We start from the raw sequence: 115343 nt of genomic DNA, 5'->3' as shown, positions 1-115343 counted from the left end.
AGTGCGGCTCCCCGTACTTTTTGATAATTTGAAATGCGTACAGGATCAATACCTTTAAGTGCATCAGGATCTTCCGCGATCACGTTAAGAATAGCTGCACCCTTCTCGGCGAGTTCGGTCATTTCACCTGCGTACCAAGTAGGAGGCTCAGTGAACACTTCTGATGCAGCATGTTCAAACTGCTGGCGTGTAATGCTTGCATCACTCCAGTTCACCTTCACCAAGCTTGCTCCAATCGCATATGCCTTGGCGGTAATCATACGAACGAAATCAGCTGCAAGAATCGGTGCATTCACCACCAGAATTTGCCCTGGTTGAACGTTAACCCCAATTTGCACAGCTAAATCTGCATATTTACTAAGCTTTGCCTCGAAATCAGTCATCGATATTTCCTCCAATTACTAATAGTTTGGTACTTTACAAGTATTGTACTAAATTATTAACCGCCGGATGAAAAAAGTCAATTACATGGAATTTACAGTGTAAATTGAGGAATTACATTCATTTCAATGCTATACTGAGAGGGGAAATGATTTGATGAATGGAAGGAAGATTAGCGGATGAATTTAGAGATCGTAAGTGCTGAAATGAGCCGTAAAGAGGATAAAAGCTATGTAGGGAGGACGATATTTACTCTCGAAAACCATAAGGCTCCATATGAGATTACTTTTTTCAGTACAAGAGGAACGGAATGGGATTACAGCCTAAGCTTTGCTGGTGAGCCTGGAAGTGAAGAGCAGTTCTTAGAAACTGACGCGCTACTTGAAAATGATGACGATGTATACAATCAATTGCTTGATGCCGCACTAGATAAACAAGAGATCGTTGAAGAGTAAAACATACAAGTGTTGATTGATTACCAGCGGCAATAATCATTGCCGCTGGTTACATCTCACCTTATCCGATTGTAATCTTACCTTCAGGATATCTGTAAAGTTCCTTACTACCCTTAGGTTTGAGTGCATAAGCTAGAGTAAGCGGACCTGTCCGACCCAGAAACATTAGAAAAATAATGAGCACTTTACCCGCCGTAGTCAATTCTGGAGTAAGTCCCATGGAGAGACCAGAAGTCCCGAATGCAGATACGGATTCAAAGAGTACAGCAAGAAAGTCAGCCTTTTCTGTCACGGATAACAACATCGTAGCAATGACCACTAACATTAGAGACATCAGTGTCATCGTCACGGCTCTATAGACATTTTCTTTGGCGATCCGATGACGAAACATTACAATATCCTCTTTACCCCTTAGTCTTGCAGAAACCGCAGCCACTAGAACAGCGAACGTAGTAATCTTAATTCCCCCACCAGTAGATCCAGGCGCAGCCCCTATGAACATTAGCAGAATCATTAGAAATTGTGTAGATTCCCGCATCAGTGGAATTTCAATCGTAGTGACGCCACCTGAACGTGGTGTTATCGCTTGTAAAAATGTAGCCATCATCTTTCCACCTGCACTCAAGGGCTTCAGCGTAGAATTAAATTCTAGTAAGAAAAATAGAGCAGCCCCAATGACAATCAATATCATCGAGGTCGAAAGAACAACCTTAGAATGTAGAGTAAGCTTTTTACGTTTTGGAAAGTCAAAAACATCAGATAGAACGATAAAACCGACCCCTCCAAGAAAGATGAGGATCATTGAGGTGAAATTCACTATAGGATCATTTACAAAACGTGTAAGTCCACTAAAGGGCCCATGAATGTCACCGAATAAATCAAAGCCTGCATTATTAAAAATAGATATGCTGTGAAAAATTCCATAATATACAGCTTTCCCGAAAGGCATATCCATCATAAACCTACCGGCAAACACGATGGCACCTGTGAGCTGAATAACAAGGGAATAGATCAGGACTCTGCGGATCAACTGGACAATACCTTGCATGGAATTCTGGTTCATAGATTCTTGCATAAGAATTCGCTCTTTAAAGGATATTCGTTTATTAAGGACCAAAGTAATCAAGGTGGCCATCGTAATAAAACCCAATCCCCCAAATTGAAATAATACGAGTAGAACAACTTGTCCAAAAGTAGTCAACTGTGTGCCCGTATCAATGACTGCCAGACCTGTAACACAGGTTGCCGATGTAGCCATGAATAATGCATCAATAAAAGAAATATGCCCTTCTACTGAGGCGACCGGCAAACTAAGTAAAAAAGTTCCGGCAGTGATAAGTATTACAAATCCTAGTGATAAGACTTTTGGTGGAGTTAATTTCAATCCACCGAAGTTCAGATTAGCCAATTCAATTCTCCTGTCATACGTGAAATTAGAGTAGTGCACACAAAATTATAACATAACTTGCCAGACCTTCCCTAAGTGGAGGGAGGTAATTGACATATTTTATCGAATTATTCTAGAATAACACCCTATTCTGCAACTTTAAAGAGGAGGCTTTCTTAATGGTGGTAAGTCCGATTCTGAATCAGATTGGTGCAGTTTTTATTCCGGTAAAGGATATTGAGAAATCCAAAGAATGGTATTGCCAATTGCTTGGTTTGCCTTTGGATGGTGAAGTATTATTCGGGCATCTATACGTGATCCCCATGCAAGGACCAGAAATCGTATTAGACAGCAAAATTTACACTTCTGAGTCCGTTCTTAATATCCCCTCTTTTCATCTAAATACCGAGGATATTGATGCTGCTTACGATTATGTGAAAGCAAATGGCGGAGAGATTCTTACGGATATCGAGCATGATCATTGGTTTAATTTTAAAGATCCGAATGGTAATGTTATCATGGTCTGCCGTTGTTAAGAACGTTTAAGAAAGGAATAAACAAATGATAAGAGAGGCTGTTTCTGAAGACGCATTGTATATTGAAAATTTATATCGAATGTTATTGCCTGAGCAGACAGCTATACAAGTGTCACCGGACCGACTGAAGCGGATAGCTGACAATACGGATAGTTTTCTTTATGTGTACGAAGAAGAAGGGACTATTGTTGGTACGCTTCATCTTCATTTATGTATGGATGCTTTATGTGATGATCGACCCTTTGCTGTCATTGAAAGAGTCATCATATCACAAGAGGTGAGAGGGAAAGGTTACGGAGCGAGACTAATGAGATACGCTGAGCACGTAGCCACTTCTAAGGGCGCCCTTAAGATCATGCTATCGAGTGCGGTCAGAAGAGAGGATGCACATCAATTTTACGAGCATCTTGGATACAATAGCAGCTCCAGTAAGCTGTTCAAAAAGTACTTATAGCTATTTATGATTGGAAGTGATGATATGATGGTTACACTTAAAGTGCTTATACCAGAGGATGCAGAAGAATTACTTCGATTACAGCATCAGTTGGATCAGGAATCCAAATTTATGTTATTAGAGCCGGATGAACGACAATCCAGTCTAAATCAGGTCAAAGAGATGATCGAAAGCTTCGCTTTAGCAAATACTTCAATCCTTATTGGTGCTGAGGTTGATAACCATTTGATAGGTTTTATGTCGGTTAGAGGTGGAAATGTTAGACGCAATCGCCATAGTGCGTACATAGTCATTGGAGTTCTAAGACAGCATCAAGGTCAGGGGATTGGTACGGGGCTATTCAAAGAACTGGATGTATGGGCTAAGAATACTGAAATTGTCCGGTTAGAGTTAACAGTTATGACCCATAATGAGCTAGCGATGTCGCTATATATCAAAAATGGGTTTGAGATCGAAGGGACAAAGAGAAAATCACTTGTGATCGATGGTCAATGGGTGGATGAATATTACATGAGTAAGATTTTGATAAAAGAAAAAAGGATAGAGGATCAGATTTAATCTGATAACTCTATCCTTTTTTTTATGATTAAAAGCTTATGAATTCTCAAGCTCTGACGATTCAGTGTCACCAGTGGTCTCAATGATGACCTCAACCTTGCGTACACGGTATCTGTTCATTTCACGGATGATTAAGGTTACGTTGTCATGTACAATGCTTTTGCCAACGGCCGGATCTGGGATATGACTATATAACCAGCCTCCAATCGTTGTCACTTCCTCATGTTCGAAATCAAGACCGGTAAGCTCCTTGACCTCAATTAAAGATACCTTACCATCGAACAGATAATTTGTATCGCTTAGTTTCTCAATTTCTCTGCGCTCATCACCGTCAAATTCATCTCGAATTTCACCAACGATTTCTTCCAAAATATCTTCAATTGTGATGAGTCCAGACGTTCCGCCATATTCATCAAGCAGCAGGGCGATATGCACCCGCTCCAACTGCATACGTGTTAAAAGGTTCTTAACAGGTGTTACCTCAGATACGGTTAGGACTGGCTGAATCAAGCCTTTGAAATCAAAATCAGGGTTATTGTCATATTGCAAATAAAGCTGTTTCGTATTAATCATTCCGATGATATTATCCTTGCTACCTTCTGCAACCGGGAAGCGAGTATATTGTTCCTTACGAATAATCTCAAAATTTTCTTTCAATGAATGATTGGTGAAAAGACATACCATATCCGTTCGTGGAACCATGATTTCTTTGGCCAACATCTCGTCAAAAGTAAAGATACGGTTGACATAGCCATATTCAGCTTTATTGATTTTTCCACTTTCATAGCTTTCGGATAAGATCAAACGAATCTCATCTTCACTATGAGCGTCTCCATGCTCACTGGCAGGCTTCATCCCAAAAAGGCGAACAAGCAGATTTGCGGAACCATTCATAAACCAAATGAGTGGGTACAAAATTCTGTAGAACCAAATAATCAGCGGTGATGTAATTTGACCGATTTTTTCCGGAATGTTTATAGCTACTGTCTTCGGAGCAAGTTCCCCGACAACGACGTGTAGGAATGTTGCAATGACGAATGCGAATAAGAACGCAAGAGGGTGACTCACACTTGGACTAATATTAGCCCAGTCGAATACCGGAAGGAGCAACTGCTCAAACGCTGGCTCTGCCAGTGCACCAATACCCAGTGCAGTGATTGTAATCCCGAGCTGACAAGCAGATAAGTACCCGTCAAGATTAGCAGACACTCGTTGTACAGCAAGCGCGTTCTTCTTTCCCTCGATCACCATTTGACTGATCTGACTACCTCTAAGTCTCACCAATGCAAATTCCGTTGCTACAAAAAAAGCGGTTAAAATAATCAAAATAGCCACCAACGTCAAACTAAGTCCTATACCCATATAATCTTTACCATCCCTTTCGTTCCTAAAATAGGTTATACTCATATTATGAGTTCTTATGAACTATTCTACGAACTTTTCAGAGAAATATCAAATGGTGGAGGGAAACAGATATGGAATCATTTGCATTGACTCGTGTGGAGATGTCCAGTCTTCTGCTCTCATTGACCGGATTATCAGACCGGAAACCGCTGAATATCCTCCAAGAGGCATGGACTAAATTTCATCTTGATGAAGTACAAAAGGGGACTTCGTTACCCGCTTTTTTATCTACAGATGTTCCACCCATTTTTCAAAAGATCATTAAGGGGCATGATGTAAAAGGCTTTTCACTCGGTGAAATTGCTTCATTAGGCCATCTAATAGAGTATTCCACTTTGACTGTGACAACTATGCAAAATTGGGTGAAGCGTGATTTTAAGGAGTATCTCGGTTCTCCAAGAGAAGGAAAGAAGTATTCAGTTAATCAGGCAGCACTTCTGTTTATGATCGATGATCTCAAATCGGCCCTGAATTTCGAAAGTATTCGTCAGCTATTCCGATTAATGTTCTTAAAGCCAGATCGAGACGATGATGATCTTATAGAACCGACAAAGCTGTATTACGCATATGCTGGGCTGTTTGAAGAGATCAAGAGCAATCCAACTATACAAACCCAATGTAAAGTAGATCAACTTTTACACAAGGAGTTCTCCTGGAAAGAAGATTCCCTGCTTAGAAGTTCCACAGATCGTGTGATCAATCGGCTGACGCATCTTACGAGATCTCAGAGAGAGTCTGTCCGCAACATACTTCTGATAGCCACGATAGCTGTTCAGACCTGTTATTTTCAATCGCTTGCCAGACAATACTTTAATGCAGCTTTATTTCTTGATTTTTGAACGCTTCAATTTTAATATGTATAAGTGAAACAATCAAAAGTAAGTTTCATAAGATATATGTTGGATATAAGGGGGCTTAGAAGTGAATCAAATGACACTGCTGCGGAATCCGAAGCAAAGGAAATTACTCTTCAGTGCAGGCTTAAGCTGGATGTTCGACGCGATGGACGTCGGGATGATTTCTTTTGTTGTAGCGGCTTTAGCCAAGGATTGGAATCTGGGACCGGAGCAGATAGGTATATTGACAAGTATTAACTCCGTGGGCATGGCTGTGGGTGCTGCGGCAGCAGGGATATTAGCCGATCGTTTTGGACGTAAACCGATACTTTTATGGACACTCCTAATTTTCTCGGCTGCGAGTGGGTTATCGGCTTTTGCAACAGGCTTCGGAATACTCTGTGTACTTAGATTTATCGCTGGCTTTGGACTAGGTGGGGAGCTGCCCGTCGCCTCAACATTAGTGTCTGAAAGTATGCCTGCCCGTGAGAGAGGCCGTGCGGTTGTGCTGCTGGAGAGCTTTTGGGCGGTTGGATGGATCGCTTCTGCTTTAATTGCATTCTTTGTTATTCCTGATTATGGCTGGCGTGTAGCATTCGGTATTGGTGCTGTTCCTGCTCTATACGCTCTATACTTAAGACGCGCTATAGACGATTCACCGAAGTTTGCTGAGATCAAGAAGGCGCCTGTGTCCTTGAAAAAACGTATCACAACAGTATGGTCACCAGAGTATCGTCGTTCTACGATTATGCTGTGGATTTTATGGTTTACTGTAGTGTTTTCGTATTATGGGATGTTTCTATGGCTGCCTACAGTTATGGTACTTAAAGGCTTCAGCTTGGTTAAAAGCTTCGAATACGTGCTTATCATGACGCTAGCTCAGCTGCCGGGTTACTTTACTGCCGCTTACTTCATCGAGAAGTTCGGACGTAAGTTTGTCCTGGTCATCTATATGCTGTTCACTGCCGTTAGTGCGGCATGGTTCGGAAATGCAACTACAGAAGGAATGCTGATGGCTGCTGGAATCTGCTTATCATTCTTTAATCTCGGAGCATGGGGTGGCATGTACGCTTATACACCAGAGTTGTACCCAACAACTATTCGTTCAACAGGCGCTGGTTTAGCGACTTCCTTTGGACGGATTGGTGGCATCATCGCTCCTTTGTTAGTAGGGGTGCTGGTAGGTAAATCTATAGCGATTGGCTCGATATTCATGTTATTTTTTGTAACGATTATTATCGGTGCGTTAGCGGTGCTCTTCCTAGGAAAAGAGACAAAGGGAACGGAGCTCCTGTAGAGGATAATTCTTCATTACATACTTGATGTTAATCTACCAACAATGCTAAAATTTAATAAGAACAAAACGGTTCCTTCACAGTTGTGAACAGGGCCGTTTTTTTTAACATTAGAAACTACTATACATTTAGGGCCCCCGCAAAGAAGGCGTTATGCTTGCATTAGTCCTTCTTTTATAAGAACGGAGCGATCGAACATGAGTAAGGATAGGAATCAGCCTCATTTCACGGAATTAGTCTGGGAAAGTACGGAACAAAATGTTCCTATTCCCCCGCGAAATTCATCAGAACCAGCGCTGCCAAAGTTATCTACTGCAAATGTAGGGAAGCCTAAAGAGTCGTCTGAACCTTCTTTACAGCTTCAGCTTTGGGATCTGGAGACCGACACGCCGGAGCCTGTGACAACCACCGAAGGTCAGTTTGTAGCTAGAGCGAAGGAGTTGGAACATAGAACCGAGGATTCGGCGCTATTTATTCCTTTTAAGAGTTACTGGCCAACGTATGGTCATATGACGGGCACGCAAAGTAGATGGTATTTTTATTGGCGCAATGAAGTTAGACAGGGTAGATATCCGAAAACGGATCTTTCATATATTTTTCTGCACGTGTATGAGCTTATTAATGGTGTAGGCTGGCAAGATCCTTATGATGGCTATAAGCAGCTCAGTCAAATCTGGGAAGCTTATCGTGAAAATTATAAACGTCTGGATCAATATTTGGGTGGTTGGATCGCGGACTTCTCGTTTGTTCATCATTTGAATGTGCCTCTATCTTTAATCGTTGCTCGTTCACGCGGTCTTGCCGGAGATTTGGCAGAGCTAGAGTTAGAGAGATGTCTTACTGTAGCTCCTGAGCAGTTAACCTTTACGGTATTAACAGCAATGTCGGACTACGATATTAGTAAATCGAAGTTTTATATGGGGGAAGGTAAAGAAGCCCTTGAACGATATATTCCACAGGTAGTGGCATTAATCAACGCTTATGTCAGTCAGAAACATGGTTCGAATTTGGTTGAAATGTTCCCACCAGGCCCCTCAGTATTGCGGGAGCGTTATTTATTTCGTAGCGCCGTATATGATATTTCGCTATATGGTTATTCAGTGCTTATACCGGTTGTGCGTATCAGTAAATCTCCACCGCTTCGCAGTTTGATTACAAGGCTATTCCGTTTGACTGAGAATAAATTACGGGAACTGCTGGGGTATCGAGGACGGCTCAAAGGGGTTAATGTGGATGCGGATATGGATGACCTTATCACTCGTTTTCTGAAGCGGGAATTTGAGAAAGAGAAACAGGAAGATAAGGGGCCGGCAGTAGTTATTGATCGTGAGAAGCTTGAAAGGCTGCAGAGTGATTCCGAGATTGTACGAACCATGCTTACGGTTGAGGAAATGAACGAGCTGGAAGAACTTGAGGATAGCGGTTTTGAGATTACTAATGAGGAATCCGAGCTTGAAGAAGTAGTAGAAAAAGAAGAATTTGAAGATATTGAAGATGAAATCATTGTACCGCTTCAGTCTCCTGAGCCTGAATTAACTATAAAAGAAATTCAATCTGCTAACGTAGATACGGAATGGGAGCAGTTCTCTAATGCTTTAAGTCCACTCCAACACGAAGCTTTGATTGCGTTTATGAACGAGGATGGAACACAAACCATACAGAAGCTAGCGGCTGCAAATGGCACGATGTCAGAACTCTTGATTGATGAGATCAATGATATCGCAATGAACATTCTAGGTGATTTGATCATAGATGATGAAGAAATTGCAGAAGAATATAAAATTCATCTGCTTAATATTTAATGGGGTGAACTTTGGATGAATGGTTTAAAAATACCCAAACGTATGACGACAGCGCTAGTCAATTCACTGACAGCCGGTGTGGTTCCGCGTATCGGACTAGAGCATATAGCCGTTGGCCGCCGGCCAGAGATTGAAGCGATATTGAGAGATATGGATAATATTGCGGAGGGTGGAGCTGCTTTTAAGCTGATTACCGGCAAATTCGGTAGCGGCAAAAGCTTTCTTTTGCAGATGATCCGTAATTATGCGATGGATCGGGATTTTGTAGTAGCCGATGCGGATCTATCCCCTGAACGAAGATTAGTGGGAACGAAAGGACAAGGTCTTGCTACATATCGAGAGCTGATGAGTCATTTGTCTACCCGGACGCGTCCAGATGGAGGCGCTCTGGAGATTATTTTGCAAAAATGGATTATTACGCTTCAGCAGTCTGTGATGCAGGAGAATGAATACGGCCCTGATCACCCCCAACTTGGAGAAGAGGTAGAGAAACGAATCTATGCTGTAGCCTCCGAAATGCGCGGTTTGGTGCATGGATTTGATTTTGCCAAGGTGCTGGCTTCTTATTGGAATGCCCATAAGCTGGCTGACGATGAATTGAAGCAGGATTCCCTTCGCTGGCTAAGAGGTGAATTCGCTACTCGAACGGAAGCACGAAAAGCACTTGGTGTTGGCGTGATTATTGATGATGATAATTGGTATGATTATATGAAGCTGTGGGCGGAATTCACTTCTGCTATCGGTTATAAGGGACTGCTGCTGTTCATAGACGAAGGCGTCAATCTCTACAAAATCACGAACAGTATCTCGCGTCAGAGTAACTATGAAAAGCTGCTTACGATGTTCAACGATACGATGCAGGGCAAGGCAGAAAGCCTAGGGATTTTTATAGGGGGGACTCCGCAATTTGTGGAGGATGGACGGCGTGGATTATTTAGTTATGAAGCGTTGCGTTCAAGATTAGTTGCAGGAAGATACGGCGCAGCAGGTCTGAACAATTATACTGGGCCTATTATTGCACTGGACATGCTCTCACACGAAGAAATTCTGATCCTTTTGCAAAAGCTTAGAGATATCCATGCCCTTCATTATGGTTACGAAGCACGGTTAACACAGGAACAATTGGTTCATTTTATGGAAGAAGCTGTGGGCAGATTAGGGGCAGACGAGCTCCTGACTCCGCGTGAAGTGGTGCGTGATTTCATGGATCTACTTCACACCTTACACCAGCATCCGGAGATCTCTTTCGAGAAGCTAGTAGGCGAACGAACCTCTAAACCTGCTGATACTGAACAAAATGAGTTAGATGGGTTCCTCGCGGAGTTTGAATTATGAGTGATAATCCGTTTTATAGGCTGGCTCCCTTTATTAAAGAGTTTATCTATAAGAACCGTTGGGAGACTTTGCGTGAGGCACAGGTGGATGCCTGTCGTGTGCTGTTTAATACACCGCATCACTTACTGATTGCTTCGGGTACAGCTTCAGGTAAGACAGAGGCGGCTTTTTTCCCAGCGCTTACTGAGCTGTATGAACGTCCTTCCGGTTCGGTTGGTATTCTGTATATCGCTCCTCTGAAAGCATTGATTAACGATCAATTTACACGGCTGAACGATTTGCTCCGTGAAGGCAATATTCCGGTATGGCACTGGCATGGGGATGTTCCGCAAGCCGATAAGACGAAACTGGTGCAGAATCCTTCCGGCGTGCTACAGATTACCCCTGAATCCCTTGAGGGATTACTGATGAACCGCCCGAATGCTATTCCGGCGCTGTTCCATGATCTCCGTTATATTGTCATTGACGAAGTGCATGCCTTTATGGGTGCTGATCGGGGGATTCAGGTTCTGAGTCAGCTGGCGAGAATCTCACGAATGGCGGGATGTCATCCGCGTAGAATCGGTCTATCGGCTACGCTTAGCGACTATGCTTCGGTGACGGAGTGGCTGACGGCAGGGACGCGGGAGAGCGTAGAGGTGTCCGCTCCACAGGGCGGGCGTAAGCTCCGTTTAAGTGTGGAGCATTTCTCTTTCCCGGATGCACGGGATGAAGTGCAGGCGGAGCATTTAGAACGCGCGAAGCAGTCTTACTACGATTTCATTTACGATCATACGCATCTTAAGAAAGCGTTGATCTTCACGAATAGCCGCTCGGATGCGGAGACGGCAACCCTTGAGCTGCGGAGAACGGCCGCGAAGCGTGGGGAACGGGATGTTTTTCACGTTCACCATGGCAGCATCTCCGCGATGCTCCGGCAAGAGACGGAAGCCGCGCTGCGGCAAGGCTCCGGACCTGCAGTTGCGGCAGCGACTTTGACGCTGGAGCTGGGCATTGATCTAGGAGAGCTGGAGCGGGTGCTCCAGGTCGGCGCTCCTTATAGCTGCGCAAGCTTTGTGCAGCGACTCGGCCGCTCGGGCAGGCGCGGTGACGCCGCATCCGAGATGATCTTTGTCACGCCCGAGGAAGAGGATGAGGAAGCGCAGCTTCCGGCACGGATGCCTTGGACGCTGCTTCGAGCGATAGCGGTTATTGAGCTATATGTGCGCGAGAAGTGGGTTGAACCACTGGTGGTGCGCCAGCTGCCAGTGGGGCTGTTATACCATCAGACAATGAGCATATTGAAGAGTATGGGGGAGGCGGAGCCGGAGGATTTAAAGGAGGCTGTACTAAGCTTACCTTCCTTCAATAGCATTGATCCTGCGGACTACGATACCTTCATGACTTATATGCTGGGCATGGGACAAATCGAGAAGATGGATGAAGGCAGCTTGATTATCGGGATGGCAGGGGAGAAAATCGTGAACAACTTCCGCTTCTACGCTGTCTTTAAAGACGATGAAGAGCATGTTGTCTATAATGGAACAGAGGAAATTGGATCGATCACAACAGTACCACCACCGGGTTACTGTTTTACTCTGGCAGGGAAGCTCTGGAAGGTAGAAGAGGTCGATAATCGCCATAAAGCTGTTTATGTAAAAACCTCACGCGGTAAAGTGGATACGTTGTGGCTTGGAGCGGGTGGAGATGTACATACACGCATTATGACCAAGATACGTGAAGTCTTAGGCGCAACTGCACTGTATCCCTATCTAGCTCCAAGTGCCGCTGCGCGGCTTGAGAGAGCCCGCCGTTTAGCGAAGGAGAGTGGAATGCTTGAACGCTCCGTTATGCCAGCAGGTGGAGATTCAATGTTCATTCTGCCTTGGGCGGGTAGTCGGCAATTCCGCACACTGGAGCGCCTTCTTAAAAACAATTTGAAGAGCTCACAGGGACTTCGTTCTATCGTGCCGATGGAACCTTATTATATGGTGGTTGCAGGCAAAACAGATGCAGAAACGCTTGAGGCGGAGATCATCGCTGAGAGTATGGCTGCCACAGATCCGTTATCCTTATTATCTCCAGATGAAGCTCCTTATCTCGGGAAATACGACGAATTCATCCCGCATGAGCTGCTACGCAAAGCTTTTTCTTTGGATGGATTAGATGTTCCGGGGCTACTTGAAGTGCTAAAACAATGGCGGCAACCACAGTAACTATCTTAAATATTTTTTATCGAGACGCCCGCTTATGCGGGCGTCTCTTTATGTTTGGATGCACAACAACATTTATCTCCTTGCACCGATCTATACTTTCCTTCTATTCCAAAAGTTGTATAAAAATAGGACATGCGGAGAATAGTATCTAGAAGATTCCTATTAGAGGATGATTACGATGTGGTCTAAAATAGTCTCTTATATTCCGGATTGGACAATTTTCATGCAAGCGGCGATCACGCTGCTCTTTCCCATAGGGATTTATTATCTTTACAAGCATTTGTATTTTTATGTTGGAAGCGGACGTTCCAAGGAATCAGGGGCTAAATCTCAGGATTCGGAACTAAAGAAGGCAGACAACGATGAAGCAAATCAGCAGCCTCCTGTGTGTACAGCGTTTACTCAAGACTATGATGCCAACCTAACAACGATAAGAATGGCATTGGGGGATAACAGTGATGTGCATTTCCGTGAATTCTCAGTAAAAAGTATTCAGGCACGTGCCGTGTTGGTTTATGTAGAGGGAATGCAGGATGAAGAGCTGATCAATCAACAGGTGCTGCAAAATCTGATGTTTGCTGGTGAAATGCAGGCTTCGGAAGGAATATACACCTATATGAAACAGAATATGCTCCCGCTGGTTCAGCTTAATGAAACCAGAGATTTGGACTATCTGCAGGAGTCTGTCCTGTTTGGCTACACTGCACTGATTGTCGAAGGAATGCGTGAGATGCTGCTGGTTGGCTTTCCACATGGAGCAGTGCGCGCTATTAATGAGCCGACCTCGGAAGCGTTACTGCGGGGACCTCGGATTGGCTTTACCGAAGTGCTCAGCGAGAATACCTCTATGCTACGGCGCCAAGGACTCAATAAGAATCTAGAAATGCAAAAGGTTGAAGTGGGCAGCGAAATCAAGAAGAATCTGGTTATCGCTTATATGAAAAACATTGTAAATCCTGATCTGCTACAGGAAGTGAAGGACCGGATCTCCAAAATTGATATGGATTTCATTCTGGAATCTGGCTATGTGGAGCAGTTAATCGAGGATGATTATTTAAGTCCGTTTCAGCAAACACAGAACACGGAAAGACCCGATCGTGTGATTGCCTCCTTATTAGAGGGGAGAATTGCCATTTTACTTGATGGCACACCGTTTGCACTTATTGTTCCAGTGACGTTCAGTATGCTTTTGCAGTCTCCCGAGGATTACTATGAACGCTGGTTACCAGGAACACTATTACGGGTGCTACGGTTTTGCGCATCATTTCTGGCTCTGTTAGCCCCTGCGCTGTATATTTCTTTTATTTCCTTTCATCCGGGGCTAATTCCTACACAGCTGGCGATTTCCATTATCGAAACACGCCAAGGCGTACCCTTTCCTGCTTTAATTGAAGTGTTGATTCTGGAGATTTCCATTGAAATATTACGTGAAGCTGGAATTCGTCTGCCGAAGCCCATAGGTCCGGCAATGGGAATTGTTGGAGGTCTGATCATTGGAGATGCCGCGGTACAGGCTGGTATTGTAAGTCCCTTTCTAGTCATTGTCGTTGCCGTGACAGCGATCTCTTCGTTTTCCATACCGATGTACAGTGCCGGCATCACCCTCCGAATCTTACGATTCGCAGGCATGTTATTTGCGGCAGTCCTGGGCATGTTCGGAACCATCCTGTTCTTTCTGCTGATTTGCAGTCATCTGACTCGGCTTTCAAGCTTCGGGGTTCCTTACATCACCCCTATCTCACCTTTCCGGGTAAGTGACTGGAAGGATTTATTCGTCCGTGCACCGTTATCCATCATGAAGCGAAGACCGGAGATGCTGAAGACCCAAAAGAAAAAGCGCAGGTCCTAGAGAATGTATTCTTAGCAGGAGCAGAGGGGAGACCACAGTGTTCAAACGTACGGATGACAAGATCACAACCTCGCAGGCTACCATAGTACTGACGAATTCAATGCTAGGAGCTGGAATTCTGACCTTGCCCAGAGATATTGTCAAAAGTGTGAAGACTCCAGATGCCTGGGTTTCTGTGGTGCTAGGTGGGATCGCTGTGCTTATAGTGATACTGGTTATGGTGAAACTTAGCCAGCAATTTCCGGGTAAAACTGTCTTTCAGTATTCTAAAAAAATTGTTGGGAATCTTCCAGGTGGTGTACTGAGTTCACTGTTGATTCTGTACTTTATTGTGATTGCGGGATTCGAAATCCGTGTACTGGCGGAAGTAACATTGTTCTTTCTTCTGGAAGGGACACCAATTTGGGCGATTGTGATGCCGTTCATCTGGGTTGGTACTTATTTGGTGTATGGTGGGATTAATTCCATTGCCCGTGTGTTTCAGATTGTGTTTCCGATCAGTATTTTTATCCTGATCATTTGTTTTATCTTAAGCACCAGGATTTTTGATATCCAGCATTTGCGTCCTTTTATGAGTGAAGGTCTGATGCCGGTCATCCATGGCATGAAGTCGAGTATCCTCATCTTTACTGGTTGTGAAGTTGTAATGACAATGACAGCTTTTATGGAGCAACCGCAGGAAGCAGTCAAGGGGATGGTGGTCGGATTCTGCATCCCGCTGGTACTATATCTGGTTACTGTTGTGATGGTTATTGGCGGTCTGTCCATCAATTCTGTAATCACCAGTACCTGGCCAACGATAGATTTGGTACGGAGCTTTGAAATTTCAGGTTTCTTTTTTGAACGATTTGAATTTCCGCTGCTAGTCATCTGGCTGATGCAGATGTTCTGTAATTTTTGCAGCTTTTTCTTTAATGCGGCGCTTGGAATCTCGCAAGTGTTCAATCTGAAGATCCATCCGGTAATTTTCGCCTTAATGCCCGTAATCTTCATCTGCACGATGATCCCTCAACGCATCAATGATGTCTTCAGTCTTGGTGATTCGATTGGCTATATGGGTGTGCTGATTTTTATGTTGTTGCCACTGTTATTGTCGATTGTATTACTCATCAGGAAGAAAGGACTCAAGCAGAATGTTTAGGCAGAGAGTTTTACGCATATTATTAGTACTCATGGTTCTGTTTACGCAGCCTGGCTGTTGGAGTAGTAAAGAGATTGAAGACCTTAGTGTTTATACGGGTTTGGCGCTAGACAAGGGAGAACCTAATACGCTCGAACGGGAATTCGAGGAACGTGGAGGAAGCTATCAAAAGCATAATAAAGTTACGGCAACCGTACAAATTGTGCCTGAAAGAACAATCGGGAACTCCGGCAAAGATGGCGAAACACCGAAAACCCATTTTAACAATATTTCAGAGACAGGAGATTCTCTGCTTGAAGTATTCCGGCAGTTCTCCATTCGCCAGAACCGTCCAATTATAGGCCACCATCTCAAGGTTATAGTCATATCAGAGGATCTAGTGCAAAAGGAGAAGATCAGACGGTTGATGGACTTTGTACTGCGAGATAACGATATCCGTCCCAGCTGTCTCATATTTCTTAGTCAAGGTCGCGCGTCCGATACGCTTATGACGACCTCGGAGGAGATTCCTTCCTTTCGACTGGCAGAGATGGTCCATAACAACTTCAGAACCAGTAAAGTTATGAAGGGCATAACGTTGTCGAATCTAGATGCGCTGATGTACTCCAAGCAAAGCTTTGTGTTGCAGAACGTTGTGGAGGCACACGGTGAGGTCGAATTTTCCGGAGCCGGTATTATCAAGGGAGATACAGGACATTGGATCGGCAATCTTGACCAACATGATGTGGAGAGTATTGCCTGGATCAAGGGAGATATAAAAGGCGGGAGCATCAAAGCATATGATCAGTCGAATGACTCGATTACTTATGAGATTAAATCCGTTAAGAGCAAGATTACACTGAATGAAACCGATGATAAGAAGATATCGTTTCATGTTGCAATTGAGTCCACTGGACGACTAATAGAGGATTGGGATGTGAAAGAGCATTCCTCGAATGTTGGTTACTTCAAAGAACTAGAGAAGATATTCGAAGAGAAATTAACCCAACATATCAATAGTCTTATCCATAAGATGCAGTCCACTTACAAGGTGGAGGTAGCAGGATTCGGTGATTGGTACAGCATTGAAAAGCCGCATGTCTGGAAACAGATTAAGGATCATTGGGACGAGGAATTTACTCGGATTCCAGTGACCTTTGATTTAAAGCTTAAGATTACCGATTTTGGTTCAACATCTGATTGAACGAATTTTCAGACAGAATATCGAAAATATTGTTAATCGAAGCACCCGAATTAGCGGGTGTTTCGTTATGTTCGGACATATATTGTATTTATCTAGAAAAAACAAACCATATATCTTAAATTTGACACCTTGTTGAAAGCGCTTAACAGTACAATAATAAGCCTATAACGAAAATAGGGGGCGTCAAACAATGGTCAGCAAAAAAATGAAGGCAACTTCAACAATTGCGTTATCAGCAGCTTTGGTTTTAAGTATGGCAGCGTGTGGAAATTCAAACAACAACGAGAGTAAAGGCGCTACAGAGTCGAAAGGGAATACAGCTACGAATGCTCCAGATGCCGGAACTACAAAAACCGAAAGCGGTAAGAAGGTCACGATTACTTTTCAAAATATTTACCCGGATCCAGCAACACCTTCTTATAAGATGCTTCATGAATTAGTTGACCAATATGAAAAAGAAAACCCTAACATTCACATCGAATTGGATACTTTAAATACGGACCAGCAAAAGGTTAAATTGAAAACACAAGCCGCTTCCAAAGAAATTCCTGATATTACGATTGTTAACCCGGCTGCACAAATGAAACCATTCGTTGATGCAAAGCTGTTTGCTCCTCTGAATGACATGCTGGATCAAAATGGACTGAAAGACACTTATCAATCCGGTCTACTTGATTACTACAGCTTCGATGGTAATGTTTATGCGCTGCCAGATGGTAATAACATCGAGGTAGTCTACTATAATAAAGAACTCTTCGAGCAAGCGGGCATCGCAGACACTCCTAAAACATTCGATGAACTACTCCAAGATGTAAAAACCTTGAAAGCAAAAGGCATTACGCCAATCGCGATCGGTGAAAAAGATTCCTGGACGGGTTCATTCTTGTTCATGAATATCCTGCTTCGCACCAATGGAGGACCTGGCTTCCTTCAAGACGTACTTGATGGCAAAAAAACATTTGAAGATCCTGCTTTCGTAGAAGCTGTAGATCGTTTCCAAGACCTCGTGCAAGCAGGTGCATTCCCAGATGGAGCAACTTCCATCGATGCTAATGCAGGTGGTAATATCTTCAAATCCGGTAAAGCTGCTATGTGGGTTATCGGTTCATGGGAAACAGGTGCAATTGACGCTTCCTCAGTCGCTGGTAAAGCAGGAGCCTTTCAATTCCCAAGTGTTAATGGTAAAGGGGATCCAAATGAATTCATGCTCGCACCAGGTAGCGCCTTTGCGATTTCTGCAAACAGTGAGCATTTACAAGAAACGAAAGATTTCTTGAATTTCTTCACACTGAATCTTCCTAAAAAACAATTTGAACTTAAAAATGCTGTAGGGATTGGTCAAAAAGTGGATGGAGACCTGAAAGGCGCAGGATATTCTGATCTGGCGATCAACATTTCAGGATTGTTCAATCAGGTTAAAGGTGGCGACTTGGCCTTTGACAACACCATGAACCCAGCTACGGCACAAGTCCATCTAAGCAGTATCCAAAATCTTTTTGTTCAAAAAGTGGATTCCGCTCAAGTAGCTAAAGAACATCAAACCGCATTTGAAGCTAATAAATAAGAAGGTTTAGAAAACGCGATGCGAGGGTGCTTAAACGCTTCTTCGCATCGTGTTTACATTCTAGGGGGCGGAAATAATGAAGGTACTAAAGGTTCCAGCGCGCACAATCGCCGTCTTCGTGTTACCTTGCCTGCTTTTGTATGTGTGCTTGGTGTTTGCTCCTATCCTAGTATCCTTTTATACAGGATTGCTGCAATGGGACGGAATTACGACTACGAAAACATTTGCTGGACTTGCTAATTTCCAAGAGATGTTTTTTCATGATCCAGTATTTTGGCCATCTGTAAAGAGAACGTTACTCTATGCTGTGGCTTCCATGGTGGAAATTCCATTTTGTTTGTTGATGGCTATCCTTCTAAATCGGTACGTGAGAAAAGGAAACACTTTAGTTTCTATTTACTTTACGCCGGTTATTTTGTCGGTGGTTATCATTGGGCAGCTCTGGAAAACGATCTATGACCCTGTCTCCATGGGCGGGATGTTGAATGGCGTCCTGATCTCTCTTGGGCTGGATAGCTGGACTCACAATTGGATCACAGAACCTAAAATTGCGATGTTCGCGCTTTATGCAGTATCTCTTTGGCAATATTTTGGCTACCATTTGCTGATTCAATATACCGGTGTTCAGAATATTCCGGATGAGCTGTATGAAGCGGCAAAGATTGATGGGGCTGATGGATTTAAAGCCGATCGATATATTACTTTTCCACTGATTATTCCAATTTTCAAAATATCTATCGTACTTGCCTTTATAGGGTCTTTGCAGGCTTTTGATCTCGTTATGGTCATGACAGCCGGTGGACCTGCTCACGCTACAGATGTTATTTCTACACATATGTACAACAGTTCATTCTTATCCTTTAAATATGGATATGGTAGTGCTATCGCTTCGTTCTTGGTCATACTGTGCCTTGTGTTTACTGCTAGCATTAATACTATCTTTAATAAGCTTGAGAAAAAATTCAGTTAGCAAAGGAGTGCGCGATCATGCGGAATGTCAAGAAAGGACTCGTGTATCTTCTCTTTGCGATTCCTGTCGTTACCCAGCTATATCCTCTGCTATGGCTAATGCTCTATTCCTTGAAGACCAATGAAGAGATTTTGGGAGGAAGTTTTTTCTCATTTCCTAAAGTATTTCAGTGGCATAACTATAGCGAGGCTTATAAGTCCGGTAGCTATTTAAAGTATTTATCTAACAGTGTAGTGGTTACCGGTGTAACAATGATCTTCGTCATCCTGCTTAGCTCGATGGTAGCTTACGCGATCTCACGGTTCCGTTGGCGTTACGGCAACTTGGTCATGACGATCTTCTTAATGGGGATGATGATCCCCATGCAGGCCACCTTGCTTCCGCTGATGATCATTTTCAAAAATATGCATATTCTGAATACACACTTATCGCTCATATTGCCTTATGTAGCTTTTTCAACCCCAATAGCGGTGTTCATATTAAGTGGCTTTATGAAGAGCATTCCGCATGAAATTGAAGAATCAGCCTTTATTGATGGGGCGAGCGTATATCGGATCTTCCGCACGATCATTCTTCCGGTATCTGTCCCACCTGTAATGACTGTATGTATTCTAACGTTCATCAACATTTGGAATGAGTATATCTTAGCGGCCACCTTCATTTCCTCCGAGAAATTGAAGACCTTGCCCTTTGGTGTGTACACATTCGTTAGTCAGTATTCTGTAAACTATGGGAATATCGGTGCATTTCTAGTGATGGGTGCGTTACCCGTCATTTTAATCTATTTTTTCTTATCCAATCAGATTACAAAAGGAATGGTGGCGGGCGCAGTAAAAGGATAAATCTATATTGCAAATTACAATAATGGAATTATAATGAAGAAGCAGCAGGACAGATGAGTTTGAGGAGGGAAGCCTTTTTGAGAAACAGCTTTCATTCCATCCACCATCGTTTGTTTTTGCTGTTTCTTTTTTGCATGTCTAGCATTCTATTAATTGTGAGTCTGCTCTATTACAACCGGACAACCGTACAGTTTCATGAGAAAATAAGTGATTTGTCGCAGAAGAATGTCGCTCAGACAGCGGATCTATTCAGCTTACTGTACAAAGGGTATGATAGTCTCTCTAAATCACTCAGCAATAACTTTGAATTGATACGTTTGATTAATGAGACAAGCACTGAGCCCGCGGTTGCATACATCAATGAACAGACGATTACCAATATTTTGGGAGCTATATTTTATTCTCGGGATGATCTCGTAGGTATTCATGTCATTACAGATAAAGGTAAGATCTATAATTACGGAAACTATATGAATGTGGTTGATCCCGAATATATGAAGGAAGATTGGTACCATCAGCTGCAAGCTTCCTCCGGTAAAATGGTCTGGCTCGGCGTCTATGAACATTCTCTTATCGATCAAGTGGAGGATAGTCCTGTGTTTGCCTTCGGACGTCAGATTTACGATCTCAATGAACACAAACCGATTGGCATTGTTCTGTACGAGACGAATCCGAAGCCTGTTCTGGATGCGCTGGATAATGTGAAGCTGGGTGAGCATAGCCAGGTGTATTTAATGTCGCAGGATGGACGATTCGTATCCTCTGCCGAAGATCAGGAACCTGATTTAACTCAGCTCCCGTCTTTACAGAACTCCCAGAATGTTGTGGTCGAACAGACAGCCAACCGTCTGCTTGTCGCTTCTAAACTGTCCTTCTCTGGTTGGTGGGTGCTTAGTATCACTCCTAATCGCGACCTAAATGTAGAGTTGGTAGAGATGAAACGTTATCTGTTCATTGTATTTTCGATTCTTGTTCTCGTCTCTACTTTGATAGCTTCTATTGTTTCACGAACGATTTCTTTGCCGCTTAAAAAGGTGATTCGAGAGATGAAGCAGGTGGAGATCGGTAATTTTCGGGGAATGGTGAATGTTTCTTCTTATCAAGAGATTAATATTCTTGTTGCTTCGTTTAATCGGATGGTTCGCCGAATCGAAGAACTAATCGAGCGGGTAAAACTATCTTCCGTTAGTGAGAAGAATGCTGAGCTTCATGCCTTGCAATCTCAAGTGAACCCACATTTTCTATACAATACTCTGGATATGATTTATTGGATGCTGGATGAGGAAGGGAATGAGCAACTAGGTGAACTTGTTCTCTCGCTATCTTCGATGTTCCGGTACAGCAGTCATTGGGAAGTTGATGTAGAAGTCACGCTAAGAGAAGAACTGGAACAAATCGGGCACTATCTAAATATTATTTCTATCCGGCTGGAAGGTCGTCTACGGATTGAGATAAATATAGATGAACGATGGCTTGAGGTTCGCCTTCCCAAGATGACTGTACAACCGGTCATTGAAAATGCTGTAAAACATGGCTTGGAATCGCTCGATCGTCAAGGTATTCTGAAGGTGAGTATACTTGAAGAAACTGGAGTGCTGAACATCGTCGTTCAAGATAATGGCAAAGGTATGGATGCAGAGAAGCTGAATGCGCTGGTGGAATCCTTGGATCGACCTACAACGAAAGAAAATGGAAAAATGGGGATCGGTCTTCAAAATCTGCATCGGCGGCTCCAGCATATGTTCGGAGAATCCTATGGTCTTGTGATTCGAAGCTTACCTGGAGAAGGAACCGAGGTTGCTATCATGCTGCCGATTCCGCAGGAAGGAGAGCATAGTCGTGAACATTCTCATAGCTGATGATGAACGGGTGATCCGAGAAGGCATTAAGCGCACTATAAGAAGTATCTATCCAGATTATTGTGTACATGTTGCTGCGTCGACAGAAGAAGCTGTCAAGATTATGGAGGAACAGTCCATCCATATCGTCTTAACAGATATTCTTATGCCCGGTATGAATGGCCTAGAGTTCATGAGGATTTCTAAGCGGCGGTATCCTTATGTCAAATGGGTGGTCATCTCTGCACACAGTGAGTTCGCCTATGCGCAGGAGGCCGTTCGTCTTGGAGCGAGAGATTATCTACTTAAGCCGATCGGCAAAAGCAAGCTACTTGAGATTATTAGTAACTTATCGCTAGAAATAGAGCAGGATCATAAGCTTATTAAAGATGAAGACCGATTAAGGTCAAGTCTGAAATATTTAAGAGAAGGTGTATTTCAGAGGCTCGCTTCTGGTTTTAATCTCGGTAATTTAGACATCAGCCAATTAATAGAAGACCATCAATATTTCTATTTGATTTTGCTGCAAATGGATGCGGGTGATAAAAACATTCGGATAGAACATTTTATTGTAGAGAATGTGTTAACTGAGCTGATAGAGCGGGACGGGAGCGGGTTTGTGGTCAGTTATGACCGACAGAGTCTGCTGGGATTAATCACCTTAAGGGAAGAAGCAAAATTAGAATCTTTTCTGGAAGATGGGCGGACCTATTTGAAGCAATATTTAAGAACACCTTTCCAAATGATCCATTCCGGACTTAGCTACGATATAAATACTGTCCCTCAGATCGTAACGAGCTTAAGAGAGGCGGTGAATTCGCAAGCATTGGATTTAACGCCAGCGAAAGGTAGTGGCGAAAAAGCAATCGACATCGCATTGCAATATGTAAAGGAACACTATTACGAAGACCTTACTTTGGAAAAGATTGCTTCCGTTGTATTTCTGAATCCGGTCTACTTCAGTCAATTATTTAAACAGAAGACGGGTCAAGGCTATAAAGAATATGTGACATCCTTACGATTGGAGCAAGCGAAGCTGCTGCTAGTAAACTCGAAGCTTAAGGTGGCAGAAATCGCCGAACGTATTGGATATCAGGACATGCGACATTTTACACAGATGTTCCGCAAGCGGTTCCTCGTAACTCCTACGGAGTATCGTCAGCAGCTTAACAACGGAACCTACTGAATTCTGTTCATAGGAAAGGAAGAAGGATCTCTGCAGCCATTAGGTTGGCTGTAGAGATCCTTTTTTTTTTGTGTGGATCAGTAGGGGGTGTAACTTGCTGCTGCGTATATAAAAATAATAAAAAATAAAATTAATATGGCGTAAAGTAGAGTGCCGACAATCCCGCATACCAGACCCGCAATAGCTAAGCCTCTTCCTTGCTCATACCGAATCCGTATTTCTTTAAGGGATAGGGCAGACAGAATAACCGCTACAATCCCTAACAAAAATCCGATATAAGGAACAATTATGGAAAGCACTCCTAAGACGAAACCAGCAATTGACTTGCCATTCATCGGTGTTGGTGAAGGCGGGGGAGGATAATAGTTCTGATTCTCGTTTGGCCCATAACTCATGCATATCACCTCCTATCAAACGTGTTATTGGCTGTAGTTAATCCAGTGTTCAAGCTGTACACAAGGAACGAGTCCAATAGATTCAGCTAATCTAATGGAAGCTTGATTTGTTTCAAGCACATGATAGCGTGGAATAAACCCTCGTTCTAACGTTTCTTGTATGGCGGTTTGGACCACCTTTTTCGCATATCCGTTTCTTTGAGAGGATTCTAAAGTATGTACAGCGCCGATTTCCCAGATGGTTTCTTCATTGCGGAACGCTAAGCAGGTACTGACCGGATTGTCGTCTAGGAAAATTGACACGGAAAAAGCCCCGTTTTGAAAATAGTCTACTATTTCGTCTTTCGTGTAATGATTAGCGGCCCACAGCGGAATTAAACTGTCGTCAACCACATGACTGATAACAACATCTTCGTCCATCGGAAAGATTTGTCCCTCAGCTGTACTGTATGAGTAGAACCCCCGAACTTTCTCCATTGAAAAATGTGATGATAATGCCTTTTTATAGTTCAGGTCTTGCAGTTTAAAAACAAAATTTGCTTGCGGAGGCAGGAATTGAAACAGAGCCGGAAATACATCTGGGCTGCTGTAATCCATAAATACGATGTAATCCGCTTGAGGATATACTCTATGATCATATGCGTACGCTGAAGCAGGAAGAAGCAATAAAACACCCCATTGATTTCCTTGCTCCACAAGATGAGACTCCATGACTTCATGGAATGAGGTTAGCATTTTTAATAAACTAACATTCTTTAACGGTTCTTTGCGCAATCTGGTTATAATTCGGTCATTCTGGTGCATGTTATTTACTCCCCGCTCAATATATTTCAATATAAATTGCACTTATGCAGATCATTGTATTTAAGATAATTATTATATCGCAGAAATACGTCAGCTTGACAGTGACTGCTATAATGTATTAGGAAAATAAAGCTTGCTGTTTATGCAGCATACGTAATCGGAGGCACAGAATTTCATGACACAATCTATCACACCCGCTGCAGTTCGTGTAGGAGGAGGCCTAACTAAGCAATTCATACTTATTTTAGCCATTGCATCAGGATTAAGCGTCGCAAATATGTATTACAATCAGCCCCTTTTGGCCGATATAGGACGAACATTCCATGCATCCTCTAACGCAGTAGGATATGTATCGATGCTTACTCAGATCGGTTATGCGCTTGGGATGTTATTCTTTGTTCCGTTGGGCGACATCCGTGAACGAAGAACACTAATATCCGGACTTCTTATTGCTGTATCACTATCACTTGTTGGTTTCGCTACAGCTCAGAACCTTATTTGGATGTATATCGCCAGCTTTGCTATTGGCATTACTACGGTCGTGCCGCAGGTTATCATTCCTCTCTCGGCGGAGCTCGCTTTGCCAGAAGAAAGAGGTAAGGTTATTGGAACCGTAATGAGCGGGCTATTTTTTGGTATTTTGCTGGCAAGAACAATATCCGGAATTATAGGAGATATGTTCGGCTGGAGAGCCATGTACTGGATTGCCGCAGCTATAATGCTATTGTTATCCCTTATCTTATACCAACTAATTCCAAAGACGAAACCAGAAAATAATTCATCCTATACAGATCTACTGAAATCAATGGGGAATTTGATTCGCAGATATTCGACGCTTCGTGAAGCGTCATTGATTGGTGCTTGTATGTTTGGTGGCTTCAGCGTGTTCTGGACTTCACTGGCTTTCTTTCTAGAAGGTGAACCTTACCACTATAGTAGCTCTATCACAGGCTTGTTTGGGTTGATCGGTGTAGCAGGTGCTGCGGGTGCTCCATTTATCGGTAGGTTAGCTGATAGGATCGCACCGAAAAAGATAGTAGGTATACTACTATTGCTGACATTGATTGCTTATGGATTCTTCGGTTTAGCTGGATTTACAATTTGGAGCCTGATTGCCGGTGTTATTATCCTGGATCTTGGAGTACAAGGGTCACAGGTTAGTAACCAAACACGGATCTATGCACTTGAGCCAGCGGCGCGCAGCCGAATAAATACGGTGTTTATGGTTAGCACTTTTACAGGTGGAGCTATTGGATCAACACTTGGAAGCTTTGCATGGCAGCATTGGGGCTGGAATGGCGTCTGTCTGATGGGTGGAATGCTAATTGTGGCCGCTATATGCATATGGATAGTCTATAGAGGAATTGAGAAGAAGACATTCATCGCAGGAGGTGCATGAGCATCGCTCAGAAGACGAAAGTCGTAGAAGTTGTCCCTTATGATCCAGAGTGGAAGTTAGAATTCGATAGAATAAAAGAACAGTTGTTATCTTATGTTGGCGACCTCATTATTACGATAGAGCATGTGGGGAGTACTTCCATTGAAGGACTCGCTGCTAAACCCATCATAGATCTTGATCTTGTAATGGATAGCTACGATTTACTCCCACAAATCATAGAACGTTTACAACAGTATGGTTATGAACATCAAGGGAACTTGGGAATCGAGGGCAGGGAAGCCTTCAAAAGACGTCAAGCGGACGAATTCATGCAATATCATCTGTATGTATGCCCTAAGGATGGAAAAGGGTATTTGGAGCATATCGCTTTTAGAGACTATCTCCGTTCAAATGCGGTAGCACGCCAAGCATATGCAGAAGTCAAACAGCATTTGGCGGAACAACATCGCTACGATATGGATGCTTACTGTGAAGGAAAGACAGCGTTTGTCACCTCGATTTTATCAAAAGCCATGAAATAACCCATAAGCAATCATGTGCCAGATCGAAGATGGCTTCGATATTCACTGGGGGACATACCGCTCCACTTACGGAATTGCTTGGAGAAATATAACGCATCATTGAAACCGACCGAAGAGGATACCTGGTCGATGGTGAGCGTTCCTCCAAGCAGTTCCTTTGCTTTATCCATGCGAACCTTTAACAAATATTGCTTTGGTGACATTCCGATCTTTTGCTTAAAGGCCTTAGAGAGGTGTGCCCTATGATAACCAAGAGAGGATGCCATGTGGTCGATACTGATCTGTTGATGAAATTGGAGAGAGATCCAGCGGATCGCTTGATTGATCTGGCGGTCGATAACATCCGGTAATTGTGCGGATTTAGGGGTGAGCGAACCTATGTTCGCAAGGCCGAATTTGTGCACCAGAAGGCGCAGCCACCCAGAAGCCTCCAAACTTTCCAACCTTGGATAAGCAGATTGCTGAAAGGAAAAACGAATATGTTCATACAAGTTATGTATCTCTATAAGGTTATCTAAGTGTATTAACGGCTTGTTCGGTGTAATCCCCACTTCTTTAAATAGCTGCTGAACGGCTTCTCCTTGCAAGGCTACCCATGCATAAGTCCAAGGCTGTTCCATGTCTGCCTGATAGCTGAATAATGCCCCTGGGAAAATGACAAAGGTATCTCCCGTACCACATATATGAGAGTTACTTCCACTCTGAAACACACCCTTTCCATCCATTACGGTATGTATAAGGTAGTAATCGTGAACAGAAGGCCCCATCTTATGTCCCGGGACCGGTTTACCTTCTCCGCTGAACAATACAGTTAGGTCGATTTCATCAGGAGCAAGATTAAACCCTGCTGTGAAATGATAATGCTCTGAAGCCATTTGCTTATGACCTCCTATACGTGATTTGAATTACATTTAGATTATAGGACAGGCCACTTAAATGCAACAAATATCCATATATGAATTGTATTTATCCATACTCATTGAGACCGCTCTCATTTATAGTGAATAGTGAAGAGAGAGACGGATACCCTCTGACATTCTAGTGTTTATAAGGAAAATTCATCGAGGTTTTCTGAGTCGTTAGCGATGTCGTGACCGTAGAACTCACTATTTAAGGAGGAATATTTCACATGTCCAAAATTACATTTATCGGAGCGGGTAGTACTGTATTTGCAAAGAACGTTTTAGGAGATTGCATGAGAACTCCAGCTCTTCAAGGCTTTGAGCTTGCCCTATATGATATTGATCTTCAGCGCCTAAAAGATTCCGAGAATATGCTGAGTAATATAAAAGCAAGTAGTGGCAGTACTTGTATCGTGAAATCCTATACGGATCGTAAGGAAGCTTTACGTGGAGCTAAATATGTGATTAATGCGATTCAGGTCGGGGGTTATGATCCTTGTACCATTACAGACTTTGAAATTCCGAAGAAATATGGCTTACGTCAGACGATTGCGGATACGGTTGGTATCGGTGGCATTTTCCGCAACTTACGTACGATTCCTGTCATGCTTGATTTTGCGGCAGATGTGAGAGAGGTTTGTCCAGATGCTCTGTTCATGAACTATACGAATCCAATGGCAGTATTGACCAATGTGATGAACACTTATGGTGATGTGAAGACCGTTGGATTATGTCATAGCGTACAGCATTGTATTCCAGGCTTATTCGAGCATCTGGGAATGGATCAGACAGGTGTACAGGCTAAGATTGCCGGTATTAACCATATGGCTTGGCTACTCGAGGTTACGAAGGACGGAGAGGACTTATATCCAGAAATCAAACGCCGCGCTGCAGAAAAGCAGAAAGAACATCACGGGGACATGGTTCGTTATGAAATGATGCTTAAATTTGGATACTACATTACGGAGTCTTCAGAACATAACGCAGAGTATCATCCTTATTTTATCAAACGTAATTATCCTGAGCTCATCGAACGCTTTCAAATTCCACTCGACGAGTACCCACGCCGCTGTGTAGAACAAATTGAACGGTGGCAGAAGATGCGTGAAGAATTAGTAAATAACAAAGAGCTTGTACATGAACGTTCGCATGAATATGCGTCCTACATTATGGAAGCCATCGAAACGAATGTACCTTTCAAAATTGGTGGTAATGTTATGAATACAGGTCTTATCACCAATCTTCCGAAAGAAGCATGTGTTGAAGTTCCATGCCTTGTAGACCGCAGTGGCGTCACTCCAACCTTTGTGGGAGATCTGCCTCCGCAGTGTGCAGCACTGAATCGTACGAACATTAATACACAATTGTTAACAATCGAAGCAGCGATTACTCATAAGAGAGAGCATATTTATCACGCAGCTATGCTCGATCCGCACACTGCCGCCGAACTGTCGATGGATGACATTACGAATATGTGTGATGAGCTGATCACAGCCCATGGAGATTGGTTGCCCGCGTATAAATAATGCGGTCTAATCCAAAATGGTAGATATAAAAATAAGAGACTGTCCCAAAAAGCCACGGAATGGCTGCTTGGGACAGTTTTTCTTTTTGTGAGCATGATCAACCTTTGCGCTTCGATGGACGCTCCGCGAACGAAAACACTCGCAATTGGACCCAGTTAACCCTTGAAGCCATGCTCAAATGACGATAATTGTACTTATAGTGTTATTTGGGTCTATAAGGATCAGCGGAGGGTTGAAGCTAGCAGGTGTCGAATACAAAAGGGTAGTCCAATAATTTAAAACGAGTGGAATAGTTAATTAGTTGCTCAATTAGAAGGGAGTAAGAAAGCGTGTTCATAGTAAACGTAGAAAGTGCAATCTGTAGGGATGACAAATGGCTTGTTATTACACGAAGTATCAAAGAAGAACATGCAGGTGGTACTCTGTCTCTTGTAGGAGGGAAAGTAGACGTTGAAGGAAGCACAGTCGATATCATAGAACGGACTGTAAAACGAGAACTTTATGAGGAAGTTGGCATCGAGATAAAAGATGCTGTTACTTTTGTATACAGTTCCTCCTTTGTGACAGATGCTGGATGCAACGTTATAAATATGGTCTTCCTATGCGAATATGACAGTGGTACAGCATATAACAAGAGTCCTGATGAGGTTGAAGCCGTACATTGGATGACCTACGAGGAAATAATGAATCATCCTCAAGCTCCTCCTTGGACAAAAGAGAGTATAAGAAGAGTAGCTCTAACAAGAAGCTGAAAACTGATTTAGGCTTCTTTAATTTAAGTGATCTTCTACGAAAAGGCTTGCATTATTTGAATTTAAAAAACATTAAAGGAGAGCGTAGCGAAGGGGGGATTTGGAACTGTAGGCGCGATAGCGATCGCCTTTGTCTCCGGATTTCATCCGCTCACAGCGGTATAATTCAAGAAATCTGGAGACAACAGCGGCCGGAAGTCCAAATATTCACCGTATTTACCATTCACTCCATAGATGTATAGTCTTCAGAGAAATTCGTATGCTGCAATTTACTCTGAAGCTTCCATTGCGTTTGGCAGATTTAGCACAGGTACATCTAGGAAATACTGAATGGCCAAAGCGCAAGCTCCTAGAATGGATGAGTTTTTGCCAAGCGTAGAGATTAACAATTCACGGTAATGGCTAATTTGTGAATTCAAATTTTGTTTGATTTTATAAATAGAGTCTGGATAGATCCGTAACATTTCACTATCTATTACGATAACGTCTGGATTATAAATATTGATCATATTATTTAAGCCAATGGAGAGATAGTAGATAAATTCATCCATGATCTCAGTGACTTCCGCATCACCTTGGTCAATCCACTCCTGAATTTGTTCATAGGTAATATTAGGGGTTTTCTTTCTTTCGGACAAAACCTCCATAATATTAGATTCAGAGGCATATTTCTCCCAGCACCCTTTATTTCCGCATTTACACGGTCTTCCACCCGGCACCATAATCATATGTCCAATTTCTCCTGCAAACCCGTCATGTCCACGAAAGAATTTGTTGTTAATAATCATTCCTAAGCCTATACCTGAATGAAATGTAGCTGATAAAAGATTATCCGTATCATGATGGACATAGACTCTTTCGGCAAAAGAACTGAGATTCGAGTTATTCTCAAGATGAATTTCAAGGTTAAGTGCGTTTTCTAGATCTGCTTTCAGATTTACATCATTCCATCCCAAACGAGGCACATAATGAATCACCTCTTGATTCGAGACGAGGCCGTGAATGGCGATCACAATACCAATAATGCCATATCGACTATTTGTGTAATTTTTTTTGTATGTGATGATATGTTTGATTAGCAGTGCAAGAATCTCGGAATAGTCAGTGGTTTCAAGCTTAACGATGTTAGAAAATACAGGGCGTCCTAGAAGATCTGTAAGCGCAAAGGATATTTGCCCATAATCTAGATCAATACCGAGGGCATAACCCGCGTCAGCATTTAAAGAGAGCATAATTGGCTTGCGTCCAACAGCATTATGTTCAAGCTGTGTTTCTACAACCAATTCATCTTCTAACAGATCAGCTACTTGAACAGAGATAGTTGCTCTTGTTAGTGCTACAGCTTTGGATAGATCTGCCCGGGAGATCATTCCTTTCTTAACAATTTCTCTGATTATCAAAGAACGATTAATCTTCTTTATGTATGAAGCATCACCGGTAATCATTATTATCCTCCAATTTGAGCAGTGATTCTGATGCTCTTTTTCTTCCTATCAAGAGTTATTATACTGCTGTAACATACATTTGACAAAACGAAAGGGAATTGATAAATTATCCTTACAGTTAATTTGTTTAATAAACAAATTAACTGTAAGGATAATTTAAACCCGTAATAGAGTTACCTGAATATGAATTTGGAAGGAGATCATGTATGAAAAGTTTTCTGGATCATCACTTTCTGTTAAATTCAGATACAGCTATACGACTGTTCGAAAATGGTGCGAATCAATTGCCTATTTTTGACTTTCACTGTCATCTGAATCCCCAAGAAATTTGGGAAAACAAGCCGTATGCTAATATTACTCAACTCTGGCTTGGGGGGGATCATTACAAATGGCGCACCATGCGAATGCATGGTATAAGCGAAAAGTTTATCACTGGAGATGCAGATGACTGGGAGAAGTTTAAGGCTTGGGCTGAGACTGTTCCCCATTTAATAGGAAATCCTCTATATCATTGGACACACCTGGAATTGAAGATGTTCTTCGGGATAGAGAAAATTCTTAGTCCATCAACAGCACATGAAATTTGGACGGAATGTAATGAGAAGCTGCTACTGCCAACGCACAGACCTAGAGGTTTTATTGCAAAATCAAATGTGAAATTTATTGGAACGACAGATGATCCGCTATCCACACTTGAATATCACGATCTCTTAAATCAAGATGAAACTTTTGAGACGCTTATCGCACCGACGTTCCGACCGGATGGCGCTCTAAATATTGAATCCGCTTCCTTTTTATCCTGGTTAGATCAATTGAAAAACATCACTGGGAGTTCGATTGATTCTTTGGAGGATTTTCTGGATGCTTTGAAGCAAAGAGTGAATTATTTCCATGAGCATGGCGGACGCGCATCGGACCATGATATTCAGAAGCTGGATTATTCGGAGGTTTCCGAGGAAGTGGTTACTGCTATTTTTAACAAAAGATTGAATAAAGAGACGCTTAGCGAAGCTGAGATCACCGATTATCGTTCTTATCTGCTCAAAGCATTAGGAAAAATGTATGCAGAGAAACAGTGGGTGATGCAACTGCATATGGGCGCTATCCGCAATAATAATACAAAAATGAAAAAGCTTATTGGCTCTGACACAGGTTTTGATTCAGTGGGTGAAACTAATTTTGCACAAGGATTGTCCAGATTCTTGGATGCTCTTGATCAAGAGGACTCTCTGCCGAGAACGGTTCTATTTAACCTCAATCCTAAGGATAATGCAGTGCTTGCGGGGATGATGGGGAATTACAATGAAGAGGGTATCCCAGGCAAAGTACAGTTTGGCTCCGGATGGTGGTTCAATGACCATATTGATGGCATGGAAAAGCAAATGAAGGATTTAGCGAACGTTGGTTTGATTAGCCATTTTATTGGAATGCTTACCGATTCTCGAAGCTTTCTGTCCTATGCTCGTCATGAATATTTCCGGCGTATTCTATGTAACATTGTTGGAAACTGGGTGGAACAAGGTCTAATTCCTAATGATATGGATTTTCTGGAACAGATGATTCGAAACATCGGCTATCATAATGCGGATAAGTTTTTCTTGCAAAGATAAATTGTTAATACAATAAAAGGAGGATTTATTTATGTTATATCCAATCGTTACTGAAACTCGCAGTATTATTGATCTTAATGGATTATGGAACTTTAAGCTAGATTCAGGTGTGGGCTTTCAAGAAAAATGGTTTGAATCCAAATTAACAGATACGATAGCGATGGCTGTTCCAGCATCCTTTAACGACATCGGGGTAAAAGCAGAAATCCGTGATCATGTAGGCTGGGTATGGTATGAAAGAGAATTTACAGTGCCGGATGTGTTCTCGGCTGAGCGTACTGTCTTGAGATTTGGTTCTGCGACACATCAAGCTAAGGTGTATGTTAATGGAGAGCTTGCTGTTGAGCATAAAGGTGGCTTTCTGCCTTTTGAAACGGAGTTAAATCAGATCTTGAAATCAGGCAAAAACAGATTGACTGTTGCGTTGAACAATATTGTTGATTATTCCACACTGCCTGTTGGGATTTACTCTGAGAAAGAAATACCAGGAATCGGAAAAAAGCTGAAAAATGAACCCAATTTCGATTTTTTCAATTATGCTGGTCTTCAGCGTCCTGTTAAGATCTATACAACACCTCACACCTATGTACAAGATGTTGAAATTGTAACCGCTTTAGAAGGTCTGAATGGTAAAGTTAACTACGCTGTGAAATTCGTAAATAAAGCAGAAGTTAAAGTAACAGTTCTGGACGAAGCAGGAGACATCGTTGCTGAGCAAGCGGGAGAGGCTGGCACAATCTCACTTGAAAATGTTAAGCTTTGGCAACCGTTGAACGCTTATCTGTACACACTACAAATTGAGCTTGTTGAGGATGGTACTACTGTCGATGTGTATGAGCAACTGTTTGGCGTGCGAACTGTGGAAGTTAAAGATGGGAAGTTCTTAATCAACAATAAGCCATTTTACTTTAAGGGTTTTGGTAAACATGAAGATTCAGCCATTCATGGTAGAGGCTTTGATGAAGCGGCCAATATTATAGACTTTAATCTGATGAAGTGGATGGGAGCGAACTCCTTCCGCACTTCCCATTATCCATACTCTGAAGAATTAATGCGTCTTGCGGACCGTGAAGGTTTTGTTGTGATTGATGAAATTCCCGCCGTGGGACTACATGTGAACTTTATGGTCATGTTATCAGGAGGCAGAGCCCATAAAAATACATGGGAGGAACTCCAAACCAAAGAGCAACATGAGCAAGATATTCGGGAATTAATTGCACGAGATAAAAACCATCCGTCTGTTGTGATGTGGAATGTGGCTAATGAACCTGCGTCCGAGGAAGAAGGGGCCTATGAATACTTTAAGCCGCTTGTAGAATTGATGAGAGAATTAGATCCGCAAAAACGACCAGTTACACTCGTTACTCATCTAGCTTCTACTCCAGATCGAGATAAAATTGCTGAACTAATCGATGTTCTAGCTTTGAATCGTTACTATGGTTGGTATGTGGATGGGGGAGACCTGGAATCTGCAAAAGTGAAATTGCGTGCAGAATTCAATGGTTGGCTTAAACGTTGCCCTAACACACCGATCATGATGACCGAATACGGGGCGGATACTGTGGCTGGTTTCCATGACGTTGAACCGGTTATGTTCACTGAAGAATATCAAGTGGAGTTTTATAAAGCCAATCATGAAGTATTTGATGAATTCCCTCATTTTATCGGTGAGCAGGTTTGGAATTTTGCAGATTTCGCTACAAGTCAGGGAATCATTCGTGTGCAAGGGAATAAGAAGGGGATCTTTACTCGGGATCGTAAGCCTAAGTATGCAGCGCATGAATTACGTAAACGGTGGACTGCAATTCCAGACTTCCATTACAAACAGGATAACGAATAGAGGGAGAGAGCAGAGGCATGTCTAAACAGCAGCAGATTGGTGTCGTAGGTCTTGCAGTGATGGGGAAGAACCTGGCTTTGAATATAGAAAGCAGAGGTTATTCCGTCGCAGTCTTTAATCGTTCTTATGATAAAACAGAAGAGTTCCTAACCAATGAAGCGTATGGCAAGAATTTTATAGGCTCAGAAACGGTTGAAGAGTTTGTAAATGCGCTCGAGAAACCACGAAAAATATTACTGATGGTTAAAGCGGGTTCAGCTACGGATGCGACAATCGAATCGTTAAAGCCTTTTCTTGAAGAAGGCGATATTTTGATAGATGGAGGAAATACTTTCTTCCAAGATACTATTCGTAGAAACAAGGAACTACAATCCGCCGGCTTTCATTTTATTGGTACTGGCGTATCTGGTGGGGAGGAAGGAGCTCTTAAGGGCCCTTCCATCATGCCTGGGGGGAAGAAAGAAGCTTATGAGCTTGTAAAGCCCATTCTCGAGGCTATATCGGCCAAAGTCGATGGCGATCCTTGCTGTACCTATATTGGACCCGACGGTGCCGGACACTATGTGAAGATGGTTCACAATGGCATAGAATATGGCGATATGCAATTGATTTCGGAGGCTTATTTTATTCTGAAGCAGGTCCTGAATCTTAGTGCTGCAGAGCTGCATGATGTATTTAGTGAGTGGAATAAAGGTGAGCTGGATAGTTATTTGATTGAGATTACTGCCGATATCTTTGCGAAAACAGATGAAGAAACCGGAAAGCCTATGGTCGATGTCATCCTAGATACCGCTGGCCAAAAAGGTACAGGAAAGTGGACTAGTCAAAATGCGCTGGATCTCGGCGTTCCGCTGCCTATCATTACAGAATCTGTATTTGCACGCTTTATCTCGGCCATGAAGGAGGAACGGGTCAAGGCTAGTAAATTGCTTCAAGGACCAGAGAAGAAGAGCTACAATGGTGATCAAGATGAGCTGATCGAAGCTGTTCGGAAAGCACTATATATGAGTAAAATTTGCTCGTATGCTCAAGGCTTTGCACAGATGCGTGTAGCGTCTGAGGAGTACGAATGGAATTTACGTTACGGAGATATAGCCATGATCTTCCGTGGCGGTTGTATTATTCGTGCGCAATTCCTACAAAAAATCAAAGATGCCTATGATCAAGATGCTGAGCTTGCTAACCTTTTGCTAGATCCATACTTTAAAGATATAGTGGAAGAGTACCAGACGGCTCTACGTGACGTTCTGTCACTTGCGATTAAATGCGGGATCCCTGTACCTTCATTTTCAAGTGCGATTGCTTACTACGACAGTTATCGCGCGGAGACACTTCCTGCAAACTTACTACAGGCACAGCGAGATTATTTTGGTGCCCATACTTATCAGAGAGTAGATAAAGAAGGCGTATTTCATACAAAATGGTTAGAATAGACTAATAAAATAGTTAATATAGCGCTTACAAAAGTTATTGACGAGCACATCAGAAAATGGTATTCTACGGTAAGGATAATTAATTAGTTTATTAAACAAATTAATTATCCTTACATCATTACTTTTGATAGGTGAAGAAGTAAAAGTGTACACCATCCAAGAGTTACGGGGGAATGAAGTTGAATACACAAACTGGTCTGGAAACTTCAAAGGGTTTTGTGTCTAGTGCAACAAACAGAAAGTTTGGTCTAAGGGATAAGCTGGGTTATTTATTCGGTGATTTCGGCAATGATTTTTTCTTTATTCTTGTAAGCTCTTTCTTAATGGTATTCTACACGGATGTATTCGGAATTAATGCGGCTGCCGTTGGTGGACTTTTCCTTATTGCCCGACTTTGGGACGCAATCGCTGATGTAACCTGGGGGCGTTTTATAGATACCAGAAAAGCAAGTCCTAACGGAAAATTCAAACCGTGGATCTTTAGAATGTCGTTTCCACTAGTGATTACAGGTGTATTAATGTTCATTCATCTACCAGGGATGTCTGACGGATTCTATCTGGCTTACGCTTATGTAACTTATATTCTCTGGGGAACGTTTTACAGCACCGTGAATATTCCTTACGGGTCAATGGCTTCTGTAATCACAAGTGATCCTGTTGAACGCACCTCACTATCAACATTTCGAACGTTAGGCTCTTCATTAGCAGGGTTAATTATTAATGTAGTAGGGCCCATGATTATATTCGTAGACAACAAGGCAGATCCGAACCGATTTTTACTTGCAGCTGTTATATTTGCAGTTCTTTCACTTTCCTGTTACATGGCTTGTTATAAGCTATCCACTGAACGGATTATTGCTCCAGAGAACAATAAGGTTAAAGGTAATCTGGGCGCCACTTTAAAAGGATTCTCCAAAAACAAACCTCTAATCTGGATCTTAGTTGCTTCACTCGTTTTTATGACTTGTTTTATGCTTATCGGATCAGTAAATATCTATTTGTTCAAAGACTATTTTGGTAGTACAACAGCTTTAAGTATGGTAGGTTTTGTTCAAACCGTAGCTATGTTGATCGCTATGCCATTAGTAAAACCACTAGTTGCCAGATTCGGTAAAAAGGAAACAGCCTCCGCCGGTCTTTTATTAGCTGCAGCCATTTACGCTTTATTATACTTTTTGCCTAATGTGAGCACTAATCAATTTATTGGAATATTGTCTATCGCTAATTTTGGTTACGCTTTCTTTAATATGGTGATCTGGGCGTTTGTGACCGATGTGATAGATTATCATGAATACATAACGGGCCTTCGTGAAGATGGAACGGTGTATTCTATTTACTCCTTTGCTCGTAAGGTGGGGCAAGCGATTGCTGGAGGACTTGGAGGGTTTGCGATTAGTGCAGTAGGTTATAATGCCACCCTTAAATCACAGACACCAGCTACGCTTCACGGACTCCATACCTTAGCAACATTAATGCCTGCCATTATCTTAGCTCTAGTATTTTTGATCCTTGTATTCTTATATCCTTTGAACAAAAAACGCACGCTTCAGCTTACCGCAGACATAGCAGAGAGAAGTCATTCTTAAGGTTATATCGTTTGTCATCTTTCAACAGAAACCCCAGGTTTGATAGGGGTTTTTTGTTGATTTTTGCTTTAAAGATGTTTGATATTACTCAACTTCCTGAGAGGTTTTTGCGAAAAAACGATGTGAAAATATACACATAAAAAATATTTTGAAGCGCTTACAATTTCTGTTGACGAGTATAAGTTGATGGTGTTATCCTACGGTAAAGATATTTTGTTAGTTTAATGAACTAATTAAATATCTTTACAATTCTTACTTTTGAAGGATGCGCTTAAATGTAGCTATTCAAAAGTTACGGGGGGATAAATATGAATCAACAAGCCGGTCTCGAAACTTCAAAGGGTTTAGTAACAAATGTAAACAACAGAAGGTTTGGCCTCAGAGATAAGATGGGTTATTTGTTCGGTGATTTCGGCAATGATTTTTCCTTCATTCTTGCAAGCTCTTTCTTGATGGTATTCTATACAGATGTGTATGGAATCAGTGCGGCAGCCGTAGGCGGACTTTTTCTCATTGCTCGCTTATGGGATGCAGTCGCAGATGTAACTTGGGGACGTTTTATCGATACTAGAAAAGCAGGGCCGAAGGGGAAATTCAAACCATGGATCTTTAGAATGTCTTTTCCGCTAGTTGTTACTGGTGTGTTAATGTTCGTTCATATTCCAGGAATGTCTGATGGATTCTATCTGGCCTACGCTTTTGTAACTTATATTCTATGGGGAACATTATACAGTACGGTTAATATTCCTTACGGTTCAATGGCTTCAGTGATCACCAGTGATCCAGTGGAACGAACCTTGTTATCAACCTTTCGGAGCTTAGGGGCTTCATTAGCAGGGCTGATTATAAATGTGGTTGGTCCTTTGATTATTTTCGTAGATAACAAAGCAGATGCTAATCGATTTTTTTTGACAGCTGTTATCTTCGCCATTCTTTCACTCTCCTGTTATATGGCCTGCTATAGTCTCTCCACTGAACGTATTACTTCGTCGAATAACTCAAAGGTAAAAACAAATTTTCGAGCAACGCTAAAAGGATTTAAAAAGAACAAACCCCTGATCTGGATCCTAATCGCTTCGCTTGCCATCATGACTTGCTTTATGCTTACCGGTGCTGTGAATGTCTATTTGTTTAAAGACTATTTCGGAAGTGCAAAAGCATTAAGTATGATGGGCTTGATTCAAACGGCAACGATATTCATTACCATGCCATTAATAAAACCTTTGGTTGCAAGATTCGGAAAAAAAGAAACCGCCTCAGCGGGTTTGCTTCTAGCGGCTATAGTATATGCTTTGTTATATTTCATGCCAAACTTGAGCGTTAATCAATTCATTGGAGTAATGACTGTAGCCTCATTTGGTACCGCTTTCTTTAACATGACGATCTGGGCATTTGTTACGGATGTTATTGATTATCATGAATACTTAACGGGATTACGGGAAGATGGTACAGTTTACTCTGTGTATTCCTTTGCCCGTAAGGTGGGTCAAGCAATTGCTGGTGGACTTGGTGGTTTTGCCATTAGTGCTGTCGGATATAATGCTCAGCTTAAAGCGCAATCGCAGGATACACTTCAGGGAGTGCATACATTAGCAACTTTATTACCTGCCGTTATGGTATTCATAGTTTTTCTAATCTTAGTATTTCTTTATCCATTGAACAAAAAACGTACACTCCAGCTTGCTACTGACTTAACAGAGAATAGAAGCTTGTAAAATGTAGCGATTTCAGATGTTAATTCTGCTGAATACTTCTTCTATTTTTCCGGAACTGATTTGGGGTGATTCCGTTAGTTTTTTTAAAGACCTTTATAAAATAGTTCACATCATTATAACCAACGATCTGAGCGATATCCGTTATCGATAGATAATTGTTCTCCAACATTTCAACAGCGGATTTAATTCTCAGCAAGTTGATGTAATCAATAATAGATTGGCTAGTTTCTTGTTTGAACTGTCTGGAAAGCTCGTACATGCTTGCCGAGATCGCACGGGCTATTATATCAAGACTCAATTCTTTATCCAGGTTTAGGCGGATATATTCGATCGCTTTTCTTATGGTAGAACTATAGGGTTTCAGAGACAAATCATTAACAAGCTTGCAGTATTCAGAATACATTTTCATTTGAAGCTCAGAAAGCTGTTGTACAGAAGCAGATCTTTCGATTTGAATAGAAAATTTCTCTGAGATACTGTCTATGTAGACTGGATGAACGCCACCTTTCTCTGCTGCCTTGCGCAGCAGAGTGTTGCTTACAAAGGTCAAATTTTTACGTGATCTTAGGGGGTCCGTAGGGAAACGGTCAGGAAAATCATTCTTACCCCATGCACCATCCTTCAAGAATTGTTGCAGCTGTTGTTGATTTCCTCGCTCTATAATAGACAATAATTGATTTTCTTTCCGATATCTTTCTTCTATGATCGCTGGCGATAAATCTGTTTTGTTTTTGACCGCTTCAGAAAGTAACAGATTCTGGCTTCGAAAGTTATAGCTAACATGCTCAAAAGTTGAAACCGAGTGGTTAGAAAGTTGAGCACTCTCTGAAAGATACGCTAGAAATTCTGAGATGTTATTGACCTTTTGTTCATTGATTAAAGGCAGAGAGAGATAATATTGTTCTAAGATGGGCTGCAGCCAAATGGATAAATTATTGTCAAATATAATATCGTGCATGAGAAGTGTAGAAGGCTCTTCCAGTAGATAAGGACCTACAATTATGCTCCCTAGGTAACTGGTGCCTTTGTAAAGGTTGGAAGAGATGAAATTCAATTTATAGGATGTGGAATGAATAAGTAAATGTGATGCGGCATTCGAATGTTGAAGCTGAAGCATTGCTCTGAGATCTTCGAAGTAACCTTTTAATGGCTCTGGCACTTGTATATGCCCAGACTCCCATACGATCTGTACCCCTGATTGAAAAAAGACAGTCTCAATGCTCGCATAGTTATATGTGAATTTAAGTAGTTTTTGTAGTTGTTCCCATTCCTCAGATAACACTAAATTCTCACCCCTTGTAAACATTATTCTTCTCAAGCTGCTCTATATTTTACTATTATACACAAGATTTTACGAGAATAATAAATCGGTTTCATTTATAGTAACGTTATTCTTATACATTCAACTGGTAATCGCTAGGAGGAGGGAAAGAGGTTGTGGTAAATAAAAACCTTAGCATCTCAGGCTTCTCTGATGAAATTTCTGCAGAGTTTGACCAGCAGCTTGAGGTAGTTTCGAAATTGGGGATGCAGTACTTATCCTTGCGCGGCATTGACGGTAGAAATATCGGTGACTTTACACTGGAAGAGATTCGATCGAATGTTCTACCCAGACTTGAACGATCCGGTATTCGAGTATCCTCCATCGGTTCGCCAATCGGGAAAATTTTCGTGAAAGATGAAGGCGCTTTTATAAAGCAAAAAGAAATGCTACACAGACTCTGTCAGATCAGCAATTTATTGCAGTGCAAGTATATTCGTATATTCAGCTTCTATATCCCCAAGGGTGACGATCCCGATCAATACCGGGACGAAGTGATTGAGAAGATCAAGGAATTTACTACGATCGCTGAACAATACGATGTAATTCTACTGCATGAGAATGAAAAAGATATCTACGGTGATATTGCTCGGCGCTGTAGTGAGATGTTGAATGCGGTTAATTCCAAGTATTTTAAGGCTATTTTTGATTTTGCGAACTTCGTGCAATGTGGTGAGGATACTCAAGCATGCTACGATTTATTGAAAGATGAAATTGCTTATATACACATTAAGGATGCAGTTAAGTCGGATAATCAGAATGTGGTCTGTGGGACTGGGGAGGGGCAAATCCCGTCGATATTGTCTCAGGTGATTCACAGTGGGTATAAAGGTTTCTTGACGCTTGAACCACATCTGGTTCAGTTTGACTCCTTAAAGGATTTAGAACTGGAGAATGCAGAAGAAATTATTAAGGACAACAAAGGTCTTAATGGGGCGGAGGGCTACAAGCTACAGTACGAAGCTCTTATTCAAATACTTGAACATATTGAAAGCGAGGAGAAAGTGAAATGACAAAAGTAAGAATGGGAATTATCGGTGTTGGTGCACAAGGCAGTGCATATGCAAATTTTTTGACCGAAGAAAAAGTGGAGAATATGCAGCTTGGGGCAATCTGTGATATCGATCCTGCAAAGAAACAGTGGGCATCAGAAAAGTATCCGGATGTTCCTTTCTATGACAACTACATCGAAATGATTGAAAGTGGAGAAGTAGACGCAATAGTCACTTGTGTGCCTCACTATTTGCATCCGGAAATGGGAATCGAAGCGTTGAAGAGAAACGTTCACGCCCTGGTGGAAAAGCCAGCCGGAGTATACACGAAGCAGGTTAGAGAACTAAATGAATTCGCAGCAACTAAGCCCGAAATAGCTTTTGGAATCATGTTTAATCAGCGAACCAACCCGCTATATCAAAAGCTGAAGGAAATTATTGATAACGGAGAAATCGGTGAGATTCGTCGCACGAATTGGATGATTACCACCTGGTGGAGACCTCAAGGTTATTATGATCAAAGCGCTTGGAGAGCTACTTGGGAAGGCGAAGGTGGTGGTGTTCTGGTCAATCAGGCTCCACATCAGCTGGATTTATTACAGTGGATATGCGGAATGCCTAAGAAAGTCTACTCCAATGTGAAATATGGTTATCAAAGAAATATAGCAGTAGAAGATGAGGTTACTGTACTACTAGACTATGGGAACGGCGCAACAGGCGTATTCGTCACTTGCACACATGATGTTGTAGGAACGGACCGATTTGAGATTTTGGGTGATAAAGGGAAAATCGTAGTTGATGACAGTAATAAGATAACCGTTAAACGCCTGATCAAACCTGAGCGCGAAATGAGCGATACCATGAGTATGGTTGATGTAATGAAAATATTCATGGGTGGAAATTCGGATGAAATCTACAATGAAGAAGTTATTACCTTTGAAAGTGTCTGGGGAGCTCAACATACTGCAGTCATGAAGAACTTCGCATCCCATATTTTAGATGGGGAGCCGCTTTTGGCACCAGGAAGTGATGGTATTCACGGCGTGGCGCTTGCAAATGCCATTCACTTATCTAGCTGGCTAGGTAAAGAGGTGGAGCTCCCTGTTGATGAAGAGCTATATTTGAACGAACTCAAGAAGAAGATCGAAGAAGAGCAAAAGCAACCTCTAACCAAGTAATGATACTTCTTAATATTTAAAAAACTAACTCGTGGTATGAGCCATGGGTTAGTTTTGAAAAGGAGATTTCCATATGTTAAAGGCAGCGGTTATTGGACTTGGTGATATTTCCAACATTCATATTCAAGCGATTCAGACGAATCCAGGGATTGAGTTAGTGGCTGTATGTGATATTGATGAGTCTCTAAGGAACACACTACCTGGTATAAGCTTTTATACAGATTATCTGCTCATGCTTCAAAAAGAGTCCCTTGACTGCGTGCATATTTGCTTGCCACATCATCTGCACTATCCAGTAACCAAAGCCTGCATGGAGAATGGGGTTCATGTGCTTCAAGAAAAACCGTTAGCCTTAAACATAGAAGAAGCGTTAGCCATGGAGAAGCTTGAGGCAGAATATGAGCAGATCAAAGTTTGCATCTGTCTACAGAACCGTTATAACGAGACTTTTGAGATGCTACAGGATATTGTTCGTCATAATGACTATGGCCCTTTGATTGGGATTAAGGGCTTGGTAGCATGGTATAGACCGCAAGTCTATTATGATATCAAACCATGGCGTGGACGGAAAAGCGAATCCGGTGGCGGGGTGATGATTAATCAATCGATCCATACGCTGGATCATATGCAATTGCTTGGTGGGCCGATCGAGGCGATCCGAGGATCCGTTGATCAACTGATGAATTACGGTATTGAGGTCGAGGATACGGTGTCTGCGTATATTCGGTTTAAGAACGGAGCTAAGGGCTTGTTTTTTGCAACCGTTGCCAATGCGAGTAATTCTAGCGTTGAGCTTGAAGTGATGTATGAGAAAGTGAAATTCACAATAAAAGACAGCCTATTAATTAAAGAAGATGATCATGGGGAGAAAGAGGTATTAGTTGAAGATGCCAAGCTTCCAGGGACGAAGTTTTATTATGGAGCTAGCCACGCTTCACTAATCGATCATTTCTATGATTGTATACGTAACGATTCACACGATTATGTTCATATCCGAGATGCTGTTCAGTCCATAAGAATGATAGATACGATTCACAAATCTTCGGCACAAAAACAAGAAATTCAACTGGAGGGTGATCTAGATGAGTAACGGTAAAATTGGTGTGCAAATGTTCAACTTGAAAAATAAAATTGTGGAAAACGGAGTTTATGAGACACTACGAACGGTGAAAGAACTAGGATTTAGTGCCGTTGAAGTCACTCAAATTGATATGACTAAGGAGAATGTGTCCGAGCTTAAACGTGCTAGCGAGGATTTTATTATCCAAATCGTTTCGGTCTCTGCTCCTCTGAATACGATGCCGGGTATGCCAGGGGAATCCTTAACCACAGATTTCGATAAAATCGTCAATGATTGCAGGACATTGAACTGTAATTATGTCCGTATTGGTATGATGCCAATAACGCTTATGGGAAATAAAGAGAAAATTATGGAGTATATTCATCAAGCAGAAGAAATGGCTACACGTTTGGAGAAGCACGGTATTGAGCTCTATTATCACAACCACCACGTAGAATTTGAGAAATATGACGGGGAAACGCTTCTGGATATGATGAAGGACAACACCTCGAAGCTCGGTTTCGAATTGGATGTTCATTGGATTCAGCGGGGTGGTGAGAATCCGGTAAATGTTATTAAACGCTTTGCTGGACGTGTATCCTTACTGCATCTAAAGGATTACAGAATCGGCCACATGGATTTAAGTGCAGATGACTTTAAAGATATGTCAAAGTTTATGTATAAGTTCTCCAATATTATTGAGTTTGCAGAGCTTGGTGAAGGGAGCTTAGATATTCAGGCGATTATCGAAGCCGGTCACGAGAGTGGTGTGCAGTATTTCTTGATTGAGCAAGACGATACGTATGGGAAAGATCCGTTTGATTGTCTACAGACTTCAGGAAGCTATCTGAAACAGTTGGGTTATGAGAACTGGTTCTAAAATTTAGTAATCTAATCTAACGAATAAAGCCGTTGTAATAGGCTTTATTCGTTTTTTTTATTACAAAATCCATCTAGCTCCTGCTATTACTCAAGCTAAGCTTTGAGACTCCAAGAAAGTTTTTTATAACTAATGCACAAGCTCCCATAACACAGGCCTTCTCCCCTAATTCTGAAAGGAGTAACTTACAAGGCTGACTTATCGACGAACTTAGCTTTGATAGAAGTAGAGGCAGGGCATTCGGATAGATAGTTAGAAGGCGATTGTTAAGAATCATAATTTCAGGATTGAACAGATTTATAATATTGTTGAGGCCAGTCGCAATGTAATTCATATATTTCTCTAGCGCAGCAATTGCTACAGGGTCAGCCACTTGGATCCAATGTTCAATTTCCTGAAGACTTACCTTTTCTTTTTTCTTCATACGCGCTATCGAACTCGTTAAACTTACTTCAGAAGCATATTGTTCCCAGCACCCCGAATTCCCGCAACTGCAGACTTTCCCGTCAGGAATGATAATCATATGACCTATCTCTCCGGCGAAGCCGTTATAGCCTTTTAATACCTCTCCATGAACCATCATCCCCAGCCCTATTCCTGAATTGAAGCTTAATGAAAATAAATGCTCACTCTGATGATGCATAAAGACAATTTCTGAGAAGGCGCTTAAATTCGCGTTGTTCTCCACAAAAATGTTAAGTCCAGTTACGTCTTTAAGATCTTGTTTTAAATCTCTGTTGTGCCATTGATGATAGGGGAGATAACAAATCAACTCAGAATTATCTACAATCCCATGTACCCCTATGGCCACGCCTATGAGGCCGTGAGGAGCAAGTTCACAACGCTTCTTATAGTGTCTGATCTGTTCCACTAGTAATCTAAATATTTCGTGATAGTTATGGGTTTCAAACTCAATCAGTTGAGAAGAGACTGGAACACCTTGTAAATTGGTAAGTACAAAAGTCATCTTTTTACCGTCCAAATCAATCCCTAGCGCATACCCAGCAGTTTCATTAAGTGAGAGTAAGATCGGTTTTCGGCCTGGATTGTTATGCTCTTTATAGGTCTCGATAATTAGTACCTCTGCTAACAAATCAGCTGCCTGAACGGATAGAGTGGACTTATTTAACCCGGTTACCTTTGCTAGGTCTGTTCTTGAAATAGAGCCGTGCCCTATAATTTCACCTAAGATTAGAGCACGATTAATTTGTTTGACATGTGAAGAATCGCCGGTAATCATAAAGCACCTCCTTGAATGATTGACGAACCTAAGGCATGATGTTATTATACAGGTAATTAGTTTGTATGGTAAACAAATTAATTTAAAGTGGTTTATCAGAACGCTATTTTAAGCAGATTAGAAAGCATGAATGAATAACAATTTGTACTTGGAGTGGAGGAAATCATGGGGATTTTACAAGAGCTTCTAAAAGATATTCCGGTTCCGAAAATGGCCAAAGTAAGAGTGAATTTTGATAGTGGGCATATTGAAGACCTTGGGAAGGAAATGAATAATAAGCTACTAAGAGATGAGATTCGGAACTCCATTCAACCCGGTATGGAAATCGCTATTGCTGTTGGAAGTAGAGGTTTAGACCGTTTAGTGGAAATAACAGCTATTACAGTGAAGTTTCTGCAAGATGCCGGAGCGAAGCCTTTTATCGTTCCAAGCATGGGGAGTCATGGCGGAGCCACCGCTGAGGGACAACGTGATGTTTTGGCCCATCTGGGCGTTACAGAAGAAAGCGTGAATTGCGAGATTCGTTCATCGATGGAAGTGGTTCTGCTTGGTGAGCTGCCTAATGGATTACCCGTATATGTAGACAAACATGCCGCAAGTGCAGATGGGATTGTAGTGATTAATCGCATTAAACCTCATACCGCATTTAGAGGTCCAGTTGAAAGTGGAATCATGAAGATGATTAGCATTGGTTTAGGCAAGCAAAAAGGTGCTGAGGCCTGTCATCAGTTGGGCTTCAAGTACATGGCCGAGAATGTTCCCGCTATGGCCAAGATGATTATGGAGAAGAAACCTATTCTTTTTGGAGTGGCAACGATTGAAAACGCTTTTGATAAAGTAGTTTGCATTGAGACGTTAACTCCTGAAGAGATTGTTGAACAGGAAGCCGCTTTACAAGTGAAGGCAAAGGAAATGCTGCCAAAACTATTCTTTGATCAATTAGAGGTACTTATCATCGATCAAATTGGCAAAAACATTAGCGGAGACGGTATGGATCCAAATATTACAGGTCGTTACCCAACGCCATACGCTTATGGAGGTCCTGAGGTTAATAAGATCGTTGTACTTGATTTGACGCCACAGACTGAAGGTAATGCAAACGGTGTTGGAACCGCTGATTTTACAACGCAAAGGCTAGTAGACAAGATGGATCTGGAAGTAACCTATGCCAATGGATTGACTTCTACTGTTGTAGCACCTACAAAAATTGCAACCACGCTGCCTAACGACCGGGAAACCATTCAAGCGGCTATCAAAACCAGCAATATTTTAGATTTCACTCAGGTCAAAATGGTTCGGATCAAAAACACATTGGTGCTAAATGAGTTGGAAGTGTCCGAGGCATTAATTGATGTAGTGAAGCAGCATCCTCAAATGGAATTGATCTCTGAAGCCTACGACCTAACTTTCGATAGCAATGGAAACTTACTTTAATACTAACACTGGGGAGAGAAGACATGACTAATCTATTTGATCTAACAGGAAAAATAGCAGTAGCCATTGGTGGGAACAGCGTACTTGGTTCATCTATCGCGGCAGGATTTGCTGAACAAGGCGCTCAAGTTGCAATTGTCGGACGGAATCTAGAGAAAGCGGAAGAAGTAGCAAAGAGCATTGTTAAGAATGGTGGTACAGCAAAAGCATTTCAAGCTAATGTTAGTTCACGTGACTCTCTGCTTCAGGTAGCTTCTGAAATTGAGGAATGGGCTGGAGGATGGGACATCCTGCTGAACGCTCCAGGGAAAAATAGCTCCACACCTTTCTTCGAACTAGAAATGGAAGAGTGGGACGATATTATGGATGTGAATTTAAAAGGCATCGTGCAGACCTGTCAAATCTTTGCCAAAAAAATGATTGAGCAGAATCGGAAAGGCAGCATCATTAACATCTCTTCCGTATCCTCAACAACACCGTTATCCAAAGTGTTCACCTATTCGGTTTCCAAAGCGGCGCTTAACAGTGTTACTCAGTTCTTAGCGCGTGAGTTTGCATTAAATGGCATCCGTGTAAACGCTATCATCCCTGGGTTCTTCCCGGCTGAACAGAATCGCAAAATTCTAAGTCCAGAGCGAATAGACTCCATTATGAAACATACGCCTATGCAGCGTTTTGGAACACCAGAAGAACTTCAAGGTGCTGCGGTATGGCTAGCCTCTGAGAAAGCCTCCAGTTTCGTTACCGGTACATTAATTCGTGTAGATGGCGGATTTGGAAGTATGACGATTTAAAGAGCATCCTGTAAATAGATTCATCAATGGGAGGGATCATAAGTGCTTACAGATAAATATAACAAATTACAATCCATCCTTCGTGAAATGAAATCAGTAGTGGTTGCATTCTCTGGTGGGGTTGATAGCACCTTCTTATTAAAAGTGGCTGTTGATACTTTGGGTCCTGATCATGTACTCGCGGTAACCGCGGATTCAGAAACCTATCCATCAAGTGAACTGGAGGAGGCAAAAGAGCTCGCTGCACTTATAGGTGTTACACATCAGGTAATTGAAACCTCTGAACTCGCAATTCCGGGGTATGCAGAGAACAGTAAAAACCGCTGTTATTTTTGCAAAAGCAGCTTATTCGATCACTTATTCCCTGTACTGGAGGAAACGAGCTTTAAGAATATCATCTATGGTGTTATTGCAGATGATATGAACGAACATCGTCCAGGGATGCAAGCCGCTAAAGAGAGAGGCATCCGTGGTCCTCTACTTGAGGCTGAACTGTTTAAAACAGAAATAAGAGAGCTTTCGAAATCATTTAATTTGCCTACATGGGAAAAACCATCGTTCGCCTGTCTGTCTTCAAGAATCGCCTATGGGGAGCGTATTACGAATGAGAAACTGCAGAAGGTAGAAAAAGCCGAGGCTTATTTAAAATCGCTGAAAATACGTCAAGTACGAGTTCGAACCCATCAGGATATTGCAAGAATTGAAGTGGAACCCTTAGATATGGAGATTGTTTTAGCACATCATCATCTTATCGTGCAAGAGCTTCAGAGTTACGGCTATAAATACGTTACGTTGGATCTGTTAGGATATCGGAGCGGCAGTATGAATAAAGCTCTTTCTATATCGTAAGAAGGGAAGGTTAGGCATGTCTAGAGAGCTTGTAATTGGACTTGATATCGGTACGACAAGTGTTAAAGCCTGTGTGTTTACGATTCATGGAAAATTAATCACAGAGGTTGAAGAAATGAATAGCTTCCATTATCCGCAGCAAGGCTGGGCTGAACAAGATGCAATCGAGATTGAACGCTCTGCTGTAAGGGCTATTAGAGAAGCTGTTAGAAAAGCAAAGATCGGTAAAAATGAATTGATTACTATTGGATTCTCAGCGGCCATGCATTCTCTTGTTCTAATAGACGCAGCTGGCATCCCGCTCTCCCCTGCACTCATTTGGGCGGATGGAAGAGGATCTGATCAGGTCCATCAACTGTCAGAATCGATGAAACAACAGATTTACGCGCAAACTGGGACTCCTGTCCATCCGATGACGCCTTTGATTAAGCTGTTATGGATGAAGGAGAATGGTTATGAACCCTATCTAAAAGCTACTTACTTCATGTCCATAAAGGAGTATTTAATTTACAGCTGGTTTGGGGAAAGAATGATCGATTATTCGATGGCTTCTGCAACCGGATTGTTTAACCCGGCAACTCACACATGGGTTCAGGATCTGTTAACGCTGGTTGGCATATCTGATAAACAGCTGTCTAAGATTGTTCCTCCAACTTTTCAATTCAATAAGATTAATCCGGAAATAGCAGAACAGATGGGAATTCAGGCAGAGCTTCCTTTTATGATCGGAGCAGCAGACGGACAGCTGGCTAACTTAGGGATTGGCGCTCTACTTCCAGGGGAAGTTGCTGTTTCAGTAGGGACTAGCGGAGCCATTAGACAATTCACAAGCCACGCAAAGGTTAGTCAGAATCAAGAAACGTTCTGCTATTCTTTTACCGAAGATACTTTTATTATCGGAGGGCCTACGAACAATGGTGGGATTGTCCTTCAATGGTTTAAGGATCTGATTCAAGATCAAGGAAGCTTCGAAGAATTTTTAAGTGAAGCAGAGTGTGTTGAACCTGGTGCGGAGGGACTGCTGTTCCTACCCTATTTAAATGGAGAAAGAGCACCACTGTGGAATCAACAGGCAAAAGGGAATTTCTATGGTGTGGCGATTACGCATAAGAAAGAGCATTTTATCCGTGCTGTGCTGGAAGGAATTACTTTCAATCTCTATCAAATTGGTAGGGCACTAGAGAACATTGCCGGAACCTCCTCAAAAATATATGTGAACGGCGGCTTGGCCAGATCTCCACTTTGGCTGCAGATGATGGCTGATATTTTTGAAGCTGAGATTTATGTTTCAGAGAATCATCACAGTGCTGCGTGGGGCGCTGCTTGGACGGCATTGGTAGGCACGGGTCGCGTGAAGTCTTTTGAAGAAATCAAAGATAATATTCCGATGGGACTGCCTGTCACCCCCAATCAGGAAAGCAGCAAGCGATATAAAGAAATTTATTGTAACTATGAAAAAGTAGCAAAAACCGTAGCTGAATTATTCTGATGACTAGATTTGAACTAAAGAGGTGACGAAATGCTCGAGGACATTTTAAAGCAAGTTCAAGATGGAAAACTTAGTGTGTCAGAGGCACAAGAGCATTTGGCTGCTTTCGAAGAGTTGGGGTTCGCGAAAGTGGATCATCATCGAAAAAAACGTCAAGGATTCCCTGAGATTGTCTATGGTGAAGGTAAAACTTCCGAACAAATCATTGCTATTGTCCAGTCCTTACGTACGCGGAATAATCAGGTACTCGTCACTAGAATTTCTTCGGATAAGGCTGAAGATATTTTAAAGGTAATACCAGATTTGATATATAACGAAATTGCAAGAATTCTATATTGGAAAGCTAATGAAAGTACTGAGGATATCTCTAAAGGCTATATCGCCGTTATTGCTGCAGGCACTTCGGATATTAGGGTAGCTGAAGAGGCTGCTGTTACTGCAGAGGTGCTTGGAAGTACTGTGCATCGTATTTATGATGTCGGAGTCGCCGGTATTCATCGTCTGTTGCATCATGCTGAAGAGATCCAGAATGCAGTTGTATCTGTTGTGGTCGCTGGTATGGAAGGGGCTCTTCCAAGCGTGGTTGGTGGATTAGTTGCTCATCCAGTCATTGCTGTCCCAACGAGCATTGGCTATGGAGCTAGCTTTAATGGTCTATCAGCGCTGCTAACAATGCTGAATTCGTGTGCCTCAGGTATAAGTGTTGTAAATATTGATAACGGGTTCGGTGGAGGGTACAACGCCGCATTAATTCATAAGCTTATTCAAAAGGGGCTGTAAATAATGAAAACATTATATCTGGATTGCTTTTCCGGAATTAGCGGAGATATGTTCATTGGAGCACTTATCGATGCAGGAGCTGATCCCATCCATTTGAGAGAAGAGCTAAGCAAGCTGCATATCGAAGCTGAATACGAACTAAAGTGGGGTAAGATCGTTAAAAATGGCATTACTTGTACCAAGTTTGATGTGCTGTTGCAGAGTGAAGCGAACATAAGTTCTGGTGGTGAAAAAACCGCACTTTTACATGAACATAGCCACACAGATAAGCACGAACATGCACACACGCATGATCACAGTCACGATCACAATCACAATCACGATCATACCCACATACACGAGCATCACTCGCACGAACATAGCCATTCGCATGATCATCCTGAACATAGTCACGACCATACCCATACCCATCACCACCATGATCACCGGTCGTATGAAGATATTGTTAAGTTAATTGAATCTGCTGGCTTTTCGGATCAAGTGAAAAATACAGCATTAAAAATTTTCAAGAAAATCGGAGAAGCCGAAGGGCTTATTCATGGAATCCCACTAGAGCAGGTGCATTTTCATGAAGTGGGTGCTGTAGATTCTATTATTGATATTGTTGGAGCGGCCATCCTGATTCATCAAATGGAGATTGAAACCGTCAAGTCATCTCCAGTTCCAGTAGGCAAAGGGAAGATTCGCATTGATCATGGCATTTATCCGGTTCCAGCGCCCGCAACACTTGAAATGCTTAAAGGCATTCCATTGGAGCAATCGAATATCAGTGCAGAACTAACAACACCGACTGGAGCTGCCTTAATTGCGGTGCTCGTTCAGGAGTTTTGTTCCCTTCCATCGATGAACATTCAATCTATTGGATATGGAGCGGGTACCAAGACTTTCTCGGATCAACCCAATGCGTTAAGAGTTATTATTGGGGATTAGCACAAATATGAAAGGAGTAAGTCCATGAAATCTCAACGACCTCCTGATCATGAACATATAGATACAGACATGGTTAAAATGGAAGTGAATTTAGACGATATTCCCGGAGAATGGCTTGGTTATGTTATGGACTTGCTCTTTGAGAACGGGGCAAATGATGTATTTTATACACCTATCTATATGAAGAAAAACAGACCAGGAACACTACTACAGCTCCTTTGTTCTTCTGAAAATGTAAGCGTTATGAAGGAGATTTTATTTGAAGAAACAACAACACTAGGCATTCGTTATTATCCCTTAATTGTACACCGTCTTGAAAGAACGTTTGAATCCGTTGAAACAGAGTGGGGAACCGTGACTATTAAAAAAGGGATATGTGCAGGTGAGGTTGTCCAGTGGGCGCCTGAGTTTGAGGAGTGCAAGCGCATAGCCCTTTTGCATGGCATTCCTTTAAAAAGGGTCTACGATCAAGTACGAAAGTCTAGCTGCATTTGAATGGTAGGAGGAAATTGAATTGGAATTTAGCTTATTGTCTGTGCTGTTTTTCGGATTTATTCTAGGGATCAAGCATTCTATAGAACCTGATCATATTATTGCGGTTTCTACTATGGTAGGCACAAATAAAAAATTATGGCGTTCAACTTTAACTGGATTATTTTGGGGCATAGGTCATACAAGTACACTTTTTATTGTTGGAATGATTTTAGTGCTGTTAAAAGGTGAATTACCTGAAGTATGGGCGATGTCTTTAGAATTCCTCGTTGGCATCATGTTAGTGTATCTGGGGTTTAAAAGTATGGCGTCTATAAAAAAGTCAAACATTGAACCTCATACCCATGAGAGATCTCCATTAATTAAGATATTCATCATCGGATTCATTCATGGATTAGCCGGTAGTGCGGCGATGGTATTACTTACCCTCACGACGGTCTCCTCAATTTGGGAATGTGCCGTGTATATTTTGATATTTGGAATAGGTACGATTAGTGGCATGCTTATCTTTACGACAATTCTTGGCATTCCTTTTGTTTACAGTAAGAAGAATGTAGTGTTGAACCGCTCATTAACTCAGCTAGCTGGATCTATTAGTTTCATTTTTGGGATTTATTATATGTATAACCTCGGGGTTCGCGAAGGATTATTTCAATTGTGGTTAAATTAGATTCAAATTACGTAAAGTCTAAAGCCTGAGAAATCAGGCTTTTTTTGCATATATCTGTCTAGGACAACTGGGGTCCTACGGAATACAAATATATGGACACCTAAATGCGGAGGTGAAGCATGATGATCATTGAGAATTATACTTTAGCATCGTCCACATCCCATGCCACCCCTTATTACGTGATCAGAGGTGGGCTACCTGGTCCTGTGTTTATGGTGGTGTCCGGCATACACGGGAATGAAACGGCAAGCATTCGTGCGGCGAAAAACATCGTGAATCACTTAAGACAAGGAGAACTATATATTTACCGTGGTACGCTTATTATTGTTCCTCTCATGAATCAAAAAGCTTATCGCAAACGAATTCGGGGCGTGCCCGATTTGAACCGAACGTTTCCGCGTACTCGGAATGGAACTGCCAAACATCCCTTATCCGTAGCCTTGCTTCAATTAGTACGGCGTTATCGCCCCACCTGGTACCTTGATCTCCATGAAGCGAACGGTTTGTCTCAAAGAAATCCGAAACGCCTAGGTCAGTCTATTATTATTAAGCCGGGGAGCCAAGGTACGGTTTCGGCAAGACGTATCATAAAAGACATTAATCGTACAATCGCTAATACTTCTTATCATTTTAATATCCGTTTACGAGAGCGCCCCGGGTCGTCACGTGCAGCCGTCTCCCGTATCATAGGAGCGAAGGCATTTACTGTGGAAACCTGCTGGAGTCTTGATCGTGACCTTCGTATTCGCTATCAGATAGACATTGTTAGTCGCTTTTTAAGAAGTGCTGGATTGATGTGATGATGATTAGATACGCTGTATGCCAAGCAAGCTGACCCTTAGTTCATAGGAATCGGCTTGTTTTGTGTGGATTTGAAAGATCATTGACAACAATGAGTATAGTGTATATATTACATATATACATTGAATACACATAAACTAGGAGTGAGGGCACGAGTTCATGAACATATTGATATCCAACACTTCCGGTGAACCCATCTATGCACAGATTGTAAGTCAGATCCGCCAGATGATCCTGCAAGGAGAGTTAGTCTCAGGTACGCCTTTACCTTCTATTCGACTGTTAGCCAAAGAGCTGCAGATTAGCGTAATTACAACAAAAAGAGCTTACGAAGAACTGGAGAGAGAAGGGCTTATCAATTCCATTGTGGGAAAAGGCTCCTTTGTTTCTGGTGCAGATCAGGAGTTTATTCGTGAGCAGCGGCTACGGATCATGGAGAATAAGATGAAGGAGATTATCGACGAGAGTAAAATGTTAGGGATTGATTTTGCTGAGTTCAGTGAGATGTTGAAACTGCTGTATGAGGAGGAGACAGAATGAACGATGTCATTCAATTGAATCAAATATCTAAAAAATATGGCCATTTTAGCCTATGCGAACTTACGTTCGGTATTAAGGAAGGGTATATAACGGGGCTAATTGGACCCAATGGGGCAGGGAAAACAACTTTAATTAAAATGATGATGGGTATGGTACAACCGGACCAAGGAAATATCGAGATTTTTGGCAAAGAAACGTCCATAAAAAATGCAAAGTACAAAGATCGAATTGGGTATGTTTCCGATGAGAATCACTTTTACGAGCAATTAACCATCGATCAGATGAGTAAGATGATTGCTCCCTTTTATAGTCAGTGGGATAAAGAGACTTATAGGAAATACATAGAGATGTTTAAGCTTTCCCCGCGGAAAAAGATTAAGGAGCTCTCCAAAGGGATGAAAATGAAGTATTCGCTCGCCATTGCTTTATCGCACGGTGCAGACCTGCTCATCATGGACGAACCTACTGCAGGTCTTGATCCCATATTCCGAAGAGAACTGCTTGATCTGCTTAGTGAGCATATCCAGGATGAGAAGAAATCTATTCTTTTCTCCACGCATAACACGACTGATTTAGACCGGATAGCGGATTATATTGTTTTTGTGAATGAGGGGAGGTTAGTTTTTAATGAGATGAAAGAATCTCTCCCTAATAAATATATGCTGGTAAAAGGCAACAAGGAGTTGCTTGATCGGGATGTGCGGAAATGGTTCATCGGGCTTAGAGAGACGGAAGTTGGTTTCGAGGGTCTTCTGAACAATCGCTCTGAGTGCGAACGATTCTTTAGAGATCATGCCATATGCGAGACACCTACTCTGGAAGAAATCATGTATTTTACGGTAAAGGGAAACGCTTTGTATGTTTAATCTCTTGCTGTTAATTCGGAAAGACATTATTCTCCTGCGGAATTTCATTCCTTTATTTCTCTTGAGTATTTTGTTTGTTGCATATGTACAATTGGATAGCTCCAGTATGTTTGCTACCTTTCAATCTTTACTACTGCTCGTATACTCCTGTTCAATGGATGCGCAGAATAACAATACAAAGTTTGTTATAGGACTGCCAGTAAGTCGGCAAGAGATTGTTTTGGCTAAATACTTATCACTGATTCCTTATAGTTTCATCGGTTTGGTTTGCTCTTTTGCTTTGTTTCTAATTTCCTTTTCATTTGGATATTCCATTAGCCCAGTGTATTGGATAGGGGTATCTTTAACGTTATTTATGATTCCTTTGACTGCGTCTATTTATCTGCCGATTCATTATTGGCTTGGATACAAAAACTATTACTTCAATATCTTTTTTAATGTAGTTATAACGATAACCACCATAAACGCTGGATCTTCACTCTCACATTCATCAGTTTTCTCAAAAATAACCCATTTAAAGCTGCAAGATCATCTGGTGCAGATAGGTTTGATAGGGATTGTTTATCTATTCATCTTGTACTTCTCATATAAGATTTCACTACGATTGTTTAGCAGGGAAGAGTTATAAGCTAAGGAGGACTTATAGTGTATCATTCATTTTATCTTATTCAAAAAGACTTCATTCTTTTGCGTAAATTTCTGATGCTGCTTATCCCTTTCTTTATTTTTATCGCTTACTCGAACTATCATAGCTTCAGTTTATTTACGGTAATGCCACCCATGCTGTTGTTGATAAGCTCCTGTTCTATGGATACTCAGCAGCTGACGCAACGGTTTCTCGTTAATCTCCCTGTGCGGAGACAAGAGCTTGTCCGTGCCAAATACTTCTCAATCCTTCCGTATGCGCTTGTTGGGCTGGCAGCAACTGCTTTTACCTATCTCCTGATTATCATGACAGGTAAAGAGGTAACCCCTCATTTTTGGCAAGAGGTTGGTATTGCGATATCTATTTTCCCACTCCTCGCTATGCTTTATTTACCGATTCATTACTGGTTAGGGGCTAAAGGAACGCAAGTGGTTAATCTCGTATTTATGATGATTATAATGGTTGGTCCGAACGTGATCGGCAGCTTGCTTCAATGGTTTCCTGACCTAGAGAACTGGCATAGCTCTGGAGTGAAGTCTAACTTTATTCCTTATATCATACTAGGACTTGCTTACGTGTTTTTACTCAGCTGTTCTTATCTCATTTCTTTGCGGATTTTTGAGAAGAAGGATCTCTGATGTTAATAATTTGAGATTTAGATTGAATTCATATACCATTATCACTACAAAGATAAATACTGTAGGGGAAGGGTATACATCTAATGCCTAAAATGATTTATAGTTTTCGTACAAAAATGATTATGCTGCTGATGGCCAGTATGCTAGTATCCGGTGGGATAACCTTTTTAATCTATAAGGCGCTCCAGCGATATTATCACTCTGAGGTGAAATTTGAGAATCCACTAACCAAAGTTCGCTATGTAATAAGAGATATTGGAGATGTGAATACATTTTTAATTATCTTTATACCACTAGCCATTCTATTTTTCTTCTTATTCACTAAGCCGTATGCAAAATACTTCAAAGAAATCTCAAAGGGGATTCATCAACTAGCGTCAGGTGATTTCTCTGAACGAGTAGATATACCCTCCAAAGATGAATTTGGAATGATTGGTCATGATCTCAATCTAGCCATTGAGAATATGCAAGAAGCCATTGAGCGGGGAGACATTGCCGAGAGCAGTAAAGATCAACTCGTGTTGAACCTGGCGCATGATTTACGTACACCCCTAACCTCGGTTATCGGCTATTTGGATTTTATTTTGAAAGACAATCAATTAACCCCTGAACAGACCAGGCATTATACGACGATTGCTTATACTAAATCTCAACGTTTAGAAAAATTGATTGATGAGCTGTTTGAAATTACAAGAATGAATTACGGCAAGCTTAAGCTTGAGAAATCCTCGATTGATCTCAGTGAGCTTCTCTTACAATTAAATGAAGAATTATATCCAGTCTTTGAGAAAAATGGCCTAACCTCCAGATTGGATATGACACAACCTCTGATGATTTACGGTGACGGGGAATTGTTAGCTCGTGTATTTGAGAACCTTCTTACGAATGCGGCCCGATACGGAAACGATGGTCAATTTATTGATATTCACGGTTACTTGGACGCTAACGAGGTAGTCGTTGAAGTAATTAACTATGGGAATTGTATTGAGCCGGAAGAGCTGCCACGAATTTTTGATATGTTTTACACGGGTGATCGTGCACGAACACATCCAACAGGAAGTACGGGACTTGGCTTGTTTATTACTAAAAATATAGTAGAGCAGCATAATGGAACCGTATCTGCGCAAAGCAGTGTGGTGCGGACAATCTTTGAAGTGAGACTCCCGAGAAACAGTAATTGAAGACCATTTCCATATGATGAAGTACCAACCTAAAGAGGATTCGTTGGTGGGTGATATCTAAAAATCGTCCACCTTTGAAATCCTCTTAAAAACATGATATAATTAGCATGCTAATTAATTTGTAAGGTGGTTCGGGGGAAAAAGCTGTGATTGAAGATGAGATAAGAGAACTACTGGATAGAATTTCAGCGGAAATGCGTAGAGATTATGCAGCATTGCTTAGAGAATTTAATCTTCATGTGGGCCAAGAACAGTTATTATGCCGGTTATGGAGATCAGATGGAATGACACAGATCCAGTTAAGCGAAAGTCTGAATTGTGAGCCTCCAACTATTACGAATATGGTGAAATCACTTGAGAGTCATGGGTTTGTTGTTCGAAAAAAAGATCCTGAAGATGGCAGAGTAAGCCGAGTGTATCTAACTCCAGCCGGACGTAATCTTTGTGAACCTGTGGAACGTATATGGAATAAGCAATTGGATAAATTATTAACAGGAATTTTACCCGAAGAACGTTTATTATTAAGAAGGCTTATGAAACAGATGGTTGTAAATTTATTAGCAAGCTAATCAAAACTTAGAAAAGAGGAACATAGATGATTACCAGTTTGACTCGTATTAATGAACTAGCCAGGAAAGAACGTGAAGAAGGTCTGACAAAAAGTGAATGGGTGGAACAGATCGCTTTGCGTGAAGATTATCTGCGTGAAATTCGTGGACAAGTTCGTAACAGTCTATCGGGAGTAACGATTGTAGATCCTGAGGGAAATGATGTTACGCCTGAAAAAATTCGTTTATCGCGTAAAGAAACTTTGAACTAATATTTAGCTAATGAAGTGAATTTACACCTTTAGAATATCGTTGAATGTCTTATGGGCTAATCAGCGAATATCTAAAGGTGTTTTTTTATGATATCAAATGGACGAAAGTGGAATCATATTTATAAAAGTTATCTTAACGGAAGCTTAATTTGATTTCGTTAGCTGATGCTGAAAGTTAAGGTTCACTTAAACTTGTGTTTCACAGGATCTAAGACTTTATTGTTAGAATGAAATGGACAGAAGAGAAGATATAAATATGTGGGGAGCGGGAATTACATGATGAAAAAGACATTTTTCTTTTTACTGAAAGCAATAGGAGTTATAGTCATAGCCATAGCGCTTTTTCTAGCCATTGTTTTTACTGTTAATGTGATCTGCAATAAAATCGAGAAAGGAAAAATTGAACCCTATGGTCAGTTTGTACCTGTAGATGGAAAAAACATGAACGTCACGATTCATGGAAATGGTGAAGAGACGGTAGTGTTATTACCAGGATATGGAACTGCAGCGCCGGGTATTGATTTTAAGCCGCTTGTAGACGAGTTATCTCCATTTTACAAAGTGGTTGTGATTGAGCCATTTGGCTATGGATTAAGTGACATCACCGAAAAAGAACGAAGTACTGAAAATATAGTGAGTGAGTTACATGAAAGTTTACAACAATTAAATATAGACCGTTATATTCTGATGGGACACTCCATATCCGGAATTTATGCTCTAGACTTTGTAAACAAATACAAAAACGAAGTTAGTGCATTCGTAGGGATCGACAGCAGTGTTCCGGCACAAGGAGCCGGCGATGAACTTCCAACAGCAGCCTTAAAATCACTTAAACAATCAGGTTTCTACAGAATGCTGGTTAAACTCTCGCCTGATCAAATCATTGCACCCGATGTTGATGATGAAACGAAAGAGCAAAATAGAATGCTTTCGCTTAAAAACATGATGAATCCAAATATCATCAGCGAAGCAGAGCATTTCTCAAGCAATTTCAAAGCCGCAGAGAATTTAAAGTTCCCTAAAGAACTTCCCGTGATGTTCTTCTTAGTAAAAGATAATTCGGATGTTGAGGGCTGGGCAGCTTTACATGAAGAACAGATCAAAGATTCCTTGCATGGGAAGATGATGATGTTTGAAGGCGATCATTATTTACACCATACTAAATCGAAAGAAATCGTGGAGAATTTCAGAAGCTTCATGAGTGAAATAAAAAAAGAGTGAATGAGAAAACGTCGAACGATTCATATAGTGAATCATTTGACGTTTTCTTTTGGATTAAAGTACGATTCACCAGCGTGTTTCTAAAAAAAGATGATTGATCAACGCAATTGTGGGCACTCTATATCCTAATCTTTACTATAGGAAGGACTACAATAGCATGTGCGGAATAGCAGGAATCTTAAAATGTAATGGACAACAACCGCAAGAGGAAACCTTAAAACAAATGACAGGTGCAATGAATCACCGAGGTCCTAATCATGAAGGCGTATGGCTTGATTCTCGAATTGGGCTCGGTTTTCGTAGGTTATCCGTTATAGATTTACGTGATGGAAATCAACCGATGACGAATGAAGATCGTTCCCTTTGGATTGTTTTTAATGGTGAAATCTATAATTATAAAACACTACGAGATCAGCTTAAGTTAAAGGGACATCACTTTCAAACGCAATCAGATACAGAAGTCATTGTGCATTTATATGAGGAATACGGTAAGGACTGTGTCCATCATTTACGAGGAATGTTTAGTTTTGCGATTTGGGATGTTAAGGAACAGACGCTTTTTGCTGCCAGAGATCATTTTGGCATCAAGCCTTTTTATTATTACAAAGATGAGAATAACCTTTTATTTGCTTCGGAAATTAAAAGCATTCTTGCAGTTCACGGAGTACCAAGAAAGCTTCAGTATCAAAGTTTATTTAGCTACTTAACTTTTCAGTATGTGCCGCAACCCGATACGATGTTTGAACATATTCATAAATTAGGACCTGCAGAGCGAGTATTTGTTAACGCTGAAGGTGAAATGAAGATCGAGAAATATTGGGAACCCCATTTTCATCCGGTAAAACGATCTTTAGCAGAATATGCGGAAGAAATTCAGTGGAAATTGAAAGAGTCTGTAAACCTTCATTTACAAAGTGATGTGAATAGAGGGTGTTTTTTGTCCAGTGGAATTGACTCCACAGCTATAGCTGCAATGATGAAAGCAGAAGAATCCACAAAGACCTTTTCGATTGGATTTGAAGGGGTAAACAATGAAACCATCATTGCAAATCAAACGGCAGCTAAACTGGGAACGGATCATTATTTTCACATTTTATCTACAGAAGACTTTTTTGAGAGTATTCCGAAAACGGTATGGCATCTTGATGAGCCTGTCGCGGATCCTTCCGCCATTGCTCTTTATCATCTAAATCAGCTTGCAAAAGATCATGTCACTGTTGTCCTATCAGGGGAAGGCGCTGATGAATTATTCGGAGGATACCGGATCTATAGAGAGCCAGATGCATTAAGACCCATTTCATGGATGCCCAATTTCATAAAGGATTCGTTACGAAAATCATTGTCTATATATCCATATCATTTTTATGGGAAAAACTATTTACTTCGGGGGCTGACACCTTTAGAGGAACGCTTTTTCGGTAATGCTAATATCTTTAACAAAAGCGGAAAGATGAACTTGCTCCACGAATCGGTACACGCTCAAAACAGCTTTTTACATCCCACGGATATCGTTAAGCCTTTTTATGATAAGACAGTGCACCTAGATCCTACGACAAGAATGCAGTTTATTGATATGAATTTTTGGTTGCCTGGCGATATTTTGTCAAAAGCAGATAAGCTGTCTATGGCACATTCATTGGAATTAAGAGTCCCGTTTTTAGATAAAGAGGTTTTCGAAACGGCTAGTAAAATTCCAGTCTCCAATCGGATTGGCAAGAATACAACAAAACTCGCTTTGCGTAAAGCTATGGAAGGAATTGTTCCTGATACTATTGTGAATCGCCCGAAATTAGGATTTCCCGTACCGATTCGTGATTGGCTTAAGACCCCGATTTCAGATATAATGTTTGAGCAAATACGCTATAGTGGTATTGAAGAAATATTCAATATGAATATCATCGAAGAAATGTTTATCCAGCATCGGAGTAATAAAGGTGATTATTCGCGTAGAATCTGGCTAATTTACATTTTTTCAGTGTGGTACACGCTTTTTATGAAAGAAGATCTGAAGCAATTAAAGAGTGCCGTGCTGTAATGGGGGAGAGATCGTTTGAACATTGAGGAATATGCATGGAATAAACATGAGCAGCAAATAAAATCAACTAACGAATTTACTTACAGTAGTCCTAAGATAAAGATTGTAGACAATAATGAATTAAGAAATCAACTTGAAGAGACACTTGAAAAATTACCGCAGAAGTTCCTGGCCAAATGGGCTTTGAGCGTTGCTGTTGAACACCTGGATCATCTGGATCAACATCTTATAAATGACCCGCGCATTGATTTAGGGATAGAAACGCTAGAAAAACGTATAGCTGGTGGTATCAGAGCCTTTGACTTAAGAAAAGTTGGATTCATAGTGAATGAATTAGCGAAAAAGTCCACAACCGAAGCAAGTAAGTATGCTGCTCGTTCTTTTGAACAAGCCAATGCAACTGGACATATGAGAGGACACGCTATGGTAAGCAGTGACTATGCCGTTAAAATGGTAAACATATCCAATGATTTTTCAGTGGCCGAGGCTGCCACTAAAGAACGGGAAAGACAATTAAGGATAGCTAAAGAAATGTTTTAAAATTGAAGCTATAAGACTGACGTGTATGAAGATACTGATATAAGTTAATTAATGGTAATATTTAGATTTTTTATTTAAGAGGTACGTAAAGAACAATCAACAATAAACATATTAAATATAACCACACAGAGTTTAATCCGAGATTCTGATACACTTTAAAGTTTAATACTCGTTAGAGACATATCAATTTCTAAAAAGAGATTCGATTGTTCATGAAAGGGAAGCTATTATGAACAATTTTGAATATTGTATAGATATCAATTATGGACAGCTAATTGGCTTTAGTATGGTTTAAATTGGCTTGCTACATTAATTTATATACTACTTCCTCACAAAACCCGTATTTTGTACATATGTCTATGAGTTGGAAAAGGCCCTGTTTGGTTCCAATTTTCATCAAAATCGTGTTGATTGACACAAAGTCCCCTACCTTTTTGACACAAAGTCCCCTACTATCCGCTGTTTAAGTAAGAAACTTAGGAATTTTATATAGTGTAATGTATTTCATTTCAAGTTAAGCAGGTATTTCACCTATCAAGAAGGGAACTTTGTGTCATCTCTCTTAGCGAGTAGGGAACTTTGTGTCATATCTCCTAGCAGGTAGGAAAGTTTGTGTCATTTACTCCTATCATGTAGGGAACTTTGTGTCATCAAATCTATACTATTCAGTATTTATAATTGGTCCATTTTATTAACTGCTATTCGCATCTCTTCGTCAGTTAAATGTGTATAAATCATTGTGGTTTGAATAGATGAATGTCCTAATTGATTCCTTAATCTAGGTACATCATTATTCTCCTTATGATATCGAGTTGCAAATGAGTGCCTTAACGCATGCACGGATAAGGCCGGCTTTCCATAAGCCATTGCGTATTTTTCAACAAGCTTCTCAATAGATCTTTGATTTAAACGGCGATTAGTTCCTTTACGTCCAACCGGTGCAGCCATAAATAAGAATGATGCTGATTTATCTGGTTTATAACGTGATTCTCTAACTTCAAGATAATTGCTTAAATCCATTAATGCCTGCTCACTAAAATACACGTATTGCTCTTTGTTGCCCTTTCGTATTACTCTCACCAGGCCTTTTAGAAGATCAAGATCATCAAGATTACATCCTACAACTTCAGATAACCGAAGACCAGAACCAAGAATTAAAGATACAATCGCTGTATCCCGTTCACGATTAAATTGGTGGAAATTATGGATTCGTTTATTTGTTTTGAAAATTTCTCCATAATCATGTGCAATAAATCTTCGGAAAGATTCAAAATCGTCATCCCGAAGTATTTTGCCTTCGATCCGGTTGGCGATCGTTTCTTGGCTTTCTTTAACTGTATTCAATTCCATTTTTGCCATTACATTTCGCTGCAAATACGGCTTCAAATCTGGAGTTTCTGCTTTGTTCTGAAGATAATCAAACAACGACTTTAGGGAGGAAAGCTTACGATTTATTGTAACTTTAGAATTGCCTAACTTGTATTCCAGAAAAGTGAGGAAATTTTCTACTTCTCGTACTGTCAAAGAATCAAGGTGTGTCAAGCTTACATTTGCCCTTATATCTGCAGAGAGATTTTCACTTACCATCCAATCAAAAAAAATAATGAAGTCATGGCAGTAATTTAACAGTGTAGTGTGAGACAATTTCCGCTTTCGGCTATCAATATATTCAGTAACAAACCATGGTAACTTCAGTAGCTTTTCATCAATTCGTTGTATGTATTTAAGCTTAACATGCTTATCCATATGCACACCTCGGATTGGAATAAAAATTAAAATTTGAAAATAAATATTCGTCAAATTATTATTTTACGTAATTATATTAGTTACTAATATTTTTTCTACTACTTAAACATATCTTCCATTTCCCTTATTCCTTTCTTGTTTTTTATTAATGATGCTAAAACATGTGTTCACGGCTAACGGTAAGAGTTCTTATCCAGGTTAAAGGATAAGAACTTATATACACAAAAAATTTACAGCCAACGCAGATTTCATTAAATATATGTTCATGTCCTCTACTTGTAAAAAAGAAATTCATAAACACATCGAATTATAATTATGATGTTAAAAAAACCTTTACACCATCATAAATTTACAATTTTCTCTTATAAAATGATTCTCATCGATCATCACTGAAAAATCTGTAAACGATTTGATTTTACCGATAGTATCCAACTGTCCATCAACCCAAACTTCAACATCTCGATGGAACGCCATCGAACGTTGGAAGTCGGTATCTAGTTCACATGGTTTTCTAATCATATAGTTTGCCTCCTACTATTACAATTATGAACATATCACTCAAGCCAACTCTCTGTATTCAACTATCTCAACGATTAGAAATTAATAAATTAATAGTTATATATATTCGATTTTGGATTCATGGTATATTCAATACCATCATTTTCAATTCCACGTTGGATAGCATGATAAATTCTAGTGAAACTTGGAATTTGAATAATACCAACTCTATTTTTTATTTTTTTCTTTTTGCATATATCTAGCATCGTTTGTTTATTTAGGTTAAAAGGGAACTGACCACTAACTCTATAACCTTTAGATAAAAGAATTTTCTCTCTTAATTTTGTCGCGTGTAGAATTGTTGAAACTAGCCAACCATCCAATTCAGCTAATTGCTCTTCATCATTAATTAAAGGATAGAAGCTCATCAAACCTTTGAATTTCAACCTATTATATTGACCTGACAGATAAAGACGAATACTTTGTTCATTAAGGTTTCCATAAAGATATCTTCTAATTTGCATTATTGCTGTAACAAATGAAGGGTCTTCGTTGTTATTAGGTATTATAATGTTTTTCAGAATCGTAGGTTTAATTGGTTGAATTAAATTCCTATATAATATATAACTTATTTGTTTTTTTATTTCTAGCACCTTAACTTCTTTTATGCTAGTTTTTTGTCCTGATAATTTATAACCAAGAAAATTAATGTGATACTTTATTTCCCCGAATTCTGCGGGCATACCACTTTGGCATAGTAAGCTTATTCCATCAGATTTGTTGAAATTGATTTCAATTCCTGTTTCTAGAGAAAACCCATGGATTATATCATATGCTTTTGTTATTTTTTCATAACTATTAGACCAAATAACAGTATCATCAGCATATCTAGCGAAACGAAGCCCTTCGTCCTCAAGACTTCTATCTAGTCTCCAGCAAGCTAAATTTGCTAGAAATAATGATATTGACGTTCCTTGAGGCACTCCTCTATCAGCTAATGTTAAAAATCTTGAAATTACATATTTTTCGAATGGATTTATAATAAATCCATTCTTGTTTAATTGTGAGTATAAATACTCGTGATTTAGTGAGCCAAAGAAATTTTTGAAATCAAATTCTGCAACAAAAACACGTGGATGATTCATAAGCTCTATCGAAATATCCTGGATTGCGAAATGAACATTTCTATCATCTCTATAAGCATAAGATGTTGAACTAAATCGATGACGGTTTTTTGCCGTTAGCCTTTTATATATGTATTTCGAAACAACAGAATCAGGAATTTGAAATATTGCAACCTCACGCTTCCCACCATCTTTTTTGTCAACTTCCATAATATATGGTGGATGTGGCGTATATGTTTCTGACTCCAGTTTATGTGCTAATGAATGGGCGATTTGTTTACTGTGTTTTTTTACATAAAAAGGGTTGAATTTTTTGTCTATTTCCCAGTATTCGGGTGGTTTAATTTCTTTATTTGGAGGGTTATTAACTCTTCTTTTATTTCTCTGATATTCCATTTCAATAGAATTATGGAAATCGTGATATCTCTGGCCGAGTTTATCACATTCTTTTTCAATCATTTCCCTAAGAGTCTTTTCTAGCATTAAACTACCCCACCCTTCATTGAAATAACAAAACTCCCGCGTTAATCGCGAGAGTTCCACGGATGCCACCACTTAAAAATAGGTTCTCACTTAAGCGGGTCTTTGAAGGACCTTGCTTGCAAAAGCTAACAATAATTTATTAGCTTGCTGGGGCTACCGCTCGTCTCCTAAAGACATATTATTATCATACAAATATTTCCTGAATTATGCAAATGTTTTTCTGTATTTTCACTAATAAGAATTGTAGGCATACATTCAAAGCACAAAACCTAGTGCTCGATGAACCGATTTTATAAGTAAAACTATCCTAGTGCGTTGATAAATCAGGGTACTTGTAAGGTAGTTGGACGATTAACGTTGTTGTTAACAACTTCAGTATGAGTTTATTCAGTTTATTTCATATTGTACTTATTGGATCCTTTATTCCCTTAGTTCAAATCTATAAAAAGCAGCAGTTCTGTTCATGCAAACCGTTATCTTCCAAAACACTACTACTTTTTAAAATCCTTGATTTCCATATTCATCTTCAAACAAGCAATTGCGTTTGAAATTATCTTCAAAGAAGATAATTAAAGATAATATTAGAAAATATGAAGTAATTTTTTTTCTTCACTAGTAAAATAAGCAGTATTGATTGGATGACAAGTTTGATGAGCAGTTAAACATATTTCTTTAAACGCATCATTTCGATAAGCATTTATCCACTTTTTTGTATATACATTTCTTAGTACGAAACTAACAAATTTAGCTGGCGTTAAAATTTTCGAAGTAGCAACTCTAACATTATTATTATGTCCTAAGTGAATATGTGATATTGAGTGTTCAATAGGTGTATATAATTCATAATTATAATCATACCTAATTGGTGTTACATATGATTTGAGTTTTGCCTCTGAAATCTCTTGCTCATAATATTGTAGAAATTCATCTCCACACTCTTCATATGTCGCATCTAAATCAGATAAAAATTCTTCATATGTTCTATATGTTCGTGGATTTTCATAAAATGCATATCTTATGATACCCTCATCTAGGGTATCAGTATCAGATGTACAGGAGAATTGAAGAATAGAATCATCCATTAATAGGAAATCGTAATCCATATTTTTCATTGCTACTTTATAAATAGAATCGTAATCATCTGATTGACAAACTGAAACAAATTCTTCCGAGTACTTACCGAATTCTAATGTGAATTTTCTTGTCTTGTTTGAATCTTTAAATAATCCAGATTCTTTAAGGAGTTTTGGTACAAGATTAATTGATGTAGATATGCTAGCTATATTCATTCTTCACCATCTCCCTGATCTTCTTCATCATCTCCCTGATCTTCTTCATCAATCGCTGAAATATCCTCTTGATTATTTAGATAATCAATTAATTCATCTGGTGAAATTCCTTTTTTTCTTATATCTTTCTCTATTTCTCGAAGTTTTGCTTTCTTAATACTGATCTCGTCGAGATCCCTCTCAATAGTATGAACAGGTTTATATGTGAAAATTAACTTGAAGTCGTTGCTTTTAACTTTATTGATTTCATTTGATATGGAGTGGTTAGCAATTCCAATACCGCTTATTCGTAACCATGCCTTAGCGCGGGTAAAAGCAGTAAACACACGATTCCTCATACCTCTATCTTCTTTTGCACCTTGAAGAACATCGCTACCAACAATAAATACCATGGGGGCTTCGTGACCTTTAGCTTTATAAACCGTTGTTAGGGTTACACAGTTATCCTCTATGAAACCCTTTTGATAATTTCTATCTAATAAATTATTACTATTTATATCTTTTTCATATAAGCTATCACTTATTATTTTCATGTATCTTTTAGCATATCTATCGTCAAGGGAAATGACAATTATATCGTCTGCTCGTAATTTATCTTCATGAATTGCTTTATATATTGAATCGCACACCCAATTACATTCATCTTTTATATCTGGCGAAGAATACAACTCGATTATTTGATCTTGATTTTGATATTTTGATATGGACATAGGACTGTTTTTAATTGGTCGGACAATCTCCATTTCATCCCCTTCTATACAGTTCCCCCGAGTTACAATATAACCATGGTCTTCCCAATGTGAATTATTCTCCATATTTTGTATCAAAAGGTTGTTGTAAATCCCAAATCCAAGGGCATGTGCTGTAACCAGAATTTCTCTTGGATTTCGATAACATTTTGATAGAACAATATCGTTATCCATGTCGGGGTGGTTTCTTTGAAGTTTAGCTAGATTGATACCAGCTGAACCATATTCATTTCTGAATGTTTCTTCAGTATTTTGAATCTTAACATCAAAGATATTTTGAAGATTATCATATCCCCATACTATACAATCATTCTTTACAATAGCCCTGCATATCTGATAAAAAGAAGGTTTGAAATCTTGTGCTTCATCAATTAAGACATAATCATAATCTTGTTTCAATGATCCATTTGTTTGCAGTAATAATTGTTTACATATGTAATCAAATCCACCCTTTCTTCCGCCAAAAGCCAATGAATCAGAAAAATTGATTGGATGAATATTATTGCTTCTACAGCAATCAAAGTAAACACCTTTAATATTACTGCCTCCCCAAGCATGTTTTATTTGTATGTTATCGAAATCAGGTAATTTCCCATCCCCCATTACTTTATAAAACCTTGTGATTAATAATTCAATATAATCGTACAAACTTTTAGTCATAAACGTATACAGTATTTTTTTATCTGGATACTTTAGGTGTAAAATGGCTGCTTTCATGCATAAAATTATAGTTTTTCCTGATCCTGCTAATCCTCTGATACGTTGTGGTCCATCTAGTTGTGATAATGCAGCATACTTTTGTTCCTCATCAAAATTTGCGATTTCTTCTTCTAACATTTTTAAAATATAAGCTTTTGAAGTTTTATCCTCATTGTCTACTTTTCTTTCTTTTGGTTTAACAATGGCGGTTGAATTTTCAATAATAGAATAAATCTCTCTCATTACTTCTTCGTCAATTAAGTTTTCATCTTTTGAATCTTCTAAAAATCTATGAATGTCAGTATTAGATTGTAATACTTCTACATCTAAATTATCTTCGTCAAATTCATCCTCGAAATTGGGTATATAAAGAGCTGAAGCTAAATTAAAAGATAAGTCTCTTTTTCCCTTTCTCATTTTTTTGTTTACACTTTTAATCAATTTTGAAAAGAGAAGCGCCTCAAGCCTTTCAAGTTCTTCTGATAATATTTCAATTTCATTTTCTCTACGATTCCTATTAACTCCACTACATTTAAACAATAAAACACCATGTTTTGGACTAATCAACAACAAACTCGGAAATAATAAATCTTCATTTATTTCCATTATAATTGGATATTGATAATATATATCCGCATCTATCAGATCTTCTAGCTGTGTCTCAAGAAATTCTACAAGACGTTGAGATATTGCATCGTTATAAAACTCTTGAGATAGGATATTCTTTTTCATAATAAGCCACCTTTATATTTTTTATGAAAAACTTATGAAGTATAAATTCGCTATCAGATAGATTTCCCCTTTTGCTTAGTAGGTTAATATCTTTTTCTTACAAATGAACTCACCACAAATATTCGGAACCGAAAGAGTTGAAAAGCATCTAATAAGTGAGTAAGGTGAGTGAAAATCATAATCCCACAAACCGTCTGAGCGAGTTTGAAGCTTAAGTGAACCCAGTTTATCAATCGTACGTTACAGGCGGTATAGAAGAGCTAATAGCAGCCCTTAATGCCAAGTGCGTTAGCGAACGCGGGATACTGGACCATGTCCAGATGTCAGCAGAAAATAAAGTATTAGACTGGATCTCTATATTCCACATGGATTTTCGAATTGTCTTACCGTCAGACCCCATAAAATAAGTTATAGACTGACCCCTGAAATTGAAACTGCGACTGCCATGTACGAGAAAATAAAGTCCTATACTGTCGCTGTTTTCATTGAACTAACGTTTCCCGTTAGCCATGCATGTCGCTCACGCGACACCACAGATTATGGAAGTAATTGCGTTCTTCCATGGGAGTAGTTGAATGCAGGGAGTCGATTCATTGAACGGCTGCCTTTGCGTCGTTATTGAGCTATCGCTCCTCGTTAGCTCAATGACCTCTCATACCAAATGACTGTAAAGTGACTATGGTGTTATAGCGTTTATTAAGTCAACAACATTATCGATAATTTCAATCGAATGTTTTATCAAAATAAACATTTACACATTTCAGGCATATTTTTCGATAGTAGAGGCCCTTTGGATTAGGATAATGTGGATATTTATTTTTTAAATGATATTCCTCAATAGAATCAACTCTGGAATTTTTCTTACTAAAATATTTTACTTTATCAAATTCATTTACTTCTATTATGTCTGATTCGTAATGTGTTTCTCCACATTCTGTACATGATCCCTTCAAGCCTGAATTTGGCTTACAGCTATTGCAGTAACAAGTATATTTTTGTGATACATATAAAAAATGTGCATCGTTTCCCAAGTTTTCAACAAATCGGTCTTTAGTTAATTTCACCATTTCCCCTACGTGGTCCTTAACATTTTGATCTATGTATGTGTCATCAATTGTTGGGTTAAAAATATAATTCTGATTTGTCACACTTGCATGTTCGTATTCATGATAAAAATTTACTTCAATATTAAAATCCTTACCTGCATCACCAATTTCCTGATTACATTTTTCGCATGTAGTAGTGAATGATTGGTAGCTCTTTGCTAACTTAATTCCTCCCTTTTCAATAGCTTTTGCAAAAAAATACATTCTATGAAATTCCATAATATAATCGTTTATTATTTTAGGTTCTGTAATTCTTAATGCGTTTTCAAAATTCGCTTGAGCTGCATTTGAAGTCATGTTAAAAGAACCAGTCCATAAGATCTTATTATCGATAATAATAAATTTATTGTGCATACAACCATCATCTATTTTCATTCTCCCAATGTAACCAGTATTAAAGCTTGGATTTGATTTATTTATATTTACAACAATTTTTACATGTATAGTATTTTTACTATTAATGGCTTGAATTATTTTAGATGAATTATTAGTGAATGCAACAGCCATAAACACATTAGATTCAGCATTATTAATGTCCTGGACAATCCTATCTTCAATTTCACACAAATTACCTGGTCTTGTAAAAAAAGATTCTATTTCAGACATGTTTGTCCCTCCGATCAATACTTTTATTTCCCATTCTATATTATCTTTTAATATGATTGAAATAACCAACAACCTATCATTAAACGATTCTGCCAGTTAGTTTAATACCCTTCTCCCGTAACAACCCAAAAAAGCTTTTATCTTCCAAAAAAACTCTTGGACAAGCAATAGTTAGCGACATACTTAGTTTGAATTGTTATTTTAAAATGGTAAGAATATGATGCATTTAACGAGGTGTCAAAATAGATTCAACGAGGAAGGAAAAGATTGTGATAAAGGAAAGGAATTTAGTATGGGCTGAAAAACCAAATTTAAAAGAGTGGAATTCACCGACGTGACACCAATGATACCTTGTTACTCCATTATTTTTTCAAGCTTTTTAATGATAAAAAAATTGAAGTTTCATCTCCAACCATATATCTTTAAAGTAAATACATAGAAAAGGTGGGTGGGTTTTATATATGCCATTTGATAATAGTGGAAACTGGTACCCTCCAGGTGGATGGAAAACCCCAGAACAAAAATTACAAGAAAAGTTAAGTATTGATGAATCCAGGTTTGGTTCAATGGGCAAGGTGATACTTCCTTCAGAGAAAGTAGTTCAACATATGCGAGAATCCAAATATGATGCTGAAAGAGAAATGTTGGGTCTAGAAACACCACAATCAATTGAAACATTAGCTGGACTCTACCATAATCAATAGATGACTTAAGCTTTGATACACAAGAATTACTTACTGCTTACATAATAAAGAACTTAGAACTTCCTGATATTTTTGTATTCTTAACTGCTTTTGAAAGAAATACATTTGATGTGAATAAAGACAAAATAATTAACAAACAGGAATATCAAAAGTATAATGAAGACAAAAATATAAAGACAAAAATTTTTTTGAATTATCTTCGATTAAAGAAAAGCAAGCACAAGCTGAATTGATTCAACTTGAAAATACAAAACATGATTTTTTTCTTCGATACTACAGTTTTGATCAGTGTTGGATTTCTCTGCATTACAGCAATTGTAATAACTTTGATTATTGTCCGCACACGCAAATACAATAAATAGGTAAAAACTTGATGCAAAGGAGTATACTATATGCCAAGTAACCAAGTCTATTGTGATGTTGGTCGAGAATGGTTGAAATCTGTTTACGATTTAAATGGGCCTAGTTTCATTATCAAAACAAGAAATCATCATACAAATAAATCAAATCCCGATAAGATGTGTGAAGATATTACGTTTAATAAAAAGATGTCTGATAATATATTGGACAATCTTGAAAAAATTACAACAATCAATAAATTCTTATTGATTGTTCGGACATATAAGAAAAATGAAAAATTCATTCCAAGAAATTGTTACTTTATTATAGCCTCTGAGAACTACATACAGAAAGTGATTAAGAGACAAGGGTATTTTTCTATTAAAGAAAAAGATTACCCTCATCCTGGTACAGAGCACATAAGTAATGATCGCTCGCTTGATTTCTATCTCATTGAAAATTCATACTTGGTTAAATTAATATAAAAAACAGCTTTTATATTCTCACGTCAAATTATTGATTTAAACGAATAGGTTTGCTTCACCCCCCTTCTAATATTGTATGATTTACAGGACAAACATCATCAAGAATTCCTCACAATTGAATTTCTCTTTATCTCCAATTTCAAGACAAAAAAAGAAGGATGTTACTAATGAATCTGACGGAACTCATGAAAATGCGAGGATTTGATACAACGAAAAAAATTAAGTTAGTACGACATCAGGACCCAAATTACGACACAAAATTTCTTTATAAAAATGGAATGCTAGATTTTTATCAAAGCCTCCAAAGCAAAGATGTATTTGGAGAATGCGATTACATCTTGTCTTTTTTAGGAGATGAAGGTAGAAAAGCAATATTTATTGGAGCTTATGAGAAAATAAATGGTTCACTATTTGATCCCAATACAGTCCATATTCCCTTTGGTTATCCCTATATGGATATACTAAACCAACCACTTTTTCATTATGAGTTCAGTAAAATTGACTTACTGGTTGATATGATTGATTGTCTGGTTATCGATTGGGGGCCATCAAGTAGAAGCTGGCATCAATGGGTACATGAAGATCGACCAAAGCAAGTAATAGAAATATTACCTTTTGGGTATATCAAGGAGTTTCCAGGTTTTACGGAGACTATTTTAACTTATGAGGAATTAGGTATAATCGTTAGAAATCCCGACGCAAACCGTATTTGGCATACGATGCTATCATCTGTAGCAGGCATTTACCTTATCGTAGATACAACAACGGGGAATCAGTATGTGGGCTCCGCTAGTGGTCAGCATGGACTATTAGGTCGTTGGCGGAATTACGTAGATACACCACATGGTGGAAATTCCAGATTAATTGATTTGTTACAAACCGACCCAAGCCGTTATAAATTCTTTCAGTTTTCAATCTTGCATACTTTGCCTAAATCAATGGTTCCCGTACAAGTTTATGCGTTTGAAAATTTATATAAACAAAAATTAGGTTCTCGGGCTTTTGGGTTAAATGGAAATTAGTTAATGAATATTGATTCCGAAGGGATGCCTGTTGTTATCCCTTCCCCACTATAACGATATCATTCGTTGAATTTCCCTTCCCAATAGCACAACGAGGCTGCCAAACATCTTTGGCAGCCTCGTCAAGTTCCTCTATTTAACTATCGTTCCTCGTTAGCTCAATGACTTACTCTGTTGTTGAAATTCGTGTTCCTTAACATAAAGCAGCATCAGAGAAGGCGAATCGTACCTTATCACGGCTTTTAAACGACAAAATGGTGCCGATAGCCATAGCCCCATAGCCGCAACGAAATAATGAGCCTAATCCGACAGTGCCCGCATGATGTTGGATTTCGCCTCTGTCGCAATCGCTTCATTCCCGTCATCGACCGCTTGCATTAAGATCAGTACGGGGATGTATACCGCGATCAGCCGCGCCAGCAGCTTCGTTTCCTCGTCAGCTCCCCGTACGTTTCGAAAAATACGCCGCGAGCGTAAGGTGGTAAAAAGCTGTAAGCAACGCTCAAATCTCAAGGCGGATGGCCTACGCTCAGATCGCCCCAATCAATAATGCCGGAAACGATCCCTTTCTCATTCACAAGCATATTTTTGAAATGAAGATCGCCATGTAGCATTGCATTCACCGCCTCGACACGGTCCGTTTGTAACCTGCTAATAAACGCTTCGATCACACCGGACTCCGCCGGCGACAAGTGTTCAACCACCTTCGATAGAAAGCCCTCCAATTTCACTTTGCGCGATGCTATGTCCGTCAAGCTTCGATGATCTTGCTGAACTCCGCACTTCAGCGCCGCCTGCACCGGAAACTCATGCAATCTCCGCAAAAATTTCGCCAGCGTCTCTGCCGATAAAGCCCGGCGTTCTTCCGTCAAACCGATGGGGAAATCTCCTGGCACGTAGGCATAGCCAAGAAATGGTGCCGGGTATCCGTCACTTGCTTCGCCATAAAACAACGGTTTCGGATAGGGGATGGTCATATATGCCTCCAGCATCGGCAGCAGCTTCCCTTCCATACGAATCGAGCCAACTGCAATCGTTCTTCTTGGAAACCGGAATACGTACTCGTCACCGATGAGAAAAACCGTATTGTCCCAGCCCCAGCCCAATCGCTTCACTTGCTTCGATGACAGCTGAGGGAATTGTCTGCCGATCAGCGTTCGCGACTGCTCTTCGTTAACTTCCCACTCCGCATCCCATACATTCGTTCCTCCCATGAATTGTCTGCCTCCTCCATCGGTTACAACGGCGAAACGTTCGGTTTAGCCGGTCTTTCCTTCATGTCCCGAACTCATCCCCCCAGTTGTTTGTTTTCAGTTTGGAGTTCTTATATCCGCTTGTTTTTAGCAGCGATGAGAACGCTCTTGCTTGTTTCAGTCATTCCACGTTTGTTTAGCAGAGGACATGCCTTCTTGCTGATTGAGCAGCGTTTCTATTCGTTCGCGATAAAGGTAGGCTTTAGAGACGCCCTACTCTGTGGAAAAGCTATTGAAGTTTAACTTGCCTTGTTGCTCTATAAGTCTTTGGATTGCCTCATCAACCTTTTCTGCAGCGGATAGCTTCTATTGCCTGGGTGTGCATGTTTCCCTTCGGCTCTAACTGCCGTTCCTTACGTTATTTAAACGTTTACATTCCCTGGAAGTTGCGCATAACTGCCTGTTAGGTTAGCGGTTCTCGCTGAACTTAATAAATTTTCCAACGAGGAAAATGTTCTTTCGTTCATTTATTTTGCCCTAGACTTCTTTGGGGCTTACTCACCTACCATACCGTCCTTATCAGCATCGTGCATATATGGGTATAACCAGTGATCACTCGTTATTGGCATACTGTAACCTGCAGCTTTAGCTTCTTTAATCGTCACCTGTCCATTACCGTTTGTATCAACACTGGATATATCACCGTTTGTATTTGAACTAGTTGAATCAGTAGGTTCACTGCCTGTTAAACCAAGTGATGCGTTTACTTCATCAGGATTCACATTGTCGAATTTATCGATGATCACGTTACCCTTTAAAGTATAGGTATACTGATAACTTGAGGGGATTTGGGTTTTTGTATTCGGATATGTGATAATCGCTTCAAAATTAGTTGCTCCACCTGCTTTGCGTATCGCATCTTCCATATAAGCTTGATTACCATGTCGATTGAGTGTACTGTCCTGCGGGGTAATATTATACGCATTCGATACACCTCCGAGAGAATCAGCAATGACATGTCCTTCATCTAGAACCTCACTTTCGACACCAGGAACCTTTGCCTCGTCTGCGTAGTATCTGCCAGACGATAATACAGGTTCGTTACGGTCTTCTTGCAGAATAATTTTGGTAGCAATGACACGCACTAGTTGCCCGTATTCATTCGTAAATGCCCAATATTCACGCTCCCCAAAACCAACGTCAACAACAATATTAGGTTCGCGATGCCCAGACAAATCACCACCATCAACCTCGATAAGCTTATATCCTTGAAACTGTTCCTTATTTGGCGGGGTTCGTATTTCCTCCACAACAGGAACACTCGACGTTTCCACTACTACTGGCTCGTCAACAACCGTAGTGACAGTTTCTTCTTTTTCATAATTTTTATTTGTTTCAACTGTGGCTACTACTTCTTGGGAATCTATTTCTACATCTGTATTGGATGTATCTTCTATATTGGTACAACCAACCACAAAGAAGATCGTAAAAAGTAAGATTAAATAGTTCATTTTCTTTTTCATTTAGGACTCTCCTATAATAGTTTCATACTGTTGATTCTAAAAACGATGACATTAACTTATCTTATCAATGCTACCATAAAAGCCTAAAAAGCTATTGAATTATCCTACCCGTTAGGTTTAATAATAAGAGCAGGATACCAAAGCACCTGCTCATCAAAGTGTATTATTCAACTATCGTGTCCCGTTAGCTCAACGTAATTCATTATGTAAGAATAGTTTTTTCTCTTGGTACTGTCGTTTCTATAAATTCCTCTTTTGTCTTGTCCTTTATAAATCTCCTTATGTTCTCACGCCCGATTTTATCGAACCAAGCCTGCACTCGCTTTACGTGTTCTTCATCACTTTTCACTTGTGATTCAATCTTCTCATAATCTTCGTAACTGTCATATTCCCAAATAGCAAATACCTCCACCACACCATCTATTTCCTCGGTTGACCATCTGCCAACTAATCTTGAACCATATTTTAACTGTGCAGGTAAGAGTGTTTGATTAAAATGTTCATTAAAATCAAGTACTATCTGAGGGTCAATTTTGTATGTCTTTCTACGATAAATCACGCATCTATCATCTCCAATAAACAAGTATTATTAAGCTTCTATTATAATAATAGCAATCCATAAATTCCATATTTTTTCCGTTATCCTGCCCGTTACTTCAATGAAAATAGCAGGCTACCGTAGCGCCTGCTAATTGAATATGTATCATTCAATTAAAGTGTCCCGTTATTTGAACAAGCACGCTTTCTTTTATTACACAATATCGTCGTACTGTGCAGCAAACAAAAAAACCTTGACAAAACATAGAACTTATTATAAGTTATTTTTAACCTACTTAGTAGCTACTTATAAAGTTACTAAGTAAAAAAGGGGTGATGGTATTGAATATTTTTATGCTTCGATCTAAACCACATAATATCGAACGACTTCCACTTTTCTTGGAAAAAAACTTAGTAGCAATTGGTTGGCATGCCACTGGTGATTTGACAGGTAAGACAATGGATCAGATCAAAGAAATTTTACACAATGAATATGAGTACGAAGGACAATCTTTAAGAACGAATCTTGGTACCGTTAAGACGTTTGTAAATACTATGGAAGGCGATTTAATACTAATTCGCGAAAAAGAAAACAATGACTATGTTCATATTGGCAAAATCAATGGTTCCTACGAATGGAAATCGGAATACCTAGATCTGTTTATGCCACATACAAAAAGTATAACTTGGTTAAAAGCTGTACCTTACGACTCTCTAAACGCTTCAATTCAAACGATGTTAAAGAATCCAAGAACTACATGTAAATATCCAGGAAGCTATGAGGAGTCTGAACTAGATCAATTTATTAATGTCTCCACAAAAAATAGTGAAAATCAAATTAATTCAAATCAGCAAGTTATAGATGATATGTTAGCAATTTTGCAAAACTTAGCAAATAATGCGGAAAATGAACAGGTTCGACTAGATGCTGCAAAAGAATTGCTTAACCATTTAAGAAAATAGTTAACTTGAGCATCTCCCTAATTAGAGATGCTCATTTTTCAAATCTATATTTCCGAAGACGTTATTCATAATTATCGGATGCGTAACTCTTTGTTACTTCGCTATATGCGTCAAAAGCGACATAAAACCTCCACTTATCTTGTTCAACTAAACTGCCCGTTAGTTGAACAAAGGGCTACCTCTCGGCAGCCCTCTCATTATTGAACTATAGTGTCCCGTTAGCACAATGACTTATCAAAAAGCTCATATGAGTAACGTTCCCGCATTAACGAATCCTCACTGGCTTAAGCCTCAAGGGGCACCGAGCAACTAGTCTGCCTCTTCTTCGAATTCCCTTTACAGTTTTTCTTTGGCAAGCTCTTCTTCAATTAAGTTAATATAGCTTCTAATTATTATTTCTCTTAATTGTTGATATGTAATCGACATTTCATAATGGCGTTCATCTTTTTCATCTTTTTTAAATTCCCTTAACTTTATTGTTTCTAACCAGTTATCATTATTTGATTCACTGAAAATTGAAGTATGAAATTCTAATCCATGAACAAATTGATTTCTAATTGAGTAAAGGATCCTTGTAACTATATCGATGTTAAATTCTTCATTAATGAATCTCTCATCAATAATAGACCTTCTTAAATTCTTAAATAGTATGGATTATCATTTTCCAATACATAATTTCTAAAGAAGTTCAAGATAACACCTAATTTGTCTACCTTCTCCGAATCCTTATCCGGAAAATAAATGTATTCTATTGATTCAATTAATGACATCCAGAAAAAAATCTGAACACTTCGATTTCCACTTTTGTTATCCATACAAAAATCAGAGAAATTAATAACTCTAGCTAATTGATTTGCAAGTCTTCGTGGAATGTAATTATCATTATGATCTTCGTAGCATCTTGCTAAGAATGAACTTGCCATCTCTTGATCTTTGAACCACCTTGTGTAAAAATCATTTACTATTTGCATCTATGTTACTCCTTACTTCAGAATTCAGGGGATTTCGTATAACAAGTTATTTACTAACTTCGCAAATAACACTATATGTTGAGTATTCGCGAAATTATTGAGCTATCCTGCCCATCGTATTATGAGATTAACCAGTTCTTTCTCGTTGATCCTTTTTTCATTTGAATAGAGGATTAGCTTAATGAAGCATCGTCAGTCTACAACTTTATTTGCCGAGTCTAACACTTTATTTCTCAGGCTCGCCACGGGTCCTACTTTGCTAGTGAATGGCTAATTTGGGACAAATGAAACATGTCCAGCATTCATCCGTAGTGTAGGGAGTAGATAACTTGGATACGTTGGAGAAGTCATATGGAGAATTCATGCATTTACTCACGAAAAACAGAAGCTGACGGTGCTCACTTTGTAGAAGAAGAGCACATTCTGAGTGCCGGTTTAGGGGGCATTCAATGCTTATCTAAAGGCATGGTCAGTGATGAAGTCAATTTACATTTCTCACGGTGGGAAAGGTCCTTTATGCGGAATTCCCCCCTTGCCATTCCCCGTCAGTTTCACGGACCTGGGAAGCGCGGATCGCTGAGTTCGAAAAAGGCCTCCATGTCCCATGTGCATGTTATAACCCGAGTGACCTTGAAGCAAATGAAAATCCTGAAGAAGTGGGCTTATGTTATATCTCTTTGGGTAAACCGTATTCCATTCCTACTCTCCAGATTAAGCAGGGAACTCTTCAGATCCATATTCCAGAGAAGGATGATTGGGAACCCTTTATCGAACGTCTGCTGAAATGCCCTGAAGACGGATTTAATGATGTCCACTCCGATCATATGCCTGCGGAGACGGCGCTGCTGGGCTTTCATCTTGGAGAGTGGCATTTAGCTCAGGGTGATGGTTTTGAGCTTCAGACGCTCGTACAGCACCTTCAAAACTTGAAAACGGGGCAGATCAATATCTTATCCCAACAAGAATCCGTTTACCGCATGCGTTCTCACCAGCACTTAACGTACAAAGAAGTGGACTACTATAAAGTTATCGCCAAGTATGCATTCAATTTCTTGGCTCACTGCATCGGTCAAGATGCAATATTAGAATCGACGTTTGATCCACTGCGGGATTGGATTATGTCGGAAACTTCGTTTGACAATCAGGTTTTTCAATATGTCGAAATGGTGACAGATTCGAATTCTACGCTGCCAGAAGAACTGCCAGAATTAGCCCATTTTATGATGATCACTAAAAAGAATGAGCTGGAACTCAATGCACTGGTTTATTTGTACGGTGGTGCAGTAATGCATCTCGTTCGCTTATCTGCCAACTATGGAGAGGAATTTAAACCAAAACTTTTCATTTTGTGATGGGAAGAATCGGAAGGAACATTTTATTTAAAGTACCAATAGCATTTATCTTGAATCTGGAAGGGCCTATAAGCCTTTTTAGCCGTGAAACCGCACCAGGCAAAAAAAGCCCAAGTGACCGGATCAGCCGTTCCATTGGGCTTTTTTTGCTGTTTGAAGAGGCTGACAGGTCGGTTGTGCCAGATACCGTCCGGATCAGTACCTGAAGTATGGACACCTTCTTCTTGTTCAGTCTAAAACTTGTTCCTCAATACCTGACAATTTGGTAACTAAAAAACCAAGTCGGATCAATAACTCCCCCAGTGCTTCCGGGAAGACCAGGAGCTCGAGCTACAGGTTTGCTGAGTAGCCAGCCGCTGTCGCCGGCAAACCGGTTCTTCCGGAATAAGAACTAGGAGCACGAGTTGCAGCTCAACGCGCAGCTGGTCAGGAGAAGGATTATCTATTCGATCTTAAACAATCGATTCTGTCTCGCATTCGTCCATCCTATCCTTAATCCACACTACATCTGTAAGAACTTCGTAATTATCTACCGTGATGTGATTATTTAATCCATCTGCAGATTTAACCTCGGTGTCGGGAGTCAAATGTAGTGAGAACTCTATACATGATTGCCAGCAGCTCCATTAATAAACTACAATATGATCTTTGAGTTAAGCAGTAAAGCATATAGCACAATTGACGAGTAACAAGCTTTTATTGCTACATCACTGTCCTATTCCCCCTCAAAAGGCAAAAGAATCCCTTTGCCAGTGATCATATTTTCTGCAGAAAAAATGTACTTCTCACCGCTACTTGTAAATACTGCAAATCTTGCTTTTATCCCATCATATTTCGGGAACGTGATTGTTTCTTCTAGGGCATACTGTCCTAAAACTAATCCATTAATGCTCTGCAAATATTAAGTTTTCTGCTCACTGGTTTTCAAATGAGGTTCTGTTAACATTAGTCGCTTCATTGATCGATTCCCCCTTAAATAAATGAAAAGAGGAAACACTTCTCCCAGTATTTACTGTGAGAGGTGTTTCCTCTTGAATTGGTAATTATTATGTTATGAATTAAAGATATCACTTGCCTGTGAAAAATTCAATTAGAAAGTTTATTACATTGATGTTGGAATTTAAGACACTACTTTTTGAATCCCATCATCATCAAAGCAAATGGGCTCGATGATCGCAGTGTCTTCAGGGATCACTCTACCTTCTCATTTAGCTACTTCAAGCTCAGCTTGTCTAAATCTATAGCATTAGCGCGTGCTTCTTCTAGAGTGTCTCCAAGGACACCAAAGCGAAATAAAGGAACATAGGCCGAAACGGTCCATCGTTTATCCTTTACTCCGGTCGGATGATCTTTCTGATGCAGCAGGTGGATGCGTGCCAATATGCTGACGATCCGAAGGACGCCGGACTCATAGTACGGCGTCCTAGCTGCTCGACACAAGACCACGGATACAAGCCGCCTCACTAATCTGAAGTGCCCTTCTGTAGAGAGAATCATCAAATCTTGGTGGGAAATAGTTTCATCAAGATACTCCCCCAGTGCCTTCGTAGGGATTCACACGCATTCCACCACCCGCGAGAAATATCCGGAAACGTACAGACAAATCACAGGCTGGTGTATTTGAAGGAATTCCGAGCTATTCAGAAGAGCAAGTTGGAAATTGTCGTTGGCGGCATTGCGGTGGTGACTGCCCAAAAGGTTCGCCGTAGTAGTATAACTGATGCTGAGCCTCTATAAGTTTTTAACACCATCGCATCACAGCTATAAACATTAGAAACATCGTAGGTAGAACTCTATCCCTGAAGTTCCGGATATTCACTTTCGTTCCTGCCAATTTATATTTTACAAACGTGATGGTCATACCTATTCGCACTTCACTTGTATAGTTAAGTTTAGCAGTATGTATTATTCACTAATTGCCTTTAAAGATACAAATAATACAGCAAACGAACCCCTTAATTCAGGCTATCTCCAAACAAAAAACTCCAAAGAGATCTGTTAAGGAATCATTATAGTGCTTCTCTAAAACTCTATAACCTCTATAAATCCTAATTAAATACGGAACGTGATTCAATCTAAAGATGGGAACGTTTAATTTCTGTGTATGCTTTATTCATTTAGAGGTCAAAGTCCAAAATAACTGAACTCCAATTGTTAGACGACAGTACTATATTGGTTTGTCTAAAGTTTATGTTAAAAAATGAATATTGCATAGTTTGCTCAACTTGTTTGTAGCACTTGGAGATAAACTTGGTACACAAAAATAAAGATTCGACATAGCTCTACTTGCAGCCACATAATAAACTCGGTGATCTTCTTTAGCAATTACATCAGGATTCAAAAGAAATCCGAGTTCTCTCTTTTCGGAGTAATTTTGATTATGCGGAAGAATATTCACTAATACATTCTCATATTCATTTCCTTTTGCTTGATGTATAGTTCGATCTTTCCCAACATTCTCTTGGCTTGATATTAATAAAACAAGTTCTGAATATTTCTTGCTGTTATAAAACACCTCTATTTTTGTTGGGATTTTCCTTTTGGAAATAACAGGTATATTGATATTTAGAGTCAAAATTTTCTCATATAGTTTTTGGATTGGTTGTTCATTAAAATCGCTATAATCAGCTAATAACTGCCGGATGATCTCCAATCCTTTTCTTTCATTACTTATTTGATTAGAACTCCTGTTTATCTCCTGAATTGCTTTTTTAAAGTTGGAAAGGCGTGCATATTCTATTGCTTTAATAATGGAAATAATGATTTTTCTTCGTTCATTAGAGCTATCATTATTAGTGAAAATAGATTCGAGTGTTTCGGATATTATATTGTCCGTATAATCTATCTTATCTCTTATAGAATTAGCCCGTATATTAGAAAAAGAGAGTGTATAAAGTTCTTCTTCATTATTGAGATTGAGAGAATCTTCAATATATTTCACTGCGTTTAAGGGGTGCCCGATGAGAATAGTAGGCAAATTGCCTTGTTTGTTTTTAGGGCTCTTTTGATAAATATCAGGTCGAATTGTATTTAACAAATCTATTATCTGTACTGTACTTCTATGGTTGTCTTCCATCTTGTAGTGAACGTTGTTTTCTAGATTAAATTCCTCAAATTGTATAATATCAGATCCTTGAAAACTGTAAATGGACTGAGCTGAATCCCCTATAACTCCAATAATCGTTTCTTTTTCTGCGATCATTTTTATAATTTTTGTTTGTATAGGAGAAGTGTCCTGAAACTCATCAATAAATATATATGGAAACTTCGAACGAATCACTCTCAAAACATCTGGATGTAAAATCATTATTTCCCAAGATAGGGCTAGGATATCATCATAATGAATGATTCCTTTTTCCCAAAACATCTGTTTGTATCTATAGAGGTCAGCATGCATATCTGCTATTCGACCTTTAATATGAAGTTTACAAGCATTATCATTATCAATTAACCAAAATGAATTCTTGGTGACATCAGCATTAGATAGTCGATATTTATTTTCTAATACACATTGTTTAAAAAAACCTGATATTAAATGATCACTTGGCCCCTTAACTTTAAGGATATTGATATTATGTTTCTCACTAATTAAAGATAAGAAAGGCTTTACTACATGCAAAAATAAAAAACTATGGATAGTACATACTTCAACGTGATCATGACCATTGGGAAGTCTCTTTATAATAGTTTCAACACCAGTATTAGTATATGTAATGCAAGCTATTTTTTTATTTCTTCCTAATCGCTGCGATTGATGCAGTATATTTTGAATATGGTTTATTAGAAATCTTGTTTTACCAGATCCGGGCCCTGCTACGATTTTAAAGTGAGTTTCAATTGGAATTGTAGAATCAGCAGATATTATTTCGAAATCCATACGATCGCATCCTTTATGTATTGTGGAACTTGAAAAGGGATTTTACTAGCACTATCTAAATTTTGCTCTAGATTATATGCAAGTTCATAAGCGTTCTCCCCCTTACTAACAGAGCTAAGGTATCTGGCAGCTAGAACATGCTCTTTTTTCTGACTCCGAGAATAATTTTCAATACCACCGGTAATTCTTGCACGTAATCCTCCTCTTTTTCCTAGTCTATCTAGAATAGACTCCAATGGTTTCCCATTTTTAAATAAATCAAATAAATCAACGAGTTCTTTATAATTTGTCATGTTTTTATTTAGAATTAATGAACAGCCAGGATTCTCATAACATAAAGAATATTCAAATGTTTTACCTTGATCGATTTGCTGGGAAAAACAGCGGATGTTATATGGTTGGACTTGATATACTAACGGATTAGTACAAGAAGAATATCTATATTTATCTGGATCTGAATACAGTTCAAAGGGGAAACATTTGGTATCATCATCTAAACTGATTTTATCCGAATCATCACTAGAAGTTGGTATGTTCTTAAGTTCTAATCTCACAGGATCTAAATCTGTAATACAAGCGACCTTTTTATGTAGGGTGAATTTTTGACTTGTATTAAAAAGCTTGAGAAATTGATCAAAATATCTTCCATTAACATTTATTACAGCTACGTGATCACCTTCTAAATCATGGCCAATATATCTAGCAAATATAGACATTGTTAATTGTTCTGCTAGTCCCTCGACGAAAATCACGGATTTTGCAAACAACATATCAGATTTAGTGGTATCAAGGAATCTTTCTATGTAAGCTTTTCCTTTGGGATCATTTTCAAAAATTCTTCCTAAATATGCAATATTCAGTTGGCTTTTATCAGTTCGATGGAAGCACATTATTTCATCTAAAGAAACCGCTGAAGTAATGTTTGGTGAATGTGTTGTTATAAAAATCTGTCTAGCTTTGCTTTTACCATTTTCCCTAAGAAACTTTAAAAATTTATATTGCATTGCTGGATGTAAATGAGCCTCAGGTTCTTCAATTACTAAAATAGGAAATGTCTTAGCATTACTTCCTAAATAATCACCGGAAGCATCCTTTTGCATCTTGGCAAGTAGCAAAGACATAAAAATCAGATTATTATAACCCAAACCATTGTGAGTAGCCGGTATAGTTATTCCAGTTTCATATTTTACTATTAATCTAAGTGCAGAATATAGTTCGGAATCCAAAATATTTCCGTCAAAGTCAGGAACAGCATTGCCAAAAGAAGCCCCTGTATCCTTAGCGTAACTTAACATCTCTTTCTTTCCGTATTCCATTCGATCTTGGAGAGTTTTAATTAGAGCAGCAGCGTTAACAGAAAAATCTTTTTTTAATTTTTCGATTTCTTCTTCTTGTGTTTTCTTATCTTTATCTTTTTGGTCATTATTCTTAATTTCAAAATCCATAAAAAAATCGATAACCTCTCTTAATAGAGTGTTTTTTCCAGTAAATAAATCACGTTCAACATCACGAATGGCATCTATGAACTGAAAATCAATTTTATTTAGTGATTCTGTGTCAGCAATTTGCTTTAGTAAAGTATCTCCGCCGTATACACTAGACTTATACTTTCGTAAAAACTTATGCTTTATAATAAGCCAGTAGTCCTCTATGTTTATCGAACTTTCGGATTTCATCGCATTAATATATTCTTCTTCTTCTTTTTCGGGTAAGTAAAATGAGTAAGTCAATTTTGCTTGATAAGGTTTTTTTAACCCGATGAGCCAGTTCGCTACTGTAACTAAATCTTCTGAAAAATCTTCTTCATTTTTGGATTCGGTAAAGATCACTGAAATAGTCACCCTTGGGGATCTTTTTTTCAGATCATCAATTGTGACTTCTTTGTTAAAATCATCTACAGTGAGCTTTTTAGGTGAATTTACGCTAAGAACTAATTCTAACGCTTTAAGCAAATTTGATTTGCCAGAATTGTTATGGCCGATAATTACATTCATACCCTCATTAAAATTTATATGTGTATCAATTTTGAAATTCCGGAAATTCTCTATAGATATACTCGAGATATACATACCCATTCTCCTAGTTATAATATGATATTACGATAAAAAATTATCCTATGTAGTAATTTAGAGATGTAACAAAATCATTGTCCATCTATATCTGATTTCGTAAATAATAATACATCAGTTAGCTTTCTATAATGCTGGTAGCTCAGAATTAATACTGCTATACATGCAGTTGATACTCCTAGATCTTTGTTTAGATCTATTAATCATTTCATGTTACTTCCCTCCGCTAGCATTTTCTCATACTCCAATATTCTCCATTTAGGGAGAATACACCTCCTTTTTGTCGAACCTTTGTCCTATAAGGGAGAAACATTATGTGGTTATAACATCAAAAACATCGTCAGCAAGGTCTAACGATGTTTTTAGGGTCGGATATCAAATCTGATTCTCTTATAAATAACATATGCATTGGATTGCTTAGGCTCCGGCATCATTGCTTGTGCTTGATAGGGCCATTTTAATTTTGTAGCATCGTACGCAATTGGTATTAAGTGAATAACTATGAACAATCCCCAACAAGCCTTAAGATATTTTCATTAATGACTTTAGATCATTAGCTAAGGTTTTTGAACCATTTAATCCTTGTAGATATTTAAGGGGGCCATTGGAAGACCATTCCATTGATTTGATTCTTTGAAGATGCTTTATAATTTGTCCATAATCAATATATTTCTTTTCTATGTTTATAACTTTCTTAAAAAGTTCTGCTCCGGCAAAAGCGAGCGCATTAAGACATACGATATGAGTGATACGATATTCTTTATAATCTAACCATTCACTGTTAAATATTTCTTTTACACCATTGAAGTAAACAAGGACCAGCACTAATCTCTCTTCTTTCGTTAGATGATCCGTTGGAACAGATTTAAACAAAATCTCAAGGACTTTATATAAATTTTGTAAGGTGACATGTCTGCCTGCATTTCGTTTTCCTGTTAAGCTACCAATAAAGTGAAAAGGACTATCTCCTCTAGTTATTAATTCTGTAGCAATCCAACTATTATCATCGGAATCTCTTTTAAGATATCTACTTAGTGAAGCGCCTATGCCTTTTGCTTTTGTATTAATAGTATCAAATAGTTGTATTTCCTCATCTTCATCTAAGTAATGGAATGCCAAAAAGGGTATTTGCATTTCTGAGTTTGTGTCTTGAATATATCGTTTGATCCCTCCCAATCTATGTTGCCCATCCATCAAAGAAGCTCTGTTTTTACATATTAATCGGCCAAAGGCTGGTCGGTTTTTGTCATATGCACTAAACTCCCAATGAGCTTCTGCATTGATGAGGATTGGGGTAAAGAGAGAATTTTCTCCTTTTGATAAATACATAGAAAAATCATTGCATCTTTTATTATCTACCGGTCGTTGATAACCTTTTCCGGAAGGATGGTCGAAAGGTTTCACATAAGTTAGGTTGAGAGCAGAGGATGCTGAAAGATTTCCTGTATACGTTACTTTCCCTCGCATTTTAGACTGCAAAATGTTTTCAATGACATGTTGTTGAGGCAATAGAGTCATTTAGATTCTCCTTAAAAATTATTAATACTATCATAATAGGTAATATATATCCTTTTTACAAATGGTAAATGGTAGTAAAACACTCTTCAAAGTACTTGTATTCTTACCTACTCTTAAAGAGAGGTGAGGAAATGTCCGGATTTTCAAATGAAGTTGGAAAAAAAATTAGACAACATCGAAAAGCAGCTAACTTAACTCAAGAGAAACTGGGAGAAATTTTATCTATGGATCCTTCTTATATTGGTAGAATTGAACGGGGAGAAGTCAATATTACTCTTGAAACAATTTCTAAAGTAGCTGAAGCTCTTCGAATATCTCCTTATGAATTCTTTAAGCCATCAAAAATTAATAAAAACACTGAGAAAAATGACTTGATAGAAAAATTAAATATAATGATTATGAACTTACATATTGATGATTTAAAAGTCGTTTTCCGAATAATAAAAGAAGCAATTACTTTAATAAAAAAATGATTTCATCTTATGATGAAATCATTTTTTTATTAAAGTAAACTAGTGTGTCTAAATTTGTTTCTTGTATTTATCTAAATCCCTGTATTGTACATGATTGTCTATTGCAATTTTCATTGGATGATACGACTTTTCATTAGCTTTTTTCCTCTTCTTTTTTATAGAAGGATAAGGACAGACGACTTTTGGAGAAAGCTCATTATGTACTCCTTCATTATCCCAAAACATTTGGAATTCCTGAAACTCACTTTGAGGAAATTGGAAAGCGAAAATTCTTCCATTAAGCTGTAATTCATCATTTAATGATACTTGTTTAGAAGATGCCGACAGTAGAAATCTAAAATATTTCATACTTAAATAACCTGTCATATGTGACACTAACCAATTCAAGTGAGAATGGTATCCATACTTTACAGAAGTCGATTGCATGTAACTTATTATAATATCCTCAATAGGATCATTTTCGAAGAAACCTAATAATGTAAGATTATGTTTATAATCGTGTGAATTTAAAACCTTATTATCTACATCATAATAATCCCTTAATCTCATTAAATTTTGTTTCCATTTCACGTATGCATATGCATAGGGACAAATTAAAGATTCTTGGCTATTTTCATCTTTAATAACATCTACGTAACGACGTATGCATGACTTATGATCTTTAAGTAGGGATTTTCTTAAATGTTTAGCAATAGCGCTGATGGTCTGATTTTTTGTTTTAATAAGTTCATGTTTTAGTTTATTTCTAAAAGGATCTGATTTATCATTTATCATATTATCTATTGTTGCTGAATAGTTCACAAGTGGATTTTGGTTATTAGTACCCATTGCATCATTGCTCTTTATTCGGGTTAAATATGGTGAAGTTTTTATAGTGAATATTTGGATATCCATTTCTGAATTAATTTCATTTTTTAATAATATGTTTAATAAGAAACTCAGGATTTGTGGAGTTTTGAAAATATCAGTATGCGGATACAAATAAATAGTATTAAGGACTTGTTGTTCATTTTTAGTTAGATGAATCCACTGTTTTACCATAGGGTCCATTATGTCATGACTGGAATAAATTCTCCACTCATCTGAAAGTCTGCTACCTACTACATGACCTTGTTTAAATTTGTAGCCACATTTACAGGTGTACGGTGACTCAAAGTGCTTAGCATCTGTTATGTCGTATGGGTATTGATGATAACACGATGGACAACGATCGAGTAAGGGAGATTGATGATATGGGCAAAAGTTAAAAAGTCCAAACTGATGCAATGTACTGTGATGACCATATTTTAAGCACTCCAAACAAAAGGTTAATGATTTTTTCCAATATCGAAGTTCCTTAAATCTCATTCCAGTTTGTCCAACCTGTCCTTTATGTAAAAATCCACACAAACTATTCATAAGATGATAATTATAATCCTTAATAGAAAAACCAATCTTCTTTTTCAGATAATCATTATCAAAAGCAGATAAAAAGTAAAGATTGAATTTGTTTCCTGACCTATGGCCTTTTTGTTTCAAGTTTTGAGCAGAACCAAATAAATTAAAGTAATCCTTTTTGCTAAATAAATTTGCATAATTTAACTTTTCGAAAATTGACCATGGTGACTCAAATTCACTAATCCAATTTGTATTCCATGTTAGAGAACCTTCTGGAATACTTATATATTTTGAGATATCAGGTATCATGTTGAATTTTCTCTCCTACCTACCTTTTAGTTATGATTAAAGAAGGTCATTAAATATTTCATTTTCAATGTAACCTGACTTTCCCAATGCATCAAGCCAATGAACAGTAGATAAGTGTGGAACATTCTTTCCCTGTACACCATATTTTTTAAAAACATATTCAATGGTAAGGGTTAAATATTGCATTGGAATTTCCAGTGATTTTTGAACACCTTTCTCTTTTCTTATGTTTTCAATTGTTGAAAAAAGATCGTCAATACAGTTTTCCAGACGAAAACCTTGATCGTAAGCATCAGGGAAATAATATCTTGTAAAGGACCATCCGCTATTAGTAGGGTACTCAGATAAGGAGTCGTATCCATTCAAACATGTAAGAAGCTCTTCCCTGGTTTTGACTCCTGAGAATTTATATTCGTGCACCATAAAACGTCCAACAATTTGTCCCATCTTTGCTGCTATAAATCCTGATCTTACATGTTTCAACTCCTCTTGCCCCACTAGAATTGCTGTCATACTAATGCCATTTTCTTTTAGAAAATTATATATATCCATCAGAACATTATATTGAAGTGCAACGAGTCGTTGAGCATCATCGATAAACATAATTATTCTTCGGCTTCCGGCTTGTTCGGCCTTTTCTTGTAAATATTTGTTTAAACGTTCGTTCTTCATTGTTTTCCGACCGGAATATGGAAGATCATGTCCAAATTGTAACAGTAATTCTTCATAAAAAGTGTTTTCATTTATTCTACTATTTTGATTGCATTTGAACTTTAAAATGGGGAGTTGCTCGCCAAAATCTAGAGGCAACTCTTTCTCAAGGTAACTGATGGCCCATGTTTTTCCTAACCTAGGCCTGCCATAAGCTATACCGCCAGGTGCTCTATTCTCAATCCATTGTTTAATGTTTTTATACATCTTTCTTACTTCTTTTGTTCCAATAAAATAATTACCAGTTTCAATAGGATGAGTTTTTAGTGGTAAATAAGGTCTTTCTGAAATGTCATGATTCATCAATCCTACTCCTTTTTATAGGGTATAGGTGCGAAAGACTCTATCGTCATCATCATCGTCAATATCAGTATTGAGAGTACTTTCAGGTGCTTTATTGGTGATTCTTATTTCTTCATTATTTTCATGACGAGTATATTGATCTTGTTCGACTCCATTCAATTCTCTTTGTAACTGAGCTAATTGATTTCGATCCCGTTTTCCAGTTTTCGCTTTTTCAGCTCTATAGGAATAATAAACTTCAAAAGGATCCTGATAGTTATCGAAGAAGATCTTCCTATGCTGCTTGAGTTTATTTATGGCTTTTCTTGTCCTTAGAGAGTGTGGAGTTGTCCCCCAATATCCCTGAGCCTTTAAATAACCGAATTCGCTTCCATCAGGTAAGAAGGCTCTTATAATTCGAATATCTTCAATATTTACTAGAAGAGTTAGTTCTGTTCCAATTAAATGTGCACTATTTGAGAGGACGTCATTCTTATAAGGAACCCCCATAAAATGAATAAAGGGACGTTTTCCATGTTTGATGTTTCCACTGACGGTTCTAACCGTACTAAGCAAGAAAAAAATCACATTTTCTCTTTTTTCAGGTTCTAAAATTCTTGGTTCCATTCCTCTCTCTATTCTTTGTTTCATCAAATTTAGTGGGGAAAAGTTTCTAATACCACTGTGTGGCATTCCATTGTAATTAGATATAAGTACATGTGTTAACTCTTCAAGATCATTTACTGATATATCATATTTTTTCGCCTGTTTTTCCGGATTTTTTCTAAGAGGATCTGAAGGAGAACTTCCAGTTGTACTTGCTAATTTGTGATATCCCAAATCCTCAAGCGTTCGGAATAGTCGTTCAATGATTCCTCTTAATTCTGGGGTGTTTACGGGTCCAGGATTTATGGTGCAACCGACCACTTCATGTAATCGATCTGTAACAAGATTTGCTAAATTCGCCTTTCCATTATCAATACTGAATTCATTCCACAGCGCCCAAGCTGCTTCTTGAATTTCAGAAGATGGTATACCGCCTAAAGAATTATAAGATAGATTAGGGATGCTAAATTTAATTTTTTGATAAGGAACAATTGAATTTCTAATGCAATGTAACACATCATCTAAGGTATACTCTTTATTGAGACAAATATGATGACCAAGGACAGATCTTGTCGCGACATCTACTATTACAAGGAGCCATATTCTATCAATTACTTCGGTAAATGAATCTCCTTCGGGAGTAGTAAAAGTTATAGTGAAAATCGCGTCAATTCTATGACCATCGAATTGAACTCGTTGAAATGGTCGTGTTAAAAGTAACGTATCTTCTTTTTTTTCATTTATCCACGTGGCTTGTCTTCCTGCAGTTTCACCATGAAGTTTAGATCCCTCAGCAAAATGTTTTTTTTCGATTTTTTTGAAGAATCTATACAATGATCTTAGTCCTTTATCATTGGTATTAAAGGGGTAATCATGGATTCCTATTCCTTCTTTTTGACAAAGTTTCAAGAACAAATTATGTATTGCATCACCATTAAGCGTCGGAATTGGTGTTTTTTCATTTTTTCGTCTTAAATATGCTGAAGTAATCATTTCTTCTATTTTTGGATAATTTATCATAAGCGCACTAAAAGCTCCATTAAAATTAGGCTCTTCTTCATTTTTATAGGTGGTTGGAGCTTTTCGTGTATATTTTGAGATTCTTTTATGAGGAATCAAGGCCCTGAAGCCCCAAATTATATTTGTAACCGGGTCGTATTCCAAGCATTTATTCACAAATTTACTTAATTCTGATTTATGAATTCCCGTGGCTTCCGTAATTTCGGCCAAAGTTAGATCACTTTGCATATAATACATAATAGCTTTTTCTCGGTTCAAATATATCTCTCTGTCTTCTGGTTGGAGCTGCATAATATTTACGACAGGCCAATTGGAGGTATCTCGGTATTTTGGATCGAGGTTGACTTTATTTCTCAATCGCTTCTGATTCATTTAAAGTCACCTCCGATAAACTTGTAATTAATTGATTAACTTCATCGCAAACAAGAATTTTATGGTATATGAGTGCATAAATACAATTACGAGTTGTAACAGGATGGAATGAACTAGATACTGAGTTCTCTAATTCGCGAATAGTTAATGTAGTATTTAATGTTTTCTTTTTTAGTAAATCTAAGAGGTCTTTGTTTATTTCATCGAGAGGAAGGTAGTAAGGGGAAATAATCTTTTTGTTTGATAGAGCTAAAGGATTGTTTCTGATATCAAGTTCAGTTAAAATTCTATGCTTTTTATTGTTTTGCTTGCACCAAATTTGCTGAGCGTAAAGTTCTTTAATCATTTTTTGTTTTGCACGTGGGTGAGTAGGATCTATCTCATAAGAATACTTTATGCATCTGAACTCTTCTTCATCAGCAAAATTAACCCACATATCAAATATAGTCTCAATTATTTCACCGGCAACTGAGATTACTATCTTGATAGGTTTCTCGCAATAATTGTTAATGTCAAGGTTCGTTTCTATTAGTACCCAGTGGTCATATTGAAGATCATTATATAGACGCACCTTACGATGAAGTCTTTTACTGAATACATTAAATCTGTTCATACCCATCTCATTTTTTATTTCACGAATTGGTGAGTACAAATTGTTCACATCCTCACTTTTTGTTAAAAAAAGGCGTTTAATAATTAATTCACCTTTTTAAGGTTATATCCTTTGTCGAATCATCACTTTCTTTATCGAATGTAAAGAAATGTTATTTTGGATTTAGAGTGTATGGAAATAAAGTATTAAACTGAGTATGTCGATGGACTTTAAATTATGTAATAATGTTGAATTACTAAAACAGTAGTTGAATTCAGGGAAACTCATATACGTACTGTAATCTCGGCAAGTGAGTAAAAACAAAAATAACGACAGCAATGGCCAAAAGTGCCAATGCTGCCGTAGGTTATAACCTTCTTTCTATACCGATACTAAGCTGTCCTCACGAAAAAATAACTGTATTGTCTTGATTTCATTCTCGTCGGTCTAATTCGTGGAACTAATTATCTTCTCTTTCAAAAGAGAGTTTTGAGGCTTATTGATCAGAGTGCAAACTTAAATTGCCACTCTGATCGAGTTGGGGACTTTGTGTCATTACTCCTAGTGAGTAGGAGGTTTTGTGTCATTCTCTAATCGAGTAGGTAACTTTGTGTCAAAATTTTGTGACACAAAGTTACCTATCAAATACAGAAAAAACCAATAGAATCAGGGTTTGTATGGTAGGTAACTTTGTGTCAGTCTACAAATCGTGTTAATAGCTAAAAGTATGGCAAACATAGAAATTCACCCCCCATTCTATTAGATAAAATTCAGTACATTCTACTGAAATGACCTCTTTCTCAAACAAAAAAATATAAAACGGCGACATTGATTACATCAAAAACTTTGTAAGGCATGAGCACTACACTTTAGTCTTAATTATAAAAAAACTGCATGTTTTCTTTATTTCAAGAATGTTTATCCGTTACTATTTTTATGATCCTTGATCCATTCTAACCAATAAGAAAACTCACATGCTAAATGCATTTGATGCGATTCTATAAGTCTAGTAGGACAAAGCGCTGGGAACTCAACAACAAGACTTACTTCTATCCCAGTATTGGTATCTTTGAATTGATGACGAACCCCACCCATAATAGTACCGTCTTTCATACGGGCAACACCTGCTGATTGGTACTGATAAGAGTTATCTCTAGGTGTTTTTAATCCTGTTTCGTCATCAAAGACAATGAAGAATTGAACAGGAAACGGGGAATTACCAGTAGTTTCAATGACCTCCAGTTCGTTTTCTCCAAAAGGTCTTAATACATAATGATCAGGACAAGCTGATAGATTTACTTTATCATTCTCGCGTGATTGCTCTAGCATTAAACTATCAATTCCCTTTATAGCTTCTTCTGCCGAAATGCCCTCTAAATAGATATCTGTTTTTGAAAATTTCCGTCTATCTCCAGATAAAGCAGCACAGACACGCATAATCATTCCACTCAATCTAAGTTTAGATTTCAATTTATCGTACATTTCGTTATAGGAATATCTCATCTTTAGTTCAGCTAACTTTTTTATCATTGCGTCTGTATCATTTATTTCAGGCTCATTATGTCCTAATGTATTTAAAACCTTTTTTATACGTTCTCTTTTCCATTTTGTAAGTTGTTCCTGTGAAATATCGTTTCCGTTAATATAAATTTTCATATGAATTCTCCTGTATTCTTATGTTTTGGATCGTATCGTAGTGTGGTTAATATTAGATTAACGATCTCTTTCTTAATATCAAGATTTAAATCTATCTCCGAATGGGCAATACTACTAAGGCCATATAAAATATATCCAGAAGTTAACGATGCGTTGGCAGTGTGGAAAATCCCTATTTTCATCCCATCTTCAATTACCTGTTGAAATAGCGGGTGTATTTGCTTGTATAATTTCTTCTCGAGTTGGAAGTGTTGTTCTGTCTGATAAGAACTCACATGTTTATATGGTGCTAGTTTTTCAATAAATGTCCAAAATATCTCTAGAGAATCTTTCATTTTTTGCATAACGGTCAATTCATTTGAATTAAGTGCATGTTGAATTTTTTCTACATTTTTCACAATGAAATTATTCAAAATCTCATTAACAAACTCTTCTTTAGATTTAAAGTAGTAATAAAATAAGCCGGTTGCAACACCCGCATGATTAACGACATCCTTTATGCTGAATCCTCCCATACCATTTTTCATATAAAGTTCAAAGCCAATATCCATTAATTCTTGGCGTCTTAGATCAGGTTCTTTTGATATTCTCTTCATTGTCCATCTCCCAATGTAATTTTTATCGCGACTGAATATGATTCAATCATAACTGACTGAATGTAGTTCAGTCAATAAAAACTGTTGCCAATCCATGCCGGGATTAGTAGCTCTGCCCATCGCATATCTCGTATCTAATCCCCCGATCAGAAACTTACTCCTCGTACAACCGTTCAAATCTGTGGACTGTCAAAGAACTACTTACCTTGTGAACTAGAAATCCGGCTATAAAGTCTCTCTAGATACTTTGTAAGTATCAGTAAGTACAATCACCGCTACAATGCAGGTGACTTTATGTCAAAATCCCAAAATGTAGGCACTTTGGTGTCCTTGGACATCGGAAGACAAGAACATATTCCCTTATAGGACAAGAACTTTGTCCCTTTGCCGATTCCCCCACTTTTTCCGGCATATAAAATCCACCCATATAAATGAGTTGATCAATAACCATGTTTTCTTACAAAATTAACGAGATTGGTTCCTGACTTCGGTCATTCCGCCCACCTACGTGTCCGAAGCAACCAGATCTGCGACGCACAGCATCTTGCCACGCCGCCGGTACCAATTTACGCAGTTCCCGGTAGTTGTTGATTTCCCCGTTAAAAATAAGTGATACTTCGCCCGACTCATTGTGCATCGGCTGCGAACCTTGAATTCATATGATTTACTTAGGAAGGGTATCATTTCAAGTCATCCATGAATAGGCTGTTGTAATAAATTGAATAATGGAGGTATCCCGGATGACCTTTGGGAACGAATATCCAAACAGCCAGGCTGATCCATCCGTATCCCCTTACTTTACCCGTTACAATCCTTTCCCTTACTCTCATTACTACCATCTCTTCCGTTCAGAAAGCAGTCTGGCAGATATAACCTCAGATAGCGAAAACACCAAAAAAGAACTTATAAATGGTTATATGAACGAAAATTTATGCAGCGGGCAGGGGATTAAGCTAAATACCGGGATAGAAGTAGGCGGTAAACACGGCATTGGTTTAAATGCTGGCGGGAATTTAGCCTTAGGTAGCATGGGTATGTATGCGGGCGGCCATATGGGCACTCCTTCATATGGAATCCATGCGCAAGGCAATACTCATCTGGACAGCAGCCAGGGTCTAGGGCTCAATGCGGAAGCCCAGGCCTTCGGCAATTACGGGATTGCGGCTCAGGCAAAAAGCCAAATAGGTGGCGGTCAAGAGGCAGGTTTTCATACGGGGGCGCAGGTCGGAGGAGAGTACGGTATGAGTGCTGATGCCGAAGGACACTTGGGGTTCAGTCAAGGCGCGGGACTCCAAACCCATTTGCAGCTTGGCGGCGAAAATGGTCTCGGAGCCCAGGCCAAGGCACAACTCGGCGGCGGCCAAGGAGCAGGCTTAGGAGTTGCCGGACAGGTAGGCAAATATAATGGAAAGTTAGGACTTAAAATCGGCGGTAAGGACAAAGAAACCAAGGAGTAAAAGTTGCCACAACATTAAGTATTTAACCTTTCATTAGACATCCATTTAATGAAATAGGTAATTATTTTCAAGCTCATTTTATGAATACCAAATCGGTAATAGGACCATGTTCCTGTCCATTAACGGCTAAAGGATCAAGTTCCTGTCTGGAGTAAAGGACAAGAACTTGATCCCTTAAAATACAAAAACCGCGCGGGGCTCGGGTTCTAATGGGACTATGTTCTTATCCACTGACAAATATATACAGATGTAAGCTCACTAACCTTTCTTCCGGAATCCTCCGTATGTTCTTCAATCAAGACTTTCATCAGAAACTCGTACCAGACTTTAAGTGAGCATGATCATCTACAGTCATTTTGCTACCCTCCAAATTTTTGTTTTATTAACTTGCTTCGAGTAAGACTATTGAGTTAAAATCCTCAAGTTGCAATGCTTCTTTATCTATTCTTGGAGGAAATGAGTACATAATGTAAGATGCCACCTAGTCATATTAAATCATAGTATCTCTGTGTGTTCCCTGACCATATTAAATGATCTATTTGTAAAAGCTTTCCCCTACTTATGATACGGTTCACCCGTAACGGGGCTAGCGGCAAAAAAAGTAAAAGGAGCTGCCGTGCATGCTCCTTCGCTTAACGATCTTAATGCTTCGATCATCTTCTCTAGGTTTTGTGACGTGGTATGCAAATTTGCAAATGATCTTCACACAGGCAGCCTCCCTATCATCAAGCTTGTTCCGCTGCCTTTAGCAATCGAAGCAACAGCTCCTTACGCGGTTCCTGCGCCTTACGAGCCAATGTAGCCAGCTTCTCCGCCTTGCCAAAAATCGGGTACAGCACTCGTTCGGCCTCGTAATTCGATAAAGCCTCGACATGCTGCACCAATAGCGATAGCTTGTCTTCACTTTCCAGTTCTGGCTGAATCCTCAGCTTCAGCGAATCATGAGAGCAACGCAGGCAAACGACCAAGGCGGGCATCGAGCGTTCGGTTATGCCATGGGTCTCGGCGAAAACAGCCGTGAACTTGTCCTGCACCAGCTGATGCTCCTCGTCTACAAGGGCCATATAGGTTTCTACCAACGGAAAATAGCGCTCGTCCGTGAGTCCCAGCCCGAATACGGCATAACTGCCTGGCATGACGCTTTTCTCACCTTCTGTATCCTCGTACCACACAAACTCTTCCATCGCCTCACGAGCGTATTCCTCCAATAACGGATACAGCTCGGAATAGGCCAGTGCATTCGCGAAAAAACGATGCGTATCCGATTTGGCAAGTCCTTTAATGGGTAATGCCTCTCTCACGCTGGATTTTAGCTTGATTTTGTAGCTTTTTGGGAAACCCTTCCGGAGTAGGGAGAGAATAAATGAAATTGCCCTTTCGTACGCCCCAGCCTCTTCTTTACGAATAACGACCGTAATGATGGAAAACACATCGTTAGCCTTGCATTCAGTCAACTCGTCACGCAGATGAACGTCTTCTCGTGCGAAGGTGTCGCTACCTTCCTTCAACATGCGTCCGGCTTTGCCGCTGCCCAGCTGCCTCGCCAGCTCCAGAAAAGTCATTCCCTTGGCTTTACTGTAGCTTGGCTCGTAACGAAGAATCATCACAGCGCCGTACAACAGCAGATCGATAGGCTGGTTCGGCTCATCCATATGCTTGAGAGCCGTATCCGGCTTGATTTCATTTTTATTGGTTCTGTATTTGGAAAGGGTAACATCATAGTGACGTGGCAGGAATACTTCCTCGGCCCAGTGGGTTAAAGCTCGAATGATATCGCTTCGATGCTCTCTCAGCGCTTGCGCCCGTTCTTTATTCAATGCCTGAATCCGGTCAAATATAGCAATCGTCCGTCCGACGTCCGGTTCGTTGAACAAATACGGGTCCAACAGATGGCGTGTCAAAAAGAAAGTTTCTAGCGGCTTTGTCGGGTAAGCGCCCTTCACCAGTTTTTGCTCGATATAGGACTCAACCCGCTCCAGAAGCTGCCGCTTTTTCTCTTCATATACGATGTCAAAAACCGTTAATCTCACGTGCCCGTCTGCCGTTGCGAATCTTCCCTTCAAGGTAAACCGGTAGTCGATAAGGGCCGACGTATGCAACTTGTCCAGCTTCTCCCTTACGATGCTCGTCAACCGGGGCTGCACCTCATGCAAGACCTCCTCCTGCGTAAAAGGAGACGCCTTCATCGACTTGCGCCCTGAAGCATTCCTTCCAAAATCCGAACTGCCAACGCTAGTCCTACCCGGTCGATAATCCAGCACAATGTCGTTAAAAATGCCCACTTGCAGCGTGGTACGCTTGACAGCGCCCTCCACGTCCTTTCGTTTCTCTTGTTCCTCAAACCACTCATAAATTGCCGCTTTCATCTCTTCCAGCGCTTCTTCCTGTAGTTCGTTCATGGTCTCCCGCCTTTCCACATGTTTCTTCGCTCATCGCTTCCAAAATATCGTTTTTTTCCCTTCGGAAAATTTACTATCCTTGCGATTTCCGAGCAGCCAGCAGTAACAATTCCAACCCGCCGACATTTTCAGCTCTACACCACTTGCAATCCATATATCGGCTACTTCTTGCGCAATATCCGTTTCTGCCAAAGTCACTGCTACCACAAAATCGCCCGTGATCACTCCTGCTTAGTAAATAGCGTCGTAATTCCTTGTAGCATAGAGCAGCCAAGGTTGCTCCTTAAATCACTTATATATCACCTAGCTTTATCCCCTCTATTCAACCTGTTATGTACATGAAAAGTTACCTTTGTCCCTGTACCTAACGTACTTGTGATATGGAGTCCTGTTCCAAAGTGCCGTTTTAATCGCAGATCAGTATTAATCAATCCGACGCCTGAACGACTATCTGCTTTCCTTTCAAATATTCGTTGCAATTGGACCCCGTCTATTCCGTCCCCATCGTCTTCAACGGTTATCTCTGCATGCGTCTCATAGACAGAAATCCGAATAAGAATCGTTCCTCCACGATTGCGCTTCATTATGCCATGTCTTATCGCATTTTCAACGAGAGGCTGGATCGTAAGAAATGGGACTTTTATGTCCCCACGGTCATCTGTCTCCCAAATAACCTGTAACCTTTCTTCAAACCGAACCTTTTCAATATATAGATAAGAACGTACTAGACTTAACTCCTCTTCGATCGGAACAAGCCTATCCATGTTTTGAAATTCAAATTTATTCCTCAGAAAATTGCTGAATTCATCGAGCAAATTACGCATCTTATCCAAATTAATATCACTTAAAGCTGTTACAGCATTCAACGCATTAAATATAAAATGAGGCTGGATTTGCGCTTGCAGCCATGCAGCTTCTAATCGCAGTTGTTCTCGAACGGATTGTTTAATCGTAGCTAACGCCTCAATCCGCGATTTTATTTCTATTGCTTCCACTGGCTTCGTCACATAATCGTTTGCCCCAGCTATAAAACCGCTCTGAATATCTTTCGGTTGGCTTCTTGCGGTAAGGAGCAATACAGGGAGCTCCGTGAGTGTAAACCGCTCACGAATCATTCGTGTCAGCTCATAACCGGACATCTGTGGCATCATGATATCGGAGATGACCAGATCCCATTCCTTAGTGTCCAGTACAGCTAATGCCTCTTTACCGCTCGTTACCATCGTTAAATCATATTCGTCTGGTGGTAGTATGGCTTCAAGTACTTGAAGGTTGACAGGATCATCATCAACAACTAATAGAATCGGACGTTCACGATTCATTTCTATTAAAGTTGCTTGATTCGTAGCTGGCGGAATCTTCACTTTTTCCATATACACTGAGGAGGCTATTTCTTGATTCGGGATGGATTGGAATGGTTCAAATGAGTTAGTCAAATCATCCTCTTCCTCTACTTCCAAACCTGCTAGCCTTAATGAAAATGTGAATTTTGAGCCCTCTCCTAAAACAGAGGACACTACTAACGTACCTCCATGAAGCTCAACCAGTTGCTTGCTTATACTTAAACCCAACCCAAAGCCACCATCAATCATAGTCTCATTCGTGCTGGCTTGCTCGTACGGACGGAATAGGCGCTTAAGCATGTTCTCATCCATTCCGATCCCGGTATCAGCAATAACGATATAGGCTCGTCCATCTTTTACAAAAGCTTGAATCGAAATGACCCCATCATTCGTATATTTCACAGCATTATGAAGTAAATTGAAAACGATTTGAACAACCCGGTTCTCATCCGCATATATTGGCGGAAAATCTTCAGGAATTTGATTTGCAATTTTTACAGACTTCACATCTGCATTTAATTGCAGCATATCAAGTACTCCGGTCACAATTGGCTGAATAAATATGACTCTTTTGTGTATACGCGGATTTCCTTCCCGTAAACTCATCACATCAATCAAATCGTCTAATATCAATGTCATTCGACGTCCTACAGATAAAACCGTTTCAAGCTCTTTGATACTCCTTTCCTGCAACAAATGCCGCTCCCTTTTTAAAACGGATTGTGACATATTAAGAATACTATGAAGCGGATTTTTAAATTCATGAGAAGTATTTGCTAGGAATTGATCTTTATGGTCATTCATCCTTTGCAATGTTGTCGCAAGCTCTTTCGTGTTCGCATGCATGATAAAATAATCTTTAAACCATACAGAGGCTAAACAAGCTATCGCAATAATCATATCGAACGGATAGTAGACAAGACTCAAACCGCTATCCAGCAAGATTAACGACCAAAGAGCATAGTTCATCAACGCAAGAAAAGAGATAAGCAGTAAAAGATTGCTCTTTAAATCTTTAATTACTTTTTTAAACATCGTAATCAGCGTTATAACTGCAGCAGTACCACCTAATACATAATAAATAGGGAAGAGCATGATCACCTGAGTTGGATTTAAAAACAACGTGATGCCGGCAGTCCCTAGATTCATTATTTTGTAGACAGGGTACATCCTACGCCAATATGGAAGCTCGCGATGATTCGTACACTGGAGCAAAGCATAGGCTGCAATAACGAAAGCAATATTAGTCAGCCTAAAATCCCAATCAATTCCAATGTAAAATAACTGATGGAACAACTTCTCATCCGTACTAAAGACACTCGTGATCGTTACACATAATGCAAGCAAACTAAAATAAAGCAGCTTCTTTTCCTTATTTCCTATTAAATACAAAATAAGTGCATAGACAGCGTGCATAATAAAAATAATCGCTGCCAATAACTGCATAAAAATGGAAGCCTTCATATCTTTGGCAATGGCTTCTTCTGAACCGAATTTTATGGATCGGACAATGCCCCCGCTTCGACTATCCACATAATTTGCAGCCTGAATCACGAGTTCGATTACACCGTTGTCATCTGCTGTAAAGGTTGTAGAATAAGGTAGGTCCTTCGAAATATATTCATCCTTTGTTGTCGCCACCTGTCCGGATTTAGTAAGTAATCGACCGTTTACATATAATTCTGATGCAGTGCGTACACTGGGTACACGAATACTATAATTAAGATGCTTCGCCGGGTCTACATAAAGAAGCAAACGATAAGAGCCATACCCGTATGGAGATGGCTTGTCAGCATGCAAAACTTCACTCCATCCTCCCGGTACCTGAATGTGCCTTGGCGCATTATCGCCTAACAATTGTTGCCGATTACCATCTATCAACCATTGCGAGGGATAAAACTCCCATTCCCCATCAAGTAAGTGAATGCTGCCATCTTCTGCATTCCAATTGCGTAAATCGAATTGCCCATTATGAATTGACGCCTGTTTGGGATATTGAAACGTCTCCATCCATAAAATGCGAAAACCGGTTAAAACAACTAATATGAAAACTAGCAATAATATTATATAGCTCTTTTTCATTTGATATTTGGATGAGTGAGTTTCCACGAAATATTTCTCCCCTAGTCATTTTCTTCTAAGTCATTTAAATAAGTACTCTCCATAATTTACCACAGTTAATACAGGAGAAACGGACGATAAAGACATCTTTATGTCTATTATATAGAAATACACAAAGTTTGATATGTAACCGCTTCACTTATTAAATTATAACAACCTCCCCTTACTTTTTGCCAACCATACATCGACATATATTTCAAGACCAATTCATTCTCCATAGCTAATGCTTTATTCGAATCAACTAATTCAGAATCTTTGCTTTTTGCTAATTCAAATTTGCACTTCTCACAAAATATATTTTCACGTTCGATATATACTACCATTGTGAACCTATAATAAACCCAGTCATGTCACTTAATATTCACGAAGAAGCCTCACCTGTTTTATATGATAAGCAATTTACTAAGATAATCATTCACTTATATCAATTGCTCCAAGATAAAAAACCCATATCGACCCTAGTTCTAGGGTGATATGGGCGCCTGCCTTGAGATGTTATTTTTTAATTGCAGCTTTCAGAATTTCGATCTTCTCTTGTCGTGATAGATCCGATGAGGTTGAAATGCTATATCCAAATTTACCGCCATCTTGCCAAAAAACGTATTTTGGGAAAACATTAGCCGGTAAATCATCGTCAAAAAATCCATTATTCTTAGTTCCATCGGCGTCCACAGTATACTTCGTAATCGCAAGCGTATCTTTCCCGTTCGTGTATTCCAGTCGAATATCGTCGGCTTCTTTCCAGTCCATTTTTTTCGTGAAGACCGGTTTGCCGCTCTTCTTCCCTTCAGCTCTCAAATCATCGATGAACTTGCCTCCCAAGGGTCCTCCGATTCTCGCTTTGGAGAAAGTGTAGCCTTCTGGCAGGTTGGAAGGCTCTTGCAAGACAGCGCCTTTTAAGGTTGCTGCTTTCTGAGAATATTCATCGAAGGAAGCATATTCCTTCGTCAGCCCCCAATAGCTAAGATCAAGTCCGCTGTTCAACGCTTTATATTTATGATAGATAACATACGTGTCACCCGTCTCTTTAACCAATTCCTTCACGCGATTGATTTCATCGTCGATATATTTTTTATCCTCTGCTGGAAGTGCCTTAGCTGCATCCGCCGCTAGTTTATTCATTTTATCCATTTCTTGCTTATACAACGCACGGTCTACCTTAGATCCATTGAATTCCTCAGGATAGGTGATATCTAATTGACGATCCCCAGCTTCTGATTGTGCCGAAACAGCTATCGTTGCGTTCCCATCATCTTTTTCCTTGGCATTGACCAGCGTCACGCTGCCAAGCGCGAGAATGATTGTCATCCCTAAGATAGAAAGGCGATATGATTTTTTATTGAATTGTTTGATCATGATAAGTCTCCTTTTCATTTGTTTATGTGTCGCAGATAGGCCGGCAAGTCCCGGCAGGCGATGGTCTCCCGAGAAATGTTCCAACACTTGGATGATCGTCTGCCCATACGCATTATTTTGCTGTGGTCTCATTCGATCCAGCACGAAGGCATCACAGGCCATCTCTTGATCTTGTCGCGCTCTGTTCACTGCAAGCCATACAAGTGGGTTGAACCAATGGAGAATCAGAACCAAGTGCATGATCCAATTCACGGCTACATCCCTGCGACGGACATGAGCGAACTCATGCGCCAAGATATACTGAAGCTGTCCTTCATGCAGCGACATCAGTAGACTTGGAGAGATGACGACTGTCGGCTTACAAAACCCAACGACGGCCGGACCGGGAATACGCTCGCTGGAAACAAATTCAACTTTGCGCTTCACGCCGAGCTGCTGCCGTGTATCATGGAACAAGGCCAATAACAAAGGCGTTTCTATACGGCTACCAGCGCGCAGGGCATGTTGCAATCGCAGCTGATCGTATATGGTTTTCGCGACGAGAAGCAGTACACCCGTAAGCCAGATCAGTACCAAGACTGGAACAAAGCCCATCGATGTAATTTCATTCCACCAGAAATGGTTCTCCGGCTTGCTTTCCGATGTATCCGTGGGTGCGGTTAATTCCGTTATCCCAACGACAATTCCATATTTCTCCGCCACAGAACCCTTTACGTGTTCTCCTGTCTCGCTTGCACTTATCGATGGATCTTGCATTTGCTGGTGAATGCCAGGCATGAAGGATTCCAGAGACAATACATTATAAAGGCTAAGAGAAGACTCTGGTGCCCAAGGAAGCAGCAAGCGGATCGCCACGGGTATCCAGAGCAAATATTTCCATCTGGCTTCCAGTTTGTTTTGGAATAAGAATTGCAGAATCAAGATCAGCATGACCAGAATGCCTGCCATGAACGATCCCTGGATCACCCAGCCGAAGAATGACACAACAGTTTCGTATAAGCTTGGACTCATTTAGATTCTCTCTTTTCTAGTTCCCCAATTCTGCCGCTATTGTCGAATAACGTCTTCAAATCCTCAATTTCCTGCATATTCAGCTTCTCATCTTGGAGGAAATTAGCCAACATCGGCATAATGGAACCACCATACATCTTCTCCATGAAAGAAGTAGTCTCGGAACGCTGATATTCTTGCTCGCTGAACTGAGGATAAAATAATTGCATACGCCTCGAACTCTGCTCCAGCTTCACGCCCGCCGCTTCCTTCTGTACCAGTCGGCTAAGAAGCGTTCGGGTCGTATTCGGGCTCCAGCCCATTCGATCCGTCATTTGTTGAACAACTTCACTAGAATAGCAATCTGGATTTAGCCACAATACCCGCAAAATTTCGAGCTCTGCATCCGTTATGGATGGTATTCGGTTCATATATACAACCTCCAAATCTAACTTGCGCAGAATGCATAGGATGGGTGAACTGCTGCGCATGCTCAAGGCAATCTATCACTTCTTGACCGCTGCTTTTAGAATTTCAATCTTCTGTTCTCGGGTGATATCGGATGAAGTTGAAAGGCTGTATCCGAATTTGCCGCCATCTTGCCAATAAATGTATTTTGGGAAAATGTTTGCTGGAAGGTTATCGTCAAAATAACCTTTTTTCTTCCCTTCTTTCGCATCCACCACAAACTTCGTAATCGCAAGCGTATCTTCCCCGTTCGTGTATTCCAGGCGAATATCGTCGGCTTCTTTCCAGTCCATTTTTTTCGTGAAGACTGGTTTGCCGCTCTTCTTCCCTTCGGCTCTTAAATCATCGATGAACTTGCCTCCCAAGGGTCCTCCGATTCTCGCTTTGGAGAAAGTGTAACCTTCTGGCAGGTTGGAGGGCTTTTGCAAGACAACGCCTTTTAAGGTTGATGCTTTCTGGAGATATTCATCAAAGGAAATGTATTCCTTCGTCAGCCCCCAGTAGTTAAGATCAAGTCCGCTGTTGAGTGCCTTGTACTTATAATACATGACATAGGTATCTCCAGTCTTGGCGGTCAAATCCTTCACTCTCTTAATTTCTGCGTCAACCGCCTTTTTTTCCGCTGCCGTTGGAGCTTGGACGGCTGCTTTTTTAGCCGTCGACTTCTGGGCTGACTTGGAAGAAGCCGCGTCTACCTCAAGGTTCATCGATGAACCCAATAGTAGAACACTGCTGAGGGTTGCGATGGCTAATTTTGATGCTGCTTTCATGTGAAAAACTCCTTTCTGTGATCCTGTTTTAAAACTACACGTGTAGTTATAATTCAATACTACAGTTGTAGTTATATTTTGTCAACACTATTTTATCGGACCCTTTTCGAGTATCCATGAAATAAAAAAAACTCCTCCGGAGAGCAGTTTGATCGTACGATGGATTCGTTATTGCTGTTGTAGGATCTGGCTGGAGATCTGCTCGAGCACGTTCTGATTATTGTCCACCAACAGGATGACATGATCCGGATTGAGGCTGGACAGCGCTTTGAGACTAGTTGGAAGCAGTCCTAGGTCATGGAAGATTAAATCGGCGATGCCGGTCTTCACATAGATTGTATGCTGGGTAATTTTGTGGAATTATACTAATAAAAAAACCGCGATTTACGCGGCGGTTCGACGTTATGCTGAATGGTTCTAGCTTTAATCAATTTTCTTATCGATCATCGTTGTTGCGACTCTCGTCAAACAATGCTTTCAAGTCATCAATTTCTTTCTCGTTCAGCTTCTTATCCTGCAAAAAATTAGCGAGCATGGGTTTCAAGGCGCCGCCATACAGTTTCTTCATGAACGATTTGGTCTCCGACTTCAAATATTCTTGTTCGCTGATGAGTGGATAGAACAAAAAGTTCCGTTTGGATCCCTCTTCCTGTGTTGTTCCCGCCGCTTCTTTCTGCACTAGACGGTTCAGGAGCGTCCTTGTCGTATTCGGGCTCCACCCCACTTGTTCCGCCAACTGTTTGACGACCTGGCTGGAAGGACAATTCGGACTGGCCCACAATACGCGCATCACCTCGAGCTCCGCATCCGTGATGGGTGGTATTTTTGTCATGCCTAAACCCTCCAAAATCAAGTTATGACTACATCTGTAGTCACAATTAAATAGTACAATTGTGGTCTGATCTTGTCAACCTGCAATGTGTTACATTCTAAAAATAAAGTTTTGCCGATCGAAATCAATGAAAAATACTGATCCAGGGAAGATCAGTATTTTTATAAAGATTTTAAATGATAAAGATCTTGAGAAAACTCTCCAAATGGCTACTTAACGAAGTATGAATTGATAAGCGAACAGAAATTTCAGAGGATAAGAAAAAATATCCTTACGGTAAAGTAAATATTAATGTTACGTCGAACACACCGAGCGAACGCGCCATGAAACGCGCCGTCGATATTATAAACGGAATCGCAATAAGTTACGTCGATAAAGATGTGGAAAATAACGTAGACGTCGGGTGCCCTTCCTCACGCCTCTTTTCGTGTGGTAACAAGTTATATTCAGGATTCTGTTCTGCATACAAAGTGGAAGTATATGCACGACACAAAAAAAGGACACTCCCAGAAAAAAACTAAGGAATGCCCTTTATTCTCATTAAACTAAAAAACTTTTTCCTTATAATTACTAATCAGCTCTTCTTTTACTGGTTTATATTACCTATTTTTTGATTTAACAGACTTACTATTTCCTTTGAATTATTACTCATTCCTTCGTCAATATTCTGATTCTTATTAGATTTGGAAAGTAACCGCGAATAGTTTTCTGTACTTGTAGCTTCGTCCTCAGCTTGTTTTGTTTCACTCAATAAAACTTTTGATCCGTCTGAATTAACAAGATACTGTCTAATATAAGCGCCTTCCCTTGCTGTAACCAGTTGCCCCTTTTTTTCTCCGGATTTGTCCTTCTTTTCTTCATCATCTTTCTTTTCAACTGTTTGTATGAGAAGCGTTGATTTAAACAACTCTTTGTTGTTTGTTAGATTGTTGCGTTGGTTAATGTGATAAACGCTAGGACTAGAATTATTAATACGCATGACTCCACATCCTCATCGAATGGAATTTTTTAAAATAGTTGTAACATATCATTTAATATCGGTATCTTTTGTTGAGTGATGAATACAAATTGCGATTTGGACAAAAAAGGGACGCCCGCGGCCATTAGCCTAGACGCGACGAGTATAGCCTGTGCGTCTATGTCTAGGTTATAGGGATCAATCTGACGTTTGGATTGGTACAAGCGAGGGAATAGCGTTAATGTCATTTGTTACGTTATTATTATTGTTCATATATTTATGTATGGCCCCTAATTACTTTTTCGTCAACACATTTTTCTATCAATGCCAATGGAAACCAACGGCAGAGATCCTTAGAGTAAAAAAAACAACAGGCTGAGTTGCCTCTTGTAACTACCATCTGCACAACTTCTCCGTGCCCGTTGTACAGGTAATAATAGTCCTAATGCAGAAAGACTGCCGGCAAATTTCTCCGACAGTCTTTCTCTTAAAAAGTAGTATTCTTATCTTCATATTCGCTGGACAATCCCTTAAGCGATTTGATTTTACCATGGGGATGCTGTTCTTGCTTTCGTGACTTCCAGGCAGCTTCTTTCCTTCTCTTCTGGTGAGCCATAAAAGATATCCTCCTCTGGAAATTGAGATGTATACTACTTCCTTATGATGTCATTCCATGGCTACGTTCATTCATATAATTATTTTGTGCTTACAGGCATAATACACTAGGGTATTTGTTTTTTTGGTACGTTCTCTTGTATCCGTTGGCCGCTGGTGCATACTGTAGCGGCACAATCGAGTTTTCCGAGCACGGTTAGAGCTGGTTTTCCAAAGGCAATTGCATATTTTTCAACGAGCTTTGTTTAAACGTTTGTTTTTTAGATTTTCACCTGTTGTGCGGTTTTAAATTTTCCTGAGAATCCTTATTATGTTAACAAAAAAATACGACCATGGAGCTCCCTCGGGACTAAGACTGCCCTGTCATTTATTATTCTGCAAATAGTTTCGCATACGGATTTTCGATCTTTTGTTCGCTGCTACTCTTACCTGTGTTATTCAGAACATAATATTGATAGAAATGGTTTGAAAAATTCAATGATTCCAATGCTTTAGCCATAAATGGATCTTCCGTCTGATCACTCAATTGGTCCCCTGTCCAAAAATAATGCAACATGAGACGATTCTGGTTATACGGATGTTTGATAATATAGGCTCCGGATTGATTAGACTTATTCATGATTTCCTGCCATTTAAAACCGATTGTATCAGCACGCTTGATGATGCCGGACTTCAAGGCTTGTACAAACCCATTCGCATCCGGTTTGCCGATGACAATGATATTACTGTCCCATAGCTCCTTCTTAAGCTTGTTTTTTAATACTTGACGTTCCGTTATAATCGTTGGCTTTATTCCTGCTATTTGGAAGAAGCCTTGAAACTGGTTGAGCAGTTGATCCTGTTGTTTTGTTGCTTTGTCCGATGTCAAACGGTCACTCAAGATAATCGTTAGCGGCTCGCCCTGCAACGTTTTATCGATAATTCGGCTCATCGTTTCAGACGGAACCTCTGGAAACTGCACAAACACTGAATGGTATATTGATTTAAATTGCTCGTACATATAAGCGGCTTCCTCGTCCGCTGTTAGACGATATTCAGACTTCAATGAATAATTGGGCTGACGCAAATCCGCTTCCCAATCATCTCTGACCTTTTTGCCCGCTTTGTTCTCAACAACCTGAAGCAGTCCTTCGATCGTCGCATTTTTGTATACATACTGGTCAAAATATGTCTGCATCAACTTATCAAACTTCTCTTCGCCAAGCGTACGATACAACTCATAGATGGCTTGACGGCCTTTTTTATAAAAAATAGCGTCGGGAGAATCGCCAACCTTATCATTGGATGCATCAAGCGGACTATCTAACGATACTTCATCGAATTGAATCACCTTGAATCCATTTAACGGATTTCCTTGTTTCTCATAGAAATATACCATAGAGAAATCGGCAAATCCTTCATCTAAAAATGATTCCTTCTCGGAATTATTTCCAATTAATGCGTGGAACCATTGATGCGCAATTTCATGGACAAATGCTGAATGGTTTGAAATATCTGGCTGACCCTCGATCATGCCCATCTGAATCATTCGCGAAAATTCAACAGCGATCCCTTCAACGTACGATTCAACAATTCTGAACTCCGGATAAGGATATTTACCATATTTTTCGCTGAAGAAGTTAATGACTTTAAACGCTTGATCAATATATTGATCGATAATCTGTTTTTTGTCTTTCTGATTATCAAAGTAATAGTATTGTATGGTCAGACCATCTCGTGTAACACTTTCTACTTTAAAATCGGGACTCGTGAAGAAGACAAATTCTCTCGTATTATTCGCAGTGGCCGTTACCATCTTTCGGCCTGCTTCGGCATCCTGTACGGTCAGTGTTCCAGGCATGGAAATCTGGTAATCGGCGGGTACATTCATGGTTACCTGATAATCCGCAGAATCATAATAATCGGATTCAAATGTAGTGCTGTAAGGAGTTTTGTCCCATGTATGATCTGCAGGGTTATAGACCGAAAGCACAGGGAACCAATGAGCGCCATTGATGATATTCTTGTAATGGGACAACCGCTGTGAGCCATAAGGAATTTTTACGTCGAATTCAAGTTCCAGTGTGATAGATTGCCCGGGCTGCAATGCTTGTCCCAATACAACCTTAAGTGCCTGATTCGTATTATCGAACTTCAAGGGTTGACCTAACGACTTCACATTGTTAATGTCAATGCCGCCCAGGAAATCTTCAGGTTTCTTATCCGGATTTTCCTTTGCCATTCGTTCATTTGAATTTTCGAACATACCCGACTGTGTTTCCTTTGAACGGTTTGCATCTGCAAAGGTGTGAAATACAATATTGTCCAGTGTATCCTTCGTGTTGTTTCGATAGGTCACAGTTTCTGTACCGTGAATTGTCATCTTCTTCTCATCAAGCCTTGCGTCTACTTGATAGCGCGCAAGCTGATGAACAGCCGCATCGGCTTCTAGCAACGAATCGTTCTGAATCGTTGGTTTCGCCGCCATCGCTATCCCCGTCCCGAAAACAGGGCCTGTACTTAATGCGACAACAAGACTGCCGGCAATCATGCACTTCGGTAGTTTAGTATTCCAATGTTTAAGTTTATTCATGTTGCTCCTCCTAATGATAAGTTCCTAATCATGATCGTAGATTCTCGAGTATGTACAAAGACTAGTATAAAGCTCTTACTTTACACGAGTTTTAAAGGAACCTTACATTAACCTTAAAAAGGAATCACTTATAGTTTTTTAAAACAGATACTCTGCACAAGTGTATTGCACTAACTCGATAAAACAGCGTTCCAAGGAGGTCCGCTCCCGCACTTGGCTTGACAATACATCTAGCCCAACAGGCTGCCGATATAGTAGCGCCTGTTGGGCTTCAAAAAAGGGTCTTATGTGGCTCTTGAACTAAAAACTTTAATTTTTATCATAATCAACATGAAAGCAAGCAAAGCGAATATGATTCCACTTCATATGAGCTGATGTATCCCCCATTGAGAGATAAACCATCACCAAGGGAAGCTCCCAACGTAATGGCATTTAAGCTTGTAGCTGCAGTCTTGATCACCGTATCCGATAATAATTTGCCACAGCTCCAGTGAATCATTGCTTCAAAGGTATAACCATGTTCCACGTATCGGAAGCATCCTTAAAACCATCACTGCCGTCCGAGACGGCCGCGAACAAATGAGTCGGCTTGCCGTTCTGGAACAACAGGAACGGCCGCTCCAGATTGCCCAGCGTCTGCACCGTACCGTCATCCCAACGCACCGTCCGGGAATAGCCTTGCGGCTGCCCACGCAAGCTCCATTTCAGTCCGTTCGACGACTTGGCGTAGATGCCGCCGTATTTTTCTCCGCATAGATGCCCTTCCATATCTTTGGCGATTAAATTGTATCCCTCGTTTGTTTGCCAGATAAAAGGGTCTTCGATATGGAAGGACTCTGGAGGAAACACCGGCTCGTCGCTCAGCACCCGGTACAGCCCCTCGTAGTGATCCGCATACGCAACGCCAATCGTCATACCGCCATGCAGGTTGCCTTCGTAGTGACGTGCCTTGTAGATCAGCAGCACGGAACCGTCCTCCCTGACACACGGAGCCGGATTGGAGGTCAGAAAGCTATCGAATCGGCCGGGACGTGTTGGCAATATCGGTTCATCCGCTCTGCGCCAGGGGCCCAAAACGCTGTCCGCTATAGCCAGACCTACCCGTTTGTTCGCCCGCGCCACGATGCATTGAGGATCGGTTAACCCGAAATTCCCGGGCGGCTCTGGATCGCTTAGCGGATGGGTCGAACCCGTATAATAAAGCAAATATTTGTTGTTGTGCTTGACGATATGGGGGTTGTGCGTGCAGCGTCCATCCCAATATTCCGCTCCCCTCGCCGGAAGCACCACCTCGCAGAATCGGTACGGTCCCTCGGGGGTATCCGAGTCTGCCCTGACAATCTCTGAAGCCGTCATCCAGCCGGGATGCATCGGCAGTGTCTTCGGCCAGCGCGAGGCAAACATATGGAATTTGCCGTCCTCACCCTTCACGACGGAACCGCACCATACCCAATAACCTTCCATACGGAAGCCGCCGCCACGTGGAGCCGGCAACATTGTGCTAGTATGCATGTACAGTCACCTCGTTTTTTCCCGCTGCTCCATAATTGCTGTGAAACATGGTCTCCCATCCTTCCAAATGAAGTGAATAACAGGACTGCTCCATACATCAATGGATCGACAAAGTCATGCCAGCGAGCCAACCGCCGGCATGCTTGCACATATATCGATCCTAAGGCGTATTCAGCCCCACATCGTCGGCCGCTAGCGGGCGATTCAGTAGAGGCGTGCCGGAATATTCGTCTGCCCCCACATCTACTGTCGCCCGCATTTGACCTTCCATATCCGCCAGCACGAACGCGTATGTTCCCACAGCTGCATCAATTGCCGGGCTGCTCGCGGACAGTTTCTGAATGCCGTTCACCGCAGTCAGCAGAGGATTGATATTTCGGATCTGCTCCGAGCTGCGCGATATGTTGCTAATAGTGCTGCCAAACCCGATGTTACCTTGGAACAGCGTATTTGTTGTCGCCGCCTCGTAATAAAGCGTGCCGGTGTTGTTGTATACGATATTGTTCGCCACGACGGAATCCTGCGGAGCATACGTTTTACCCGAGCCGATGACGATACCGGTTTTGCTGTTTACAATCGTATTGTTGACGATAAGCGCCCGGTAAACTTTCCATTGTTTGCGCAATTGTTCGACCGTCGGATTTGGAGGTGAGCCTCCAGTACCGCCGTCGAAGTCTCCGTTAGGCAAGTAGATTGCTTCGCCAGTCAAATTCTCAAAGTAGTTGTTATAAATCTTATGGTCATTGCCGAACATCCGGATGCCTTCCTGATCCGACTCCACACCGTCCCCGAGGAAGAAGTTACCATATACGCTGTTGTTATGGCCATGCCGCAGCGTCAGGCTGCCCTTGGACGTGCGGAATGTATTGAAGCGCACCGAATTGCTGCTGCTCTTGACCGATATGATTTCCGGCTCTCCATCGCAATTCTGAAATACATTGTATTGTATCGTATTATAGCCGTGGGAGAGCGTAAGACCCGACAAGCCGAGACGAATTGTCTCTTTGCCGTTAGCTACCCATGGGCCTACATCATGGAAATAGTTGTATTCGATAATATCGTATTGCGAAATTTGCCCTGAGCCATCCTGTCCTTCGTAAGCGATCAGCGGTTCGGTGTCGCTCTTCAGTCCGAAGTCGTTCCGGTCGATGCGGTTATGATGGCTGTTCGTGCCCCGCACTTGCAGCCACATCAAGCCACTCCCCGAGCTGGGAAGCGCAAACGTATTACGGGTCAGTTGCGCATGGTGCGAGCCTTCTAACACCACTGCGCCATTGCTTGTGTTCGTAAACTTTAATCCGTCCAGCACCACATGCGAGGAGTTCTCGATGCGGAAGCCTGACGCTCCCGAGATGATAGCCTGACCGCGGCTTTTCGCTTTAATGACGATTGGCGCGTTGGCAGTGCCGTTTTTGTTTTGAACAGCAAACGGGCTTGTACGCGAATACGTGCCGTTTGCCAACACAATCGTTTTACCCGCCGTAGCGGTTGCAAGCTCGGCAGCCAACTGCGTGGAAGTGCTAACTTCGACGACCGTCCCTTCGCTACCGCTGCCGCTTGAATCGCTACCATAAATTTCGACCTCGGCAAAGCTGTTCCAGGCGTTCACCGAGTTGCCATGGCCAACAATACGAACGTAGCGGACGGGGGCAACATCGGCAAAATCAAACGTCTGCAAGCTGTTGCTCAGACTGCTGACCGCTCCCGAAAGCACTGTACTGAAGTTGTAGCCATCATATGAAGTCTGGATATCAAAAGCGAAAGTTCGCTCCGCCCCGTTGGTGAAGGCGATCTTCACGTATTCCACCCGCTTGCTCGATCCAAGGTCGTATTGG

The 115343-nt window shown here is 40.0% G+C and carries 94 protein-coding genes and 4 pseudogenes (2 of these 98 cut by a window edge); 55 read left to right on the top strand and 43 right to left on the bottom strand.

Going from position 1 to position 115343, the window contains the following annotated elements:
• Nucleotides 1-383: the start of an aminopeptidase gene (locus NSS87_RS16655; RefSeq protein WP_339241401.1), read on the bottom strand. 850 nt of this gene lie to the left of the window's left edge; the window shows 383 of its 1233 coding nt (coding positions 1-383); the start codon lies at nt 381-383; the stop codon falls past the left edge of the window.
• Between the two features lie 177 nt (nt 384-560).
• On the opposite strand from NSS87_RS16655, the gene NSS87_RS16650 reads away from it, so the two are divergent.
• Nucleotides 561-836 carry a hypothetical protein gene (locus NSS87_RS16650; RefSeq protein ID WP_042188584.1) on the top strand — a complete coding sequence of 92 codons (276 nt, stop codon included), beginning with the start codon at nt 561-563 and terminating at the stop codon, nt 834-836.
• 61 nt (nt 837-897) lie between these two features.
• Here the strand turns inward: NSS87_RS16650 and NSS87_RS16645 are convergent, their stop codons facing one another.
• Nucleotides 898-2244: a TrkH family potassium uptake protein gene (locus NSS87_RS16645; RefSeq protein ID WP_081393020.1), complete on the bottom strand. Its 1347-nt coding sequence runs from the start codon at nt 2242-2244 to the stop codon at nt 898-900.
• Nucleotides 2245-2405: 161 nt separating this feature from the next.
• Here NSS87_RS16645 and NSS87_RS16640 point away from each other — a divergent pair, with 161 nt between their 5' ends.
• Genes NSS87_RS16640 through NSS87_RS16630 form a run of 3 tightly spaced genes read left to right on the top strand, consistent with a single transcriptional unit; the run spans nt 2406 to nt 3771 of the window.
• Entirely contained in the window at nt 2406-2759 is a 354-nt protein-coding gene (locus NSS87_RS16640) for a VOC family protein (RefSeq protein ID WP_042193979.1), read from the top strand.
• A 25-nt stretch (nt 2760-2784) separates the two neighbouring features.
• Nucleotides 2785-3213, top strand: a complete 429-nt coding sequence (locus tag NSS87_RS16635; RefSeq protein WP_339241396.1) for a GNAT family N-acetyltransferase — start codon at nt 2785-2787, stop codon at nt 3211-3213.
• Nucleotides 3214-3237: 24 nt separating this feature from the next.
• Nucleotides 3238-3771 carry a GNAT family N-acetyltransferase gene (locus NSS87_RS16630; RefSeq protein ID WP_042188581.1) on the top strand — a complete coding sequence of 178 codons (534 nt, stop codon included), beginning with the start codon at nt 3238-3240 and terminating at the stop codon, nt 3769-3771.
• Between the two features lie 36 nt (nt 3772-3807).
• Here the strand turns inward: NSS87_RS16630 and NSS87_RS16625 are convergent, their stop codons facing one another.
• A complete protein-coding gene (locus NSS87_RS16625; RefSeq protein WP_042188579.1) occupies nt 3808-5133 on the bottom strand; it encodes a hemolysin family protein in 1326 nt (441 codons plus the stop codon).
• Between the two features lie 113 nt (nt 5134-5246).
• Between NSS87_RS16625 and NSS87_RS16620 the strand changes: the two genes are divergently transcribed.
• The 13 genes from NSS87_RS16620 (at nt 5247) to NSS87_RS16560 (ending at nt 23211) form a co-directional block, all read left to right on the top strand.
• Nucleotides 5247-6014: a DUF1836 domain-containing protein gene (locus NSS87_RS16620; RefSeq protein ID WP_042188578.1), complete on the top strand. Its 768-nt coding sequence runs from the start codon at nt 5247-5249 to the stop codon at nt 6012-6014.
• 82 nt (nt 6015-6096) lie between these two features.
• A complete protein-coding gene (locus tag NSS87_RS16615; RefSeq protein WP_143759352.1) occupies nt 6097-7308 on the top strand; it encodes an MFS transporter in 1212 nt (403 codons plus the stop codon).
• A 195-nt stretch (nt 7309-7503) separates the two neighbouring features.
• A complete protein-coding gene (locus NSS87_RS16610) occupies nt 7504-9108 on the top strand; it encodes a TerB N-terminal domain-containing protein (protein WP_339241391.1) in 1605 nt (534 codons plus the stop codon).
• 15 nt (nt 9109-9123) lie between these two features.
• A complete protein-coding gene (locus NSS87_RS16605) occupies nt 9124-10443 on the top strand; it encodes an ATP-binding protein (RefSeq protein WP_339241388.1) in 1320 nt (439 codons plus the stop codon).
• Nucleotides 10440-12638, top strand: a complete 2199-nt coding sequence (locus NSS87_RS16600) for a DEAD/DEAH box helicase (protein ID WP_339241386.1) — start codon at nt 10440-10442, stop codon at nt 12636-12638. The genes NSS87_RS16605 and NSS87_RS16600 overlap by 4 nt, the downstream gene beginning before the upstream one ends.
• A gap of 178 nt (nt 12639-12816) precedes the next feature.
• Nucleotides 12817-14487, top strand: coding sequence for a spore germination protein (locus tag NSS87_RS16595; protein WP_042188574.1), 1671 nt, complete (start codon nt 12817-12819; stop codon nt 14485-14487).
• Nucleotides 14488-14524: 37 nt separating this feature from the next.
• Nucleotides 14525-15628 (top strand): GerAB/ArcD/ProY family transporter, encoded by a 1104-nt coding sequence (locus tag NSS87_RS16590; RefSeq protein WP_339241383.1) that lies wholly within the window; start codon nt 14525-14527, stop codon nt 15626-15628.
• Nucleotides 15621-16811 (top strand): Ger(x)C family spore germination protein, encoded by a 1191-nt coding sequence (locus NSS87_RS16585; RefSeq protein WP_339241380.1) that lies wholly within the window; start codon nt 15621-15623, stop codon nt 16809-16811. The genes NSS87_RS16590 and NSS87_RS16585 overlap by 8 nt, the downstream gene beginning before the upstream one ends.
• Before the next feature lie 190 nt (nt 16812-17001).
• Nucleotides 17002-18375 carry an extracellular solute-binding protein gene (locus NSS87_RS16580; protein WP_042188568.1) on the top strand — a complete coding sequence of 458 codons (1374 nt, stop codon included), beginning with the start codon at nt 17002-17004 and terminating at the stop codon, nt 18373-18375.
• A 76-nt stretch (nt 18376-18451) separates the two neighbouring features.
• Nucleotides 18452-19345 (top strand): sugar ABC transporter permease, encoded by an 894-nt coding sequence (locus tag NSS87_RS16575; RefSeq protein ID WP_339241377.1) that lies wholly within the window; start codon nt 18452-18454, stop codon nt 19343-19345.
• A gap of 17 nt (nt 19346-19362) precedes the next feature.
• On the top strand, nt 19363-20187 hold the full coding sequence (locus NSS87_RS16570; RefSeq protein ID WP_042188564.1) for a carbohydrate ABC transporter permease: 825 nt from the start codon (nt 19363-19365) through the stop codon (nt 20185-20187).
• A 77-nt stretch (nt 20188-20264) separates the two neighbouring features.
• Nucleotides 20265-22046, top strand: coding sequence for a sensor histidine kinase (locus NSS87_RS16565; protein WP_339241375.1), 1782 nt, complete (start codon nt 20265-20267; stop codon nt 22044-22046).
• Nucleotides 22027-23211 (top strand): response regulator, encoded by a 1185-nt coding sequence (locus NSS87_RS16560; RefSeq protein ID WP_042188560.1) that lies wholly within the window; start codon nt 22027-22029, stop codon nt 23209-23211. Before NSS87_RS16565 ends, NSS87_RS16560 begins: the two co-directional genes overlap by 20 nt.
• A 77-nt stretch (nt 23212-23288) precedes the next feature.
• Here NSS87_RS16560 and NSS87_RS16555 read toward each other — a convergent pair whose 3' ends face one another.
• Entirely contained in the window at nt 23289-23606 is a 318-nt protein-coding gene (locus NSS87_RS16555) for a DUF4190 domain-containing protein (RefSeq protein ID WP_339241372.1), read from the bottom strand.
• 24 nt (nt 23607-23630) lie between these two features.
• Complete coding sequence (locus tag NSS87_RS16550) at nt 23631-24410, bottom strand: GNAT family N-acetyltransferase (RefSeq protein ID WP_339241369.1); 780 nt, start codon at nt 24408-24410, stop codon at nt 23631-23633.
• A 175-nt stretch (nt 24411-24585) separates the two neighbouring features.
• Here NSS87_RS16550 and NSS87_RS16545 point away from each other — a divergent pair, with 175 nt between their 5' ends.
• Together NSS87_RS16545 and NSS87_RS16540 are read left to right on the top strand one after the other, a co-directional pair.
• Nucleotides 24586-25809 (top strand): MFS transporter, encoded by a 1224-nt coding sequence (locus NSS87_RS16545; RefSeq protein ID WP_042188554.1) that lies wholly within the window; start codon nt 24586-24588, stop codon nt 25807-25809.
• Between the two features lie 2 nt (nt 25810-25811).
• Nucleotides 25812-26330: a GrpB family protein gene (locus NSS87_RS16540; RefSeq protein WP_339248597.1), complete on the top strand. Its 519-nt coding sequence runs from the start codon at nt 25812-25814 to the stop codon at nt 26328-26330.
• A gap of 11 nt (nt 26331-26341) precedes the next feature.
• Here the strand turns inward: NSS87_RS16540 and NSS87_RS16535 are convergent, their stop codons facing one another.
• A complete protein-coding gene (locus NSS87_RS16535; protein ID WP_339241365.1) occupies nt 26342-27205 on the bottom strand; it encodes an AraC family transcriptional regulator in 864 nt (287 codons plus the stop codon).
• A gap of 254 nt (nt 27206-27459) precedes the next feature.
• Here NSS87_RS16535 and NSS87_RS16530 point away from each other — a divergent pair, with 254 nt between their 5' ends.
• Together NSS87_RS16530 and NSS87_RS16525 are read left to right on the top strand one after the other, a co-directional pair.
• Complete coding sequence (locus tag NSS87_RS16530; protein ID WP_042188548.1) at nt 27460-28758, top strand: alpha-glucosidase/alpha-galactosidase; 1299 nt, start codon at nt 27460-27462, stop codon at nt 28756-28758.
• A 329-nt stretch (nt 28759-29087) separates the two neighbouring features.
• The gene (locus tag NSS87_RS16525; protein WP_339241360.1) at nt 29088-29510 is read left to right on the top strand and encodes an NUDIX domain-containing protein; all 423 of its coding nucleotides are present in this window, start codon (nt 29088-29090) and stop codon (nt 29508-29510) included.
• 269 nt (nt 29511-29779) lie between these two features.
• Here NSS87_RS16525 and NSS87_RS16520 read toward each other — a convergent pair whose 3' ends face one another.
• The gene (locus NSS87_RS16520; protein ID WP_339241358.1) at nt 29780-30955 is read right to left on the bottom strand and encodes an ROK family protein; all 1176 of its coding nucleotides are present in this window, start codon (nt 30953-30955) and stop codon (nt 29780-29782) included.
• A 206-nt stretch (nt 30956-31161) separates the two neighbouring features.
• Between NSS87_RS16520 and uxaC the strand changes: the two genes are divergently transcribed.
• The 5 genes from uxaC (at nt 31162) to NSS87_RS16495 (ending at nt 39139) form a co-directional block, all read left to right on the top strand.
• Nucleotides 31162-32565, top strand: a complete 1404-nt coding sequence (gene uxaC, locus NSS87_RS16515; RefSeq protein ID WP_339241356.1) for a glucuronate isomerase — start codon at nt 31162-31164, stop codon at nt 32563-32565.
• A gap of 31 nt (nt 32566-32596) precedes the next feature.
• On the top strand, nt 32597-34405 hold the full coding sequence (gene uidA / locus NSS87_RS16510; RefSeq protein ID WP_339241354.1) for a beta-glucuronidase: 1809 nt from the start codon (nt 32597-32599) through the stop codon (nt 34403-34405).
• A gap of 17 nt (nt 34406-34422) precedes the next feature.
• On the top strand, nt 34423-35838 hold the full coding sequence (gene gndA, locus NSS87_RS16505) for an NADP-dependent phosphogluconate dehydrogenase (protein ID WP_042188538.1): 1416 nt from the start codon (nt 34423-34425) through the stop codon (nt 35836-35838).
• Between the two features lie 179 nt (nt 35839-36017).
• Complete coding sequence (locus NSS87_RS16500) at nt 36018-37424, top strand: glycoside-pentoside-hexuronide (GPH):cation symporter (RefSeq protein ID WP_339241350.1); 1407 nt, start codon at nt 36018-36020, stop codon at nt 37422-37424.
• 308 nt (nt 37425-37732) lie between these two features.
• A complete protein-coding gene (locus NSS87_RS16495) occupies nt 37733-39139 on the top strand; it encodes an MFS transporter (RefSeq protein ID WP_339241348.1) in 1407 nt (468 codons plus the stop codon).
• 19 nt (nt 39140-39158) lie between these two features.
• Here the strand turns inward: NSS87_RS16495 and NSS87_RS16490 are convergent, their stop codons facing one another.
• Nucleotides 39159-40421, bottom strand: a complete 1263-nt coding sequence (locus NSS87_RS16490) for a helix-turn-helix domain-containing protein (protein ID WP_339241345.1) — start codon at nt 40419-40421, stop codon at nt 39159-39161.
• Between the two features lie 155 nt (nt 40422-40576).
• Between NSS87_RS16490 and NSS87_RS16485 the strand changes: the two genes are divergently transcribed.
• From NSS87_RS16485 to NSS87_RS16470, 4 genes are all read left to right on the top strand, one after another.
• Nucleotides 40577-41473: a sugar phosphate isomerase/epimerase family protein gene (locus NSS87_RS16485; RefSeq protein ID WP_042188532.1), complete on the top strand. Its 897-nt coding sequence runs from the start codon at nt 40577-40579 to the stop codon at nt 41471-41473.
• Entirely contained in the window at nt 41470-42630 is a 1161-nt protein-coding gene (locus NSS87_RS16480; protein ID WP_339241341.1) for a Gfo/Idh/MocA family oxidoreductase, read from the top strand. The genes NSS87_RS16485 and NSS87_RS16480 overlap by 4 nt, the downstream gene beginning before the upstream one ends.
• Nucleotides 42631-42703: 73 nt before the next feature.
• Nucleotides 42704-43720 (top strand): Gfo/Idh/MocA family oxidoreductase, encoded by a 1017-nt coding sequence (locus tag NSS87_RS16475; protein WP_339241339.1) that lies wholly within the window; start codon nt 42704-42706, stop codon nt 43718-43720.
• A complete protein-coding gene (locus NSS87_RS16470) occupies nt 43713-44570 on the top strand; it encodes a sugar phosphate isomerase/epimerase (RefSeq protein WP_339241337.1) in 858 nt (285 codons plus the stop codon). The genes NSS87_RS16475 and NSS87_RS16470 overlap by 8 nt, the downstream gene beginning before the upstream one ends.
• Before the next feature lie 73 nt (nt 44571-44643).
• Here the strand turns inward: NSS87_RS16470 and NSS87_RS16465 are convergent, their stop codons facing one another.
• Entirely contained in the window at nt 44644-45810 is a 1167-nt protein-coding gene (locus NSS87_RS16465) for an ROK family transcriptional regulator (RefSeq protein ID WP_339241335.1), read from the bottom strand.
• Nucleotides 45811-45975: 165 nt separating this feature from the next.
• Between NSS87_RS16465 and NSS87_RS16460 the strand changes: the two genes are divergently transcribed.
• The 18 genes and pseudogenes from NSS87_RS16460 (at nt 45976) to NSS87_RS16375 (ending at nt 62536) form a co-directional block, all read left to right on the top strand.
• Nucleotides 45976-47244: a lactate racemase domain-containing protein gene (locus tag NSS87_RS16460; RefSeq protein ID WP_339241333.1), complete on the top strand. Its 1269-nt coding sequence runs from the start codon at nt 45976-45978 to the stop codon at nt 47242-47244.
• Nucleotides 47245-47267: 23 nt separating this feature from the next.
• The gene (locus NSS87_RS16455) at nt 47268-48038 is read left to right on the top strand and encodes an SDR family oxidoreductase (RefSeq protein ID WP_339241331.1); all 771 of its coding nucleotides are present in this window, start codon (nt 47268-47270) and stop codon (nt 48036-48038) included.
• Nucleotides 48039-48080: 42 nt separating this feature from the next.
• Nucleotides 48081-48887, top strand: coding sequence for an ATP-dependent sacrificial sulfur transferase LarE (gene larE, locus NSS87_RS16450; protein WP_339241329.1), 807 nt, complete (start codon nt 48081-48083; stop codon nt 48885-48887).
• A 16-nt stretch (nt 48888-48903) separates the two neighbouring features.
• Complete coding sequence (locus NSS87_RS16445) at nt 48904-50376, top strand: gluconokinase (protein WP_339241327.1); 1473 nt, start codon at nt 48904-48906, stop codon at nt 50374-50376.
• Between the two features lie 30 nt (nt 50377-50406).
• Entirely contained in the window at nt 50407-51156 is a 750-nt protein-coding gene (gene larB / locus NSS87_RS16440; RefSeq protein WP_339241324.1) for a nickel pincer cofactor biosynthesis protein LarB, read from the top strand.
• A gap of 3 nt (nt 51157-51159) precedes the next feature.
• A pseudogene (gene larC / locus NSS87_RS16435) lies at nt 51160-52581 on the top strand (nickel pincer cofactor biosynthesis protein LarC).
• Nucleotides 52582-52600: 19 nt separating this feature from the next.
• The gene (locus NSS87_RS16430) at nt 52601-53248 is read left to right on the top strand and encodes an urease accessory protein UreH (RefSeq protein ID WP_339241321.1); all 648 of its coding nucleotides are present in this window, start codon (nt 52601-52603) and stop codon (nt 53246-53248) included.
• Nucleotides 53249-53370: 122 nt separating this feature from the next.
• Nucleotides 53371-54048: a succinylglutamate desuccinylase/aspartoacylase family protein gene (locus NSS87_RS16425; protein WP_339248595.1), complete on the top strand. Its 678-nt coding sequence runs from the start codon at nt 53371-53373 to the stop codon at nt 54046-54048.
• 160 nt (nt 54049-54208) lie between these two features.
• A complete protein-coding gene (locus NSS87_RS16420; protein ID WP_042188506.1) occupies nt 54209-54589 on the top strand; it encodes a GntR family transcriptional regulator in 381 nt (126 codons plus the stop codon).
• Complete coding sequence (locus tag NSS87_RS16415) at nt 54586-55455, top strand: ABC transporter ATP-binding protein (RefSeq protein WP_042188504.1); 870 nt, start codon at nt 54586-54588, stop codon at nt 55453-55455. Before NSS87_RS16420 ends, NSS87_RS16415 begins: the two co-directional genes overlap by 4 nt.
• A complete protein-coding gene (locus tag NSS87_RS16410; RefSeq protein WP_042188502.1) occupies nt 55448-56083 on the top strand; it encodes an ABC-2 transporter permease in 636 nt (211 codons plus the stop codon). Before NSS87_RS16415 ends, NSS87_RS16410 begins: the two co-directional genes overlap by 8 nt.
• Nucleotides 56084-56100: 17 nt before the next feature.
• Nucleotides 56101-56739 (top strand): ABC-2 transporter permease, encoded by a 639-nt coding sequence (locus tag NSS87_RS16405; protein ID WP_042188500.1) that lies wholly within the window; start codon nt 56101-56103, stop codon nt 56737-56739.
• Between the two features lie 83 nt (nt 56740-56822).
• Nucleotides 56823-57920 carry a HAMP domain-containing sensor histidine kinase gene (locus tag NSS87_RS16400; protein ID WP_042188498.1) on the top strand — a complete coding sequence of 366 codons (1098 nt, stop codon included), beginning with the start codon at nt 56823-56825 and terminating at the stop codon, nt 57918-57920.
• Nucleotides 57921-58066: 146 nt separating this feature from the next.
• Entirely contained in the window at nt 58067-58489 is a 423-nt protein-coding gene (locus tag NSS87_RS16395) for a MarR family transcriptional regulator (RefSeq protein WP_339241315.1), read from the top strand.
• A 26-nt stretch (nt 58490-58515) separates the two neighbouring features.
• Nucleotides 58516-58740 (top strand): DUF896 domain-containing protein, encoded by a 225-nt coding sequence (locus tag NSS87_RS16390; protein ID WP_042188496.1) that lies wholly within the window; start codon nt 58516-58518, stop codon nt 58738-58740.
• 276 nt (nt 58741-59016) lie between these two features.
• A complete protein-coding gene (locus NSS87_RS16385; RefSeq protein ID WP_339241311.1) occupies nt 59017-59961 on the top strand; it encodes an alpha/beta hydrolase in 945 nt (314 codons plus the stop codon).
• A gap of 157 nt (nt 59962-60118) precedes the next feature.
• Complete coding sequence (gene asnB, locus NSS87_RS16380; RefSeq protein WP_339241309.1) at nt 60119-61996, top strand: asparagine synthase (glutamine-hydrolyzing); 1878 nt, start codon at nt 60119-60121, stop codon at nt 61994-61996.
• Nucleotides 61997-62011: 15 nt separating this feature from the next.
• A complete protein-coding gene (locus NSS87_RS16375) occupies nt 62012-62536 on the top strand; it encodes a putative immunity protein (RefSeq protein ID WP_339241307.1) in 525 nt (174 codons plus the stop codon).
• Between the two features lie 672 nt (nt 62537-63208).
• Here NSS87_RS16375 and xerS read toward each other — a convergent pair.
• The 6 genes from xerS to NSS87_RS16345 all read right to left on the bottom strand — a co-directional run bounded on the left by xerS (nt 63209) and on the right by NSS87_RS16345 (nt 71568).
• Nucleotides 63209-64282 carry a tyrosine recombinase XerS gene (gene xerS / locus NSS87_RS16370; RefSeq protein ID WP_339241305.1) on the bottom strand — a complete coding sequence of 358 codons (1074 nt, stop codon included), beginning with the start codon at nt 64280-64282 and terminating at the stop codon, nt 63209-63211.
• Between the two features lie 333 nt (nt 64283-64615).
• Complete coding sequence (locus tag NSS87_RS16365; protein ID WP_339241303.1) at nt 64616-64801, bottom strand: hypothetical protein; 186 nt, start codon at nt 64799-64801, stop codon at nt 64616-64618.
• A gap of 89 nt (nt 64802-64890) precedes the next feature.
• Nucleotides 64891-66387 (bottom strand): reverse transcriptase domain-containing protein, encoded by a 1497-nt coding sequence (locus NSS87_RS16360; RefSeq protein WP_339241300.1) that lies wholly within the window; start codon nt 66385-66387, stop codon nt 64891-64893.
• 581 nt (nt 66388-66968) lie between these two features.
• On the bottom strand, nt 66969-67676 hold the full coding sequence (locus tag NSS87_RS16355) for a DUF2290 domain-containing protein (RefSeq protein WP_339241298.1): 708 nt from the start codon (nt 67674-67676) through the stop codon (nt 66969-66971).
• Nucleotides 67673-69856 (bottom strand): ATP-binding domain-containing protein, encoded by a 2184-nt coding sequence (locus tag NSS87_RS16350; RefSeq protein WP_339241295.1) that lies wholly within the window; start codon nt 69854-69856, stop codon nt 67673-67675. The genes NSS87_RS16355 and NSS87_RS16350 overlap by 4 nt, the downstream gene beginning before the upstream one ends.
• A gap of 722 nt (nt 69857-70578) precedes the next feature.
• Entirely contained in the window at nt 70579-71568 is a 990-nt protein-coding gene (locus tag NSS87_RS16345; RefSeq protein ID WP_339241293.1) for a phospholipase D-like domain-containing protein, read from the bottom strand.
• Nucleotides 71569-72029: 461 nt separating this feature from the next.
• Here NSS87_RS16345 and NSS87_RS16340 point away from each other — a divergent pair, with 461 nt between their 5' ends.
• From NSS87_RS16340 to NSS87_RS16330, 3 genes are all read left to right on the top strand, one after another.
• Nucleotides 72030-72272, top strand: coding sequence for a hypothetical protein (locus NSS87_RS16340; RefSeq protein WP_339241291.1), 243 nt, complete (start codon nt 72030-72032; stop codon nt 72270-72272).
• Nucleotides 72273-72664: 392 nt separating this feature from the next.
• Nucleotides 72665-73096, top strand: a complete 432-nt coding sequence (locus tag NSS87_RS16335) for a hypothetical protein (RefSeq protein WP_339241289.1) — start codon at nt 72665-72667, stop codon at nt 73094-73096.
• A gap of 167 nt (nt 73097-73263) precedes the next feature.
• Nucleotides 73264-74118 carry a GIY-YIG nuclease family protein gene (locus NSS87_RS16330; protein ID WP_339241287.1) on the top strand — a complete coding sequence of 285 codons (855 nt, stop codon included), beginning with the start codon at nt 73264-73266 and terminating at the stop codon, nt 74116-74118.
• A 300-nt stretch (nt 74119-74418) separates the two neighbouring features.
• Here NSS87_RS16330 and NSS87_RS16325 read toward each other — a convergent pair.
• The 3 genes and pseudogenes from NSS87_RS16325 to NSS87_RS16315 form a co-directional block, all read right to left on the bottom strand.
• Nucleotides 74419-75332 (bottom strand): annotated as a pseudogene (locus NSS87_RS16325) (phosphotransferase).
• 533 nt (nt 75333-75865) lie between these two features.
• Nucleotides 75866-76834: a DNA/RNA non-specific endonuclease gene (locus NSS87_RS16320; protein ID WP_339241285.1), complete on the bottom strand. Its 969-nt coding sequence runs from the start codon at nt 76832-76834 to the stop codon at nt 75866-75868.
• Nucleotides 76835-77036: 202 nt separating this feature from the next.
• Nucleotides 77037-77393, bottom strand: coding sequence for an NIPSNAP family protein (locus tag NSS87_RS16315; RefSeq protein ID WP_339241283.1), 357 nt, complete (start codon nt 77391-77393; stop codon nt 77037-77039).
• Nucleotides 77394-77713: 320 nt separating this feature from the next.
• Between NSS87_RS16315 and NSS87_RS16310 the strand changes: the two genes are divergently transcribed.
• Nucleotides 77714-78334, top strand: coding sequence for a hypothetical protein (locus NSS87_RS16310; RefSeq protein WP_339241281.1), 621 nt, complete (start codon nt 77714-77716; stop codon nt 78332-78334).
• A 632-nt stretch (nt 78335-78966) separates the two neighbouring features.
• Here NSS87_RS16310 and NSS87_RS16305 read toward each other — a convergent pair.
• On the bottom strand, nt 78967-79305 hold the full coding sequence (locus tag NSS87_RS16305; RefSeq protein WP_339241279.1) for a hypothetical protein: 339 nt from the start codon (nt 79303-79305) through the stop codon (nt 78967-78969).
• A 677-nt stretch (nt 79306-79982) separates the two neighbouring features.
• On the opposite strand from NSS87_RS16305, the gene NSS87_RS16300 reads away from it, so the two are divergent.
• Entirely contained in the window at nt 79983-80657 is a 675-nt protein-coding gene (locus NSS87_RS16300) for a hypothetical protein (protein WP_339241277.1), read from the top strand.
• Nucleotides 80658-81869: 1212 nt separating this feature from the next.
• On the opposite strand, the gene NSS87_RS16295 is transcribed toward NSS87_RS16300, so the two are convergent.
• The 4 genes from NSS87_RS16295 to NSS87_RS16280 all read right to left on the bottom strand — a co-directional run bounded on the left by NSS87_RS16295 (nt 81870) and on the right by NSS87_RS16280 (nt 88121).
• Nucleotides 81870-82103, bottom strand: coding sequence for a hypothetical protein (locus NSS87_RS16295; RefSeq protein WP_339241275.1), 234 nt, complete (start codon nt 82101-82103; stop codon nt 81870-81872).
• Between the two features lie 742 nt (nt 82104-82845).
• Nucleotides 82846-84534 (bottom strand): ATP-dependent helicase, encoded by a 1689-nt coding sequence (locus NSS87_RS16290; protein ID WP_339241272.1) that lies wholly within the window; start codon nt 84532-84534, stop codon nt 82846-82848.
• Nucleotides 84519-86603 (bottom strand): AAA family ATPase, encoded by a 2085-nt coding sequence (locus tag NSS87_RS16285; protein WP_339241269.1) that lies wholly within the window; start codon nt 86601-86603, stop codon nt 84519-84521. Before NSS87_RS16285 ends, NSS87_RS16290 begins: the two co-directional genes overlap by 16 nt.
• 522 nt (nt 86604-87125) lie before the next feature.
• On the bottom strand, nt 87126-88121 hold the full coding sequence (locus NSS87_RS16280; protein WP_339241266.1) for a DGQHR domain-containing protein: 996 nt from the start codon (nt 88119-88121) through the stop codon (nt 87126-87128).
• 131 nt (nt 88122-88252) lie between these two features.
• On the opposite strand from NSS87_RS16280, the gene NSS87_RS16275 reads away from it, so the two are divergent.
• Complete coding sequence (locus NSS87_RS16275; RefSeq protein ID WP_339241263.1) at nt 88253-88594, top strand: helix-turn-helix transcriptional regulator; 342 nt, start codon at nt 88253-88255, stop codon at nt 88592-88594.
• A 48-nt stretch (nt 88595-88642) separates the two neighbouring features.
• On the opposite strand, the gene NSS87_RS16270 is transcribed toward NSS87_RS16275, so the two are convergent.
• From NSS87_RS16270 to NSS87_RS16240, 7 genes are all read right to left on the bottom strand, one after another.
• Nucleotides 88643-90280, bottom strand: a complete 1638-nt coding sequence (locus NSS87_RS16270) for a hypothetical protein (RefSeq protein WP_339241260.1) — start codon at nt 90278-90280, stop codon at nt 88643-88645.
• A 36-nt stretch (nt 90281-90316) separates the two neighbouring features.
• The gene (locus tag NSS87_RS16265; protein ID WP_339241258.1) at nt 90317-91294 is read right to left on the bottom strand and encodes an ATP-binding protein; all 978 of its coding nucleotides are present in this window, start codon (nt 91292-91294) and stop codon (nt 90317-90319) included.
• A gap of 15 nt (nt 91295-91309) precedes the next feature.
• Entirely contained in the window at nt 91310-93271 is a 1962-nt protein-coding gene (locus NSS87_RS16260) for a hypothetical protein (protein ID WP_339241256.1), read from the bottom strand.
• Nucleotides 93246-93923, bottom strand: coding sequence for a hypothetical protein (locus NSS87_RS16255; RefSeq protein ID WP_339241254.1), 678 nt, complete (start codon nt 93921-93923; stop codon nt 93246-93248). Before NSS87_RS16255 ends, NSS87_RS16260 begins: the two co-directional genes overlap by 26 nt.
• 858 nt (nt 93924-94781) lie before the next feature.
• Nucleotides 94782-95519, bottom strand: coding sequence for a hypothetical protein (locus NSS87_RS16250; RefSeq protein ID WP_339241252.1), 738 nt, complete (start codon nt 95517-95519; stop codon nt 94782-94784).
• A complete protein-coding gene (locus NSS87_RS16245; RefSeq protein ID WP_339241250.1) occupies nt 95516-96115 on the bottom strand; it encodes a TetR/AcrR family transcriptional regulator in 600 nt (199 codons plus the stop codon). Before NSS87_RS16245 ends, NSS87_RS16250 begins: the two co-directional genes overlap by 4 nt.
• A 457-nt stretch (nt 96116-96572) precedes the next feature.
• Nucleotides 96573-96770, bottom strand: coding sequence for a hypothetical protein (locus NSS87_RS16240; protein ID WP_339248594.1), 198 nt, complete (start codon nt 96768-96770; stop codon nt 96573-96575).
• An 85-nt stretch (nt 96771-96855) separates the two neighbouring features.
• On the opposite strand from NSS87_RS16240, the gene NSS87_RS16235 reads away from it, so the two are divergent.
• Nucleotides 96856-97572 (top strand): hypothetical protein, encoded by a 717-nt coding sequence (locus tag NSS87_RS16235; RefSeq protein ID WP_339241247.1) that lies wholly within the window; start codon nt 96856-96858, stop codon nt 97570-97572.
• Between the two features lie 725 nt (nt 97573-98297).
• Here the strand turns inward: NSS87_RS16235 and NSS87_RS16230 are convergent.
• The 13 genes and pseudogenes from NSS87_RS16230 to NSS87_RS16170 all read right to left on the bottom strand — a co-directional run.
• Nucleotides 98298-99971 carry a DUF6138 family protein gene (locus NSS87_RS16230; protein WP_339241244.1) on the bottom strand — a complete coding sequence of 558 codons (1674 nt, stop codon included), beginning with the start codon at nt 99969-99971 and terminating at the stop codon, nt 98298-98300.
• 60 nt (nt 99972-100031) lie between these two features.
• Nucleotides 100032-100241 (bottom strand): annotated as a pseudogene (locus tag NSS87_RS16225) (DNA alkylation repair protein); the annotation flags it as partial.
• 29 nt (nt 100242-100270) lie between these two features.
• Entirely contained in the window at nt 100271-103423 is a 3153-nt protein-coding gene (locus NSS87_RS16220) for an ATP-binding protein (protein ID WP_339241241.1), read from the bottom strand.
• A 507-nt stretch (nt 103424-103930) separates the two neighbouring features.
• Nucleotides 103931-105802 carry a M56 family metallopeptidase gene (locus NSS87_RS16215; protein ID WP_339241239.1) on the bottom strand — a complete coding sequence of 624 codons (1872 nt, stop codon included), beginning with the start codon at nt 105800-105802 and terminating at the stop codon, nt 103931-103933.
• Complete coding sequence (locus tag NSS87_RS16210) at nt 105799-106212, bottom strand: BlaI/MecI/CopY family transcriptional regulator (protein ID WP_339241237.1); 414 nt, start codon at nt 106210-106212, stop codon at nt 105799-105801. Before NSS87_RS16210 ends, NSS87_RS16215 begins: the two co-directional genes overlap by 4 nt.
• Before the next feature lie 75 nt (nt 106213-106287).
• On the bottom strand, nt 106288-107019 hold the full coding sequence (locus NSS87_RS16205; RefSeq protein WP_339241235.1) for a hypothetical protein: 732 nt from the start codon (nt 107017-107019) through the stop codon (nt 106288-106290).
• Between the two features lie 436 nt (nt 107020-107455).
• Nucleotides 107456-107851, bottom strand: a complete 396-nt coding sequence (locus tag NSS87_RS16200; protein WP_076283655.1) for a BlaI/MecI/CopY family transcriptional regulator — start codon at nt 107849-107851, stop codon at nt 107456-107458.
• 586 nt (nt 107852-108437) lie between these two features.
• Nucleotides 108438-108830: a hypothetical protein gene (locus NSS87_RS16195; RefSeq protein ID WP_339241233.1), complete on the bottom strand. Its 393-nt coding sequence runs from the start codon at nt 108828-108830 to the stop codon at nt 108438-108440.
• 113 nt (nt 108831-108943) lie between these two features.
• Nucleotides 108944-109082, bottom strand: a pseudogene (locus tag NSS87_RS16190) (MarR family transcriptional regulator); the annotation flags it as partial.
• 214 nt (nt 109083-109296) lie between these two features.
• Entirely contained in the window at nt 109297-109425 is a 129-nt protein-coding gene (locus NSS87_RS16185; RefSeq protein ID WP_234540893.1) for a DUF6254 family protein, read from the bottom strand.
• 369 nt (nt 109426-109794) lie between these two features.
• Nucleotides 109795-111996, bottom strand: a complete 2202-nt coding sequence (locus tag NSS87_RS16180) for a M1 family metallopeptidase (protein WP_339241227.1) — start codon at nt 111994-111996, stop codon at nt 109795-109797.
• 495 nt (nt 111997-112491) lie between these two features.
• Nucleotides 112492-113460 carry a glycoside hydrolase family protein gene (locus tag NSS87_RS16175; protein WP_339241224.1) on the bottom strand — a complete coding sequence of 323 codons (969 nt, stop codon included), beginning with the start codon at nt 113458-113460 and terminating at the stop codon, nt 112492-112494.
• Nucleotides 113461-113668: 208 nt separating this feature from the next.
• Nucleotides 113669-115343 carry the 3' portion of a chondroitinase-B domain-containing protein gene (locus tag NSS87_RS16170; protein ID WP_339241222.1) on the bottom strand. Its footprint extends 620 nt past the window's final position, so the window shows 1675 of its 2295 coding nt (coding positions 621-2295); its start codon lies beyond the right edge, outside the window — the gene reads right to left on this strand; its stop codon occupies nt 113669-113671.

Origin of the sequence: Paenibacillus sp. FSL F4-0243 (assembly GCF_037963295.1) — a bacterium.
In the GTDB taxonomy this organism is placed as follows: Bacteria; Bacillota; Bacilli; order Paenibacillales; family Paenibacillaceae; genus Paenibacillus_AQ.
This window is presented reverse-complemented; position numbering and strand designations above follow the sequence as displayed.

Coding starts and splice junctions, on each gene's coding strand:
- NSS87_RS16365 (WP_339241303.1), bottom strand. CDS start 64,801: ATGATTAGAAAACCATGTGAACTAGATACCGACTTCCAACGTTCGATG.
- NSS87_RS16355 (WP_339241298.1), bottom strand. CDS start 67,676: ATGAATATAGCTAGCATATCTACATCAATTAATCTTGTACCAAAACTC.
- NSS87_RS16550 (WP_339241369.1), bottom strand. CDS start 24,410: ATGCACCAGAATGACCGAATTATAACCAGATTGCGCAAAGAACCGTTA.
- NSS87_RS16465 (WP_339241335.1), bottom strand. CDS start 45,810: ATGATTACCGGCGATTCTTCACATGTCAAACAAATTAATCGTGCTCTA.
- NSS87_RS16265 (WP_339241258.1), bottom strand. CDS start 91,294: ATGAATCATGACATTTCAGAAAGACCTTATTTACCACTAAAAACTCAT.
- NSS87_RS16185 (WP_234540893.1), bottom strand. CDS start 109,425: ATGGCTCACCAGAAGAGAAGGAAAGAAGCTGCCTGGAAGTCACGAAAG.
- NSS87_RS16480 (WP_339241341.1), top strand. CDS start 41,470: ATGACAAAAGTAAGAATGGGAATTATCGGTGTTGGTGCACAAGGCAGT.
- NSS87_RS16495 (WP_339241348.1), top strand. CDS start 37,733: ATGAATCAACAAGCCGGTCTCGAAACTTCAAAGGGTTTAGTAACAAAT.
- NSS87_RS16175 (WP_339241224.1), bottom strand. CDS start 113,460: ATGGAAGGTTATTGGGTATGGTGCGGTTCCGTCGTGAAGGGTGAGGAC.
- NSS87_RS16360 (WP_339241300.1), bottom strand. CDS start 66,387: ATGCTAGAAAAGACTCTTAGGGAAATGATTGAAAAAGAATGTGATAAA.
- NSS87_RS16455 (WP_339241331.1), top strand. CDS start 47,268: ATGACTAATCTATTTGATCTAACAGGAAAAATAGCAGTAGCCATTGGT.
- NSS87_RS16445 (WP_339241327.1), top strand. CDS start 48,904: ATGTCTAGAGAGCTTGTAATTGGACTTGATATCGGTACGACAAGTGTT.
- NSS87_RS16400 (WP_042188498.1), top strand. CDS start 56,823: ATGCCTAAAATGATTTATAGTTTTCGTACAAAAATGATTATGCTGCTG.
- NSS87_RS16285 (WP_339241269.1), bottom strand. CDS start 86,603: ATGTATATCTCGAGTATATCTATAGAGAATTTCCGGAATTTCAAAATT.
- asnB (WP_339241309.1), top strand. CDS start 60,119: ATGTGCGGAATAGCAGGAATCTTAAAATGTAATGGACAACAACCGCAA.
- NSS87_RS16530 (WP_042188548.1), top strand. CDS start 27,460: ATGTCCAAAATTACATTTATCGGAGCGGGTAGTACTGTATTTGCAAAG.
- NSS87_RS16205 (WP_339241235.1), bottom strand. CDS start 107,019: ATGAAAGCAGCATCAAAATTAGCCATCGCAACCCTCAGCAGTGTTCTA.
- uxaC (WP_339241356.1), top strand. CDS start 31,162: ATGAAAAGTTTTCTGGATCATCACTTTCTGTTAAATTCAGATACAGCT.
- NSS87_RS16545 (WP_042188554.1), top strand. CDS start 24,586: ATGACACAATCTATCACACCCGCTGCAGTTCGTGTAGGAGGAGGCCTA.
- NSS87_RS16635 (WP_339241396.1), top strand. CDS start 2,785: ATGATAAGAGAGGCTGTTTCTGAAGACGCATTGTATATTGAAAATTTA.
- NSS87_RS16275 (WP_339241263.1), top strand. CDS start 88,253: ATGTCCGGATTTTCAAATGAAGTTGGAAAAAAAATTAGACAACATCGA.
- NSS87_RS16595 (WP_042188574.1), top strand. CDS start 12,817: ATGTGGTCTAAAATAGTCTCTTATATTCCGGATTGGACAATTTTCATG.
- NSS87_RS16415 (WP_042188504.1), top strand. CDS start 54,586: ATGAACGATGTCATTCAATTGAATCAAATATCTAAAAAATATGGCCAT.
- NSS87_RS16330 (WP_339241287.1), top strand. CDS start 73,264: ATGAATCTGACGGAACTCATGAAAATGCGAGGATTTGATACAACGAAA.
- NSS87_RS16650 (WP_042188584.1), top strand. CDS start 561: ATGAATTTAGAGATCGTAAGTGCTGAAATGAGCCGTAAAGAGGATAAA.
- NSS87_RS16215 (WP_339241239.1), bottom strand. CDS start 105,802: ATGAGTCCAAGCTTATACGAAACTGTTGTGTCATTCTTCGGCTGGGTG.
- NSS87_RS16335 (WP_339241289.1), top strand. CDS start 72,665: ATGCCAAGTAACCAAGTCTATTGTGATGTTGGTCGAGAATGGTTGAAA.
- NSS87_RS16625 (WP_042188579.1), bottom strand. CDS start 5,133: ATGGGTATAGGACTTAGTTTGACGTTGGTGGCTATTTTGATTATTTTA.
- NSS87_RS16230 (WP_339241244.1), bottom strand. CDS start 99,971: ATGAACGAACTACAGGAAGAAGCGCTGGAAGAGATGAAAGCGGCAATT.
- NSS87_RS16245 (WP_339241250.1), bottom strand. CDS start 96,115: ATGAAGAGAATATCAAAAGAACCTGATCTAAGACGCCAAGAATTAATG.
- NSS87_RS16620 (WP_042188578.1), top strand. CDS start 5,247: ATGGAATCATTTGCATTGACTCGTGTGGAGATGTCCAGTCTTCTGCTC.
- NSS87_RS16260 (WP_339241256.1), bottom strand. CDS start 93,271: ATGAATCAGAAGCGATTGAGAAATAAAGTCAACCTCGATCCAAAATAC.
- NSS87_RS16555 (WP_339241372.1), bottom strand. CDS start 23,606: ATGAGTTATGGGCCAAACGAGAATCAGAACTATTATCCTCCCCCGCCT.
- NSS87_RS16340 (WP_339241291.1), top strand. CDS start 72,030: ATGCCATTTGATAATAGTGGAAACTGGTACCCTCCAGGTGGATGGAAA.
- NSS87_RS16575 (WP_339241377.1), top strand. CDS start 18,452: ATGAAGGTACTAAAGGTTCCAGCGCGCACAATCGCCGTCTTCGTGTTA.
- NSS87_RS16410 (WP_042188502.1), top strand. CDS start 55,448: ATGTTTAATCTCTTGCTGTTAATTCGGAAAGACATTATTCTCCTGCGG.
- NSS87_RS16580 (WP_042188568.1), top strand. CDS start 17,002: ATGGTCAGCAAAAAAATGAAGGCAACTTCAACAATTGCGTTATCAGCA.
- NSS87_RS16520 (WP_339241358.1), bottom strand. CDS start 30,955: ATGATTACCGGTGATGCTTCATACATAAAGAAGATTAATCGTTCTTTG.
- NSS87_RS16460 (WP_339241333.1), top strand. CDS start 45,976: ATGGGGATTTTACAAGAGCTTCTAAAAGATATTCCGGTTCCGAAAATG.
- NSS87_RS16470 (WP_339241337.1), top strand. CDS start 43,713: ATGAGTAACGGTAAAATTGGTGTGCAAATGTTCAACTTGAAAAATAAA.
- NSS87_RS16585 (WP_339241380.1), top strand. CDS start 15,621: ATGTTTAGGCAGAGAGTTTTACGCATATTATTAGTACTCATGGTTCTG.
- NSS87_RS16475 (WP_339241339.1), top strand. CDS start 42,704: ATGTTAAAGGCAGCGGTTATTGGACTTGGTGATATTTCCAACATTCAT.
- NSS87_RS16320 (WP_339241285.1), bottom strand. CDS start 76,834: ATGAAAAAGAAAATGAACTATTTAATCTTACTTTTTACGATCTTCTTT.
- NSS87_RS16290 (WP_339241272.1), bottom strand. CDS start 84,534: ATGGATTTCGAAATAATATCTGCTGATTCTACAATTCCAATTGAAACT.
- NSS87_RS16210 (WP_339241237.1), bottom strand. CDS start 106,212: ATGAACCGAATACCATCCATAACGGATGCAGAGCTCGAAATTTTGCGG.
- uidA (WP_339241354.1), top strand. CDS start 32,597: ATGTTATATCCAATCGTTACTGAAACTCGCAGTATTATTGATCTTAAT.
- NSS87_RS16235 (WP_339241247.1), top strand. CDS start 96,856: ATGACCTTTGGGAACGAATATCCAAACAGCCAGGCTGATCCATCCGTA.
- NSS87_RS16250 (WP_339241252.1), bottom strand. CDS start 95,519: ATGAAAATTTATATTAACGGAAACGATATTTCACAGGAACAACTTACA.
- NSS87_RS16280 (WP_339241266.1), bottom strand. CDS start 88,121: ATGACTCTATTGCCTCAACAACATGTCATTGAAAACATTTTGCAGTCT.
- NSS87_RS16425 (WP_339248595.1), top strand. CDS start 53,371: ATGATCATTGAGAATTATACTTTAGCATCGTCCACATCCCATGCCACC.
- NSS87_RS16195 (WP_339241233.1), bottom strand. CDS start 108,830: ATGCGTATTAATAATTCTAGTCCTAGCGTTTATCACATTAACCAACGC.
- NSS87_RS16200 (WP_076283655.1), bottom strand. CDS start 107,851: ATGACAAAAATACCACCCATCACGGATGCGGAGCTCGAGGTGATGCGC.
- NSS87_RS16420 (WP_042188506.1), top strand. CDS start 54,209: ATGAACATATTGATATCCAACACTTCCGGTGAACCCATCTATGCACAG.
- NSS87_RS16345 (WP_339241293.1), bottom strand. CDS start 71,568: ATGTCTGAAATAGAATCTTTTTTTACAAGACCAGGTAATTTGTGTGAA.
- NSS87_RS16390 (WP_042188496.1), top strand. CDS start 58,516: ATGATTACCAGTTTGACTCGTATTAATGAACTAGCCAGGAAAGAACGT.
- NSS87_RS16600 (WP_339241386.1), top strand. CDS start 10,440: ATGAGTGATAATCCGTTTTATAGGCTGGCTCCCTTTATTAAAGAGTTT.
- NSS87_RS16605 (WP_339241388.1), top strand. CDS start 9,124: ATGAATGGTTTAAAAATACCCAAACGTATGACGACAGCGCTAGTCAAT.
- NSS87_RS16630 (WP_042188581.1), top strand. CDS start 3,238: ATGATGGTTACACTTAAAGTGCTTATACCAGAGGATGCAGAAGAATTA.
- NSS87_RS16350 (WP_339241295.1), bottom strand. CDS start 69,856: ATGAAAAAGAATATCCTATCTCAAGAGTTTTATAACGATGCAATATCT.
- NSS87_RS16270 (WP_339241260.1), bottom strand. CDS start 90,280: ATGATACCTGATATCTCAAAATATATAAGTATTCCAGAAGGTTCTCTA.
- NSS87_RS16535 (WP_339241365.1), bottom strand. CDS start 27,205: ATGGCTTCAGAGCATTATCATTTCACAGCAGGGTTTAATCTTGCTCCT.
- gndA (WP_042188538.1), top strand. CDS start 34,423: ATGTCTAAACAGCAGCAGATTGGTGTCGTAGGTCTTGCAGTGATGGGG.
- NSS87_RS16610 (WP_339241391.1), top strand. CDS start 7,504: ATGAGTAAGGATAGGAATCAGCCTCATTTCACGGAATTAGTCTGGGAA.
- NSS87_RS16180 (WP_339241227.1), bottom strand. CDS start 111,996: ATGAATAAACTTAAACATTGGAATACTAAACTACCGAAGTGCATGATT.
- xerS (WP_339241305.1), bottom strand. CDS start 64,282: ATGGATAAGCATGTTAAGCTTAAATACATACAACGAATTGATGAAAAG.
- larB (WP_339241324.1), top strand. CDS start 50,407: ATGCTCGAGGACATTTTAAAGCAAGTTCAAGATGGAAAACTTAGTGTG.
- NSS87_RS16385 (WP_339241311.1), top strand. CDS start 59,017: ATGATGAAAAAGACATTTTTCTTTTTACTGAAAGCAATAGGAGTTATA.
- NSS87_RS16570 (WP_042188564.1), top strand. CDS start 19,363: ATGCGGAATGTCAAGAAAGGACTCGTGTATCTTCTCTTTGCGATTCCT.
- NSS87_RS16305 (WP_339241279.1), bottom strand. CDS start 79,305: ATGCAAATAGTAAATGATTTTTACACAAGGTGGTTCAAAGATCAAGAG.